The sequence below is a fragment of the Burkholderia cepacia genome (assembly GCF_001718835.1).
Lineage (GTDB): Bacteria > Pseudomonadota > Gammaproteobacteria > Burkholderiales > Burkholderiaceae > Burkholderia > Burkholderia cepacia_F.
The window spans coordinates 1,897,839-2,013,181 of record NZ_CP013444.1 but is presented as its reverse complement, the minus strand read 5'-3'; the positions used below and the strand labels follow the sequence as shown (position 1 = coordinate 2,013,181).

The 115,343-nt window shown below is 69.0% G+C and carries 94 protein-coding genes and 2 pseudogenes (2 of these 96 cut by a window edge); 47 read left to right on the top strand and 49 right to left on the bottom strand.

The genetic code is table 11. The features are described 5' to 3' along the window. A protein-coding gene (locus tag WT26_RS28935) for an AsmA family protein (protein WP_069274562.1) crosses the window boundary here: on the bottom strand, positions 1–198 show its start. Its footprint begins 2,256 nt before the window's first position; the window shows 198 of its 2,454 coding nt (coding positions 1–198); the start codon lies at positions 196–198; its stop codon lies beyond the left edge, outside the window. Positions 199–384: 186 nt separating this feature from the next. On the opposite strand from WT26_RS28935, the gene WT26_RS28930 reads away from it, so the two are divergent. From WT26_RS28930 to WT26_RS28920, 3 genes are all read left to right on the top strand, one after another. Then, on the top strand, positions 385–1,065 hold the full coding sequence (locus WT26_RS28930) for a BON domain-containing protein (protein ID WP_069271353.1): 681 nt from the start codon (positions 385–387) through the stop codon (positions 1,063–1,065). Between the two features lie 301 nt (positions 1,066–1,366). Beyond that, the gene (locus tag WT26_RS28925; RefSeq protein WP_069274561.1) at positions 1,367–2,449 is read left to right on the top strand and encodes a glycosyltransferase family 9 protein; all 1,083 of its coding nucleotides are present in this window, start codon (positions 1,367–1,369) and stop codon (positions 2,447–2,449) included. 65 nt (positions 2,450–2,514) lie between these two features. Next, entirely contained in the window at positions 2,515–2,904 is a 390-nt protein-coding gene (locus WT26_RS28920; RefSeq protein ID WP_059713555.1) for a BON domain-containing protein, read from the top strand. 139 nt (positions 2,905–3,043) lie between these two features. On the opposite strand, the gene WT26_RS28915 is transcribed toward WT26_RS28920, so the two are convergent. From WT26_RS28915 to WT26_RS28905, 3 genes are all read right to left on the bottom strand, one after another. Next, the gene (locus tag WT26_RS28915) at positions 3,044–3,535 is read right to left on the bottom strand and encodes a PRC-barrel domain-containing protein (protein WP_069274560.1); all 492 of its coding nucleotides are present in this window, start codon (positions 3,533–3,535) and stop codon (positions 3,044–3,046) included. A 190-nt stretch (positions 3,536–3,725) separates the two neighbouring features. Next, positions 3,726–3,938 carry a hypothetical protein gene (locus WT26_RS28910; protein WP_069271352.1) on the bottom strand — a complete coding sequence of 71 codons (213 nt, stop codon included), beginning with the start codon at positions 3,936–3,938 and terminating at the stop codon, positions 3,726–3,728. Positions 3,939–4,545: 607 nt separating this feature from the next. Beyond that, positions 4,546–5,307 carry a DUF4397 domain-containing protein gene (locus tag WT26_RS28905; protein ID WP_069274559.1) on the bottom strand — a complete coding sequence of 254 codons (762 nt, stop codon included), beginning with the start codon at positions 5,305–5,307 and terminating at the stop codon, positions 4,546–4,548. Positions 5,308–5,665: 358 nt separating this feature from the next. On the opposite strand from WT26_RS28905, the gene WT26_RS28900 reads away from it, so the two are divergent. Then, a complete protein-coding gene (locus WT26_RS28900) occupies positions 5,666–7,105 on the top strand; it encodes an RNA polymerase factor sigma-54 (protein WP_069274558.1) in 1,440 nt (479 codons plus the stop codon). A gap of 51 nt (positions 7,106–7,156) precedes the next feature. Next, positions 7,157–7,324, top strand: coding sequence for a hypothetical protein (locus WT26_RS37745; RefSeq protein WP_155774703.1), 168 nt, complete (start codon positions 7,157–7,159; stop codon positions 7,322–7,324). 4 nt (positions 7,325–7,328) lie between these two features. Here the strand turns inward: WT26_RS37745 and WT26_RS28895 are convergent, their stop codons facing one another. Together WT26_RS28895 and WT26_RS28890 are read right to left on the bottom strand one after the other, a co-directional pair. After that, positions 7,329–8,648: a cation:proton antiporter gene (locus tag WT26_RS28895; RefSeq protein WP_069274557.1), complete on the bottom strand. Its 1,320-nt coding sequence runs from the start codon at positions 8,646–8,648 to the stop codon at positions 7,329–7,331. Between the two features lie 33 nt (positions 8,649–8,681). Continuing rightward, on the bottom strand, positions 8,682–9,053 hold the full coding sequence (locus WT26_RS28890; RefSeq protein WP_069274556.1) for a DUF3175 domain-containing protein: 372 nt from the start codon (positions 9,051–9,053) through the stop codon (positions 8,682–8,684). Positions 9,054–9,318: 265 nt separating this feature from the next. On the opposite strand from WT26_RS28890, the gene WT26_RS28885 reads away from it, so the two are divergent. Further along, positions 9,319–9,642, top strand: a complete 324-nt coding sequence (locus WT26_RS28885) for a DUF3022 domain-containing protein (RefSeq protein WP_059632994.1) — start codon at positions 9,319–9,321, stop codon at positions 9,640–9,642. 75 nt (positions 9,643–9,717) lie between these two features. Here the strand turns inward: WT26_RS28885 and WT26_RS28880 are convergent, their stop codons facing one another. The 14 genes from WT26_RS28880 to WT26_RS28820 form a co-directional block, all read right to left on the bottom strand. Then, entirely contained in the window at positions 9,718–10,479 is a 762-nt protein-coding gene (locus WT26_RS28880; protein WP_069274555.1) for an endonuclease/exonuclease/phosphatase family protein, read from the bottom strand. Then, positions 10,476–12,668: a VTT domain-containing protein gene (locus tag WT26_RS28875; RefSeq protein WP_069274554.1), complete on the bottom strand. Its 2,193-nt coding sequence runs from the start codon at positions 12,666–12,668 to the stop codon at positions 10,476–10,478. Before WT26_RS28875 ends, WT26_RS28880 begins: the two co-directional genes overlap by 4 nt. Then, the gene (locus tag WT26_RS28870; protein ID WP_069275184.1) at positions 12,665–13,000 is read right to left on the bottom strand and encodes a hypothetical protein; all 336 of its coding nucleotides are present in this window, start codon (positions 12,998–13,000) and stop codon (positions 12,665–12,667) included. The genes WT26_RS28875 and WT26_RS28870 overlap by 4 nt, the downstream gene beginning before the upstream one ends. A 348-nt stretch (positions 13,001–13,348) precedes the next feature. Next, positions 13,349–13,495: a DUF3096 domain-containing protein gene (locus WT26_RS36580; protein ID WP_080406608.1), complete on the bottom strand. Its 147-nt coding sequence runs from the start codon at positions 13,493–13,495 to the stop codon at positions 13,349–13,351. Positions 13,496–13,633: 138 nt separating this feature from the next. After that, positions 13,634–16,276, bottom strand: coding sequence for a malto-oligosyltrehalose synthase (gene treY, locus WT26_RS28865; protein WP_069274553.1), 2,643 nt, complete (start codon positions 16,274–16,276; stop codon positions 13,634–13,636). Further along, positions 16,273–18,378, bottom strand: a complete 2,106-nt coding sequence (gene malQ / locus WT26_RS28860; protein ID WP_069274552.1) for a 4-alpha-glucanotransferase — start codon at positions 18,376–18,378, stop codon at positions 16,273–16,275. Before malQ ends, treY begins: the two co-directional genes overlap by 4 nt. Continuing rightward, positions 18,375–20,165: a malto-oligosyltrehalose trehalohydrolase gene (gene treZ / locus WT26_RS28855; protein WP_069274551.1), complete on the bottom strand. Its 1,791-nt coding sequence runs from the start codon at positions 20,163–20,165 to the stop codon at positions 18,375–18,377. Before treZ ends, malQ begins: the two co-directional genes overlap by 4 nt. Beyond that, positions 20,162–22,378 carry a glycogen debranching protein GlgX gene (glgX, locus tag WT26_RS28850; protein WP_069274550.1) on the bottom strand — a complete coding sequence of 739 codons (2,217 nt, stop codon included), beginning with the start codon at positions 22,376–22,378 and terminating at the stop codon, positions 20,162–20,164. The genes treZ and glgX overlap by 4 nt, the downstream gene beginning before the upstream one ends. 4 nt (positions 22,379–22,382) lie before the next feature. Next, positions 22,383–24,623, bottom strand: coding sequence for a 1,4-alpha-glucan branching protein GlgB (glgB, locus tag WT26_RS28845; RefSeq protein ID WP_069274549.1), 2,241 nt, complete (start codon positions 24,621–24,623; stop codon positions 22,383–22,385). Next, positions 24,601–27,927, bottom strand: coding sequence for a maltose alpha-D-glucosyltransferase (gene treS / locus WT26_RS28840; protein ID WP_069274548.1), 3,327 nt, complete (start codon positions 27,925–27,927; stop codon positions 24,601–24,603). Before treS ends, glgB begins: the two co-directional genes overlap by 23 nt. Then, complete coding sequence (locus WT26_RS28835) at positions 27,924–31,187, bottom strand: alpha-1,4-glucan--maltose-1-phosphate maltosyltransferase (protein WP_069274547.1); 3,264 nt, start codon at positions 31,185–31,187, stop codon at positions 27,924–27,926. The genes treS and WT26_RS28835 overlap by 4 nt, the downstream gene beginning before the upstream one ends. A gap of 642 nt (positions 31,188–31,829) precedes the next feature. Continuing rightward, on the bottom strand, positions 31,830–32,423 hold the full coding sequence (gene pcaG, locus WT26_RS28830) for a protocatechuate 3,4-dioxygenase subunit alpha (protein WP_059732799.1): 594 nt from the start codon (positions 32,421–32,423) through the stop codon (positions 31,830–31,832). Between the two features lie 3 nt (positions 32,424–32,426). Next, positions 32,427–33,134, bottom strand: a complete 708-nt coding sequence (gene pcaH, locus WT26_RS28825) for a protocatechuate 3,4-dioxygenase subunit beta (RefSeq protein WP_006489685.1) — start codon at positions 33,132–33,134, stop codon at positions 32,427–32,429. 290 nt (positions 33,135–33,424) lie between these two features. After that, on the bottom strand, positions 33,425–34,102 hold the full coding sequence (locus WT26_RS28820; RefSeq protein WP_081333801.1) for a YebB family permuted papain-like enzyme: 678 nt from the start codon (positions 34,100–34,102) through the stop codon (positions 33,425–33,427). A gap of 121 nt (positions 34,103–34,223) precedes the next feature. Between WT26_RS28820 and WT26_RS28815 the strand changes: the two genes are divergently transcribed. The 4 genes from WT26_RS28815 (at position 34,224) to WT26_RS28800 (ending at position 36,925) form a co-directional block, all read left to right on the top strand. Further along, a complete protein-coding gene (locus WT26_RS28815) occupies positions 34,224–34,961 on the top strand; it encodes a helix-turn-helix domain-containing protein (protein WP_069274546.1) in 738 nt (245 codons plus the stop codon). A gap of 125 nt (positions 34,962–35,086) precedes the next feature. Then, the gene (gene pcaQ / locus WT26_RS28810) at positions 35,087–36,082 is read left to right on the top strand and encodes a pca operon transcription factor PcaQ (protein ID WP_069274545.1); all 996 of its coding nucleotides are present in this window, start codon (positions 35,087–35,089) and stop codon (positions 36,080–36,082) included. A 110-nt stretch (positions 36,083–36,192) separates the two neighbouring features. After that, a complete protein-coding gene (locus WT26_RS28805) occupies positions 36,193–36,552 on the top strand; it encodes a type II toxin-antitoxin system RelE/ParE family toxin (RefSeq protein WP_069275182.1) in 360 nt (119 codons plus the stop codon). 76 nt (positions 36,553–36,628) lie between these two features. Beyond that, a complete protein-coding gene (locus WT26_RS28800; protein ID WP_069274544.1) occupies positions 36,629–36,925 on the top strand; it encodes an XRE family transcriptional regulator in 297 nt (98 codons plus the stop codon). A 1-nt stretch (position 36,926) separates the two neighbouring features. Here WT26_RS28800 and WT26_RS28795 read toward each other — a convergent pair whose 3' ends face one another. From WT26_RS28795 to WT26_RS28785, 3 genes are all read right to left on the bottom strand, one after another. Then, the gene (locus WT26_RS28795; RefSeq protein WP_069274543.1) at positions 36,927–38,216 is read right to left on the bottom strand and encodes an APC family permease; all 1,290 of its coding nucleotides are present in this window, start codon (positions 38,214–38,216) and stop codon (positions 36,927–36,929) included. Positions 38,217–38,330: 114 nt separating this feature from the next. Next, on the bottom strand, positions 38,331–42,713 hold the full coding sequence (locus WT26_RS28790; RefSeq protein WP_069274542.1) for a DEAD/DEAH box helicase: 4,383 nt from the start codon (positions 42,711–42,713) through the stop codon (positions 38,331–38,333). 126 nt (positions 42,714–42,839) lie between these two features. After that, a complete protein-coding gene (locus WT26_RS28785; protein WP_069274541.1) occupies positions 42,840–43,364 on the bottom strand; it encodes a metal-dependent hydrolase in 525 nt (174 codons plus the stop codon). 278 nt (positions 43,365–43,642) lie between these two features. Between WT26_RS28785 and ggt the strand changes: the two genes are divergently transcribed. After that, complete coding sequence (ggt, locus tag WT26_RS28780; RefSeq protein WP_059530376.1) at positions 43,643–45,364, top strand: gamma-glutamyltransferase; 1,722 nt, start codon at positions 43,643–43,645, stop codon at positions 45,362–45,364. 153 nt (positions 45,365–45,517) lie between these two features. On the opposite strand, the gene WT26_RS28775 is transcribed toward ggt, so the two are convergent. Further along, a complete protein-coding gene (locus WT26_RS28775; RefSeq protein ID WP_069271339.1) occupies positions 45,518–46,180 on the bottom strand; it encodes an MFS transporter in 663 nt (220 codons plus the stop codon). A gap of 194 nt (positions 46,181–46,374) precedes the next feature. Continuing rightward, positions 46,375–47,295 (bottom strand): alpha/beta fold hydrolase, encoded by a 921-nt coding sequence (locus WT26_RS28770; protein WP_069274540.1) that lies wholly within the window; start codon positions 47,293–47,295, stop codon positions 46,375–46,377. Between the two features lie 246 nt (positions 47,296–47,541). Between WT26_RS28770 and WT26_RS28765 the strand changes: the two genes are divergently transcribed. From WT26_RS28765 to ppk2, 3 genes and pseudogenes are all read left to right on the top strand, one after another. Beyond that, positions 47,542–48,012: a winged helix-turn-helix transcriptional regulator gene (locus WT26_RS28765; protein ID WP_069275181.1), complete on the top strand. Its 471-nt coding sequence runs from the start codon at positions 47,542–47,544 to the stop codon at positions 48,010–48,012. Between the two features lie 54 nt (positions 48,013–48,066). Further along, positions 48,067–48,676, top strand: a pseudogene (locus WT26_RS28760) (OmpW/AlkL family protein); the annotation flags it as partial. Between the two features lie 107 nt (positions 48,677–48,783). Next, positions 48,784–49,716, top strand: coding sequence for a polyphosphate kinase 2 (gene ppk2, locus WT26_RS28755; RefSeq protein WP_069274539.1), 933 nt, complete (start codon positions 48,784–48,786; stop codon positions 49,714–49,716). A gap of 48 nt (positions 49,717–49,764) precedes the next feature. Here the strand turns inward: ppk2 and WT26_RS28750 are convergent, their stop codons facing one another. Then, entirely contained in the window at positions 49,765–50,055 is a 291-nt protein-coding gene (locus WT26_RS28750) for an H-NS family nucleoid-associated regulatory protein (protein ID WP_045564831.1), read from the bottom strand. On the opposite strand from WT26_RS28750, the gene WT26_RS37740 reads away from it, so the two are divergent. Next, positions 50,054–50,272, top strand: a complete 219-nt coding sequence (locus WT26_RS37740; protein ID WP_143135489.1) for a hypothetical protein — start codon at positions 50,054–50,056, stop codon at positions 50,270–50,272. The genes WT26_RS28750 and WT26_RS37740 overlap by 2 nt on opposite strands. A 78-nt stretch (positions 50,273–50,350) precedes the next feature. On the opposite strand, the gene WT26_RS28745 is transcribed toward WT26_RS37740, so the two are convergent. After that, complete coding sequence (locus WT26_RS28745; protein ID WP_069274538.1) at positions 50,351–50,938, bottom strand: IMPACT family protein; 588 nt, start codon at positions 50,936–50,938, stop codon at positions 50,351–50,353. Positions 50,939–51,249: 311 nt separating this feature from the next. On the opposite strand from WT26_RS28745, the gene WT26_RS28740 reads away from it, so the two are divergent. Beyond that, positions 51,250–52,554, top strand: a complete 1,305-nt coding sequence (locus WT26_RS28740) for a hypothetical protein (RefSeq protein WP_059821283.1) — start codon at positions 51,250–51,252, stop codon at positions 52,552–52,554. A 144-nt stretch (positions 52,555–52,698) separates the two neighbouring features. Further along, positions 52,699–53,352, top strand: coding sequence for a pyridoxamine 5'-phosphate oxidase family protein (locus WT26_RS28735; RefSeq protein WP_069271336.1), 654 nt, complete (start codon positions 52,699–52,701; stop codon positions 53,350–53,352). A gap of 333 nt (positions 53,353–53,685) precedes the next feature. Here WT26_RS28735 and WT26_RS28730 read toward each other — a convergent pair whose 3' ends face one another. The 4 genes from WT26_RS28730 to WT26_RS28715 form a co-directional block, all read right to left on the bottom strand. Continuing rightward, positions 53,686–54,666 (bottom strand): aldo/keto reductase, encoded by a 981-nt coding sequence (locus WT26_RS28730; RefSeq protein ID WP_069274537.1) that lies wholly within the window; start codon positions 54,664–54,666, stop codon positions 53,686–53,688. Positions 54,667–54,796: 130 nt separating this feature from the next. Further along, positions 54,797–56,998, bottom strand: coding sequence for a glycoside hydrolase family 3 C-terminal domain-containing protein (locus WT26_RS28725; RefSeq protein ID WP_069274536.1), 2,202 nt, complete (start codon positions 56,996–56,998; stop codon positions 54,797–54,799). Positions 56,999–57,420: 422 nt separating this feature from the next. Next, the gene (locus WT26_RS28720) at positions 57,421–58,500 is read right to left on the bottom strand and encodes a glycosyltransferase family 2 protein (RefSeq protein ID WP_069271334.1); all 1,080 of its coding nucleotides are present in this window, start codon (positions 58,498–58,500) and stop codon (positions 57,421–57,423) included. 36 nt (positions 58,501–58,536) lie between these two features. Further along, complete coding sequence (locus tag WT26_RS28715) at positions 58,537–59,793, bottom strand: flippase (protein WP_059529012.1); 1,257 nt, start codon at positions 59,791–59,793, stop codon at positions 58,537–58,539. A gap of 313 nt (positions 59,794–60,106) precedes the next feature. Between WT26_RS28715 and WT26_RS28710 the strand changes: the two genes are divergently transcribed. Next, the gene (locus WT26_RS28710) at positions 60,107–61,981 is read left to right on the top strand and encodes a serine aminopeptidase domain-containing protein (protein WP_069271333.1); all 1,875 of its coding nucleotides are present in this window, start codon (positions 60,107–60,109) and stop codon (positions 61,979–61,981) included. A gap of 138 nt (positions 61,982–62,119) precedes the next feature. Here the strand turns inward: WT26_RS28710 and WT26_RS28705 are convergent, their stop codons facing one another. Beyond that, the gene (locus WT26_RS28705; RefSeq protein WP_060119358.1) at positions 62,120–62,443 is read right to left on the bottom strand and encodes a hypothetical protein; all 324 of its coding nucleotides are present in this window, start codon (positions 62,441–62,443) and stop codon (positions 62,120–62,122) included. A gap of 183 nt (positions 62,444–62,626) precedes the next feature. Here WT26_RS28705 and WT26_RS28700 point away from each other — a divergent pair, with 183 nt between their 5' ends. From WT26_RS28700 to WT26_RS28685, 4 genes are all read left to right on the top strand, one after another. Next, positions 62,627–63,814 (top strand): polysaccharide biosynthesis/export family protein, encoded by a 1,188-nt coding sequence (locus WT26_RS28700; protein ID WP_069271877.1) that lies wholly within the window; start codon positions 62,627–62,629, stop codon positions 63,812–63,814. Positions 63,815–63,870: 56 nt separating this feature from the next. After that, positions 63,871–66,138, top strand: a complete 2,268-nt coding sequence (locus WT26_RS28695) for a GNVR domain-containing protein (RefSeq protein ID WP_069271332.1) — start codon at positions 63,871–63,873, stop codon at positions 66,136–66,138. Positions 66,139–66,221: 83 nt separating this feature from the next. Further along, positions 66,222–67,526 (top strand): oligosaccharide repeat unit polymerase, encoded by a 1,305-nt coding sequence (locus WT26_RS28690; protein WP_230461642.1) that lies wholly within the window; start codon positions 66,222–66,224, stop codon positions 67,524–67,526. 110 nt (positions 67,527–67,636) lie between these two features. Continuing rightward, entirely contained in the window at positions 67,637–68,827 is a 1,191-nt protein-coding gene (locus WT26_RS28685) for a right-handed parallel beta-helix repeat-containing protein (protein ID WP_231130534.1), read from the top strand. A 14-nt stretch (positions 68,828–68,841) separates the two neighbouring features. Here WT26_RS28685 and WT26_RS28680 read toward each other — a convergent pair whose 3' ends face one another. Together WT26_RS28680 and WT26_RS28675 are read right to left on the bottom strand one after the other, a co-directional pair. Then, positions 68,842–70,413, bottom strand: coding sequence for a mannose-1-phosphate guanylyltransferase/mannose-6-phosphate isomerase (locus WT26_RS28680; RefSeq protein WP_231130485.1), 1,572 nt, complete (start codon positions 70,411–70,413; stop codon positions 68,842–68,844). After that, the gene (locus WT26_RS28675) at positions 70,410–70,982 is read right to left on the bottom strand and encodes a drug:proton antiporter (RefSeq protein WP_069274535.1); all 573 of its coding nucleotides are present in this window, start codon (positions 70,980–70,982) and stop codon (positions 70,410–70,412) included. Before WT26_RS28675 ends, WT26_RS28680 begins: the two co-directional genes overlap by 4 nt. Here WT26_RS28675 and WT26_RS38645 point away from each other — a divergent pair. The 3 genes from WT26_RS38645 (at position 70,981) to WT26_RS28665 (ending at position 74,432) form a co-directional block, all read left to right on the top strand. Next, a complete protein-coding gene (locus tag WT26_RS38645; protein WP_231130484.1) occupies positions 70,981–71,268 on the top strand; it encodes a hypothetical protein in 288 nt (95 codons plus the stop codon). The two genes, WT26_RS28675 and WT26_RS38645, sit on opposite strands and share 2 nt — an antisense overlap. Continuing rightward, positions 71,265–72,494 (top strand): glycosyltransferase family 4 protein, encoded by a 1,230-nt coding sequence (locus WT26_RS28670; protein ID WP_080485756.1) that lies wholly within the window; start codon positions 71,265–71,267, stop codon positions 72,492–72,494. The genes WT26_RS38645 and WT26_RS28670 overlap by 4 nt, the downstream gene beginning before the upstream one ends. A 552-nt stretch (positions 72,495–73,046) precedes the next feature. Continuing rightward, positions 73,047–74,432 carry a sigma-54 dependent transcriptional regulator gene (locus tag WT26_RS28665; protein WP_069274534.1) on the top strand — a complete coding sequence of 462 codons (1,386 nt, stop codon included), beginning with the start codon at positions 73,047–73,049 and terminating at the stop codon, positions 74,430–74,432. Between the two features lie 68 nt (positions 74,433–74,500). Here the strand turns inward: WT26_RS28665 and WT26_RS28660 are convergent, their stop codons facing one another. The 6 genes from WT26_RS28660 to WT26_RS28635 all read right to left on the bottom strand — a co-directional run bounded on the left by WT26_RS28660 (position 74,501) and on the right by WT26_RS28635 (position 81,346). Further along, on the bottom strand, positions 74,501–76,954 hold the full coding sequence (locus tag WT26_RS28660) for a glycosyl hydrolase 2 galactose-binding domain-containing protein (RefSeq protein WP_420480956.1): 2,454 nt from the start codon (positions 76,952–76,954) through the stop codon (positions 74,501–74,503). A 29-nt stretch (positions 76,955–76,983) separates the two neighbouring features. Then, positions 76,984–78,015 (bottom strand): DUF1839 family protein, encoded by a 1,032-nt coding sequence (locus WT26_RS28655; protein WP_069275179.1) that lies wholly within the window; start codon positions 78,013–78,015, stop codon positions 76,984–76,986. Then, positions 78,012–78,995, bottom strand: a complete 984-nt coding sequence (locus WT26_RS28650; protein ID WP_069274533.1) for an amino acid--[acyl-carrier-protein] ligase — start codon at positions 78,993–78,995, stop codon at positions 78,012–78,014. Before WT26_RS28650 ends, WT26_RS28655 begins: the two co-directional genes overlap by 4 nt. Then, on the bottom strand, positions 78,992–80,188 hold the full coding sequence (locus WT26_RS28645) for an acyl-CoA dehydrogenase family protein (protein ID WP_069274532.1): 1,197 nt from the start codon (positions 80,186–80,188) through the stop codon (positions 78,992–78,994). Before WT26_RS28645 ends, WT26_RS28650 begins: the two co-directional genes overlap by 4 nt. Beyond that, positions 80,185–80,436 carry an acyl carrier protein gene (locus tag WT26_RS28640; protein ID WP_069274531.1) on the bottom strand — a complete coding sequence of 84 codons (252 nt, stop codon included), beginning with the start codon at positions 80,434–80,436 and terminating at the stop codon, positions 80,185–80,187. Before WT26_RS28640 ends, WT26_RS28645 begins: the two co-directional genes overlap by 4 nt. Before the next feature lie 115 nt (positions 80,437–80,551). Then, the gene (locus WT26_RS28635; RefSeq protein WP_196774806.1) at positions 80,552–81,346 is read right to left on the bottom strand and encodes a Crp/Fnr family transcriptional regulator; all 795 of its coding nucleotides are present in this window, start codon (positions 81,344–81,346) and stop codon (positions 80,552–80,554) included. A gap of 901 nt (positions 81,347–82,247) precedes the next feature. Here WT26_RS28635 and WT26_RS28630 point away from each other — a divergent pair. The 3 genes from WT26_RS28630 to WT26_RS28620 all read left to right on the top strand — a co-directional run bounded on the left by WT26_RS28630 (position 82,248) and on the right by WT26_RS28620 (position 85,792). Further along, positions 82,248–83,030, top strand: a complete 783-nt coding sequence (locus WT26_RS28630; RefSeq protein WP_069274529.1) for a Crp/Fnr family transcriptional regulator — start codon at positions 82,248–82,250, stop codon at positions 83,028–83,030. Between the two features lie 44 nt (positions 83,031–83,074). Further along, positions 83,075–84,448, top strand: coding sequence for an undecaprenyl-phosphate glucose phosphotransferase (locus WT26_RS28625; RefSeq protein ID WP_069275177.1), 1,374 nt, complete (start codon positions 83,075–83,077; stop codon positions 84,446–84,448). 168 nt (positions 84,449–84,616) lie between these two features. Continuing rightward, positions 84,617–85,792 (top strand): glycosyltransferase family 4 protein, encoded by a 1,176-nt coding sequence (locus WT26_RS28620; RefSeq protein WP_059950512.1) that lies wholly within the window; start codon positions 84,617–84,619, stop codon positions 85,790–85,792. A gap of 76 nt (positions 85,793–85,868) precedes the next feature. Here the strand turns inward: WT26_RS28620 and WT26_RS38150 are convergent, their stop codons facing one another. Continuing rightward, on the bottom strand, positions 85,869–86,042 hold the full coding sequence (locus tag WT26_RS38150) for a hypothetical protein (RefSeq protein WP_010099691.1): 174 nt from the start codon (positions 86,040–86,042) through the stop codon (positions 85,869–85,871). A gap of 243 nt (positions 86,043–86,285) precedes the next feature. Between WT26_RS38150 and WT26_RS28615 the strand changes: the two genes are divergently transcribed. The 6 genes from WT26_RS28615 (at position 86,286) to WT26_RS28590 (ending at position 93,360) form a co-directional block, all read left to right on the top strand. Next, entirely contained in the window at positions 86,286–86,552 is a 267-nt protein-coding gene (locus WT26_RS28615) for a hypothetical protein (RefSeq protein WP_045564835.1), read from the top strand. 223 nt (positions 86,553–86,775) lie between these two features. Continuing rightward, complete coding sequence (locus WT26_RS28610; RefSeq protein ID WP_010099689.1) at positions 86,776–87,114, top strand: hypothetical protein; 339 nt, start codon at positions 86,776–86,778, stop codon at positions 87,112–87,114. A 117-nt stretch (positions 87,115–87,231) separates the two neighbouring features. Beyond that, the gene (locus tag WT26_RS28605; RefSeq protein WP_045564836.1) at positions 87,232–87,624 is read left to right on the top strand and encodes a TraR/DksA family transcriptional regulator; all 393 of its coding nucleotides are present in this window, start codon (positions 87,232–87,234) and stop codon (positions 87,622–87,624) included. Positions 87,625–87,675: 51 nt separating this feature from the next. Beyond that, complete coding sequence (locus WT26_RS28600; protein WP_059954404.1) at positions 87,676–89,922, top strand: FAD-dependent oxidoreductase; 2,247 nt, start codon at positions 87,676–87,678, stop codon at positions 89,920–89,922. Between the two features lie 328 nt (positions 89,923–90,250). Further along, positions 90,251–92,026: a DNA polymerase/3'-5' exonuclease PolX gene (gene polX / locus WT26_RS28595; protein WP_069274528.1), complete on the top strand. Its 1,776-nt coding sequence runs from the start codon at positions 90,251–90,253 to the stop codon at positions 92,024–92,026. Continuing rightward, positions 92,026–93,360, top strand: coding sequence for a nicotinate phosphoribosyltransferase (locus tag WT26_RS28590; protein ID WP_069271330.1), 1,335 nt, complete (start codon positions 92,026–92,028; stop codon positions 93,358–93,360). Before polX ends, WT26_RS28590 begins: the two co-directional genes overlap by 1 nt. Positions 93,361–93,387: 27 nt before the next feature. On the opposite strand, the gene ald is transcribed toward WT26_RS28590, so the two are convergent. The 3 genes from ald to WT26_RS28575 all read right to left on the bottom strand — a co-directional run bounded on the left by ald (position 93,388) and on the right by WT26_RS28575 (position 96,478). Continuing rightward, positions 93,388–94,503 carry an alanine dehydrogenase gene (ald, locus tag WT26_RS28585; RefSeq protein WP_069274527.1) on the bottom strand — a complete coding sequence of 372 codons (1,116 nt, stop codon included), beginning with the start codon at positions 94,501–94,503 and terminating at the stop codon, positions 93,388–93,390. Between the two features lie 287 nt (positions 94,504–94,790). After that, positions 94,791–95,810, bottom strand: coding sequence for an IS110 family transposase (locus WT26_RS28580; RefSeq protein WP_069270906.1), 1,020 nt, complete (start codon positions 95,808–95,810; stop codon positions 94,791–94,793). Between the two features lie 233 nt (positions 95,811–96,043). Further along, entirely contained in the window at positions 96,044–96,478 is a 435-nt protein-coding gene (locus tag WT26_RS28575; RefSeq protein WP_080405865.1) for a hypothetical protein, read from the bottom strand. 379 nt (positions 96,479–96,857) lie between these two features. Here WT26_RS28575 and WT26_RS28570 point away from each other — a divergent pair, with 379 nt between their 5' ends. Then, positions 96,858–97,274 (top strand): DUF3995 domain-containing protein, encoded by a 417-nt coding sequence (locus WT26_RS28570; RefSeq protein WP_069274526.1) that lies wholly within the window; start codon positions 96,858–96,860, stop codon positions 97,272–97,274. Positions 97,275–97,354: 80 nt separating this feature from the next. Here the strand turns inward: WT26_RS28570 and WT26_RS28565 are convergent, their stop codons facing one another. Beyond that, on the bottom strand, positions 97,355–97,927 hold the full coding sequence (locus tag WT26_RS28565; protein WP_069274525.1) for an RNA 2'-phosphotransferase: 573 nt from the start codon (positions 97,925–97,927) through the stop codon (positions 97,355–97,357). A 522-nt stretch (positions 97,928–98,449) separates the two neighbouring features. Here WT26_RS28565 and WT26_RS28560 point away from each other — a divergent pair. From WT26_RS28560 to WT26_RS28545, 4 genes are all read left to right on the top strand, one after another. Then, complete coding sequence (locus WT26_RS28560) at positions 98,450–99,190, top strand: gluconate 2-dehydrogenase subunit 3 family protein (protein ID WP_069274524.1); 741 nt, start codon at positions 98,450–98,452, stop codon at positions 99,188–99,190. Beyond that, complete coding sequence (locus WT26_RS28555; RefSeq protein WP_059899479.1) at positions 99,190–100,968, top strand: GMC family oxidoreductase; 1,779 nt, start codon at positions 99,190–99,192, stop codon at positions 100,966–100,968. The genes WT26_RS28560 and WT26_RS28555 overlap by 1 nt, the downstream gene beginning before the upstream one ends. Next, on the top strand, positions 100,965–102,362 hold the full coding sequence (locus tag WT26_RS28550) for a cytochrome c (protein WP_069274523.1): 1,398 nt from the start codon (positions 100,965–100,967) through the stop codon (positions 102,360–102,362). Before WT26_RS28555 ends, WT26_RS28550 begins: the two co-directional genes overlap by 4 nt. A gap of 220 nt (positions 102,363–102,582) precedes the next feature. After that, positions 102,583–104,298, top strand: a complete 1,716-nt coding sequence (locus WT26_RS28545) for a cation:proton antiporter (protein ID WP_069274522.1) — start codon at positions 102,583–102,585, stop codon at positions 104,296–104,298. A 27-nt stretch (positions 104,299–104,325) separates the two neighbouring features. Here the strand turns inward: WT26_RS28545 and WT26_RS28540 are convergent. The 3 genes and pseudogenes from WT26_RS28540 to WT26_RS28530 all read right to left on the bottom strand — a co-directional run. Continuing rightward, positions 104,326–104,585 (bottom strand): annotated as a pseudogene (locus tag WT26_RS28540) (SDR family oxidoreductase); the annotation flags it as partial. Positions 104,586–104,743: 158 nt separating this feature from the next. Then, the gene (locus tag WT26_RS28535; protein WP_069274520.1) at positions 104,744–106,540 is read right to left on the bottom strand and encodes a peptidoglycan D,D-transpeptidase FtsI family protein; all 1,797 of its coding nucleotides are present in this window, start codon (positions 106,538–106,540) and stop codon (positions 104,744–104,746) included. Positions 106,541–106,871: 331 nt separating this feature from the next. Further along, positions 106,872–107,216: a DUF3564 family protein gene (locus WT26_RS28530; protein WP_069274519.1), complete on the bottom strand. Its 345-nt coding sequence runs from the start codon at positions 107,214–107,216 to the stop codon at positions 106,872–106,874. Positions 107,217–107,808: 592 nt separating this feature from the next. On the opposite strand from WT26_RS28530, the gene WT26_RS28525 reads away from it, so the two are divergent. After that, entirely contained in the window at positions 107,809–109,017 is a 1,209-nt protein-coding gene (locus WT26_RS28525; RefSeq protein ID WP_069274518.1) for an SDR family oxidoreductase, read from the top strand. Positions 109,018–109,038: 21 nt separating this feature from the next. Here the strand turns inward: WT26_RS28525 and hpaR are convergent, their stop codons facing one another. Continuing rightward, positions 109,039–109,482: a homoprotocatechuate degradation operon regulator HpaR gene (hpaR, locus tag WT26_RS28520; protein WP_069274517.1), complete on the bottom strand. Its 444-nt coding sequence runs from the start codon at positions 109,480–109,482 to the stop codon at positions 109,039–109,041. 152 nt (positions 109,483–109,634) lie between these two features. Between hpaR and WT26_RS28515 the strand changes: the two genes are divergently transcribed. The 7 genes in view from WT26_RS28515 to hpaI are tightly spaced (at most 45 nt apart) and all read left to right on the top strand, a layout consistent with a single transcriptional unit that may run on beyond the window. Next, positions 109,635–110,324, top strand: a complete 690-nt coding sequence (locus WT26_RS28515) for a fumarylacetoacetate hydrolase family protein (protein ID WP_069274516.1) — start codon at positions 109,635–109,637, stop codon at positions 110,322–110,324. Next, positions 110,321–111,085 (top strand): fumarylacetoacetate hydrolase family protein, encoded by a 765-nt coding sequence (locus WT26_RS28510; protein ID WP_059530536.1) that lies wholly within the window; start codon positions 110,321–110,323, stop codon positions 111,083–111,085. Before WT26_RS28515 ends, WT26_RS28510 begins: the two co-directional genes overlap by 4 nt. A gap of 22 nt (positions 111,086–111,107) precedes the next feature. Next, on the top strand, positions 111,108–112,571 hold the full coding sequence (hpaE, locus tag WT26_RS28505; protein ID WP_069274515.1) for a 5-carboxymethyl-2-hydroxymuconate semialdehyde dehydrogenase: 1,464 nt from the start codon (positions 111,108–111,110) through the stop codon (positions 112,569–112,571). A gap of 35 nt (positions 112,572–112,606) precedes the next feature. Then, positions 112,607–113,455 carry a 3,4-dihydroxyphenylacetate 2,3-dioxygenase gene (hpaD, locus tag WT26_RS28500; RefSeq protein WP_059530542.1) on the top strand — a complete coding sequence of 283 codons (849 nt, stop codon included), beginning with the start codon at positions 112,607–112,609 and terminating at the stop codon, positions 113,453–113,455. A gap of 45 nt (positions 113,456–113,500) precedes the next feature. Continuing rightward, the gene (locus tag WT26_RS28495; protein ID WP_059530544.1) at positions 113,501–113,893 is read left to right on the top strand and encodes a 5-carboxymethyl-2-hydroxymuconate Delta-isomerase; all 393 of its coding nucleotides are present in this window, start codon (positions 113,501–113,503) and stop codon (positions 113,891–113,893) included. A gap of 20 nt (positions 113,894–113,913) precedes the next feature. Beyond that, positions 113,914–114,717 carry a 2-oxo-hept-4-ene-1,7-dioate hydratase gene (gene hpaH / locus WT26_RS28490; protein ID WP_059732768.1) on the top strand — a complete coding sequence of 268 codons (804 nt, stop codon included), beginning with the start codon at positions 113,914–113,916 and terminating at the stop codon, positions 114,715–114,717. Between the two features lie 12 nt (positions 114,718–114,729). Then, positions 114,730–115,343 carry the 5' portion of a 4-hydroxy-2-oxoheptanedioate aldolase gene (gene hpaI, locus WT26_RS28485; protein WP_069274514.1) on the top strand. 193 nt of this gene lie beyond the right edge of the window, so 614 of the gene's 807 nt are visible here — the first part of the coding sequence; its start codon is at positions 114,730–114,732; the stop codon falls past the right edge of the window.

Here is a 115,343-nt window from a genome sequence, read left to right as displayed (position 1 = left end):
CGGCCGGTGCCAGTCCACGCGCAGGTCCCCGTTGATCGAAAACTGCCGTCCGATGGCTTCGGACACCTTGTCATCGATCCACGGGCGAGCGCGGTTCCAGTCGAACGTCTGGACGAAGACCGCCAGCGCGCCGACCACCACGGCGACAGTCACGATGAGCGCTGCGACGATCTTGCCGAACGGGCGTGCGATGCGCATTGTCCACTCCGGGTTGCCCACGAACGACAGCTACACAGCAATCTGTGTTCCTGCATGCGGGTCAAGAAAAGGCGTTCGACCAATCTGTCTACGCGACCGGGTACGCGGATTGCGCGCCCACTTGTTGCTTCCGCCGGCAGGGCGGCATGAAACGGTCCGCGCTGGAAGCGACCAAGGAGAGACGTGATGCAAAAACGATATCCCGGCCGGCCAACGGACCGACGCGGCCCGCAGAACTGGCAAGAGCGCTACGAACGCGCGTACCGGGGCGCCGGCGAACGCGACGTGCCGAACTACGACGAATCACTGTTGCCGGAGGACGAATACGAGTCCGCATATCGCTTCGAATCCGAACGGACGGACCCGGAGGACTGGGGCCGTGAATGGGGCGGCCGGGCGGATCGCGTACCGTCTGCTCCTGGTCGGCGCGCCTACGGCGCCGATCGCTACGACGGCCGCCAATCCCTGCCGTCTTTCGGCGGCCCGGGCATCGAACGCAGCGTCCCGCGCTGGCGTCGAGGCCCGAAAGGCTATACGCGCTCGGACGAGCGCATTCGCGAGGATGTCTGCGAGCGGCTCGCCGGCGCGCTCGGCATCGACGTGAGCGACGTCAGCGTCACGGTGCAGGATGGCCGGGTCGAACTTGACGGCACCGTGCCGGTGCGCTGGATGAGGCACGGCATCGAGGACATCGCCGATAGCTGCATGTACGTGCGCGACATCGAAAACCGCGTGAAGGTCCGTCGAGCCGAGGACGACGACCGGCCGCAAGTGTTGCGTCCGGATCAACGGACCGTGACGCTGACGCTGCAACCCCGCAGACGGAAACCCGACGACGCCCCGTCCGGACGAAAGCCGCGCCGCTGACATTCGCCTGATAAACCGCGATTGCATCCGTCTGACGCGTGCATGCGACGCCTATGCGCTCGTGCCGGAGAGGCGGCGGGGCGAATTTACAGCGCGGTGATAAAAACGCCCGACGCCCTCGATGATCGCGACGCAACGCCGATGTTGCGGCCGGGGCGCATTCGATGACCGGCAGGCATGGAAATCGCTGCTTCCTGTTCAGCGGCGCGTTCCTCGACGAACCACGCTCGCCATTCCTCCCGCGTTGCTCTTCCGGCTTTTCATGCGGGCGCGGGGCGCCGCATTTCAGGGTGCTGTTGCCATGACATACGATCATTCGTTGCCCGAATTCCCTGGCCGACCTCGCATCGCAGTGTTCCGGGCACTGCAACTCGGCGACATGCTGTGTGCGGTGCCCGCTCTCCGAGCGCTGCGGCGCGGCGAACCCGATGCGCGGATCACGCTGATCGGCCTGCCGTGGGCGCGCGAGTTCGCATCGCGATTCAGCGAATATATCGACGATTTCATCAAGTTTCCCGGTGCGCCGGGCTTCGTCGAGCAAGCCGAGCCCGATGCGGCGCAATCGGAGGCGTTCCGCTCGACATGCGTCGCGCGCGGGTTCGATCTCGCGATCCAGCTGCACGGCAGCGGCGCGCACACGAACGCGATCGTCGCGTCGCTCGGCGCGACGCGCACGGCCGGCTTCGTGCCGGCGAGCGGCCAGGCCGTGGCGCTCGACCACGCGATTCCGTGGCCCGCCGACCAGCCGGAGATCGCGCGCTATCTGCAACTGATGCACAGTCTCGGCTACGACGATTGGGGCGACTTCCTCGAATTCCCGCTCGGCGGCCTCGACCATGCGATCTGGCAGGTGCTCGGCGAGAAGCACGAGCTGAAGCCCCGCCGCTATGCCGTCGTTCATCCCGGTGCACGGATGGCATCGCGGCGCTGGCCGGTCGAACGTTTTGCGGGCGTCGCGCGCTGGCTCGCGGAGCACGGCCTGCAGATCGTGCTGACCGGCACGCGCGGCGAGGAGGATCTCGCGGCCGCATTCGTCGCGAGCCTCGGGCAGCCGTGCGTCAATCTTTGCGGCGGCACGCCGCTCGGTGCGCTCGCGGCGTTGATCGGCCGCGCGCGGCTGCTGTTGTGCAACGACACGGGCGTGTCGCACGTCGCGGCGGCGCTCGGCACGCCGAGCGTCGTCGTCGCATGCGGCAGCGACGTCACCCGCCGGGCGCCGCTCGATGGCGAGCGGCATCGCGTACTGGCGGTCTATCCCGCCTGCCGGCCATGCATGTTCGAAGCATGTCCGTATGAGCACGTGTGCGCGGCGGCGATCGGTGTCGACGAAGTGATCGGCCAGGCCGATCAGTTGCTCGGCAAGGACGGGCGACACGCACGGTGAGCGGCACGCGATTTGCGTCACCGTGAGCGGATCGGCGCAATGCCGGCATGACGAAGGAGGTCAAGATGAACGCAAGACAGTTGCAAACCTGGACCGAATGGCTGAAGCGCCATCCGGCGAAACGGCTCGGCGCGGCGGTCGCGATCACGACGGCCGCGTTCTGTGCCGCCGCCGCCCCGCACGTGGCGGCGGCGGCCGACAACGACGCGTCGTCGGCGCTATCGACGGCCGGCGCCAGGATTCGCGACGCGGCGATCACGACCAAGGCGAAGGCAGCGCTCGTCGGCACGGACAACCTGTCGTCCGGCGACATTCACGTGAAGACGCGGCGCGGCAACGTCGTGCTGACGGGCAGCGTGCCGGACTTGCAGCAGCGCAAGCTCGCGGTCAATACCGTGAAGCAGGTCGAAGGCGTGCGGGACGTCCACGACCAGCTCACGATCCGGCCGAAATGACGGCTGAACTCCGCAGGACGTCCATTCGGTGAACAGGCCCTAACCGGCCGGCGGACAGCGAACGCGCTCGTTCGCCCTGCGACGTCAAACGGGAGCGAAGGGGCACGTGCGGCGCCCGCGACGATGCAGTCGTTGCCCGTCAGCGCGGGCGTTCGTCGCGCCCGGGATAGTTCGGCGGCATTTCGTCGTTCGGCATATCGTGGCCGAACTCGTCATCGTCGCTCCCGTAAGGCGCGCTGCCGGCGTAATCATGGATCGGCCCGGCCCATTGCAGATCGGCCAGCGACGGCCAGTGGTCCTTGTCGAATCCCGTTGCGCTGCGAACCTGTTCGGTCGACGCCGACAACAGGAAGCACTTGCGCTCGGTGTCGAGCGTGAGCGCGTTCCACGGAACCGCGAGCAGCTTGTCGCCGATCCCGAGCAGGCCGCCGCTCGACAGCACCGCATAGGCGACGCGGCCGGAGCGCACGTCGAGCATGATGTCCTTGATCTTGCCGACGTCGTCGCCGTCGGTCGTATAGACCTTGTCGCCTTCGAGCGTGCTCGCGGTCATGAGGTCCGGGCCGGGGCCGCGCGCTGTTTCGCGTCCCTTGCGGATGATGAGGGTTCTGCCTTGGTCGGGTGTGTTCATGGAGATCCTCCGGGCTGGCGCGAACGTTACCCATGCCGGGCGGTGTGTCGCGCGGGGGCGTGTCCAGGCCGGCGTGGCGCGCGGTGCGTCGTCACGTCCGCCTGGGGCTTCGATACGCGCTGGTGCGCGTCGAATCAACGAGCATGTGGCGTGCCTTGGCGCGAAGCGCATTCGGGCATCGTGTCGCCGACTACTTCCGGCCCGGCTTCGACGGATCGATGCGCGTGACGCCGCCGATCGCCGGCGGATCGCTGGCAGGGAACGTGTTGTCGAGCGCGTCGTCGATGTCACGCTCCGAATGGCGAGCCTGAGTGTCGCCGTGATGTTTCCGCGGCGGCGGCGAATGCCGGGTGCGCCGTCCGCGGGCCGGCGCATCGCCGCTGGCGTGTTGGGACTTCGTCATGTCCGTCGCTCCTTCAAGGGGGCATGCGTTCGCAAGTGCAACGGACGTTCCCGCGGGACGGCGTGAGCGCCTTGCGCCGGTTGAAAGTTTTGCAGCGGTCGAAGCAGGTATTTCAACGGCCGGCGGCTCGAAACTGCAGACGTGCGGCTCGGCGACGCGCAGCGCAGGCGGTACGCCGCTTGCGGCTCGACGGGACACCGTGGCGGCCGGTACTTCGACGAGCGTGGCGTTTCCATATCGGGGAACATCCTGGCCAGGCTCATGGGCGGCTACATTTTCTGGAGGACTCCGATGAAACCGAATCTGATACACGGCGCTGCCGCATGGGCGATCGCCGCCGCGTGCGGTGTCGCAGCATGCTCGCATACGAGCCCCTATGGATCGCGTCCCGACGTTGCCTCGCAGCAAGGCGAGCAAAGCGGCGCGATGCAGTCTCCTTCGATGCAAGACCCGAACAGCCGTTACGACACGAGTCCCACAACGAGCGGAACGGCGCCGGCGCCATCGACGGACGAACACCGCAACCCGGGCTCGCAGCCGCCCACGGTTTATTGACGATTGCCGGCGGGCGCGCCGTCGCGCACCCGCCGCCGTTGCCACCGGCGCATCACTGCGGCCCGAGTTCGATGGCCGACGTATCGGCGTCGTTGCCTTGCGCAACCAGCACGTGGATATCGTTCGGCGTCACGTCGCCGACCCCGCCCGACGGAATCGTCAGCAGCAGCCAGTCGGCGTTGTTGTTGATGGTGACCGGCGCGGTCTTGAGGATCGGCGTCTTGCTGCCCGCCGTCGTGACGATCACCTGGTAGCTGCCGCCGTTCAGGTAGATCGAATCCTCGCCGGACGACGGCGACGCGTTCTGGTACGCGGCGCCGCTCAGCGTCGGGCTTTGCGTCGTGATGTCGGTGCCGGGCGGGACGACGTACATGTCGACGTTCTGCGCGTTCGGCGACGCATTGAAGCTGCGCACGCGCGCCTTGTCCGACAGCAGGCCCTTGTCGTACGGATCGTCGATCACCGAGATCAGCGACGTCGTGCTCGGCAGCGCGATCGTCGTGTAGTGATGGCCGTTCGCCGCGCTGAACGATTGCGACGCGACGGTCGAGGTCGTGCCCGAGATGTCGTAGCTCGCGGTCTGCGTGCCCGAGTCGACGTCGTGATAGCGCGTCACGCCCTTGTACGCGACACCCGACTGGTCGATCTTGGCGTTCAGGTAGTAGTCGAGGTTCGGGCCGGCCGGCACCGCGTTGATGAAGCGCGCCTGCGGCTTCGAGATGCCGAGCTCGGTGCCGACGTCGTTGCCGTCGCCGCATGCCGCGAACGCGGAGATCACGGCGCACGCCGCCACAACCATTCGGATGGATGTCATGTCGTCCTCTCGTATGGGGAAACCCGCTTGCCTTGCGCAATCGACGCATGGGCGCGCAAATCGCTACACAGGTTGTTGGTTGGAACGAATGCCGCGATGACGCGACGCGCGCCAGACGGCGCGCCAACCCGCGCATCACCCGTGCCCGCACCGTGAACCCGGATGGATGAGGGATCCGGCTCGCATGGGCCGGGCATGACGGGCAAACTTGCCGATCGCTTGTAAAAAAGTGAGGAAACCGGCCGCGCCGCGAGGGTGCGAACCCGCGCGGGCATCGGCAGGCACACGCGCCGACGCCATTGGCGCGGATGTTGCGTGCCATTCGCACACCGATGCGACGAATAGCAGGAGGGTGTCGATGCCCGTCTCGCTTGCGTTGCAGATGCGACAGCATCTGGCACTTACGCCGAGGCTTCAGCAGTCGCTGCGGCTGCTGCAGTTGTCCTCGCTCGAATTTCAACAGGAATTGCGGCAGGCGCTCGACCGCAATCCGTTTCTCGAGGACGTCCGGACCGACGACGATGACGGCGCGGCGGAACCGTCGTCCGCGGCCGAGGCATCCGAAGCATCCGCGCCCGAAACCGCCGCGCTCGACGGTGCGCAGCCGCCGTCCAACGAGGTCGCCTATACGGCCGAGCCCGCGGCGCGCGGGCCAGGCCGCGCGGACGACGACGCGTCCGATGCGGCGGCCGGCGAATGGAGCGCGGCGGAACCGTCGCTGCATGCGTACCTGCACGACGCGCTGCGGCTCTATCCGCTGAACCGGCGCGATCGCGCGGCGGCGCGCCTGATCATCGACGCGCTCGACGACGACGGTTATCTGCGCCAGGCGCTGCCGGAGTTCGTGCTCGCGGCCGATCCGGCGCTGCTGCTGTCGGAGCAGGATCTCGCGATCGCGCTGCGGCTCGTGCAGATGCTCGACCGCCCGGGTATCGCCGCGCGTTCGCTGTCCGAATGTCTCGTGCTGCAGCTCGACGCGATTCCGGCCGGTACGCCGGCGCTCGCTGAAGCGAAGGCGATCGCGCGCGAGCATCTCGAACGTCTTGCCCATCGCGAGACGGCCGAGCTGCAGCGTCGGCTCGGCTGCGACGCGCCGACGATGCACGCCGCCTGCGCGCTGGTGCGCGGGCTCGACCCGCGCCCCGGCAATCACTACGGCAGCACGCGCGGCGACTACGTGGTGCCCGACGTGATCGTGCGCCAGGTGCGCGACGAATGGATCGTGACGATCAACCCGGCCGTGCTGCCGCGCGCGCGCCTGCACGAGCGCTACGCGACGCTGTTCGCGCAGTCGAGCGGCGAGCGCGATTCGCCGCTTGGCCAGCAGCTGCAGGAAGCGCGCTGGCTGATCCGCAACGTGCAGAAGCGCTTCGACACCATCCAGCGCGTGGGCGAATGCATCGTCGCGCGGCAACGCGATTTCTTCCGCTACGGCGAGATCGCGATGAAGCCGCTCGTGCTGCGCGACATCGCGGAAGAGCTCGACCTGCATGAATCGACCGTGTCGCGCGCGACGGGCAACAAGTACATGGCTACGCCCCACGGCACGTTCGAGTTCAAGCATTTCTTCCCGCGCAAGCTCGAGGCGGCCGGCAAGGGCGTGTGCTCGGCATCGGCCGCGAAGGTGCTGATCCGCGACATGATCGCGGCCGAGCGGCATACCGATCCGCTGTCCGACGTCGCGCTCACGGAGAACCTCGCGGGCCGCGGCATTCTTCTTGCGCGTCGGACGGTGACGAAGTATCGCCAGGCGATGAAGATTCCGCCGGCCGACCTGCGGCGTCGCGAGCCGGCTTGACCCGGGTCTGACTCGCGCCTGACGTTCACGCAATCGAATACGAGCATCGCCATGCCAGCGAAATCCCAGGCTCGACAACGCGCAGCGGGCGGCGCGCAATGGACGATCGACACGCTGCACGCTCGGCTCGAGCGGCTGGCACGCGACCCGTGGGACGGCTATCGCGACGTCCGCCAGCGCGTGACCGCGCAGATGCGCTCGCGGCTCGGGCCGTCGTGACGGATCAGTGCCGGCGCGGGCGCCCGTGATACCAGTTCATCAGCGGCGTCGCGGAGATCCCGTGCGCGATCACCGATGCGGCGATGACCGCGAGCACCGGTGCCGCGAGCGGTCGCACCGCGTCGGCGGGGCCGTGCTCGAGCACGAACGCGAGGTAGTAGAACGAGCCGATGCCGCGAATGCCGAACCAGGCCATCAGCCTGCGCTGCGCGCGCGTGGCGTGTGAGCCGGCGAGCGACAGCACCACCGCGGCCGGCCGCACCACCAGGAACAGCGCCGCGGTCAGCGCGGCCGCCCCCCACGTGAGCAGCGGGCCCGGCAGCGTCGCGAGCACGCTGCCGACCATCGTCATCACGACGGCTTCCGCGATCCGTTCGAGTTCGATCGTGAAGCCGAGCACCGATTCGGCCATGAACGCATGCGCCTTCTCGGGATGCTTCTCGGTGGCGACGACGTCTTCCGAATCGATCTGGCCGATCACTTCGCGCGGCTTGCGGTCGCCGCTCGCGCGGTGTTCGACGCGGCGCATCGCGACGCCGGCCGCGAACGTCGCGATGAAGCCGAACGTGTGCGCGAGCTGCGCGGCGCCGAACGACAGCACGATCAGCGCGAGCGCGAAGAAGCCTTCGAGGCCGAGCGCCTGCGCGTGCCGCGTGCGCAGCCAGCCGATCAGCTTCGTCGTCGCCCAGCCGAGGGCGCCGCCGATCGCCGCGGCGCCCGCGATGCCCCACAGCGTCGCCAGCGCGAAGCCGGCGGACAGGAGCGGCATCCGGTGCGTCGCGTCAGGATTGCCGCACAGGGCGAGCCCCGCGAGCGCGAACGGCAGCGCGATGCCGTCGTTCAACCCGCCTTCGCCGGACAGCGCGAAGCGCACGAGATCGCGATCGCCCGGGTCGTGCACCTGCACGTCGTGCGCGAGCACGGGGTCGGTCGGCGCGAGGATCGCCGCGAGCAGCAGCGCGGGGCCCCAGCCGAGCCCGAGCGCGAGCACCGCGCATGCGGCGAGCAGCGGCACGGTGACGATCATCGCGAGCAAGCCGAGGCGGCACGGCACGAGCCACAGCCGGTCGGTCAGCGGCACGCGCAGCCGCAGCCCGATCGCGAACAGCGACACGAGCAGCGCGATTTCGACGATTTCACGCAGCAGCGGCGCGTCGCGTTCGAGGTCGAGATGCAGCAGGCCGGCGCCGGCCGGGCCGAGCGCGACGCCGAGCACGAGATAGATCATCGCGGTGCTGCACGGCAGGTGGCGCAGCGCCGAGGTGGCGATGCCCATGCCCAGCAGCACCGCGCCGATGATCAGGTACCACAGGGTTTCATGCATGCGCGGTCTCCGTGCAGACGGCCGCGGACCGCGTCAGGGCTTGCGGCCGAAGGCCTCGCGCAGTTTGCGCTTCGCGCGTTCGAGCGTCGTGCGGCGCGTTTTCGGCAGGTTGCGGCCCGCGCGGTTCACGTAGAAGTTCAGCATCGACATCGCCGACTGGAACGGCGACGCCTTGCGGCGGCGGCTGTGTTCGGCCGAACGCTTCAGCGACGCGGCGATTGCCGCCGGGTCGTCGGACTTGAAGATGTCGGGCTCGATGTCGAGCGCGTCGCCGGCACGTGTGACTTCGGCGGACCAGCGCCTGCGCCGTCGTGGATTGGCACTGCGACTACGGCCGGCGCGTCGCGTCAGGCGCTTTCCATGGCCTTGTTTTCCATGGCCTTGCGCTGCTGAAGGATGAGTCATCGATGAGTCCCCGTCGAAGCAGGTGAAACAATCCGGCGCGATGGCGCGCCTCGCCGCATGCAGCAATTCGCATGCCGCACGGCACGGGGCAATGGGCATGATGCTTGCGGGAATCTGAACGGATGCGTGTTTCCAAGGAGGACGTACACGGTGGTATTCGCAATCCGACCCGGACAATGATCGAGCGCCCCTGGCGCGTCGACAGAGGCACTGCACGATGCGCCGCCGACGGAGGGATCGTTCGGTCAACTCAACGGAGAACATCATGCATTCGAATGCCGAAAGGGAACTCGACACAACCGTCCGCTTCGACCCGGAGACGGGCACGATCACTTTTCATGCGGCGTGGGCCGCCGCGGCTCATACCGCGTCCGGCGGCTCTCCCGGTCCTGCAATCGACGTCGTATTCGATTGCTGGGTGATGGAGCGCTATGCCAATCTCGATGCCGCCGCACGCGGGCGCGTCCATGCACTGCTGCACGACGCCGTGGAGCAGACGGTCGAGTGCCTGCCCGAGCAAGCGGACGCGTGCAGGCTGACCGTCGAAATCACCGATGCGCTGCTTGATGTGGCGACCCGCCTGCATTGACGACACTCGGCCGTCGCGCATTACATCCGATTGAAAAGAATTCACGCTGTTCCGTTCGGGGTGCGATGACGTGCATTACGTCACCGCGACCGTCCCAGGCGGGGCCGGCACGCGCATGCGCGCGACGAGCGGGTAGTGATCCGACGCGCGGCGGGCGCGTGCGGAGCGATGCACGGCCACGTCGACCAGCAGCTCGCCCGGATGGACCCAGATCCGGTCCAGCGAGAACACCGGCCACACGGTCGGGAACGTGCGGGGCGCAGGCGCGCGCCGGAACCGCGTCACCAACGTGCGCAGTGCGCGGCCGCGCACGAACCATTCGTTGATGTCGCCGAGCAGGATCACCGGCATCGCGCCCGTGTCGAAGGCCGCGAGCAGCCGCTGCACCTGCGCGCTGCGTTCGCTTGCCGACAGCCCGAGGTGGGTCGCGACCACGCGGATCGTGCCCGCGTCGCAGTCGATGTCGGCGTCGAGCGCGCCGCGCGGCTCGCGCGGGTGGAACGACAGGTCGAGCGTGCGTGCCGCGCGGATCGGGCAGCGCGACAGCACCGCGTTGCCGTAGCGGCGCTCGGGCGTATCGATCGTCACGCCGGCCGCCGCGTTCAGGCCGGTGGCCGCGCGCAGGTGCGCGAGCACGTCGGGCGCGCGCGTGCCGCCGAGCGGCACTTCCTGCAGCGCGATCACGTCCGCGTCGAGCTCGTCGATCACCGCGGCGATGCGGTCGGCGGCCGCCGCATGCCAGATGCCGAAGCCGCCGCGAATGTTGTAGGTCGCGATCCGCAGGTCGCGCGCGCCGGGCGGGCGCGGCGGGCTTGGGGAAGGGGCTGCGGCACTCATTGCAGCCGCCGCAGGATTCGCACCAGCAGGACCGACGCGCCGATGAGCACGGCGCCGATCGCGGCAAGCCACGCGAATGCCGCCGGCCCCGGATGCGCGAGCGCGGCGCCGAGCTGGTGGGCGAACGTGACGGTCAGCGCGATGCCGGGCAGCATCCCGATTGCCGTACCGACCACGAAGTCGCGCAGCCCGATGTGCGACGCCCCGGCGACGAGGTTCACGACCGCGAACGGGGCGATCGGCAACAGGCGCAGCACGGCCATCGCGACGATGCCGCTCCTGCCGAGATGCCGGCTCAGCCGGTTCGCGCGGGCGCCGGCCAGCCGGCGCACCGCGTCGCGCCCGAGCCAGCGGCCGAGCCCGTAGGTCGCGACGGCGGACGCCATCGTGCCGATGGCCGCATACGCGAAGCCCGGCCATGCGCCGAACACGAGCCCCGTCGCGGCGATCAGCAGCGTGATCGGCACGGACAGCGTTGCCGCGACGACGTATCCGGCCAACAGGATCGCGGGCGCGACCGGCAGGCGCGCGATGCGCAGCGCCGCTTCCGACAGCGTCGCGACGTTCACGTGCGCGGCCAGCGGCGAAAAGCGCCACGCAGCCGCGAGCGCGGCGACGAGCAGCACGACCGCGCCGAGCACGACGAGACGCGCGCCCAGCGAGCGGCGCTGTTCCAGCGGCACGAATTCGCGGACGAACCGCGCCGGTTCGATCGGCTGTTCCGGATCGAGCCGCGCGCTGACGGGCACGAGCGCGTCGAGTTGCGGCGCGACGGCCGGGTCCAGCGGCAGCAGCGTGCGGCCGCGCGCCGCGCGCAGCCGCTCGATCGCTTCGTTCGGCCGGTGCGCGAGCGCCAGCGCCTCGGCGACTCGCTCGACGGTCGTGCCGAGATGCTCGGCGAGCAGCCGGTTGCGCGTGTGCGCGATCGCCGCGCGGATGCGTGCATCACCGGCCGCGACGAGCGCGACGCAGCATTCGGTGTCGAGCAGCATCGAGCGGTTGTTCAGGTTCGCGCTGCCGATCATGAGGCATTCGTCGTCGACGATCATCACCTTGCTGTGGACGTTCACCCAATCGCGGTCGAGACCGTCGACGTGCGGGTACAGCAACCGGTAGCGGCCGAAACGGTCGGCCGCGACGAGCGAGGCATGCAGGCGCGCGCGCAGCACGCCCATCGTCGCTTCCTGCAGCCAGCCGCTCTGCACGCGCGGCGCGACGACCGTCACGTCCGGCCCGTGCACGTCGGCGAGGCGGGCGGACAGCGTCTCGCGGACCACCGCCGCGGTGAAATACTGGTTCTCGACGTACAGGTGCCGGTGCGCCGCGCGGATCGTGTCCTCGACGAGCGCGCGCACGTGCCGCACCGGTTCGCGGCCGCGTTGCGCCGGCGCCGTATAGGCGACACCGACGCGCACGTCACGCACGTCGACCGGCGTGCCGGGCGGCCACGGGTCGCCGTCGTCGTTGCGGCGCCGCTGCGCGCGGATCGCGACGCGGCGCCCGCATGCGTAACGCCAGCGCTGGCGCGCCTGTTCGCCGATCGCGGCGGCCGCGTCGCCGTCGAACATCGCCTGCACGTCGTGGAACGGCCCGTACGGCATGCCGTGCTCGTCGCGGCGGCGCGGGTCGCCGGCCGCGTGCGCGGGCGTGTCCCAGCGGGCGCGCGTCAGGTCGAGCCCGCCGACGAACGCCAGCCGGTCGTCGATCGCGACCAGCTTCTGGTGATGCGAGGCGCCGCGCGGATGCGTGTCGTCGAGCCGGAACACGATGCCGCGATGCGCGCGCCAGCCGGCGCGATACACGGGCGGCCAGTCGCGCTCCAGCGCGTAGATCATCGCGAAGTCCCAGGCGAGCACGTAGATGCGCAGGCGCGGACGGGCCGCCGCGAGCGCGCACAGAAACGCACCGAGCGGCTCCGGAAAGCCGTCGTTCGCGCCGTCGGGCGCGAGCCGCATCCGGCTGTCGACGTCCCAGCCGACGATGAACACCGTATGGCGCGCGCGCAGCAGCGCGGCGCGCAGCGTCGAGAAGTATGCGTCGCCGTCGACGAGCATCGCGAAGCGGTCCGCGTGGCGGATCGCGTCGCAGTTGCGGCCGCGTTCGAGCAGGCCGTGACGCTGCGCATCGCGCCGGGCGTTGCGCGTTTCGGCGCCGTGATCCGGGTGTCGCGATTGCGTCGCGGACGTCATGACGCGTCTTCGCCGTCGCCGTGGAGGTGTTGCAGCAGCGCGTCGCAGCGTGCGCGCAAGGCTTTCAGTTGCGGCGCGTCCAGGTTGGCAGGGCTGCGGCCGCCGTCCTCCCGGTCGTCGCGCGCGGTCGCCATGTCGTAGATGTCGTGCGAGAGCGTCACGGATGCCGCGCCGATCCGGACCCGTTCAAGCCAGTCGTATTCGATCCGGTGGTATGACAGCCAGGTGCGCATGGTCGCGACGATCACATCGGGCGGGAGCCAGCGGCCGGTCCGGATGCGGGCGGCGAGCTGGTTCGTCACGAGATGGGCGAGCAGGTCGAATCGGGTCATGCGAGCCTCCTTGGGTGCCGGCCCGCATATTGCGTTCCCGCTGCGTTCCGTCGCAGCGATCGGCCGGGCCGCCGGCACGGCCGCGCGCGTTACAGCGCTGTTGTAAAAAAGCGCACGCGCGCGCGACGTGCGCAACCGTCCGGCTTTGGCGGCAGGAAGCTTGCTTCAAAGCGGGTGGGGCCGCGGCGCATGCAGTGTCAGGGAGGAGCCCACGGCCCCCGTCGGGCATCGCAGCGCAAGGAACGCGAACATGAAGCGCGTTCGGCCCGCGCGCTTCGTCGACGGCTGCCCGGGCGGCGAAGGTGCATTCGTCGCCGGCGCGTGAAGTCGCGACGCGGCGTGCGCAGTTCAATGGATACGTCCGCCGAACAGCCCGAGCATCCCGATGACGATCAGGTAGATCGCCACGATGAAGTTCAGCAAGCGGGGGACGATGAGGATGAGGATGCCGGAGATCAGCGAAACCATCGGGCCGGCGCTCGTGAGAATGTTCATGGTTCGTCCTCCGCAAGATTGACAATGCGCGGGCACAGCCTGCCGCCGTCAACGCGCTGTCCGCGAGCGCGAACGCATAAAGGGGCGCAAGCGCCGTGCCCGGCCCGGCATTCCGCACGGAAACCAGGAACGTCCCCGTCAACCGGCCGGCACCAGCAGCGCGACCGGCAGCGTATGCAGCACGTCGCGCAACGCGAGCGCGCCCTCGGACGGCGCATGGATGGATGACGTGAGCGCGTCGCGCCATGCGGCGGTCTGACCTGGCATTGCCGGCAACGCGGCGGCGCTCGACGCCGATGCCGCGGGACGCGCGAGGAGGATGGCCGTGTCGCGCCAATGGTGCGGCGGAATGCGAGGCGCCACGCCTGCCTGGAGCCAACGCGCGGCCAGCCGGCTTGCCACCGCGACGACAGCGCCGCCGGTGCCGTCGCCGGCGCAACGGGCAAAGGCGATCGCATGGCTGGCCGCCGCGCCGGTGACCGGCAGCGGCATATACGCGCCGCCTTCGAAACATGCCGCGTGGGCGCGTCGAATCGCGAGCACGTCGCGGATCAGCCTCAGCTTGATTCGGCCGTCATGCCAATGCGCGAGTTCGTCGAGGCCGGCCGCCCGCGACGCATCGCTCATCGGCGCGAGCGCGGCCTGCCGTGCGGCGAAGTCGACCGGCCGGCGGTTGTCAGGATCGACGAGGCTTTCATCCCAGAATTCGCACCCCTGGTAAAGATCGGGCACGCCCGGCGAGGTCATGCGCAGGAACGTCTGCACCAGGCCGTTGAGCGCGCCTGCCGCGGCGATGCCGCGCACGAATTCGTCGAGCCCGGCGACGAACGGGGGAGCATGCAGGATCGCAGCGACGAAACGGCGGCAGCCGGTTTCATAGGCGTCGTCGGGCGCGAGCCACGACGTGCGCAGCTTGGCTTCCCGAATCGCCTTCAGTTGCCACGCGGCGATGCGTTCGCCAAATGCGTCGATCCCGGCCGCCGCCGTGGCGTCGCGAGCGGGCTCGGCAAGCCATGCTGCGGGCCACGCGCCGATCAGCGTCTGGTAGAGCATCAGCTCGTCGGCCGGCGAGGGCGCGGGGCCGGAAGCCAGCGTCGCCCGATGGCGCGCATTGTCGTCGAACCATCTCGACACGGCCGCCGCGAAGCGCTCGGGCACTTCGCTCAGCACGGCCAGGCGCGCGCGCACGTCTTCGCCGCGCTTGTGATCGTGGGTGGCGGTCGTGAGCATCGTGCGCGGGAAGGTGGCGCCCCGCGCCGCGTTGGCCGCATGGAAGGCGGCGACGGAGATGCCGAGCGTGGCGAGGTCCGCGCCGACCTCGTTGCGCGACAGCGCGCGGCACCAGCGATAGCCGACCGTGTCCTCGACCGATTTCGCCGCGAGCGGCGCGGTGACCTGGGCGAAGCGAATCTGCGCCTCGCGCAGCCGCCGGCGCCGCCCCGGCGCGTCGGCGCCGAGCCAGCGGTCGAGCTGCGCAAGCACCGGCCGGTCGAGCGGATGCAGTTCGGCCCGCGCGCGTGGCAGCGCCGCCGCGAATGCGGCCGCGTCGGTCGCGCTGCGCGGGCCGGCGCACGGATACGCGCGGTAGACGGGAAAGTGGCGCGCCAATGCGCGCACGCACCGCTCGATGGCGGCCGGGCTGGCATCGCACACGGACGGCTCGCGGCCGGCGATATCGCCAAGTACCGTCATCAGCCGCGCGACTTCGCTGCCGAACGTCTCGTCGAGCAATTGCGCGCGGGCGGCAACGACGTGCGTCGCGAGGTCGCGCGCGTCGCCGGTATGGCCCCGCCAGATCCCGGCGAGCGCGTCGGCGCCCGTGTCGTCATGAAGCACGGCGGCGACGTCGTTCATGAAGTCGTAGCCGGTCGTGCCGTCCGTGCCCCAGGCCGGGTCGAGCGTCTCGCCGCGCATGAGGATCTTCTCGACGAGGACATAAGGCTGGCGGCGGCCCGCGCGCCGCAGCGCGCGTACCAGCCGCCGGCAATAGGCGCGCGGATCGGCGAGGCCGTCGACGTGATCGATGCGCACGCCGTCGATCAGGCCGTCGCCGAACAAGCGGATCAGCAGCGCATGGCTCGCGTCGAATACCGCCGGATCGTCGACGCGCACGGCCGCGAGCGTGGTGATGTCGAAGAATCGCCGCCAGTTGAGCGCATCGCGCGCGAGCGGCCACCACGCGAGCCGGTAATGCTGGCGTTCGAGCAGCGCATGCCAGTCGTCGGCCGAGCGCATCGACGATGCCGCGTCGCGCGTCGCCGGGGACAACGGGAACCGCTGCCCGGCATAGTCGATCTCGTATTCCCCATCGGTTCCCCGCGCCAGTTGCAGTTGGCCGCGCGCGAGCACGACGGCGAGCGGCTCGGCGAGCACCGGCAACAGAACCTTGCCGCGCGCATCGAGCGCACGGCTCGCCCAGTCGATGTCGAAAAACGATGCGTAGCGGCTCGCCCGCCCATGAGTCAGCACGTCCTGCCACCAACGGTTCGCGGCGCCGATGCCCATATGGTTCGGCACGATGTCGACGATCAGGCCCATGCCGTTGGCGTGCAGCCGCGCGGCAAGACGCCGCAAGGCCGTCTCGCCGCCGAGTTCGGGATTGACGAGGTTCGGATCGACGACGTCGTAGCCATGACGCGAGCCGGGCTGTGCCGCGAAGATCGGCGACGCATAGAGATGGCTGATGCCCAGCGCCGCGAAATAGTCGATCGCATCTTCCGCGGCGCTGAATGGGTAACCGTGGTGAAACTGGAGCCGCAGTGTCGCTGTCGGCTGCGTCATCGCGCTGCCTCGTCGCGCGCCTGCGCGAACGCCCGCAGCCGCGCCGCGACGCGGGCGTCGGCCAGCAGCCGCGGCGCCGCGGCCGGCAGGCGCCGCCGCCAGTTCGGGTGGCCCGTCACCACGCCGGGCAGATTGACCGGCTCGCGCTGGCCGATCGCGTCCTCGAGCGGCAGCAGCGCGAGCGGCGCCGGCGTGCGGCCCACGAACGCGGCAATTTCCGCCAGCGGCGGCTCATTTGGCGGCTCATGCGGCGGCGTAACCGGCGCGCCGGGCGCCAGCCCTTCGTCGCGCAGCGCGTGCCACAGCGCAATGCGCGACGCGCGTCGCTCGCGCCACGCGTCGCGCGCGAACTCGCCGGACCCGCCGGACCCGCCGTGCCCGACGCGCTTGCGCCACGCGATATCGCGCCCTCGCCACCAGCCGGCCACGGTCGGCAGATCGTGCGTGCTGGTCGTCGCGACGGCATCCGCGCGCCACCGGGCGGGCGACGCGAAGCCATCGCCGTTGCGGGCGAACCAGAGCACGTCCAGGCCGAGCAGGCCGGCCGCGGACAAGTGCGCGCGCAGGTCCGGCGGCACGGTGCCGAGATCCTCGCCGAGCACGATGGCGCGATGGCGCCACGATTCGAGCGCGACCAGCGCGAGCATGTCCTCGAGCGGGTAGCGCAGGTACGCGCCGCTGGCGGCCGGCATGCCGTCCGGCACGATCCACATCCGCGCGAAGCCGAGCACGTGATCGATGCGGATGCCGCCCGCATGCGCGAACGCGGCGCGCAGCAGCTCGATGAACGCGCGGTAGCCATGCTGCCGCAACGCCCACGGCGCGAAGGTCGACAAGCCCCACGACTGCCCGAGCGGATTGAACAGGTCGGGCGGCGCGCCGAGCGCCACGCCGTTCAACATGTCGCCGGCGTGGCACCAGCGCTCGCTGCCGGCCGGGTCGACGCCGACCGCGAGATCGGCCAGCAGGCCGATCGTCATGCCCGCGTCGCGCGCGGCATGCTGCGCCGTCGCGAGGCCGTCGCGTGCGAGCCACTGCAGGAATACGTGAAACGCCACCTCGTCGCGATGTTCACGGGCCCGGCGTTCGACTTCCGGCGATTCGGGCGCGCGCACGTCGGCCGGCCAGTTGCGCCAGTCGTCGCCATGCTCGCGGCGCAGCCGGGCATGCAGCATCTCGAAGCGGGCGTGATGCTCGAGCGACGCACCGCCCGCGTCGCGGAAGGCGTCCAGCGATTCGCGTTGCGCGCGGCTCAACCACCGGTCTCGCCGCGCGAACAGAAACCGCAGGACGCGCAGCCGGGCGCGCACCGCCGGCGCCCACGCGACGAGCGGCTGCGACTCGCGGCGGGCGAAGCCGGCGGACAGCGCGAGGGACGCCACCGCTTCACGCACGGCATGCGCGCCGCAACATGCGGCCGGATCGACGTGAGCCACGTTGTACCAGCGCCGGTTCGACGGCGAATAGGGGCTGTAATGCGCCGGACGCGCGGCGAACATCGCATGGACCGGGCTCACGGCGAGCGCCTGGGCGCCGAGCGGCGCCGCCGCTCGCGCCAGCTCGGCCAGCGCGCTGAAGTCGCCGAGCCCGCCGTCAAGCTCGCGCCGCAAGCTGTACAGCTGCACCGCCAGGCCCCATCCGCGTGCGCGATCCGGCAGCTCATGGCAACGGGGCGGCGCGACGGCGACCGTCAGGCGGCTGCCGCCGATTTCGAGGCCGTGATAGCCGGGCCGGGCGAGCGGCGGCAGCCGCGGCGCATCGCCGCCGGCGCGTGCGGCGACGTGGCCGTCGTGCGTGCCGCCGTCTTCCCAATGGAGCCGGTAGCGCATGCGGCCCCGCCCGCCGAGCCACGGCAGCGGAGTCGGCTCGCCGCAGCGCGCGATCAGCAGCGGCGGCGCGTCGACGACGCGTTCCGCCTCGCGCAGCCGCGCCGCGCTCTCGCCGCATTGCCGCGCCGTCATGCACGGCAGCCCGAACGCCGACAGGATGGCGCGCACCGTATCCGGGTCGACCCGGCGCGCATTGCCGGCGGCGTCCTGCCAGTCGATCGCGAGGCCGGCCTGCCGGGCCAGCTGCACCAGCGCGTCGCGAGCGGCGTTCACGGCGGCGCCTCCAGCCACGCCACGCAACTGGCCGGCGCCAGCTCGCCGGCCGCGAGCCGCTTCGCCGCGTCGTCGGGTGTGCTGCACAACGTCGTGCCGGCCGGCATGGCGGTGCAGCCGGCGGATTGCCGGTGCAGGTTCACGTACAGGGTCAATGCGGCGCCGTCGTTCATGCGCCAGCGCGCCCGCACGGCGCCGGCGCTGATCACCTCGGCGCCGAGCGCGCGTGCGCCGGGCAGGCGCGGCACGAGCATCGCGCGTCGCGTGGCCAGCAAGGTCCGGTACCAGGCAAGCCACGCGGCGTGCGCGGGCTGGTTCGCGTCGCTCGGCGCGGGGCACGAGCGTGTGAACGTGCCGACATCGTTCGGGTCGGGAATCGCCGCGCGCGCAGCAGGGTCGGCAAACGCGCGCTGGTGCGCGAACTCCGTGCGCCGGCCTTCGCGCACCGCGTCGGCCAGTGCGTCGTGGTAATCGGTGAAGTAGAGGAAGGGCTGCGTGCAGCCCCATTCCTCGCCCATGAACAGCAGCGGGATCGGCGGCGACAGGAGCAGCAGCGCGACAGCCGCGCGCAGCGCCTGCGCGTCGCACAGGGCCGTCAGCCGTTCGCCGTGGGCACGGTTGCCGACCTGGTCGTGATTCTGCAGGAACATCACGAACGCGGTCGTCGGCAGCCACGCGCTCGGTTCGCCGCGCCGGCGCCCGAGGCGCGCGACCTGCTCGCCCTGGAACGCAAACCCGTCGGCGAGGCAGCAGGCCAGTCGCGCGGTCGGGGCTTTGGCGAAGTCGCGGTAGTAGCCGTCGCGCTCGCCGGTCAGCAGCACGTGGATCGCGTTGTGCGCATCGTCGTTCCATTGCGCGGTGAAATCGTGCGCGAGCAGGCTCGCGCGGTTGTCCTCGTTCTCGAGCACGAGGTGGATGTGCCGGTCCGGCTCGCGCAGCGCCGTCTGAGCGCGAACCCGGCGGGCCAGCTCGACGAGAAACGACGTGTCGCCGATCGCATGGACGGCGTCGAGGCGCAAACCGTCGAAGCGGTATTCGAACAGCCAGTACAGCGCGTTCTCGATGAAGAATTCGCGTACCGCCGGCCGGCTGAAATCGATCGCGTCACCCCACGGCGTGCGTCGCGACGCGTCGAAGAACGGGGCGGCCAGACGGCCCATCGCGTTGCCGTCCGGGCCGAAATGGTTGTAGACGACGTCGAGGAACACCATCAGGCCGAGACCATGCGCGTCGTCGATCAGTGACTTGAGCGCGTCGGGCGAACCATAGGCGGCTGACGGCGCGAACGGCAGCACGCCGTCGTAGCCCCAGTTGCGCGTGCCGCCGAAGGTCGCGATCGGCATCAGCTCGATCGCCGTGACGCCAAGCGCGGCGAGCCGCGGCAGTTGCGCGGCGACGCCCGCGTATCCGCCCAGCGCGCCGGCGTGCAGCTCGTACAGAACCGTTTCGTGCCAGGGCCGGCCCCGCCAGGCAGTGTGGCGCCAGCGAAACGCGCCGGCGTCGCAGACGATGCTCGCGTCGTGCGGACCGCCATCCTGGGCGCGCGAGGCCGGGTCGGGCAGCGCCGTCCCGTCGGCGAGCACGTAGCGGTAGCGCGCGCCGGCGGCGCAGGCCGCCACGGCCTCGTGCCAGCCGTCGGCCAGCGCCGTCATCGGCACGCGGGCCTGGCCTTCGACGGCCAGCATCACCACCGGGTGGCTCGGCGCCCACAGGCGAAAGCGCGTGGTGCCGTCGGCTTGCGGCGCGGCGCCGAACGGCAGCGGATGGCGATAGGTGCGGGTCGTCATGCGGTGTCCCCGCTGTCGGGCGCGGCCGGCGGCGGGGCGTCGCCGGCAGGCGCCGCCGGCGCTTCGGCCTGATCTTCCGGCGGCGCGGCCGGCGCGGCCTCCGGCGGACGCCAGTCCTTGCGGATGCAGCCCGTCACGATGGCCAGGCTATGCGCGGCGATCTCGATGGCCGGCGTATGGATCGCATGCGGGAGGATCTCGGGCCTGGCCGTGCCGATTTCCATGCGCCAGTGCGCGCCGGGGGCCGGCAGCGCGAACGACAGCGGCACGCCGGCGCCGTTCATGAGCCACAACGCCAGCTCGACATCGCCGTGCGCGTTGCGCGCTGCGCGCCGCAGCACGAGCGCGCGGCCCTCGGGGTTGTGCCAGTCGTCGGGCGTCAGCTCGACGCCGCGCTCGTCGAACCAGGCGGTGTCCTTGACGTTCGGCGCGACATCCCTGGCGTCATGCACGAATTGCTTGACGCGCAACAGCGGCACGGCGCGCCGCAGCGCCGTCGCGCGCGCCACGAATGCCGTCAGCGCCGCGCCTTCGGGCGACGCGGCCCGGTTCCAGTCCAGCCACGACAGCGGGTTGTCCTGGCAATACGCGTTGTTGTTGCCGTGCTGCGTGCGGCCGAATTCGTCGCCGGCCACCAGCATCGGCGTGCCGCTCGCGAGCACGTTGGTCAGCAGCAGCGAGCGCAGCACGCGGGCGCGCACCGCACGGATGGCCGGGTCATGCGTCGGGCCCTCGACACCCCAGTTCGCGCTGAAATTGTCAGGCGTGCCGTCGCGGTTGTCCTCGCCGTTCGCTTCGTTGTGCTTGTGCTCGTAAGCCACCAGGTCCGCCAGCGTGAAGCCGTCGTGCGCGGTGACGAAATTGACCGACGCCCACGGCTTGCGGTGGCGGCGGTCGAACACGTCCGCCGACGCCAGCAGGCGGGCGGCGAGCTCCGGCCGCTGGCCCGCGTCGCCGCGCCAGAAGCGCCGCACGGTGTCGCGAAAACGGTCGTTCCACTCGGCGAAACCGGGCGGGTGGCGGCCGAGCTGGTAGCCGCCGGGGCCGAGATCCCACGGCTCGGTGATCAGCTTGAGGCGCGACAGCACGGGGTCCTGCAGGATCGCGTCGAAGAAGCCCGCGCCCGGATCGTAGCCCTTGCCCTCGCGCCCGAGCGTCACGCCGAGGTCGAAGCGGAAGCCGTCGACGTTGAACGCGGTGGCCCAGTAGCGCAGCGAATCCATCACCATCTGCACCACGCGCGGATGCGACAGGTTCAGCGTGTTGCCGCAGCCCGTGTCGTTGATGAAGCGGCGCTCGTCGCCGGGGATGAGGCGGTAGTAGCTCGCGTTGTCGAGGCCGCGCCACGACAGCGTCGGGCCGAGCTCGTTGCCCTCGCACGTATGGTTGTAGACGACGTCGAAGATCACCTCGATGCCGGCCGCATGGAGGCTGCGCACCGCGTGGCGCATTTCGTCGAGCCGCCGCGTCGCGAGATACGCGGGCTCCGGCGCGAAGAACGCGGCCGTGTCGTAGCCCCAGTAGTTGCGCAGCCCGCGTGCAAGCAGGAAGCGGTCCTGCATGAACGCGTGCACGGGCAGCAGCTCGATCGCGGTGATGCCCAGGCGCTGCAGATGTTCGATCACCCGCGGCGACGCGAGCGCTTCGAAGGTGCCCCGCGCCGGCCCGCGCAGCGTGTCGAGCTGCCTCGTCAGGCCGCGCAGGTGCGCCTCGAGGATGACGGTGTTGTCCCACGGTATGCGCGGCCGGTCCGGGTCGTCCCAGTGGACGCTGTCGTCGACCACCACGCACTTCGGCATCGCGGGCGCACTGTCGCGCCGGTCGAACGAGAGATCGGCGCGATGCGACGCGAGGCGGTAGCCGAACAGCGCGTCGGACCACCGCAGCCTGCCCGTCAGCTGCCGCGCGTAGGGATCGAGCAGCAGCTTGGTCGAATTGAAGCGATGGCCGTGCGCCACGTCGTAGGGGCCGTAGGCGCGATAGCCGTACGCGAGGCCGGGCCCCGCGCCGGGCAGGTAGCCGTGCCAGATCTCGTCGGTGCACTCGGGCAGGGTCATGCGTGCGAGCTCCTTGCGGCCGCCGTCGTCGAACACGCACAGGTCGATGCGCGACGCGTTGGCCGAGAAGACCGCGAAATTCACGCCGAGGCCGTCCCAGCGTGCGCCGAGCGGCGCGGCCACGCCGGGCAGGAGATGGTCGGCAAAGCGCGCCATCGACTCACTCCTCCGGGAGCAGAAACACGCAGGCGAGCGGCGGCACCGTCAGGCTGAGCGAGGCGGGCAGGCCGTGGCTCGGTTCCGGCGCGGCCGTCACGCCGCCCCCGTTGCCGATGCCGCTGCCGCCGTAGCAGGTCGCGTCGCTGTTGAGAATTTCGCGCCAGCGGCCCGGCCGCGGCACGCCGACGCGATAGCCGACGCGCGGCACCGGCGTCAGGTTGAGCGCGACCAGCACCGGGCCGGACGCATCGGACGCGCCGCCGCGGCGCAGGAACACGAACACGCTGTTGTCGCGGTCGTCGCCGACGACCCACGCGAAGCCGTCGGCCTCGGCGTCGCGCGCATGGAGCGCGGGGAGGCCGCGATAGCAGCGGTTCAGGTCGCGCACGAGCCGCTGCACGCCCCGGTGGTCTGCATCGTCGAGCAGGTGCCAGGCCGGCGACGCATCGTGATTCCATTCGGAATCCTGGCCGAACTCGCTGCCCATGAACAGCAGCTTCTTGCCCGGGTGCGCCCACATGAAGCCCAGGTAGGCGCGCAGGCCGGCGAAGCGCTGCCAGCGGTCGCCGGGCATGCGGCCGAGCAGCGAGCCCTTGCCGTGCACGACCTCGTCGTGCGACAGCGGCAGCACGAAACGCTCGGAGAACGCGTAGATGAGGCCGAAGGTCATTTCGTCATGGTGATAGCGCCGGTGGATCGGGTCGCGCGACATGTACTGCAGCGTGTCGTGCATCCACCCCATGTTCCACTTGAAGTCGAAGCCGAGCCCGCCGTCGCCGGTCGGCGCGGTCACGCCCGGCCACGCGGTCGATTCCTCGGCGAAGGTCGCCGCGCCCGGGCACCGTTCGGCGACGACCGTGTTGAACCGGCGCAGGAACGCGACCGATTCGAGGTTCTCGCGGCCGCCGTGCACGTTCGGCACCCACGCGTCCGGCGCGCGGCTGTAGTCGCGGTACAGCATCGACGCGACCGCGTCGACGCGGATGCCGTCGACGTGATAGCGCGTCAGCCATTCGAGCGCGCTGGCGAGCAGGAAATTGGCGACTTCGTTGCGGCCGAGGTTGTAGATCAGCGTCTGCCAGTCCTGGTGAAAGCCTTCGCGCGGGTCGGCGTGCTCGTACAGCGCGGTGCCGTCGAACTGCGCGAGGCCATGCGGATCGTCGGGGAAGTGCGCGGGCACCCAGTCGACGAGCACGCCGATGCCGGCGCCGTGGCAGCGGTCGACGAAACCGGCGAAGGCAGCCGGCTCGCCCAGGCGCGCGGACGGCGCGAACTGCGCGAGCGGCTGGTAGCCCCACGACCCGCCGAACGGATACTCGGCGATCGGCATGAACTCGACGTGCGTGAAGCCCATGTCGGCGACGTACGGGATCAGCCGGTCGGCCAGCTCGTCCCAGCGCAGGCTGCGCGCGCCGTCGCCGGCATCGCGCAACCACGAACCGGCGTGGACCTCGTAGATCGACAGCGGGGCGTTTGCGGCCTGGCGCTGCGCGCGCGTCGCGAGCCACGCGTCGTCGCTCCACGCGAACGGCGCGGGATCGGCCACGCGCGATGCGGTCGCCGGCGGCAGCTCCGTCGCGCGCGCGACAGGGTCGGCCTTCGGGTGGAGCAGGCCGCCGTGCGGGCCGATCAGCTCGTACTGGTAGCGCTCGCCGACACCAAGGCGCGGCACGAACAGTTCCCAGACGCCGGCGTGATGGCGCAGGCGCATCGGATGGCGCCGGCCGTCCCAGCTGTTGAAGTCGCCCACCACCGACACGCGCCGCGCGTTCGGCGCCCATACGGCGAAACGCACGCCCGCCGTGCCGTCGATCGTCATCGGCTGCGCGCCGAGGCAGTTGCCGAGTTCGAGATGCCGGCCTTCCGCGAGCAGGTGCAGGTCGAGGTCGCCGAGCAGCAGGCCGAAGCTGTACGGGTCCTCGGCCACGTGCTCGGCGTCCGGCCAGCGCACGCGCAGCCGGTACGCGGGCGCGGCGGCCTGGCCGCTTTCCGGCAGCGCGCCGACGAACAGGCCGTCGGGGTGCGCGTGCGCCATCGGCACGCGGATGTCGCCGTCGAGCTCGAGCGACGCCGCGAGAGCGCCGGGCAGAAACGCGCGCACGAGCCAGCGGCCGTCGATGCGATGCGGCCCGAGCAACGCGAATGGATCGGCGGCGCGCCCGCTGATCAGGGCTTGCAGGCTCGCCTCGCAGAGTCCGGCGAGCGGGTCGGAGCGGTCCTCAGCCACGGGGCGCCTCCCCATGCCGGGCAAGCAGCCGCCGGGCGAGCTCGGCCATCCCGCGCAGCGGCACCGGCACCCACGCCGGACGATTGCGGAATTCGTAGACGATCTCGTAGGCGGCCTTTTCGAGCAGGAACGCATCGAGCAGCGCCGCGCGCCCCGCGCATTCGGCCAGGCCGGGCGGCGCCGTGCCGACGGCGGCGCGGTACGCGTCGAGGAACGCCGTGGCGGCGCGGTCCATCGCATCGCGCAGGAACGCATCGCGGCGCGCCAGCAGCGGCTGCGGCATCTGCTCGCCGGCATGGGTGACGGCGTAGCCGACGTAGTCGAGCGAGCGCAACAGGCCGGCCACGTCGCGCAGCGGGCTGGCCTTTTCGCGCCGCTCGGCCAGCGGCCGCACCGGCTCTCCCTCGAAATCGATCAGGCAGGCGTCGCCCTGCACCACCAGCACCTGGCCGAGATGGAAATCGCCGTGGATGCGCTGGCACGACGTGCCGGCGCCATCCCGGCACAGCCGTTCGGCCAGCGCCAGCAGCGGCACGCGCTGATCGACGAGCCGCCGGGCCAGTTGCGCGGTCGCCTTGTCGCTCCATTGCCGGTCGAGCGCGAGCAGATCGAGCGCATCGTCGACCTGGGCCCGGACCCGGGCGGCCCAGACGTCGCAGTCGTCCGGCGTGGCCCGCCGCGGCGCGAAGTCCGGCTGCTCGCTCGGCTGGGCGAGCACGCCGTGCATTTCGCCGAGGCGCCGCCCGACCACGCCGGCAAAGCGCGTGTAATCGGCGGTGTCGTCGTCCGATGCGTCGGCGACGTCGGTTTCGTGCGACAGTTCCTCGGTCAGGCGGGTCAGCGTCTCGAACGCCCAGTCCCACGCGTTGCCCTGGTTCTCGACGAAAGCCTGCAGGATGGCAAGGGTGTGCGGCGTGCCGGCGGCATCGCGGCGGCGCACTTCGCCGAGCCACGCCGGGGCGTTCGCGAAGCCGTGCTCGCTCAGGTAGCGCCCCATCTCCGCCTCGGGGTGGACGCCCGCGACGACGCGGCGCACGAGCTTGAGCGCCAGCGCGTGACCGATCGCCAGCGTGCTGTTGGTCTGCTCGGCGGCGATCCAGTTGATCTCCGCATCCGCGCGATACATCTCGGCCGTGAGCGCGGCCGACGCGTCGCATTCGATCACGTCGCCATTGGCGTGGCCGCCGACGGGCAGGCGCGCCTGCCGGCGCATCGCGTCGCACAGGGCGCGCGCGAACGGCGCGACGGCGAACGCGTCGGTCAGGAAGCCGACCTGCGGCCCGCACCGGATGCGCGCCAGCGCCAGCTGGCCCGGCAGCGGCGGCAGGCCCGGTTGATCCCACGCGACCGCGAGCGGCAGCAGATAGCGCTCGGTGGCGGCCTTTCCATCCGTCTCGATTTCGCTTTCCACCTCGCACAGGAACGTCGGCGTCGGCGTGCCTTCGAGCGCCGTGATGCCTTCCAGGCGGGCGCGATGCAGCTTGCCGTTCTTGGACGCGAACCAGCGCCGCCTCGGAAGGTACTGCGGCAGCGCCTTCTGCTCGAGCGCCTGGCGGTGCGCGCCGCTGAGCACCGGTTCGCCGGCGCGCCAGACCAGGGTGATGAATTCCGGCAGTTGCTCGGACGGCTCGGCGTTCCACCGCGGCGCCTGCGTATCGTCGCTGAGCTCGAACCAGTAGAAGCCGTACGGCGGCAGCGTCAGCAGGTAGGTCAGCTGGCCGATCGACGGAAACGCCGAGCCGCCGAGCAATTCCACCGGCGTGCGCTTCGCGAAGCGCGAAAGATCGAGTTCGACGGCCTGCGACGCGCGCGACAGGTTCGCGACGCACAGCAGCGGCGGATCGTTCTCGTATTCGCGCAGGTACGCGAGCACCTTGCGATTGACCGGCTGCAGGAACTCGATCGCGCCGCGCCCGAACGCGTGGTGGCTGCGCCGCGTGGCGATCAGGCGCCGCGTCCAGTTCAGCAGCGAATGCGGGTCGCGCGTCTGTGCCTCGACGTTGACCGCGTCGTAGCCGTACAGCGCCCCCTGGATCGGCGGCAGCGTCAGTTGCTCCGGATCGGCGCGCGAGAAGCCGCCGTTGCGGTCCGACGACCACTGCATCGGCGTGCGCACGCCGTCGCGGTCGCCGAGATGGATGTTGTCGCCCATCCCGAGCTCGTCGCCGTAATAGATCACCGGCGTGCCGGGCATCGACAGCAGCAGCGAGTTGATCAGCTCGATGCGGCGCCGGTCGCGCTCCATCAGCGGCGCGAGCCGGCGCCGGATGCCGAGGTTCAGCCGCGCGCGGCGGTCGCTCGCGTAAACCTCCCACAGATAGTCGCGCTCGCTGTCGGTGACCATCTCGAGCGTCAGTTCGTCGTGGTTGCGCAGGAAGATCGCCCATTGGCACGTCGACGGGATCTGCGGCGTCTGCCACAGGATGTCGACGATCGGGAAACGGTCCTCGCTCGCGATCGACATGTAGATGCGCGGCATCAGCGGGAAGTGGAACGCCATGTGGCATTCGTTCTCGTCGCCGAAATATTCCTGCACGTCCTCCGGCCACTGGTTCGCTTCGGCGAGCAGCATGCGGTTCCGGTATCGCGCATCGAGATCGGCGCGGATGCGGCGCAGGATCGCGTGCGTCTCGGGCAGGTTCTCGTTGTTCGTGCCTTCGCGCTCGACGAGATACGGCACCGCGTCGAGCCGCAGCCCGTCGATGCCGAGGTCGAGCCAGAAATGCATCACGCCGAGCACTTCCTTGACGACCTGCGGGTTGTCGAAGTTCAGGTCGGGCTGGTGCGAATAGAAGCGGTGCCAGAAGTACGCGCCGGCGACCTCGTCATAGGACCAGTTCGAGACCTCGGTGTCGAGGAAGATCACGCGCGTGCCCGCATACTCGCGGCCGGTGTCGGACCACACGTAGTAGTCGCGGTGATTCGAGCCCGGTTTCGCGCGGCGCGCGCGCTGGAACCACGGATGCTGGTCCGACGTGTGATTGATCACCAGCTCGGTGATCACGCGGATGCCGCGCGCGTGCGCGGCGGCGATCAGGCGCTTGATGTCGCCGAGCGTGCCGTAGTCGGGATGCACGTCGCGGTAGTCGGCGATGTCGTAGCCGTCGTCGCGGCGCGGCGACGGGTAGAACGGCAGCAGCCAGACGGTGTCGACGCCGAGTTCGGCGATGTAGTCGAGCTTCGCGATCAGGCCGGGGAAATCGCCGATGCCGTCGTTGTTCGAGTCGTAGAACGACTTCACGTGCACCTGGTAGATGATCGCGTCCTTGTACCATAGCGGATCGGCGGTGAGGCGTTCGAAATACGGTTCTCGTTTCATGGTGAGACCTCGCCGTCAGGCGGGCGCACGGCCCAGATCGCGTAGGGCGCGTCGGGCGCGAGCCGCACGTGCTGGCGCTTGCCGTGGAACGCGAAGCGCGTGCCGTCGAGCAGGTTCTCCGCGGCCAGCACGGCGTCGTCGGCGAGGCCCCATTCCCATAGCGGCACCTCGAAGTCGGCCTCGTGCGCGGCGAACGGGTCGAGATTGATCGCCGCGAGCACGACGTCGTCGCGGCGCGGCGTGGTCTTGGCGAAGTAAAGGATGTGCGGGTCGAACGCGTTGTGGAAGGTCAGCCCGCGATGCGTGTGCAGCGCCGGATGGGCGCGCCGGATGCGATTGAGCTGCGCGATCTCCCGCACGATGTTGCCGGGCCGGTTCCAGTCCCACGCGCGCAGCTGGTACTTCTCGGAATCGAGATATTCCTCGCGGCCGGGCAGTGCCGCCGATTCGCACAATTCGAAACCGTTGTAGACGCCCCATAGCCCGGAGAGCAGCGCCGCGAGCGCGGCGCGGATCAGGAAGCCGGGCCGGCCGCTCGTCTGCAGGAACAGCGGATTGATGTCGGGCGTGTTGACGAAAAAATGCGGCCGGAAGTACGCGGCGATGTCGGGCCGGGTCAGCTCGCCCAGGTAGTCGATGAACTCCTGTTTCGAATGGCGCCACGTGAAGTACGTATACGACTGCGAGAAGCCGACTTTCGCGAGGCGATACATCATCCCCGGCCGCGTGAACGCTTCGCTCAGGAACACCACCTCGGGATGATCCGCGCGCACCGTCGCGATCAGCCATTCCCAGAACGGCAGCGGCTTCGTGTGCGGATTGTCGACGCGAAACAGCGTGACGCCGTGCCCGATCCAGAACAGCACGATGTCGCGCAGCGCGAGCCACAGGCCCGGCATGGCGTCGTCGGTATAGAAATCGACGTTGACGATGTCCTCGTACTTCTTCGGCGGGTTCTCCGCATAGTGCAGCGAGCCGTCGGGCCGCCACGCGAACCAGCCGGAATGGGACGTGAGCCACGGGTGGTCCGGCGAGCATTGCACCGCGAAGTCGAGCGCGAGGGCCAGGCCATGAGCGTGCGCGGCCTCGTTCAGGCGGCGGAAATCGTCGAACGTGCCCAGCGCCGGGTGCAGCGCGTCGTGGCCGCCTTCCTCGGCGCCGATCGCATACGGGCTGCCGGGGTCGCCGGGCGCCGCGGACTTGCTGTTGTTGCGGCCCTTGCGGTGCTTCGTTCCGATCGGATGGACCGGCGGAAAGTAGAGCACGTCGAAGCCCATCGCGCGGATCGCCGGCAGGTGCGCGATCACGTCGTCGAACGTGCCGTGACGCGACGGGTCGTTGCTCTGCGAACGCGGGAACAGCTCGTACCAGCTCGCGAAGCCGGCCAGCGCCGGCTCGACGTCGACCGGCTGCGGCGGCAGGTGGCGCAAGACGTACGGGCGGAAGCGGGCCGCCGCCACCGCGTCGGCCAGCGTCGGGGCCGTCAGCGCCGAGAGCGTGTGGCCGGCATCGAGCGCATCGTCGACGCGGCACGCATGCTCGAGCGCCAGCCGCGCGCGGGCGGTGACGGCATGTCGCGCGATGTCGGCAAGGATCAGCGCGCCTTCGCGCAGTTCGAGCGCGATGTCCAGCCCGGCATCGACCTTCTTGCCGACTTCGCGGCACCAGTTGACGTAGGGATCGCGCCACGCCTCGATCGTGAATTCGTAGCGGCCGATCCGGTCGGGCCGGAATTCGGCCGTCCAGCGATCGTTGCCGAGCGGCGCCATGTCGACTTCGCGCCAGTCGGCCGCGTCGATCGGGCGCCAGAGCAGCACGGCCGACGGCACGTCGTGGCCGTCGATGACGACGTCGGCCTCGACGCGGACCGCTTCGCCGGCGACGCACTTGACCGCGAAACGGCCATTGTCCACGGCGGGCGTGATCGCATCGATGAACAGGCGCGGTGCGCGCACCGCGTCTTCCGCGACCCGCACGGCCTTGTCGGCGGCATGACCGTCGCCGTGCGTGCGCGCGGCGCGGCCGGCCACCGGCGCCGGGCGCGTGGCGCGCCACGCGCGCACCTCGCCGGGCGCCAGCCTCACGGTGTCGAGCGGCTGCGGTGCGCCGACCGGTGCGTCGTCGTCGTCGAGCGGCTGCACATGCGTGCAGTCGTGCCACGACCAGCCGGCCGCGTCGAGCGACGCGGTGTCCGACAGGCTGATGTTGGCGGCGACGATCCGTAGCGGCTCGCGTCGCCGACGGTCGCAGGGCACGCGCGCGAATACCGCGATCGGCGCGGACGGGCCGGCCAGGCGTTGCAGCTCGATACCGCCGTCCAAGTCCACCCTGTCGGCGGCCCGGCGCGCAAGGCGAGCGTTCCCGCGTGCGATGGCGTGACCGAGGTTGAACGCTGCGGCCTGCCAGGCGGCACTCAAGTCGGCGGGCGTGCGAATGGCGCGCCAGACCGGAGCGGACCACGCGAACTCCATTCCGGCCGGCACGAGGATGCCGTCGCCGAGCTCGAAGGCGACGGCGAGTGCGCGCTGGCACGCCAGCATGCGGTGGCGGGGCGGCACGGCGTCGAGCGCGCGCCCGCCGAAAGGATCTTCGGCCAGCGCGATGCGGCACGGGCTCGTCGCCAGGTCCGCATGCTCGTCGAGCAGCCATGCGGCCCGCAAATCCCACCAGCACGACGACAGGAACACGCCGTCAAAGCGGGCGGCGGCGTCGATCATCCGCGCGCGAGGCAGGCCCTGCGTCCATGCAAAAAACGCGGTGCCCGGCCGCGCGGCGCGCACGCGTCCCAGGCAGTCCGACCATTGCGCGATCGGCATCGCGTCGACGCCCCGCAGGCAGAAGCCGGCAACGCCATACCCGGCCAGGGCGATCAAGCGCTCGGCCAGGTCGTCGTCATGCGGCGCAGCCGGCGCGTGGGGCGGCGATGCCTCGACCGGCGGCGCGCGGCGCGGGTCGGGCAGGGGATCATCGGCGTATGCGCCGTCGACGGCGAATGACGGCGCAGCGCGAGCGGCCTGGCGCTCGATCACGAGATCGAGCGCCAGGCCGTTGGCGCGCGCGGCGTCGGCGTAAGCGGCGAGCGGCTCGACAGGCTCGCGCAGGGACGCGCCGCACGCGGCGAGCGTCGTCAGGATGCGCGAGAAGCCCATCTCGGCGGCACGGCCAACGCACTGCAGCCATGCGTCGCGGTCCAGTGCGAACGCAAGCGGCAGGCAGTAGATGCGCGGGGCACCGCTGGTAGTGCTTGGCGGTCGTGTCATCGGCGACGATCTCCGGAATGGACGGCACCGATGGGGCCGCGCAATTTCCGTGCCGCTGCGTGACTGGATTCGATTCGTCCTGCGTCGAAGCACGACGATTGCCGCAGGAAAAACACACGCCGCCTGAAGCGGCGGGCAGGGCGAAAACGGGTGCGCCCGCGCTGCGGGGCGCCTCGTCTGCGCGGTCCGTTTCCCCGTCAGGAAAGAACTTCAATCGCTTGTAGAAGTTGGCCGTGCAACCCGTGCGGGCAAAAAAACGCGCGACTGCCATATGGTCGGACAGCCGCGCTCAAAGGCACTCGGTTGAACATCCACGCCAATCCGCGGTTGAGCGGCAGCGCATGCCGAACGGAATTATTGCTCGTGATGATGCAATAGCGTTCGTCGAATGCCGATAGCATAGGCTATGCCGCATAACGCGCAAGGGAAATCGCGGCAAACAGTTGAAATTTCCGCCAGAGCCCCGTTTGGCGGGGCTGCGCGGCCTTTCATCCGACTTTCCGTTGCTGCGCAATTCGGCGTTTGCCGAATGACGTCGCACTGCCGCCCGCAAAACGAAACCGCCGCGCGCGACGATGCTGAACGCATCGCAACGCGCGGCGGCAGGGCAAGCAACGGGGCCGGCCCGCGCCGGCGCATCGCTCAGACGTCGAAGAACACCGTTTCGTCAGGCCCCTGCATGCGGATGTCGAAGCGGTAGACGACCGGGCGGCCCGGCTGCGCGTCGCGTTTCGCGACGAGCGTCGCGCGGCGCTCGGCGGGCACCGCATTCAGCACCGGGTCGGCTGCGTTCGCGGCGGCTTCGTCGTCGAAATACACGCGCGTGAACGCATGGGTGAGGATCCCGCGCATCATCACGGTCACGTTGATGTGCGGCGCTTCACCGGCGGCGATGCGGCCCGGCTTCACCGTCTCGACGACGAAGCGCTGCTGCGCATCGGTGCCGGTGCCGACCCGCGCGAAGCCCGTGAAGCCGGATTTCGCGATGTCGTCGCGCGACGCGGGGTAGCGGCCCGCGCCGTCCACCTGCGTGAATTCGAGCACCGCGTCGCCGACGACGTTGCCGTCGCCGTCGAACACCTGGCCGACCAGCAGCACGTGCTCGCCTTCGGCGTGCGCGGCGGCGATCGTCGGCGTGAACAGGCTCTTCAGGTCGTAGTCGTATTGCTGCGGGCACAGGCCGTACGCGAAGTACGGGCCGACCGTCTGCGAAGGGGTTTGCTTCAGCGTCGTCATGGTTCAGCGCTCCATCGGGGTAGCGTCGCGGCCGCGCAGCACGATGTCGAATTCGTAGCCGAGCGCATAGCCTTCTTCGGTGATGTCCATCGAGAAGCGCGAGATCAGGCGATCGCGCGCGGCCTCGGGCGTGCCCTGGAAGATCGGGTCGTACGCGAGCAGCGGGTCGCCGGGGAAGTACATCTGCGTGACGAGACGCGAGCCGAAGTAATCGCCGAACAGCGAGAAATGGATGTGATTCGGGCGCCACGCGTTCGGATGGTTGCCCCACGGATACGCGCCGGGCTTGATCGTCAGGAAGCGGTAGCGGCCTTCGTCGTCGGTCAGGCAGCGGCCCGCGCCGAGGAAATTCGGGTCGAGCGGCGCATCGTGCTGGTCGACCTTGTGCACGTAGCGGCCGGCCGCGTTCGCCTGCCACACCTCGACCAGCGTGTTGCGCACGGGCTTGCCGCCTTCGTCGAGCACGCGGCCCGTGACGACCATGCGCTCGCCGAGCGGCTCGCCGTTCTTCACGGCGTTCTTCGTCAGGTCGTGGTCGAGCGCGCCGAGATCCTCGGCGCCGTAGACGGGCGCGTACTGGTCGCGCAGCTTCTCCTTCAGCGGGATCAGCGGGCGGGTCGGGCCGCGCTTCACGGACGAACGGTATTCGGGGTGGACATAGGCCGGATGCGACGGCCAGTCGCGCGGCGTGAGGATCGTGGGGGAATCCATCGGGCGTCTCCTGATAGGTATTTCGCGAAGTGGATGGCACGACTTTAGCCAATCCGGAAAGTTATGCAAAATGACCTTTTTTCGCTGGACGCATAACCAATCGTTATGTGATGCGCCAATGAAAAAACCGCCGGACGGCGGCTGCCGCTCCGGCGGAAAAAGCGATCGGGCTTCGCGTATCGTCGGTGACGAACGTTGCACGGCCCTCCAGCCAGCCCGTCGCTGCTTGTTTTTCGTTTTTCTCGTTGTTGTCCTGCGTGGTCTCCGTTGCGCTCGACGTATCCGGCGCGTCAGGCGCGGCGCGGATCGAACACGATCCCGTCGAATTCGAGCGTCAGCCGGCCGCAGCGCAGCAGGCTCGCGGGCGTGACCGTCTCGCGGGCCCACGGAATGCGCCCGAAATACCACAGCCGCCAGAAGCCGAGCTTCGCGCCGGGGCGGCGCGCGAGCAGCGTCGAGAACGTCTCGACGTCGCCGACTTCGATGCCCGTCGCGTCGCCGAGCACCTCGCGCACGTAGCGCGAGCAGAACTGGCGCCGCGAGCGCAGGTTGAAGCCGGTGTCGTACAGCGTGCCGATCCGCCGTTCGGCGGCGGCCTGCATCCGGCGCTGCTCGTCAGCGGTGGGCGGCGTCGCGAGCCGCGCCAGCGCGAGGCGGCCGCCTTCGGAGCGCTGGACGAAGCGTGTGAGCGGCGTCAGCTTCGCCCACGGAAACGTGCTCTCCGCGACGACGGGTTCCGCGCCGGACGTGTCGACGACGATCCCGACGTGGTTGGTCCACGTCCCCGTCGCGTCCGCCACTTCGCGGAACAGGCGCACCGGCAAGCGGATGAACACGAGATCCCCGACGTGCGCGCTGGCGGCCAGCGTGCGCACGGTCGCGAGCGGCAACGCGCGATCGGTTTCGCGGGCGTCGCGCGGCGCGGCGCGATGCGGGGCGGTTGCGGCGGTTTCGGTTCGGGTGGTCATTTCGGCTCCGTCGTTCAGTGACAGCACGGAGCGGATTATGCAGACAAGTATCGAAAACCGTGCGACAGTACGCGCCGGTAGCCTGGAGTTTTACTTTAAGCATCATATTTAGATACCAACCATGACCGAAACCGCCCAACTCATCGAAATGCTGAAGCGCCAGTTGAAGGCACAGGGCATGACCTACCGCGACGTCGCCCGTTCGCTCGCGGTGTCCGAGACGAGCGTGAAGCGGCTGTTCGCCAGCGGCCGCTTCACGCTGGAGCGTGTCGTGGAGATCGCCCAGCTGCTCGGCTATACGCTCGCCGAGCTCGTGCAGGAGGCTTCCGCGTCGGCGCCGAGGCTGCATGTGCTGACCGAGCAGCAGGAGGCGCTGCTCGTGTCGGACGACAAACTGCTGCTCGTTGCCGTCTGCGCGATCAACTACTGGACCGTGCAGGACATCGTGTCGGCCTATCAGGTGACCCAGGCCGAGTGCGTGAAATACCTGCTGATGCTCGACCGGATGAACGTCGTCGCGCTGTTGCCGGGCGACCGGATTCGCGTGCGCGTCGCGCGCGATTTCGACTGGCTGCCCGGCGGGCCGATCCGCCGTTATTTCCATGCGCACGCGCTCGGCGATTTTCTCGACAGCCGCTTCGACGGGGAGGGCGAGACGATGACGTTTTCGCAGGGGATGCTGACGGAGGCCGCCTCCGCGGAGCTCGAACTGGAGTTGCGCCGGCTGCGCAGCAAGGCGGCCGCGCTGCATGCGGAATCGTCGTCCGCTCCGCTCGCGCAGAAGCACGGGACGAGCTTGCTGATCGCGAAGCGGATGTGGGAGCCGGCCGGTTTCCAGGCACTGCGGCGGGCGGCGTGACGGGGCGGCGGCGGGCGGAGAGCGAACGACCCGCAGCGGCGGTCGAAAATCGGAAGGCAGCGCTTGGGCGTACGCGAAAAGTTATGCAAAATGGCCATTCACGATCATTTGCATAACCATTTGTTATGAATAACCGTATCGCCGACGGCCGCGTCAAGTTCCGGCACCTGCAGTGCTTTCTCGCGGTCGCGCAGCTGGGCGGCGTGCAGAAGGCGGCGGAGAGCCTGTCGATCACGCAGCCGGCCGTCTCGAAGACGATCGCCGAACTGGAGGCGATCCTCGGCGTGAAGCTGTTCGAGCGCGGCCGGCAGGGCGCTCAGCCGACGCGCGAGGCGCAACTGTTCATGCCGCATGCGAACGCGTGCGTGCTGGCGCTGCGGCAGGGGGTCGGGCTGCTTGCGCGTGAGGGCGGAGCCGCCGCGGCGACGCTGGAAATCGGCATGCTGCCGACGGTCGCGGCATCGCTTGCGCCCGCGTTGATGAAGGCGCTCGCCGCGCGCTGGCCGCGCGTCGTCGTGCGGATCGCGACGGCCGCGAATGCCGATCTGCTCGAGCGGCTGAAGTCCGGCGCGATCGAGTGCGCGATCGGGCGGCTGTCGGAGCCGGAGCGGATGATCGGGCTCGCGTTCGAGCAGTTGTACAACGAGCCGCTCGTTGCCGTCGTGCGTGCCGGGCATCCGCTGCTTTCAAGCGCGGCACCGGCGGCCGAGCTCGCGCGCTATCCGGTCGTGCTGCCGCCGTTCGGCACGCTGATCCGCCAGTCGGCCGAGCAGCTGCTCGGCGCCTGCGGCGCGCCGCCGCTGGATTCGTTCATCGAAGTGCTGTCGGTATCGGTCGCGCACGCGCTGGCGCTCGAGAACGATGCGGTCTGGTTCGTGCCGCTCTATGCGGCCGAATACGACCTGTCGGCCGGGGCGCTGGCGCGCCTGCCGCTGCCGTCCGCGGGCACCGACGAGCCGGTCGGGCTCATCCTGCGCACCGATGCGCAGCCGTCGCCGGTCGCGCGGACGCTGATCGATGCGGTGCGGGAGATTGCGCGGGCACGGTTCGGTGACGGGCGGCCGGGGGAGGTATCAACACGTGGCCGCAAGCGGGCGCCCGGCACCAAGGCAACGGAATAGCGCCGAATCGCACCGCGGCGCCTGCCGCGCGAGATTGGCCGGACGGTCGAAGTTCGCTTTCGTCGCACTTGGCATATCGTACCTATTTTGGTACGATGGGTGTCAAGACGATGACGAGGCAACTGTTACAGGCGACGTTGAGCGTGCGGTTCTTCAGCACGGCTGGCGGAAACGAACCGGTCCGCGAGTGGCTCAAGGGGCTCGATCAGGCGGAGCGGAAGGCGATCGGCGAGGAGATCAAGACCGTTCAACTCGGTTGGCCGCTCGGCATGCCGCTGGTCCGGAAGATGTCGAAGGATCTGTGGGAGATCCGGGTCACGCTTCCGACGCGAATCGCGCGAATCTTCTTCACCGTCGTCGACGATGCGATGGTCCTGTTACACGGGTTCATCAAGCAGTCGCCGACCACACCGCCGGACGATCTCGACGTCGCAAGGTCTCGACTGAAAGCAGTGAGCAACGGCATCTGAATTCCGCGTGCGCGGCGCCGGTTGGCGCCATCAGGGACGACCGGGCAGCGGGCAACGCAACGCAAAGGAGTACGACATGACGACCACGACCAATCGCCACATCGGCGGTGACTTCGACGCTTTCCTCGAAGAGGAAGGCCTCCTCGAGGCGGTTACCGCCACCGCGATCAAGCGCGTGATCGCGTGGCAGATCGGGCAGGAAATGAAGGCGCAGCACATCACGAAAACCGCGATGGCCGCGCGGATGAAAACCAGCCGCGCCGCGCTCAACCGTCTGCTCGACGAAACCGACACGAGCCTCACGCTGGCGACGCTCGCGAGCGCGGCCACCGCGCTCGGCAAACGGCTCAGCTTCGAGCTGGTGCCGGCCTGAGTCAACGCCCGCGGCCGGCCACCCGCAAATAGAGCAGCGCCGCGCCCGCTAGCAGCAGCGGCCAGACGAAATACCACCCGGTCGTCAGGAACAGCCCGGCAACCGCAACCAGCGAAACCCACGCGCAGCGGTAAGCGATGCCGCCGCGCGGCAGCAACTTCAGTGCGGCGGCCGCACCGAGCCCATACACCATCACGAAACACCCGGACGTCACGAGTACGAGCGGTTTCGGCCCGACGTCCGAGAGCGTCGTCGCGGCCAGCGCAAGCGCCGCGAGCGTGGCGATCACGCCGAGGCTGCGGCGCGGGACGCCGCCGACCTGGCTGCCTTGCGCGAGCCACGCGGGTAATGCGCCGTCGCGACCGAGCGCCGCACCGAGCTTGGCCGCACCCGCGAAATACGCGTTCATCGTGCCGAGCGTGAGCAGCAGCGCGGCCGCGGCGGCCAGCACCTGTGCATGACCGCCGATGCCGCCTGCGATCAGTTCGGCGAGGGGCGCGCCGGACGCGCCCGCCGAGGAGCCGAGTACCGTCACGCTCGCGGCGGCGACCGACAGATACAGGAGCCCGACCACCACGACCGCGATTCCGGCCGAGCGCGGCATGTCGTGCGCGGGCCGGCGGAACTCGGCCGCGAGATGCGTGATCGCTTCCCAGCCCGCGAAACTCCACACGAGCAGTGCGGCGGCCTGGCCGACCGCGAGCCAGCCGTGCGGTGCGAACGGATGCAGATTCGCCGTGCGCGCATGCGGCGCGGAGGCGAGCACCGCCGCGAGCAGCAGCGTGACGAGCAACGCCGACAACACGAGCTGCATGCGGCCCGAAACGGTGACACCGAATGCATTCGCAGCCGACACGGTCGCGATCATCGCGGCCGCGGTAACGACGACGGTCGTGTGCCCGCCGCCCGTGACGGCCGCGACGTATGCGCCGGCGAACATCGCGGCAGCCGGCGCGCCGGCCGGTACCGCGAAGTAGAAGCACCATCCGACGACTGCCGCGGCTTTCGGCCCGAACGCGCGCCGGGCGTAGGTCGAAACCCCGCCTGCATCGGGATAGCGCGCGCCGAGTGCCGCGAAGGTGGCTGCGAGCGGCCCGGACAACACGACCAGCGCGGCCCACGCGAGCAGGGATGCAGGGCCCGCGACCTCGGCGGCCAGTGCGGGCAGCGCGATCACGCCGGTGCCGAGCACCGCGCCGATATAGAGCGCGGCGCCCTGGAAAATCGTCAGCGAGCCTGCGTGATGAGCGGGAGTTGACGACGCGACGTGCGGGTCAGCCGAGGAACGCATGAGGGGATGTCTCCGGAATCGTTGGAATCGGCGCCGGAAGCCGGCGCAGCAGAACGCCCGATGGTAGCGGAACGCGCGGTCCCTTGCGTGCGGCCGTTCAATAGGCAGCGGATGTCAGGAGCGGCGCGCGAGCCGCAGGCGTGCATCCTCGCGCGCGGCAGGCGACAGTTCGGGGGCGTAGTGGAACGCACAGGAAACCAGCGAGGCGACGGGCACGCCGTCACGGAACAGCACGCGATTTCCAGCGAGCGCCGGCACCTTGTCGCCGGGCAGCAGCGTGCCGGCAAGATTCAGCGGATCGGCGCCGGTCACGCAAACGTACTGTCCGTCGCCCGGTTGTCGCCGCAGTTCGCGCAGGACCGGGATCGCCTCAGGCAGCGCGAACTGTTCGCCTGCGAGGCCGGCGACGAAGCGTCCGCCACGAATCTCGCCGCGCGCCTCGAGGCGCTGCAGCACGCGCACGAGCTCGCGCCAGCTCGGCAGCCAGTCGGCTTCGCGTTCGAGCAGCCGCCAGAACACCACGCCATAGCGGCGCAGCAGCGTCCAGACGATGTGTTCGAGTGCGTCGGGACCGATCGCGGGCGCACCGCGCTTCGGTGCCGGCGTGGGCGCGCCGGTCGGTGCCGAAGCGCGCTGCACGAGCGCCCAGCGGCCTGCGTCGTCCATTCCGCCGATCAGCGCACCGCCGCGCCGCGTGCGCGGCGCATACGTGGCGCTGCGCTTGACCGCGGGCTTCAGCAGCGCACGCAGGCCCGCATAGCTGTCCGCATTCACGAGGCCGGCCGACACGAGTTCGCCGAGCGTCTGTTCGAGTTCGACGGGCAGCATGTGCAGTTCGTCGAGCAGCGCATCGAAGAACATCGCGCCGTGCGCGGCGAGCGCGTCGCGCACCTGGGTGGCCCGCGCGGACAGCGCCGGTTGCGCGTCGGGATCGCGCAGCGTCTGCCAGGCCGCGAGGTGGCGGCGCGGCAGCAGCACGATCGGCGTCGTCTTCACGGGCGTGCCGGCTGCGCGGGCCGGCGCGCCGATGCGCGTCCACACGAGCTTGCCGGAGCGGCACAGCTCGTCGAGCCCGCCCGCCGTATAGTCGGTGAGCCGCGCGGGCAGCAGCGCGTCTTCCCAAGCGCTCGCGGCCGCTTCGTAGCCTTCGAGCTGCTCGACGACGGCGGCGAGCGCGTCGCGGCCGGCGCCGCGCGTGTCGGGTGTCAGGTGTTGCCAGTGGAACAGGAAGCGCATGAAGTCGGCGCGCTCCACCGGCTCGATCTCGCGGCGCAGCCGCTTCACCGTGTAGCGATGAATGCGCGCAAGCAGATGGCGTTCGCACCATTCGTCGCCGGCCGCGGCCGGCGTGAACCGGCCGCGCATCACATAGCCTTCCTGCTCGAGCGCGGCGAGGGCGGTCGTGACCGCTGCGACGGGCAGGCCGAGCGGTGTCGCGATCGCGTCGAGGGCGAGCGGCCCGAAACCGGTAAGCCGCGCGCGGATCACGTCGACGAGTGCGGCATCCGCTTCCCATGGTTCGGCGCATGCGGCCGGCACTTTCAACGCGGGCGTGCAGCGCGTGTCGGGATGCAGTGCACGCAGGCACACGAGCCGTTCGACCGGCACCCACAGCGCGGCGCCGCCCGGCGTCACGAGTTTCGTCGCGCGCCGGCGTTTGGCAAGTTCCGCGAGCCGGTCGGGCCAGCCGTCGTGCGTGCGTGCTTCGCTGTCGGCGACGCACGCGAGCGTGAGCAGCGCGTCGTGCATTTCGTCGGCGTCGCGCACGAGCGGCCATGCTTCGTCGCGCACGGCGTCGATCGCGTCGGCATCGAGCGCGCCGAGATCGTCGGCCGATTCAGGATCGCTCCAGCGGCGCGACTGCACGGCCTGCGTGCGGCGCTCTTCCAGCGGTGCGTCGTCGAGGAATGCGTACGGTTTCGCGTTCAGGATCTCGGCCGCGAGCGGCGACGGCGCGGGCAGGTCGCGCGCGATCAGCTCGATCGCGCCGCTCTCGATCCGGCGCAGCAGCGCAAGCCAGCCCTCGGTGTCCATTGCGTCGTGCAGGCAGTCGTCGAGCGTCTGGTCGACGAGCGGGTGATGCGGTATCTCGCGTTCGCCGACGATGTTCTCGAGGCACGCGACCTGATCGGGAAACACGGTCGCGAGCAGATCCTCGCTCTTCATCCGCTGCAGTTGCGGCGCGGTGCGCTTGCCGCCGGTGAAGCGCGGCAGCGCGAGCGCGGTCGTCGCGTTCCAGCGCCAGCGCACGCCGAACATCGGTGCGTCGAGGAGTGCCTGAACGAGCACGTGTTCGGCGCTGGCCGAACGCAGGTAGCGCCACACTTCGTCGAGCGCGAAGCTGTGCGCGAGCGACAGCGACAGGATGATCGCGTCGTCGGTCGCGGCTGCCTGCAGCTCGAAGTTGAAGCTGCGGCAGAAGCGCTTGCGCAGCGCGAGCCCCCATGCGCGGTTGATGCGGCTGCCGAACGGCGAATGGATCACGAGCTGCGTGCCGCCCGATTCGTCGAAGAAACGCTCCATCACGAGCGTGTCCTGCGTCGGCAGCGCGCCGAGCGCGGCGCGGGTGCGGGCGAGGTAGTCGGCGATCTGGCGGGCGGCGTCGGGCGACAGGTGGAGTTCGTCGACGAGCCAGCGCAGCGCCGGCGCGAGGCGGCCCTCGGCGGCGCCGGCGCCCGCCTGCCGGTCGCCGTCCGCGAACAGCCCGTCGAGCCGCGCGCGCAGCCGGCCGACCGCCGCCGACAGCTCGTCGCTGCGCCCCGGCGCCTCGCCGAGCCAGAACGGAATGTTCGGCGACTGGCCCTGCGCGTCCTCGACACGCACGCGGCCCGTTTCCACGCGAATGATCCGGTACGACTGGTTGCCGAGCTGGAACACGTCGCCCGCGAGGCTCTCGATCGCGAAATCCTCGTTGACCGTGCCGACCTGGATGCCCTGCGGTTCGAGCAGCACCGCGTAGTCGGCCATGTCGGGGATCGTGCCGCCCGACGTGGTCGCGGTCATCATCGCGTTGCGGCGCCCGCGCACGGTGCCGCCGACCACGTCGCGATGCAGGTACGCGCCGCGCACGCCGCGCCGGCTCGTGAAGCCTTCGGCGAGCATCTTCATCACATCGTCGAAGCGCTCGCGTGTCAGCCGCGCGTACGGCGCCGCGCGCGTGAAGCTCGCATACAGCGCGTCTTCCTGCCATTCCGTGCACGCCACTTCGGCGACGATCTGCTGCGCGAGCACGTCGAGCGGCGCTTCGGGAATGCGCAGCGCATCGAGCTCGCCGCGTTGCACGCAATCGAGCAGGGCCGCGCATTCGACGAGCTCGTCGCGCGACAGCGGGAACAGGCGCCCCTTCGGCACGCCGCCGACATGGTGCCCGGAGCGGCCGACGCGCTGCAGGAACGGAGCGATGCCGCGCGGCGAGCCGACCTGGCAGACCAGATCGACGTCGCCGATATCGATGCCGAGTTCGAGCGATGCGGTGGCGACGAGCAGCTTCAGTTCGCCGCGCTTCAGGCGCTGTTCGGCGTCGAAGCGGTGCTCCTTCGCGAGACTGCCGTGATGCGCGGCGATCGCTTGCTTGCCGAGCCGGTCGGCGAGATGGCGCGCCATGCGCTCGGCGGTGCGCCGCGTGTTGACGAACACCAGCGTCGTGCGGTGCGCGGCCGCGAGCCCGGCGATGCGGTCGTACACCTGTTCCCACACGTCGGTGGCCATCACGGGTTCGAGCGGCACGTTCGGCAGTTCGAGCGCGAGGTCGCGCTCGCGTGTGTGGCCCGTGTCGACGATCGTGCAATCGCGCGGCGCGTCGGCCGGGCCGCCGACGAGGAAGCGCGCGACCGCGTCGATCGGCTTTTGCGTGGCGGAGAGCCCGATACGCGGCAGCGCATGGCCGGCCAGCGCGTCGAGACGTTCGAGCGACAGCGCGAGATGGCTGCCGCGCTTGGACGATGCGAGCGCATGGATCTCGTCGACGATGACCGAGCGTACGTTCGACAGCATCTGCCGCCCCGACGTGGACGACAGCAGCACGTACAGCGACTCGGGTGTCGTGACGAGGATGTGCGGCGCGCGCTTGCGCAGCGCCGCGCGCTCGGCCTGCGTCGTGTCGCCGGTGCGCACGGCGGTGCGGATCGCCGGCACCGGCAGGCCGAGTTGCGCGAGCGAATCGGCGATGCCGGCGAGCGGCGCGTCGAGGTTCACGTGGATGTCGTTCGACAGCGCCTTCAGCGGCGACACGTACACGACGAGCGTCGCGTCGGGCAGCGTGCTGTCGTGCGCGAGCGCATCGCGCACCAGATCGTCGAGCGCGCACAGGAACGCGGTGAGCGTCTTGCCGGAGCCGGTGGGCGCGGCGACCAGTGTCGAGCGGCCGGCCTTGATGTGCGGCCACGCGAGCGCCTGCGCACCGGTGGGCGCGGCGAACGTGCGCCGGAACCACGCGGCGACGGCCGGGTGGAACACGTCGAGCGCACGAGCGGCAGGGCGGGTAGCGGTGACGTCCATCGAAGCGGCTAAAAAGGGCTCGAGCAGGGCTCGAGCTCGGCTCATGCGAAGTGCAAGCGCGCCGATGCCGCACGGCGCGCGCGAACCGTCAGTGTGCCAGACGTCGCGCGTGCGTGCCGGAAACCGCTACACGCGATGCAGCCAGCCGAGCCAGTGTTCGAGCAGCGGCGCACGCGAGCACAACGACTGCGCGAGCCAAAGCGTGCCGCCCCATGCGGCGCCCACGACGATCAGGTCGCAGCGCCCGCTGTTCCACAGGTTGAGCGAGTGACGCCGCCAGATCCACGGTACGCCGAGCGGGTTCGGCCAGTCGGCGAGCAGGTGCATCACGCCGCCGCATGCGAAGCCGAACAGCGGCGCGGCCCACAGCGGATGCGGATGATGGATGAGCCCGTGCCACCCAAGCGCGAGCAGGGCGATCCAGCCGATGCCCCAGTGCGTGACGGTGCGATGCGTGACCCACAGGCGGCGCTTGCGGCGCCACCATGCGACTTCGAGCCAGTCGGGCGCGGTGCCGCCGGCGACGCCGGCCGCGAAGGCGGCGGGGATGCCGAGGTGCCAGGGGCCGGTCGCGCCGGCCTGCGCGACGAGCACGGCTGCGATCAGGCCGGCCGCGAAGCCGCTCGCATGATGCGCGTTGTGTGATGCCATACCGAAAGACGAAGAAAAACGCGCGGCGCGAAAACGAGGGGGCGCTATCTTCGCAGATCGGCGCGCGTCGTGGGTGGTTGTCCGGCGAATTTCGCGTTGCGATGCGCTGCGTGATGCAGTGCGTGGTGCGGAATGCGGGCCTTTCATCGTTGCCGCCGTGTTCGACCCTTTTTGTCCCCCTATACTACGAAACCGGATATGGCCGTCGGTGCGCCGGCGGCCATGCGCGGGACAGGCGCTTTTTCCTGCCTGAAGGAGATCCACATGGGGGACATGCAATGACTACGCTGAATCGCTTCAAATCATCCGCTGTCGTGCTCGCGACGGTGGCCGGCATCGGTTTCCTGCCGAACGCACCCGTCTATGCGAAGGGGCCGCAGCCGGCCGTCCTGACGAGCTCGGCGGTCGCGGTGGCCGACAAGTACAGCGCGGATGCCGCGGAGCGGATCTTCAAGGAAGGCGGCAACGCGATCGACGCGGCCGTTGCGATCGCCTTCACGCTCGCCGTCACGTATCCGGAAGCCGGCAACATCGGCGGCGGCGGCTTCATGACGATCTACAAGGACGGCAAGCCGTACTTCATCGACTACCGCGAGCGTGCGCCGCTCGCCGCGACGAAGGACATGTATCTCGACAAGGACGGCAACGTCGTCAAGGGCATGAGCCTGTACGGCCCGCGCGCGGTCGGCGTGCCGGGCACGGTCGCGGGCATGTGGGAAGCGCAGAAGCGCTTCGGCAAGCTGAAGTGGAAACAGGTGCTCGCACCGGCGATCCACTATGCGCGCGACGGCTTCGTCGTCGACGAGCAACTCGCGCAGCGCGGCGTCGACGCATCGAAGGAATTCGGCGGCAAGACCAACTTCGACAAGTATTTCTCCGGGCTGAAGGCGGGCGCGAACTTCAAGCAGCCCGATCTCGCCGACGTGCTCACGCGCATCGCGAACGACGGCGCGGAAGGTTTCTACAAGGGCAAGACGGCCGAGCTGATCGCCGCGTCGATGAAGACCGGCGACGGCAACGGGCTGATCACCACCGAGGATCTCGCGCAGTACCGCGCGGTGTGGCGCCAGCCGGTGCAGGCGAAGTGGAACGGCTATGACGTGATCACCGCGCCGCCGCCGAGCTCGGGCGGCATCGGCCTCGTGCAGTTGCTGAAGATGAAGGCCGACCTCAAGCAGGACTTCGAGGGCGTGAAGCTCAACTCGCCGCAGTACATTCACCTCGTCGCGGAAATCGAGAAGCGCGTGTTCGCCGATCGTGCGCAGTATCTCGGCGATCCCGATTTCTACAAGGTGCCGATCGCGCAGCTGACCGACGATGCCTACATCGCGAAGCGGGCGGCCGAAGTCAACCCGAAGGAGCCGTCGGATACGAAGAGCGTGCAGCCGGGCCTCGGCACGACGATGCCGGAGAAGGCCGAAACGACGCACTTCTCGGTGGTCGACAAGTGGGGCAACGCGGTGTCGAACACCTACACGATCAACGGCTATTTCGGCTCGGGCGTGATCGCCGACGGCACGGGTATCGTGCTGAACGACGAGATGGACGATTTCTCCGCGAAGCCGGGCGTGGCGAACATGTTCGGCGTGGTCGGCAGCGACGCGAACGCGATCGAACCGAAGAAGCGCCCGCTGTCGTCGATGTCGCCGACGATCATGACGAAGGACGGCAAGGTGTCGCTCGTGATCGGCACGCCGGGCGGCTCGCGCATCTTCACGTCGATCTTCCAGGTGATCAACAACATCTACGACTTCAGGATGCCGTTGAAGGAAGCCGTCGGCGCGATGCGGTTCCATCACCAGCTGCTGCCGCCGAACACGATCTTCTGGGAGCCGTACCACCCGATCGAAGGCGAACTCGCGAAGCAGATCGAGGCGCGCGGCTACACGCTGAAGGGGCAGGATTTCAGCGGCGACATCCAGGTGATCAAGATCGACGGCAAGACGCCGGAGGCGATGGCCGACCCGCGCGGGCGCGGCGTGACGCGGATCATTCGCTGACCGAGCGCGTGCGCGTGCGCGTTCGCGCAAGCGGACGCGCATGCGCTCGATGCCGCGGGGCGGTGCGCGCGGCTGCCGCGTGTGCCGTGTTTGCCGCGTTTGCCGCCTCGCACGCGTGCAGGCAGCCGGCGCCGCACGCGTGCGCTGCGTGCTTCACGCCTTTCCTTCCGGGCTGGCCGCGACCACGAGGCACGCGGCGCATGCGACCCCGCCGCCTGCCGCGAGCATGACCGCCGACAGCCCGCTGCGGGCAAGGATCGACGCGCCGGGCATCGCGCCGATGCCGGATGCGCCGTTGAAGACCGTCGTGTAGAGCGCCGACGCCGGTATCGCGGCCGCGCCGCCTGCGCGCGGCACGAGCCAGCCCAACCCGATCAGCGCGGCGCACATGAACGCCAGCGCCGCCACGATCACCGTCTTGAAATGCTGGTCGATGGCAAGCCCCGTCAGCACGTTGCCGAGCAGGCCCGCCGCGCCGAATCCAAACAGCAGCAGCGCGACGGCGGCGGGCGCGACGCCCGGCATCTGCCGCAGATACGGCTCGATGAACGTGAACACGCCGAAGTGGGCGGCGACCGTGAAGATCGCGACCGCATAGGCCATCCACAGCGCGCGATTGCGCAGCACCCCGGCGAGCGCCGCGCCGCCGACCGAGCCCTCGGCCCGGATCGTCGGCAGCGCGGCGGCCATCAGCAGCGCCGTCAGCGGGCTCAGTCCGCTCAGCGCGCCGAACGCCACCCGCCAGTCCCGGTGCTGGCCGATCACGTTGATGATCGGCACGCCGAGCACGCTCGCAATCGAGATGCCGCCGAACACGACGGCGGTCGCGCGGCGCGATCTGCGTCGCGAGCGCGGCGACCATCGCCCAGAACACGCCGTGCGCGAGCGCGCCGGCGATGCGCGCCAGCATCAGCGGCGAGACCGCATCGCGCCGGGCCGGCGCAGTGCAGGTGGACATGACGGTAGGCTCCGTTGGGATGGGTGGGGCGGATGGGGCGGACGAAACGCGCTCAGGTGTTCCGAATGAATTGCGCGATCCGGTTGGCGACGGCCTGCGGGGCGTCTTCGAGGCAGTAGTGGCCGACCCCCGCGAGACGCTCGACGGGCGCGGACGGAAACAGTGCGGTGAAGAGCGGCAGGAAATGTTCGGCGCCGAGTGTTCGATCGGCGACTCCCCAGATCGCGAGCGCGGGCTTGTCGGCGATCGCGCGGACGGTTGCTTCGTCCGGCACTTCGAACCGGTGCGCGCCGGTGGCGAAGCCTTGCGCCCATCCGATCGCGCCGAGACAGTCCGCCGGGTGCGCGAACGGCGCGCCGTATGCGGCGATCCACGTGTCGTCGATGATCGCGTGATTCTCGAAGCCGTTCAGCTTCAGCGTGCTCAGGATGTTGAAGCCGAGCTGCCCGAGCACGGCCGCCAGGCTGCCGTCCGCCGCCGCGCCGGCGATCCAGCGGAACCACGGTGAAGCGCGGCCGTTCGCGGTCAGCCGCTCGACCAGGTCGGGCTGGCCGAACGGCGTCGGCCCGTTCGCGGACACGATGCGCCGGACGCGGTCCGGATGCCGCGCGGCAAGCCCCATGCCGACCGGGCCGCCGAAATCGTGCATCACGAGCGTGATGCGATCGAGGTCGAGCGCGAGCACGAACCGTTCCAGGTTGTCGATATGGTCCTGCAGCCAGTAGCGGCGATCCTGCGGCGTCGCGCTCTTGCCGAAGCCCATGTGATCGGGGACGACGACGCGATGCGTCGGGCTCAGCACCGGGATCAAATGGCGAAACAGATAGCCCCACGTGGGTTCGCCATGCAGGCACAGGACGGTGTCGCCGTCGTGCGGGCCTTCGTCCACGTAGTGCATCCGGAAGCCGGATGCGTCGTCGAAATGCGGGGTGAAAGGAAAGGTGCCGTCGAACGTGGCATCGGACCGGATCATCGGGCGCTCCTTTCGATAGTCGAGGATGAGTCACGTGGTTTCAAATTGAAACCGATTGGCATCGTAGGCGAGGTAGTTTCAATTTGCAACCGCGAGAGTTGTCAGGTCGTGCGCGATCGTCGGGCTGCATGGAGTGTTGAAATTGCCGCGATCACGCGTCACGCCACGTCGTTCGAAAGCGATTGATTTCCAGCTTGAGGGGTTTTATATTGCAACCGATTCATGCGCGGCAGGCAGGACGTATCGATGAACAGGCGAACCACTCACCAGGACTCTTTATGCGGCGTCGCGCGTCCGCTGGACGCGATCGGCGACTGGTGGTCGCTGCTGATCGTCCGCGACGCGTTCGACGGGTTGCGCCGCTTCGGCGAATTCCAGAAGAACCTCGGGCTGGCCAAGAACATCCTGGCCGCGCGTCTGCGCAACCTCGTCGCGCACGGCATCCTGGATGCGGTGCCCGCGGCCGACGGCGGCGCGCATCACGAATACGTGCTGACCGAGAAAGGGCGCGGCCTGTTTCCGCTGCTCGTCGCATTGCGGCAGTGGGGCGAGGATTTCTTCTTCGATCCCGACGAGGCGCACGTGCTGCTCGTCGACCGGAAAACCGGGCTGCCGGTCAGGAAGCTCGAGCTGCGCTCGCAGGACGGGCGCGTGCTCGGGCCGGAGGACACGGTCGTGTTGCCGCCCCCGACGGCGGACGCGCCGCCACGTGACTGACGCGGCACCCGTCACGCCACGCGCGCGCCGCGCGCCGCGTTGCTCTGCGGGAAGCCGTCACGACTGCCGGACCTGCTCGCCGCGCAGGCGCCGTCGCTGATGGAGCAGCTGACCGGCGACGACCGCAACATGGTCGGCCTTGGCTGGCACTTCGTCGCGACGACCGGCCGATCGACGCCCGTGACGACGCACACCGATGCGCTCGGCCTGAACAGTTTCGAAAACCGCGGCTCGAGCCTGTCGCTCGGCAATACGAACACGCTGGCGTTCACGTTTACGCATTTCTTCAGCGAAAGCTGGGCGGCCGAACTCGGTGCGGGCATTCCGCCGGTACTGACGCTGCGCGGGCACGGCAGCATCGCGCTGCCGCTCGACCGGATTTTTTCAGGCGCCCAGGGGCGCTTTCCGCTGATCGATCTCGCGAACACGCAAAGCAACCCGCTCGCGACGACGCGCGCGTGGCTCGGGTCCGTCGTGTTCAAGTATTACCTCGGCGAGCGCGACGACCGCTTCCGCCCGTTCGCGGGCATCGGCGTCAGTCCAGCGGGTGTGGAACGCCGGCGGCGACCTGCTGCTGTCGGGCAAGACCAACGTGTCGGCGAAGGTGAAGAGCGTGTGGGAGCCGGTGTTCACCGTCGGCGCGAGCTACCAGATCACGCGCCGGTTCTGAGCCGGCGGCGCCACGTCGGGCGCTGACATGTGGCTTTCATCATTCTGGCGCGAGCGCCTGCGATAATGGCGTGGATTCGCTGCGTCACTGAAGGAGGCCCCATGGGCGACAACGACAGCCGTATCGATATGGAATCGGTCGAGGCGCGCCAGCGCCGCTTCGAGGAAGACCTGGTCGACGCCTACGACGAAGAGCTCGAGATGGAGCTCGACGATCGCCGCTTCGACGATAGCGACGACCTGCTGTTCTCGCAGGAGCGGCGCCAAGCGCGCAAGCAGTATTTCCGCGAGCTGTTCCGCCTGCAGGGCGAACTCGTGAAGCTGCAGGACTGGGTCGTGAGCACGGGGCACCGGCTCGTCGTCATCTTCGAGGGGCGCGACGCGGCCGGCAAGGGTGGCGCGATCAAGCGCATCACGCAGCGGCTGAACCCGCGCGTATGCCGCGTGGCGGCGCTGCCGGCGCCGAACAACCGCGAACGCACGCAGTGGTACTTCCAGCGCTATGTCGCGCATCTGCCGGCCGGTGGCGAGATCGTGCTGTTCGACCGCAGCTGGTATAACCGCGCGGGTGTCGAGCGCGTGATGAACTTCTGTACCGACGAGGAATACGAGGAGTTTTTCCGTTCGGTGCCCGAGTTCGAGAAGATGCTGGTGCGCAGCGGGATCCAGATCGTCAAGTACTGGTTCTCGATTACCGATCACGAGCAGGAAGTGCGGTTCCAGAGCCGGATCGAGGATCCGCTCAAGCAATGGAAGCTGAGCCCGATGGATCTCGAGAGCCGCCGCCGCTGGGAAGCCTACACGGCCGCGAAGGAAGAGATGCTGCTCCGCACGCACATTCCGGAAGCGCCGTGGTGGGTCGTGCAGGCGGTCGACAAGAAGCGCGCGCGGCTGAACTGCATTCACCATCTGCTGCAGCAGGTGCCGTATCACGAGGTGCCGCACGCGCCGATCGACCTGCCGCCGCGCGAGCACCATGAGGATTACATCCGCCGGCCGGTGCCGGACGACATGATCGTGCCCGACGTCTATTGAACCGATCACGGCGCCGGGCCGCGCGCGCCGCTTCGCGCGGCGCGGCCGTTACTCCCGGATCAGGAACGCGGACCGGTCGCGCCCGACGATCCACGACGGCGCGCGCCCGCGTCCGCTCCACGTCGCGCCGGTCACCGGGTCGCGGTATTTGGGGCCGACCGTGAACAGCTTCGCGCGGTCGCTGTAGCCTTGCCCGAAGATTTCCCGCGCGGTCAGCGCGTAGCTCGTGACCAATTGGCGCGCCTGCGTCAGCGCGTCGTTGCGCTCGTCGCGGCGAGCCGCCTTGATCCGCTCGTCGAGTTCCGCAAGCTGGGCTTGCAGTTTTTGAATAGTCTGCATGCGTCGTTTTTCCGTCGCTGAGATTGGATTATTGATGACGCTTCATGCGGATCCCCGCCCGTCGGCGTGCCCGGCCAAGGCGCGCCAGTCCGGCTGGCCGGCGAAACGTTTGCGCGGCGACGATCCGGAAAACGGGATGAGATTAAATATCTGCAAGTATTTTTTCTATGGGACTTTTCCGAAATTTCGGGAAAATCGACCGAATTGCCCGGTCTGATGCCGTTTGTTGCAGTGCAGAGTGGGGGATCGATGGGCCGTACGGGCCGGATGTCGGGCGCAGCGGCGGCGCCCGTGCTTACAGTTCGGGAAATCCCGAGCGCCCTTGCGTCAGGTCGAACAGGGTGGTGCGCGCATCGGCCTCGGCGGTGACCGGCAGGCGGATCACGAGGCGCACGGTCATCCCGTACGCGCTGTCCACCAGCGCGTACCCGGCCTGTTCGATCCAGCGGCGCACGCGTGCCTCGTCGGGGTAACCGATCTCGATCGCGAGCCGCGTGTAGCGGACGCGTTCGACGCGCTCGGCATCGAGCAACGCCGACGCGATCGCATCCGTATAGGCGCGCACCAGCCCGCCCGCGCCGAGCTTCACGCCGCCGTAGTAGCGCACGACCGCGCCGAGCACGCCGTCGAGATCGTGATGGCGCAACACTTCGAGGATCGGCCGGCCCGCGGTGCCCGAAGGCTCGCCGTCATCCGACATGCCCGACTGCCCGCCCGCCAGCAGCGCCCAGCACACGTGGGTGGCGGTCGGGTGCTCGTCGCGCAGGCGCTGCAGCGCCTGCATCGCGGCGTCGCGATCGTCGACGGGGATCGCGAACCCGATGAAGCGGCTCTTGCGGATCTCGAGTTCGCGGATGCAGGTGGTGGCGAGCGAGTAGGTCATGTCCTGTATGCCGGGAAACCACCGGGTGGATTCAGCGGCATCGTTCGTTTCCGGCCGGCCGGGGCGAGCGGCATCGGTGCGGAAGCGGGCGGGCAGCGGGTGGCTGCACGCGGTGCATCGGTCGAAAGAGCGTGATTTTACCGCGAGGCGCGTCATGCGCGTTTCGTCTGCGACGGAGTCGAGCGAGGGACGAACGAGGTCGGTTTCGGCGTGCCCGATTGTTGCCGTCCTGCCGGCGTGGTCGGTCGCTCGATCGAGTGACCGGCGTATGCGCTTGCCGATTCGCATTTTCCCCCGGAAGATAGCGTCCCATGAATCTTCAAGACACCCCTCAACCTTCGCCTTCAGCTCAACCGAATGATCGTTGGCTCATCATCCTGCTGACGGTGTTCACGCTGCTGATTCCCACGCTGGCGAGCCTGTTCGTCGTTGTCCTGTCCGGGGCAGCGGGCGTCGGTATCGGCGCCCAGATGGGAGAGGGCAACCCGTACCTGGCCGGCATCTGGCTCTTCGGGCTTCCGGTGATCGGTGGACTGAGTGCCTGCGTATATTTCGGCTATCGGGCACAACGTCATGCAAAGCGTCGACGCACTGCGATTGGAATACTGGTGCTGTTCGTGAGTCTGCCCGTCATGCTGCCGTTGCTCCTCCAGATGTATAGCGGGGCTCGGCAACGTATCGCAGAGGAGCGGTCGACAAGGATGGACCGCGTGCGGGAAGCAATCCAGCACGACGCCGCCGCGGGCTATATCGCAGCCAGGAACGCATGCGGCGACACGTGCCTGTCGCGCGGGCAAACCGAGGCAGGCTGGATCAACGAAGCGATCGATAGCCGCGCGTGGCACGTCCTTGCGGTCCAACTGCAGCAGACATCGCCGGAGCGGCGCCAGCGATTGCTTCGCATGGCGGGAGGCGGCAGCTATGCGGGCTCGGCGGGACTGGTCGAGACGCTACTGAGCAATGGCGCCAGTGCCGACGGCATGGCGCTGGGCAATGCCGTGTACTACTGTCGAGCCGGTATGGCACAACGACTCCTTGAACGTGGCGCGGCGCCTCGAGGCCGTTATACCGGTCGTGACGGAAGTGGATCATGGGATCGTTACTATGACGACAAGCGAAACTTCGACGACAGCAATGACCCGCGATTCTCGCTGCTCTCGCTCGCGGCCATCATGCACTGCGAGCCGGTGATTTCCACGTTGCTGTTGAAGCATGGCGCAGATCCAAACGATATTGAACCGGTTTTGTTGCGCATGCGAACAGCTATCGATCATGACGATCCGTCAGCTTACGAAGTGGCCTGGCATGAGTGCGCGCAGTTGGACTATTGCACATCGCTCGGTTGGAGGCTGGTGCCGATTGGCAGCGGATGGAAGGACTCGTCACCGGAAACCGCCTGGGTAGACGAGGCGATCAGAGCGAAGGCATGGCGCATCGTCGCCATGCAAGTCAAGCGCCTGTCGTCGCATGATCGCGATACGTTGCTGTCGGCCGCTCCGACCTACTATGCGGGAAAGCCGAAGTTGGTCACGTTGTTGCAAGCAAGTGGAGCAAAACAAAACGGCACCCAGTGGGGTGCGCCGGAGATCGTCGACGGAGGCGGGCCCTATCAATAATGTGGCCCCGCTGGTGACGTCGATGTCGAATATCTGGCGGCAACCGATCGTGGCCCCAATCATTGGAAGAATCCTGGGTCTACAAACGGAGCCACGCTTGCCCTATCGTGGCGCCTTTCACGAACACCTGAGAGGATTCCCGCCGTGACCGTCACCGAAACAACGTCGCCATCCGCGCGTACCCGCATCCGCCGCATCGCCAAACTCGGCCGCTATGACCGCGCGACGCTCCACGCGATCGTCGATGCGGCGTATGTATGCCACGTCGCATTCGCCGACGAACACGGCGTGCACTGCATTCCGACCGCGTGCTGGCGTGACGGCGATCATCTTTACATCCACGGCTCGAACGGCAGCCGCATGCTGAAGCTCGCGACCGACGGCGCGCAGGTGTGCGTGACGATCACGCATCTGGACGGACTGGTGCTCGCGCGTTCCGCGTTCGAGCATTTGATGAACTATCGCTCGGCCGTGATCTACGGCGCGTTCGACGCAGTGGAAGGCGAGGCCAAGGCCGCGGCGCTCGATACGTTCCTGGAGCGGCTTGCGCCCGGTCGTTCGCGCGAGGTGCGCCCCGGCGACGCGAACGAGCTCGCCGCGACCACGGTGCTGCGCATTCCGCTGGAAGAGGCCGCGTGCAAGGTCCGCTCGGGCGGACCGGAGGACGGCGAAGACGACCTGTCGTTGCCGGTGTGGGCGGGTGTGTTGCCGCTGGCGCTGCAACCGCAGGCGCCGGTCGTCGATGCTGCGCCGACGGGGACGCCGGAGTATGTGAAGCAGTGGCGCGTGCACGCGTAACTGCGCTCGTTGGATCAGGGCTTGGGAGCGGACGCTCAACGCTCGCATATGGCAGCGTTCTCGAACTGCAACTCGCTCAATGAAACATATGGCCGCGCCCACCGACCATCGCTGAACGCCCGCGCCTAAGCCGTATCGGGAAGTAGGCAAGCAAGCATACCGGTTGACGCCTTCCTGACCAATCAGACGAGAACGAAATCGCAGGCAGGAAAAACCGGGGCGCTCAGGGCAATCGCTTGAACTGCCGCAGATGGAGAACGGCGACGCGGTGCGCGTCACGGGCGCCCGGCCGGCATCGGCATCGGATGCAGTAGCCGGGCGCGTGTGTGCCGCTTACTCGTGCCCCGCGACCGCGTGCGGCACGTACGGCGCTTCGAGCGCCGCGAGTTCCTCGGCGCTGAGTTCGAGCGACAGCGCCGCGACCGCATCATCGAGATGCTGGGCCTTCGACGCCCCGATGATCGGCGCGGTCACCCCGGACTTCTGCAGCAGCCACGCGAGTGCCACCTGCGCACGCGGCACGTTGCGCGCGGCCGCGATCGTCGCAACGGCGTCGACGATCGCGCGATCGTTGTCGGCATACGCTTCGTAAAGCGTCTGGCCGTAAACGTCGCTCTGCTGCCGCTCGGTCGACTCGTCCCAGTTGCGCGTCAGGCGGCCGCGCGCGAGCGGGCTCCATGGAATCACCGCGATCCCCTCGTCTGCGCACAGCGGCAGCATTTCCCGCTCCTCTTCCCGATACAGCAGGTTCAGGTGGTTCTGCATGCTGACGAAGCGGGTCCAGCCGTGCTGCTTCGACGTATGCAGCGCCTTCGCGAACTGCCACGCGAACATCGACGACGCGCCGATATAGCGCGCCTTGCCGGCCTTCACGACGTCGTGCAGCGCCTCGAGCGTCTCCTCGATCGGCGTGCCGTAATCCCAGCGGTGAATCTGGTAGAGATCCACGTAATCGGTGCCGAGCCGCTTCAGGCTCTGGTCGATGTCGGTCATGATCGCCTTGCGCGACAGCCCCGCGCCGTTCGGCCCCGGCCGCATCCGGTAGAACACCTTGGTCGCGATCACGATCTCGTCGCGTTTCGCGAAATCGCGCAGCGCGCGGCCGACGATCTCCTCCGATGTGCCGTCCGAATACATGTTCGCGGTATCGAAGAAGTTGATGCCGGCGTCGAGCGCCTGGCGGATGAAGGGACGGCTCGCGGCTTCGTCGAGCGTCCACGGATGCGTGCCCCGTTCGGGCACGCCGTAAGTCATGCAGCCGAGACACAGACGCGAAACCTGCAGCCCTGTGGAACCGAGCCTGACATATTCCATTGCTGATGCTCCTTGCGATTTTCCGGTTGGACGTTCGCCGCGCGGCGCGCGCGGCGAACCCTCGCAAGGGTATTACCGCAGCCGAAAACGCGTTGGGCGTCGAAACGCCGGGCGCCGCAGCGTCGGGCGCTCAGCGCCCTTGCAGCCGGATGTCGCGCGACGACGCACCGACGTACACGGTTCCGCCCGGCACGAACCGCCAGCCGTTACGCGACGTATCCCACACGCTCTGCATGCGCGGCGACACGGTCACGCGCACGCGCCGCGCCTCGCCCGGATTCAGCCGGATCTTTTCCCAGCCGACCAGCCGCTTCGGCGGTTCGTCCTTGTACGGCACGCCGAGATAGACCTGCGGCACGTCCGCGCCGGCCGCGGGCCCGTCATTGCGCACGGTGAACGACACGCCGAGCGAGCCGTCGCGCTGCCGCGACACCGACAGCCCCGAATACGCGAAGTGCGTGTACGACAGCCCGTAGCCGAACTCGAACATCGGCTTGATGTTGCGCGCGTCGTACCAGCGATAGCCCATGTTCAGCTTTTCCGCGTAGACGGGGTCGTTGTCGAACGCGCCGCCCGCTTTCCAGGTCGGCGAATCCTGATCGCGCGCGGGGAAGGTGACGGGCAGTTTGCCCGACGGATTGACCGCGCCGAACAGCACGTTCGCGATCGCCTTGCCGCCGGCTTCGCCCGGATACCATGCCTCGACGATCGCCGACACGTTGTCCTTCCACGGCATCAGCACCGGATTGCCGCTCTGGACGACGACGATCGTATGCGGATTCGCGCGCGCGACGGCTTCGACGAGCGCGTCCTGGTTCGACGGGTTCGCGAGGCTCAGGCTCTGCAGGTCGCCGAAATCCTCGCCGGCCGGCTGGGCCACCACGACGATCGCGACATCCGAGCGGCCCGCGAGCGCCGCGGCCTGGTCGATCTCCTGCTGCGTGTACGCACGGAACGGCGACTGCTGGTCGCTGTTGCCCGCGTACGTGACCTGCGCGGCCGGCGCGAGCGCGCGGATGGCCGCGACGATCGGCACGTCGACCTTCAGCCACGGATTGCGCCACCAGCTGCACCCGGTCGACGCGCCGAACGTCAGGCCGCCGCAGCCCGCGAACGAACCCGACACCGGGTCGCGCGTGTTGCCCGAGCCGCCGCCGGACAGCACGGCCGCGTCCGCATGGCCGCCGATCACCGCAATGCGCGACAGCGCCGATGCCGCCAGCGGCAACTGATTGCCGTCGTTCTTCAGCAGCACGATCGACTGCTCGGAAGCCGCCTGCGCGAACCGGTTCGCGGCCGCGAAATCGATCGTGCCGCCGCCGGTGGCCGGATCGTCCATCACGCCGACGCGGATCATCACGGCGAGCTTGCGCCGCACCATGTCGTCGAGTCGCGCGGTCGACACCGAGCCGTTCGCGATCGCCTGCTTGACGGCCGTCGGTGTCAGGTACACGCTCGGCCCGACGTCCTCTTCCTCGTCGAGCCCGGCGTTGATCGCGGCGGCCGTACTGTGCGTGGCGCCCCAGTCGGACTGCACCTGGCCCTGGAAGCCCCATTCGTTCTTCAGCACGTCGTTCAGCAGGTGAGTGTTTTCGCACGCGTATGCGCCGTTCAGCCGGTTGTAGCTGCACATCACGCTGCCGGGGCGACCGCGCTTCGCGGCGATCTCGAACGGCAGCAGGTAAAGCTCGCGCAGCGTGCGTTCGTCGATCTGCGTGTTGCCGCCCATCCGGCCGTGCTCCTGCTCGTTGCCCGCGTAGTGCTTGATCGTGGCGATGACCTTTTGCCGCTGCGTGGCGAGCGTGCGTTCGGCGAGCAGGTCGCCGGCGAGCAGCGGATCTTCGCCGAGATACTCGAACAGCCGGCCGCCGCGCGGCTCGCGCGCGAGATTGGTGCCGCCGCCGAGGCCCATGCCGAATCCTTGCGCGCGCAACTGGATCGCGACCTGCTTGCCGAAGTCGTACGACAGCCGGCGATCCCAGCTCGCGGCGACGGCGATCGTCGCGGGGAACGTCGTGCTGGCCTGCGACGTGCTGCCGGAGCCGGTCGCCGAGTCGACCATGTTGAGATCGGGAATGCCGAGCCGCGGCACGCCCTGGATATAACCGGCGCCGCCGCCCGGCACCTTCGACATTTCGTATTGCGAATGGATGAACTGGAGTTTCTCGTCGAGCGTCATCTTGCGCACGAGCGCATCCGCGCGCCGGTGCGCTGCGCTCGACGCGAACGTGTCGACGCTGTCGGATGCGTTGCCGAAATCGGTCGCGCCGGCGCAGGCGCTGCCGCAGAATGCCGCCGCCAGTGCGGCGGCTGACCAGAAAGTTGCCCCCATGTTGCTGTCTCCATGATCGTATTGCCGGTTGTTCGGATGATGTCTGGAGCTGCGCTCGTCCGGTGGATTCGCACCGGACGCATTCGGCTGGCGATGCAGGGTGGTTGCGCGTCGGCATGCCAGGCCGGGCGGGGAATCGTTACGGCCGGTTAGGCACGGCCGGTCAGGCGCGGCCGGCCACGCACGGTCGGGTTGGCTCGATCGCGTGCCGCCGGATCGGATGTAGCGATTCTCTGCAGCGACTAATGGTATGAATGTAGTTTGACTACAGCATCGGTGTTTCTACCGATACGTCCGATTTTTTGTGCGACTGCCGTGCGTAGCACCGAAGAAGCAGTCAACGTTCCCGGTCGGGCGTCGCGCGCGGCGTAAGAAGTACCGGCGCGAACGGCATGCAGCTACCTTGGAAGCGACGCGAAGCGCTAGCGGGCGGCGCCGGGCTGCCGCTCGGGGGCCGGGCGCGCATGGTCCGGCTTGCGCGCCCGCGACAGCGGATTGGCGACGTAGCGTATCGCGCGATCGCTGAGCGCCGTCGACGGCAGCAGGCAGACGGCCGTCAGCCCGCACACGGCGAGTTTCTTGAACGGCCGCCAGAACGGGTTGCGCAGCACCGTATGCCAATAGCGCTGCGACTCGCGCGCGAACCAGCGCCAGCGCCGCGCGAACGGCGCGCGATACAGCGCGCTCGCGAACCGCGCCTTCTCGATCGAGAAATCGTAGGGCGCCGTCGGCAGCGTTTCGTGAAGCCGCACCTGGACGAGCGTGCGCAGCGTCGTCCAGCGCGCGACGGTCTTTTGTGCGCCGGTCGCGCCGTCTTCCGCGTTGGCGAACGCGAGGTCGGCCGCGCCGCCGCTCGGGCCGTCGGCGACGCGCGCGGCCGCATGGTGCGCGCGGTAGCCGCCGAGCGGCGCATCGATCATGTGGACGGCGCCCAGCAGCGCGATGCCGTAGATCGCGTAGAAATCCGCGCCGTGGCGATTGTCGGGGTTGACGGGCACGGGGAAGAAGCGCCTCAGCGCGGCGACGCGATACGCGTTGCCCGACCCGGGCGGCGACGGATAGAGCCAGCCTGCGCGCAGCAGCCGGCCGCAATCGCCGTCGACGACGGACTGCGGGACCGTGACGCCGGTGGCCGCGCCGTCGCGGGTCAGTACGTCGAGCCGGAACTGCACCTTCACGCAGTCGCCCGATCCGAACGCCGCGAGCACGCGGCCGGCCGCATCGCGGTACAGCAGGTCGTCGGCGTCGAGAAAGATCACGTAGTCGCTCGCGACGTGTTCCAGCGCACGGTTGTAGGCGGCGACCTGGCCGCGATTGTCCTGGAAGATCGTGTCGACGCGATCGCCGTACGCGTGGATGATGTCGCGCGAATCGTCGGTCGAGCCGTCGTCGACCACCAGTACTCGGACGCCGCGCGCCGTCTGCGCGAGCGCGGAATCGATCGCGCCGCGCAGGTACGCGCCGTGGTTGTGGTTGCATATGGCGATGGTGAGCTCGGCCATGAGTCGCTCCTGGGCGGAATTCGGTGCGGTGCGCGGCTAGCGGCGCGCGGCGGGGCGGCCGATCAGCGGAATGCCTTCGCGATAGACGACGGCCGCGAGCGCGGCGGCGACGGCGGCCTCGGCCAGCAGCACGGCCGCCGCCGCACCCTGTTCGGCGAAGTACTTCGCGAGCACGGGCAGCAGCGCAACATTCAGGATGCCGGACGAAATCAGGATGCGCGTGAACGCCTTCTTCATCCCGAGCGGCAGCAGTGTCTGAACGCCGAACAGGTCGGTCATGCCGGCCATGAACGGAATGAAGGCCATCCAGCGCAGCACGTTGACCGTCGGCTCGTACGACGGGCCGTAGAGCAGGCGCACCGCGAGCGGCGCGCTGAAGAAGATCGCGAGCGAGATCGCGAGCACCATCGCGAACTGCACGACGAGCAGCTTGCGCAGGAACGCCAGCGCTTCGTCGCGCGCGTGTCGCATCAGGTAGCTGACGCGCGGATACGCGGCCGACTTCAGCGGCTGCAGCATGCTGATGGCGGCGCGCACGAGCTTGTCGCCGGCCGCGAAATAGCCGGCCGCGACGTTGCCCGACACGAAGCCGAGCAGCACCGTGTTCGTCGACGCGTAGAACGCGACCGACGTCGATGCGAGGAACACCTGCCAGCCGCCTTTCAGCGCTTCGGCGACGTCGGCGAAGCGCACGCGCACGAACGCGACCTCGCGGCGCGCGAACAGGAGGGCGATCGCCGCGACGCCCGAACCGAGCGGCACGGCCGCGTTGACGATCATCGCGGCGGTCAGGTCGGCAGGCCCGCGCACGAACGCAAACATCGCCGGAATGCTCAGCGCACGGCAGACGAACAGGATCACGCTGAACGTGCGCAGCTTCTGGACGCCCTGGAAGTACCAGCCGGGCGTGAGCGCCGCGCCGACCGGCATGCCGAAGCCGATCAGCAGCAGCATGCGGTCCGCGCCGAAGCGGGCGACGACGAAGGTCAGCGCGAGCAGCACGACGAAGCCGAATGCGGCGATCGCGAGCTGCGCGACGAACGTCGCCCAGAAGATGCGCGAGCGCTCGACGCGGTCGTCGCGCGCGAGCGCGATGCGCGGCGTCGCCGTGAGGTCGAAGCTGTAGCAGGTCCAGTTGATGAAGTACGCGACGACCGCAAGCGAGAACGCAAGCTGGCCGTAGCCCTCCGGGCCGAGCGCATGCGTGAGCAGCGGCACGATCAGCAGCGGCGCCGCGTACGTCGAGATCTGCAGCGTCAGCAGCAGGACGAAATTCTTCTTTACGGTTGACATACGGTCGAACGGCGCCGCGGGTAACGATACCTGTCCGGCCGCCGCGCGGGATGCGCGGCCGGTGGGTTCCGCAGCCATGATACGGAGCATGCGGCCGCGCTCTGTTCGCGAGCCGACCGTTCGGGGATTCGTTCGTCGCGGGCCGCCATTGCCTGCGCCGTCCCGTGCGTTCCTTCTCCGCCGTGATAAATGCATTTGTAAGCTGGCGCACCGAAGCGCGATCGGCGCGAGTGATTAAATCGGACGTCGCCGCGCCGGCCATCAGGGCCGATTACCGGCGTCCGATAACAATCACCGATCCGAGGAGGGCCAAGTGAAGCCGATAGCGTTCGACGGCTGCGTGGGCTGGCTGCATGAAGGACATACGGGGCAGGGCGTCGTCCTGTGCGAAGCGCTGGGCCACGAAGCGCTGTGGACCCACAAGCTGATGCGCGCGCTCGCGGAGCGGCTGGCGCGCGACGGCGTCACGGTGCTGCGTTTCAACTACCCGTGCGCGGGGGATTCGGCCGGCGACGATCTCGACGCGGGGCGCTTCGCGGCAAGCGTCGCCGGCATTCGCCGCGCGATCGACGCATTGCGCGCGCACGCCGGCATCGACACGCTGACGCTCGTCGGCATCCGCGCGGGCGCGGTGTTCGCGATGCTCGCGGCGGCGGCCGGCGCGCATGCGTCGCCGCGCGTCGATGCGATCGTCGCGCTGGCGCCGGTCGTCCGGGGGCGCGCGTATCTGCGCGAACTGTCGCTCGTGCAGCGCCAGTGGCTCGATACTGCGCCGCCGTCGATCCGGCAGGCGCACATCGGCGAACCGTGCATGAACGTGCTCGGGCATCGCTATCCGGCCGACCTCGTGAACGATCTCAAGGCGCTCGACCTGTGCGACGTCGTGCGCGACGCAGCATCGCTGCCGCGCGCGATGCTGCTGGTGCAGACCGGCCACGACGACGGCCCGGCGCTGCACGCAGCATTGCAGGCGCGCGGCGTGGAGGTCGCGACCGAAGCGTTCGCGGAATGGCCGAAGACGATGGTCGGCAGCACGTATTCGCGATTGCCGCGCGCGGCGATCGAAGCCGTCGCGCAGTGGATCGCGAGCCGCGGGCCGCGCCGCTCGCCGGCCGATCGGGCGCGGCCCGACGCATGCGCGGCGTGGGACGCGAACGCCGTCGCGCCGCTCGAGATGGACGGCATGACCGAGCGCGTGGTCGCCGTCGGCGCCGATCGGCTCGTCGGGGTGCTGTGCCGGCCCGCGCGCGCGTCGTCGCGGCCGGCCCTGCTGATCACGAACACGGCCGCGAACCCGCGCAGCGCCGACGGGCGCGTCGGCGTGCGGCTCGCGAGGGCGATGGCGCGCGTCGGCGTCACGACGCTGCGGATCGACGTGAACGGCATCGGCGACAGCGGGCCGCACGCGCCGGACGAGCAGTCGGGCGTCGTCTATTCGAGCGCGACGATCGACGACGTCGCGGCCGCCGCCGCATGGTTGCGCGAGCGCGGTCACGCGGAAGTCGTCGCGGTCGGCATTTGTTCGGGCGCGTATGCGTCGCTGCATGCGGCCGTGCGGAGCGACGCGCTGGCCGGCGTGATCGCGATCAATCTCGCGCGCTTCGTGTGGCCGGCCGGCCTGACGCTCGACGCCGCGCAGAAGCAGCGGAACAACTCGGCGCGCGGTTACTGGGTGTCGATGCGCGACTGGCGGAAGTGGACGCGGCTCGTGCGCGAGCGGCGCGACCTGCGGCCGATCCTGCGATCGCTGGCGGGCAATGTCGTTGCGCACTTTCGCGTGCCTGCGATGGGGGTGGCCGCGCGCGTCGGCTGGACGCCGCGCGCCGACACGCCGCGCGGCCTGATGTGCACGCTCGCGCAGCGCGGCGTGTGGACGCTGCTCGTCTATGGCGCATTCGATCCCGGCATCGACGACGTGCATCGTCATTTCGGCTCGCCCGCGCGCGCGTTCCGGCGTTCGCGCCACGTTCGCCTGCGAACGATGCCGCAGCTCGATCACGCGCTGTACGGCACGTCGGGCGCGGATGCGGTGATCGATCTCTGCCGCGGCGTGCTGGGCGGCGAAACGGGCTGGCCGGTCCGGCTTCCGGCCGGTGCGCCGTCGGCGGGCGTCGCGGGCACGTCGTTCGCGCAGGCCGCGGCGGCCCGTTCGCGGGCCGGCGCGGCGCGCGGCGGCGGGACCGCATGAGCGGTGTCCGCGTCGGCACGATCGTGTGCCGAACATCGACGTTAGGTGGGCTCGATCACAGACGCGCCGCGCATTGCGGTGTCCAATCGATTGTCCGGCGAGCGCTCGCCTCGCAGGCGGCGCGGCTGGCCGCGCGGGTCAACGCGGGTCGTCCTGCGATTGCGCATACGGCGACGGCAGGTAGGGCGACGCATACGGCGAGTCGTCGTGCCGCGCGTCGCCTGCCGGCGGACGCCGCGGCCGGCCGGTCGCGAGCGTGCTGCGCAAGGCGCGGCGCATGCGCGTATCCGGCGGCAGCGTCTGCGCGGAGCGCTGAAGCGGCGCAGGCGTGGCAATCCCGCGCAGTACGAAGACGGGACGGCCGAGACCGGCCGGATCGCCGCCGGGCAGGGTTTGAGCGCAGGCGTTCACGCACGCGACGGCGGACAGCGCGGCACGGACGATCGGCGGACAGAGGTTCATGACGGGTCGACGGGAATGAAACGCAGTGATGGATGGACGCGCGGCGACGCATCGCGAGCCGCGCGGGAAAGCGTAAAGCCGGAACGCGCCGCGATGCGCGGGCTGCCGCACAGTTTCGGGAAGGACACGATGTTTTCACCCACGCAGCGGAACGTGCCACGCATCCCGCGCTGGCGGCGAACGATGCGCGGCGTGGCCGCAATCTGCCTGTCTTGGCGCTCACGCGTGGCGATCGCGGCGGTCGCGGTCGCGCTCGCGACGAGCGCGTGCGCGCTGGCGCCGGGCATGACGGCCCCATCGTCGGCCGGCGGCGACGCCAACGCGCGCGTGAGCGCCGATGCAGCGGGCGCGGGCGGCCTCACCGGCGTCCGGGACGTGCAGGACGCGGCGCTGATCGAGATCACCGATGCGCTCGTCGACGGCCAGCAGGCCGCGCGGCCGACGCCGGTCGCGGCCGACGTGCGGCAGCTGTTCGGCACGCCGAAGCCCTATGTGATCGGGCCCGGCGACGTGCTGAACATCGTCGTGTGGGACCACCCGGAACTGAACCTGCCGGTGACGCAGAGCGCGGGCGGGCCCGACGGCAGCGGCGCGAGCTCGGTCGCGACGGGCTATACGGTCGATGCCGACGGCAACCTGCAGTTCGCGTACGTGGGCACCGTGCATGTCGCCGGGCTGACCGACGCGCAGGCGCGCGCGCGGCTCGCGAAGCGTCTCGGCGAATACGTGCGCGCGCCGCAGCTGGCGTTGCGCGTCCAGGCGTATCGCAGCAAGCGCGTGCATCTCGACGGCGAGGTCCGCGCGCCCGGCCTGCAGATCGTGACCGACGTGCCGATGACGCTGACGGAAGCGATCGATCGCGCGGGCGGCTTCACCGCGGCCGCGGACCGTTCGTCGGTGGCCGTGACGCGCGGCGACCGGACCGTGACGGTGAGCCTGCCCGACATGATCGCGGCCGGCGTGAATCCGTCGCGGATCCTGCTGCGCGACGGCGATCTGGTGCGCGTGAACGCCGCGCGCGACAGCAAGGTGTTCGTGCTCGGCGAAGTGACGCGGCCGTCGACGCTGACGCTGACCGACGGGCGCATGAGCCTCGGCGAAGCGCTCGGCGACGCGGGCGGCGTGAGCCAGTACACGGCCGATGCTCGGCAGGTGTACGTCGTGCGCCGCGGGCCCGGCGACGCGCCGCAGGTCTATCACCTCGACGCGCAGTCGCCGGCCGCGCTGGCGCTGGCGGACCGGTTCCCGCTCGCGCGGCGCGACGTCGTGTTCGTCGATGCGTCGCCGCTGGTGCGCTGGAGCCGCGTCGTCAACCTGCTGATCCCGTCGGCCGCGCAGGGCGCGCTGACGGCCAAGGCCATCTCGCCGTGAACCGGGCTCCGGAATTCGGCATCGCGACTCGTCGCGCCACACGGGAATGACGCTGTATGACTTCTTCGACTCTGCCTGATCCGCCCGGCGACATCACGCTGCGGCCGTCCTCTCCGGCCCGCCGGTACTGGGCGATGCTGGTCGGCGGCCGCCGCGTGATGGGCGCGTCGGCGCTCGCGTGCGTGATCGCGGGCGCGATGTATGCGCTGTGCGCACAGCCCGTCTACCGCTCCGACATCCTGTTCCAGGTCGAACAGGGCCCGACGGAAGCGAAGCCCGCGTCGCCGCCCGGCGATCCGTCGTCGGTGTTCGACCTGAAGACCGACGCGTCGACCGAAATCGAGGTGCTGAAGTCGCGCGCGGTGATGGCGCGCGCGGTCGACATCGCGAAGCTGGCGATCGATGCGCGTCCGCATTACCTGCCGTGGCTCGGCTGGCGGCTCGCGAACGGCGCCGACGGGCTGTCGACGCCGCTGCCGGGCGGCTACGTGACCGGCACGGAAAGCATCGACGTCGCGACCTTCGACGTGCCGAAGCGATTCCACGAAAAACGCTTCGTGCTGACGGCCGGCCGCGACGGCGCGTATACGCTGCGGCGCGCGAGCCTGTTCGGCGCGAGCGGGCCGACCTGGCAGGGTCGGGTCGGGCAGCCGCTGCACGCCGACACGCCGCACGGGCCGATCGACCTGTTCGTGCGCGACCTCGCGGGCGCGCCCGGCGCACGCTTCGACCTGACCCGCTATGCGGAAGCCGATGCGACCGAATGGCTGCAGAAGTCGGTGCTGATCGCCGAGCGCGGCAAGCAGTCGAACATGATCGGCGCGACGCTCGACGGCACCGATCCGGTGCGCGACAGCCGGATCCTGAACGCGATCGGCGTCGCGTATCTCGCGCAGAACACGCAGCGCAAGTCGGAGGCGGCAGACCGGCTGATCCGCTTCATGGACGCGCAGCTGCCGTCGCTCAAGCGGCAGCTCGAACAGGCGGAGAGCCGCTTCAACGCATTCCGTGCGTCGCACGGCACGGTCAACACGAGTGACGAAGGGCTTGCGTTGCGGCAGCAGTCGGTCGATCTCGAGACGCGCGTGCAGACGCTGCAGCAGCGGCGCCAGGAGCTGCTGACCCGTTTCATGCCGAAGCATCCGGCGATGATGGCGGTCGACGCGCAGCTCGCCGACGCGCAGCGCGAGCTCGACGCGGTGCGCGCGCAGATCCGGCGCCTGCCGGGCATCGAGCAGGGCGTGTTGCAACTGCAGCGGGACGTCGCCGTCGATACCGCGCTCTATACGAACCTGCTCAACGCGCGCCAGCAGATGACGCTGGCGCGCGCGAGCAAGACCGGCAACGTGCGGATCGTCGATTCGGCGACGGCGGCCGATACGCCGATCCGGCCGAATCGCGGGATGGCCGTGATCGGCTCACTGATTCTCGGGCTGCTGGCGGGCGGCGTGATCGTCATCGCGCGGCAGCGGCTCGCCGGCACGGTCGCCGATCCCGACGAGATCGAATGGGCGACCGGCCTGCCGGTGTTCGCGACGGTGCCGCACCGTCCGTCGCCGGCGTTGCCGGAGCCGCGTGCGCGCGGTGTGCGTGGCGCGCGCGCCGCATCGGCCGGAGCGATGCCCGCGCCGCACGACGCGGCGCTCGAAAGCCTGCGTGGGTTTCGCACGTCGCTGCAGCTCGCGCTGCCGGACGCGCCGAATCGCGTCGTGCTGATCTCGGGGCCGACGACGGGCGTCGGCAAGTCGTTCGTCGCGGCGAATCTGGCGGTGCTCGCCGGTGCGGCGAGCCGGCGCGTGCTGCTGATCGACGCCGACCTGCGCAAGGGTTCGCTGCACGAACGGTTCCGCTACAGCCGTGCACCAGGCCTCGCGGACGTGGTCGGCGGCACGCATCGGCTCGACGAGGCGGTCAAGCGCGACGCGGCGCCGGGCCTCGATTTCCTGCCGATGGGCGGCGTCGTCGCCGATCCGGGCGAATTGCTGCTGCGGCCCGCGCTCGCGGCGCTGATCGAGCGCGTGGCGGCGCAGTACGACATGGTCGTGATCGACGGGCCGCCGTTGCTGCCGGTGGCCGACGCGCTGGTGCTGGGGCGCATGGCCGGCACCGTGTTTCTCGTCGCGCGCAGCGGCGTGACGACGCTGGCCGGGCTCGACGAAAGCATGCGGCGGCTCGCGCACGCGCAGGTCGCCGCGCGCGGCGTGATCCTCAATGACTACAGGGGTGGGCCGGGCCGCTACGACTACGGTTATGCGGACACAGGCACCCATCAGGCGGCGTCCGTTTTCGCGGGCGTGATGGCGGCGCGCCGGCCGGCGCGCTGAGCGGATGACGATGTGCGGCCGATCGATCGTGCGTTGCGCCGCCGGCCGCGCGGCAGGCGCCGCAAGCGGATGGAACGAACCTCATGGATGACTTGCGTGCGGCCCCTCGCGTCATGCCGCGCTCCGTTCATCGGGCGGTGCGCGCGCCGGTGCGCGCGCGACCCGCGGCCGCCGGCGACGGCTACTGGTGGGAAGACCCGGCGCGCCTGATCCTGTTCTTCATCCTGCCGCTCTACGGGCTGCTGTCGGTCAGCCTGCTCGGCGACCAGAAAGCGATCGCGCGCGTCTACTTCGACGGCTTCTACGCATTCGCGGGCGCGCTGTTCCTCGTGGTTGCGATGGCGTCCGCGTGGCTCACGCAGGGGGCGCAGCCGATGCGCGCGGCACGCGCGTCGCCCGTCGAGCTGCCGCCGTGCGTGCTCGATCTCGTGTTCGTGCTCGCGTTCGCCGGCTATCTGGTGATGATGAGCGGCGTGCTCGCGCAGCCCGCGCTGCTGCTCGCGTTCCTGCGCGGCAGCGCGAGCGCGTTCGACCTGCTCGAACTGAAAGGGCGCGTGGTCGGCCTGAGCACGCTCACGCAGGCGACGGCCGCGTACGTCGCGCTGTACTTCTACGTGTACAGGACGCGCGTGAAGGGCTTGAACCGCCACAAGCTGTATCTCGTCGCGCTGGCGGTGCTGACGCTGCTGCGCAGCTTCATCTTCGCGGAACGGCTCGCCGTGATCGAGATGGCGCTGCCGTGCGTGCTGATGATCGCGCGGTTCCGGCGCGGCCCGCGACGCTCGGCGTGGGTGTCGCTCGCGCCGTTCGCGGCGATTCCGCTGCTGGTCGGGTTCTTCATCGCGAACGAATACAACCGTTCGTGGGAAACCTACTACGTGAACCTGTACGACAACATCGTCGATTTCGCGCTCGAACGCCTGGGGCTGTATTACTCGACCGCGCTGAACAACGGCGCGGGAATCCTGAGCGTCCTCGGCTGGGGCGCCGGGCATCCGATGTTCACGTTCGACTGGCTGATCCGCTTTCCGGGGCTCGGCGGCCTGTTCCAGCCGCTGCTCGATTCGGGCGACAGCATCAACGTGTTCCTGAACGGCTATGCCGATCCGGAATTCAACAACCCGTCGGGAATCTTCGTGCACTTCTACGAGTGGGGCTGGTTCGGGCTGCTCGTCGCCGCGTTCGTCGGCTGGGTGTTCGGCCGAAGCTTCGCGGGTTGGCGAGCCGCAAGCGGCTTCTGGTGCTGCGCGCATGCGGTGCTCTACGTGTCGCTGCTCGAGATCCTGCGCATTCCGAACCTGTTCAGCGGGCGCAACTTCGTGCCGCTGATGCTGCTGTTCGTCGTGTTCCGCTGTTGCGGAACGCGGCCCGGCCACTCGTCGACATGATCCCGACGCGCAAATCCCGATGCGCGCTCGCAGCCTGCGCGGTCGCGCTCGGCTTCCGCGTGGCCGCCGTGTCGCAGCCGCGGCCGGACGCAGCCGCGACAGCCGCCGGCATGCAAGTCGAACACGCGACGGTCGCACCCGACGCGATCGTCCATCCGTCGGCCGACGGCGCGGACCAGGCCGACGCGCTGCAACGCGCGCTCGACGCGCTGCAGCGCGGCCAGCGGCTCGTGTTCGCGCCGGGGCGGTACGTCGTCGGGCGCTCGCTGGCCGTGAAGCAGGCGAACGTCGTGGTATCGGGCTACGGCGCGACGCTCGTCGCGACCGACCCGGACGACCAGACCATCGAGATGCGGGGCGACGGTACGACGCTCGCGGGGCTCACGCTGGCCGGGATCGGCGCGACACGCCTGACGACACCCGCTTCGACGAAGGTGGACGTGACGGGGCGCGGCGTGCAGGTGCTCGACGTCGTGATCGACGGCGGCGCCAGCGCCGGCATCTTCGTGTTCGGCGGGCAGGACGTCGCGATCGTCGGCAACGAGGTCCGCGCGACCCTCGCGGACGGCATCCACGTGACGCACGGCGCGCTCAACGTGCTCGTGCAGGGCAACGTCGTGCGCGACACGGGCGACGACATGATCGCGGTCGTAAGCTACCGCAACGACGGCGCGCCGAGCGGCAACGTGCTGATCGCCGGCAATTCGCTCGAAGGCAACGACTGGGGACGCGGCGTGACGGTGGTCGGCGGCGCGGACGTGACGATCTCGAACAACGTCGTGCGCGGCGTGCGGACGGGCGCGGGCATTCTTGTCGCGCAGGAGGACAGCTACCGGACCTACGACGCGACCAACGTGCGTGTCGCGCGCAACGTGGTGGCGGATATCCAGCAGCGGGCGTCAAGGCAGGCGGGGCGAGCGCAGACCGGGCAGGCCGCGATCGACCTGAACGCCGGCTCGGGCGCGGTCACGCGGGTCGACGTGACGGACAACCGGATCGTCGACGCGCGGTTCGCGGGCGTCCGCACGCTGGGGAACGTGTGCGGGGTCCGCGTGTCGGGCAATCGGATCGACGCGATCGGAGGCGCGCCGATCGCCCGCGAGTCGCGCGGCTGCGCGGCCGGGCAGGCGATCGCCGGGGCCGCGAACACGCTGAACGGCGTCGCGCTGCCACCGCCCGCGCGCGTGGCGTCGCAGGCGGTGGCATTCGCGGTCAGCGGCGCCGATGAGACGCGGATGCCGCGCGTGCGGCAATGGCTCAGGCAGGCGCGCGGGCGGGGCGCGCTTGCCGTGGAGCGTTGATCAGCCGGGCACGGCTACCTGACGTCGCTGACCGCCGGCTTCGTGCACGCCTGCGCCGTGGATTCGACCGACGCCGCCGCATCGGCCGCGACGACCGAGCGCCCATACTGATCGTCGAACCGAACGATATCGTCCTCGCCGAGATAATCGCCCGATTGCACTTCGATGATTTCGAGCGGAATCCGGCCCGGATTCTCGAGGCGATGCACTTCGCCGACCGCGATGTACGTCGACTCGTTCTCGCACAGCAGGAACGTTTCGCTGCCGCGCGTCACCTTCGCGGTGCCGCGCACGACGATCCAGTGCTCGGCGCGGTGATAGTGCATCTGCAGCGACAGCCGCTTGCCGGGTTCGACGACGATTCGCTTCACCTGGAAGCGTTGGCCGAGATCGATCGAATCGTAGTGCCCCCACGGCCGCTGCACCTTGCGGTGCTCGCGCGCCTGCGGGCGCCGGTCGTTCTTCAGGCGCTCGACGATGTTCTTCACGCGCTGCACGTCGTGCTTGTTCGCGACCAGCACGGCATCGGGCGTCTCGATCACGACGACGTCCTTCATCCCGACGCACGCGATCAGGCGGCCCTCCGAACGCACGAGGCTGTCCTGCGTGTCCTCGAACACGATCGGGCCGCGCGCAACGTTGCCGTGATCGTCCTTCGGCATGATTTCCCAGATCGCATCCCAGGTACCGACATCCGACCAGCCGGCGGCGAGCGGTACCACGATGCCTTCGATGCCGAGTTCGCCGTGCTCCGCGAGCCGTTCCATCACCGCGTAGTCGATCGAGTCCGACGGGCATGTGTCGAAGGCCGCCGCATCGATCCGGAAGAACGGATCCTCGGGGATGCCCGCGCGCCATGCGGCCTCGCACGCGGCGTGAATCGCCGGCGCGAGCGCGTGGATCGCCTTCAGCCAGACCGATGCGCGCGTCACGTAAATCCCGCTGTTCCACCAGTAATCGCCGGATTGCAGGTAGCGTTCGGCCAGCGTCGCGTCGGGCTTCTCGACGAAACGCCCGATCGCGTAACCGCCCTGGCCACGGTGGCGGCCGGTGCGCGGCTCGCCGACCTGGATGTAGCCGTAACCCGTCTCCGCGCGCCGGGGCAGCACGCCGAGCGTGACGATCGCCCCTTCCTGCGCGTAGCGCGCCGCGCGCGCGATCGCGTCCTGGAACGCGCCGACGTCGGTGATCACGTGATCGGCCGGCATCACCGCGAGCACGGGATCGTCCGCGAGCTGGCTCGCGTCGAGGGCCGCAAGCGTCAGCGCGGGCGCGGTGTTGCGCGCGGCCGGTTCGAGCAGGATGCGGGCGGGCGCCGCGCGACCGAGCACCTGCGCGGCGCTCATGAGGCGATGCTGTTCGCCGCAGACCAGCAGCAACGTGTCGCCGAGCGACGCGTTCGCGATGCCGTTCAGGCGGCGCGCCGTCGCCGACAGCGGCGATTCGTTCGAGGTCAGCTCGATCAGCTGCTTCGGATACTGCTCGCGCGACAGCGGCCACAGCCGGGTGCCGGAGCCGCCGGCGAGAATCACCGGCAGGATGCGCGGCAGGTCGGGATCGGGAACCGGGCGAAGGGTGCGGGTCATCGATTGGCTCCGGTGTCGGCGGGCAGCCGGTTGCGCGGGCGATTGTCGTCGTCGCGTGCGCGTGGCGCGGCGATCACGCGCGACAGCAGGTGCTGGAGCGCGCCGGCGGCGCGATCGACCGGGCGCACCAGGCCGATGAACGGCGCACCCTGTTCGAGATACGGGCCGTAAGCCTTGCGGAATCCGAAACGCTTGTAGAACGCCTGGCGCGCTGCCGGGACGTGCGTGCGCACCGCGATGCCGGGCCACGCGACGCGGGCCGCCGCGAGCGCGCGCTCGATCAGCTGCCCGAGCGTATCGTCGTCGCGTCGGCGCTCGCTCGTCAGCACCTTGTCGATCACGGCGTCCGGATCGATGTCGTCGCCGGGCAGCAGGCGCGCGTACGCGGCGACCTGCAGGGCGTCGCCGTCGTGCGCGAGCGCGTAGACGTGCAGCGCACCGGCGTCCTTGCCGTCGATGTCGAGATGCGTGTGCGCGTCCTCGACCACCAGCACGGCGTTGCGCGCGCGCAGGATTGCGTAGAGATCGACGGCGCCCAGATGTTCGAATTCACAACAATGCCATTCCATGATGCTGTCCTCGCGTGATGCCCGGAACATGCGATGCCGCGCGGCGGACGTCGGCCGCGCGCGGCATTGCTCAGGTCACGATACGGGCGAGCATTGGCGCGGTCTGTTCGTGAGCGCACTCACGCCCGGTTTCGTGCGGCGCCGGCCGCGCGCTGCGCGAGAGCGGCGCAATGTGCGCCAGCACACAACCGATGCGGCGCGGCTTGCCGATAATGCGCACGTCCTGGCGGGCGGGCCGCATTCGCCGTCCGCGTACGCGAAAGAAAACCCCGGGGGCCGCACTTGAAGATCGCGATCGTTCACGACTGGCTGGTGGTGCATGGCGGCGCCGAGCGCGTGCTCGCGCAGATGATCGACTGCTTTCCGCAGGCGGACGTCTACAGCCTCGTTGATTTCCTCGACGACCGCGCATGCCTGCGCGGCCGCGCCGTGCGCACGTCGTTCATCCAGAAACTGCCGTTCGCGCGCACGCACTATCGCCACTATCTGCCGCTGTTTCCGTTGGCGATCGAACAGTTCGACCTGTCCGGCTACGACATCGTGCTGTCGAGTTCGTATGCGGTCGCGAAGGGCGTGCTGAGCGGACCCGACCAGTTCCACGCGAGCTACGTGCATTCGCCGGTGCGCTATGCGTGGGACCTGCAGCACCAGTACCTGAACGAAGCCGGACTGGCGCGCGGACCGAAATCGGCGTTAGCGCGCGTGCTGCTGCACTACATCCGCAACTGGGACGCGCACTCGGCGAACGGCGTCGATAGCGTGGCCGCGAATTCGCATTTCATCGCGCGCCGCATCCGCAAGACCTACCGGCGCGACGCGATCGTGATTCATCCGCCCGTCGACGTCGAGCACCTGACGCTGCACGCAGACAAGGAAGACTTCTATCTGACCGCGTCGCGCCTGGTGCCGTACAAGCGGATCGACCTGATCGTCGAAGCGTTTTCGCGCATGCCGTCGCGCCGGCTGGTCGTGATCGGCGACGGCCCGGAGATGGCGAAGATCCGCGTGCTTGCGGGCCCGAACGTCACGCTGCTCGGCTACCAGCCGTTCGAAGTCCTGCACGATCATCTGCAGCGCGCCCGCGCGTTCGTGTTCGCGGCCGAAGAGGACTTCGGCATCGCGCCGGTGGAGGCGCAGGCCTGCGGCACGCCGGTGATCGCGTACGGCAAGGGCGGCGTGCGCGAGTCGGTGCGCGCATGGCCGTGCGCGCGCGCCACCGGGCTGTTCTATCGCGCGCAGACTGCCGCCGCGCTCGTCGAAGCGCTCGAGCGCTTCGACGCGTTGCCGCGCGGCACGTTCGACGCGCGCGTGTGCCGGCAGAACGCGCAGCGGTTCGGCGCCGATCGCTTCCGGGCCGAGTTCACGCGCTTCGTGCTGGACGGCTATGCCGCGTTGCAGGAAGAGATGGCGGACGCCGCCGGCGCGGAGAGCAGCGACGTGCACCCGGACGAGCGACACGGCATGCGGGCGCACCACGCACACCACGACGACGCGGCGTCGCAGCGTATCTGACGACGGCCCGGTTGCGGCTGGTGTGCAACCGTGATGTAACGGACGGTATGGCGCCAGCCGACGAGGATGCCTGATGGGCGAGCCGAAATTATGCGAAAGGCGGAACGTTTGTCTCCTTTTTTCAGGCATTCCGTATCGAATGGCGGTTAATCCTCGTAGCCCGCAGCGCGCGAATGTAGTATTGCCCACCGATCGACGGGATCGGTCGCGGATAATCAAACCTGCATTGCTAAAGCGCGCCATCCCCGATCCGGCCGTCGCGTAATCGAAAGATTCGATGTTTTTCGTTTGCTAACAATCGGTTTCGGCACGACGTGTACATTCGGAAGCGAATGAAGCGAGGCGGCCGTGCCGGCGTGTCGACGCCGACGGCGCGCCGCATGACAACCAGGACGGGGGCGGCCCGGGCGGACGCGAGTTTATCCGGGCACGGCAGCAGCGGGCCGGACGACAGCCGGCCCGTACTCCGGAACCGTGGCGCGTGCGGCCCCGGTCGCCGCCGGCAGCGCGGCGCGAAGAAGGTTCACGGAGTAAAGAAAGCGATGGTTCGTCATGAATAGGCCAATAACGCGTGACAAGGGCGGGGGAAAGGGCACAAGGCAGCGTCCGCTGATCTACTGGACGCAGGCGCCGTCCGCAATGCTGCGCAAGGAACTCGCGCGGCGCGACTGGAAAGTCACGGTCGTCGCGCACGCGAGCGAGCTGCGCGACAGCACCGGCGAAATCACGTGCGGCATTCTCGACCTCAGCGGCGGCCATGCCGACGCGATCGGCGCGATCGCGGCAATGTGCGCGTCGATGCGCGACGTCGTCTGGGTCGCGCTCGTCGATGCGGGGCAGACCGCATCGACGAACGTGCGCGCGCTGCTGCGCGACTACTGTTTCGACTACATCACGCTGCCGGCGTCCCATCAGCGGATTGCCGATACGGTCGGTCACGCGTACGGGATGGAGTGCCTGTTCGTGCGCGATCGCGAACATCCCGAGGTGGCCGAGCACGGCATTGTCGGCACCTGCAGCGCGATGCTGCGACTGTTCGATACGGTGCGGCGCTTTGCGCGCACAGACGCGCCGGTGTTCGTGTTCGGCGAGACCGGCACCGGCAAGGAGCTGACCGCGCTCGCGATCCACCGTCATTCGGAGCGGCGCAACGGGCCGTTCGTCGCGGTCAATTGCGGCGCGATTCCGCCCGACCTGCTGCAGTCGGAGCTGTTCGGCTACGAGCGCGGCGCGTTTACCGGCGCGAATTCGCGCAAGATCGGCTATGTCGAAGCGGCGAACGGCGGCACGCTGCTGCTCGACGAGATCGGCGACCTGCCGCACGAGAGCCAGGCAAGCTTGCTGCGTTTCCTGCAGGCGCGCGCGATTCACCGGCTCGGCGGCAGCGATCCGGTGCCGGTCGACGTGCGGATCGTGTCGGCGACGCACGTCGACCTGCGCGACGCGATGGAGGAAGGGCGCTTCCGGGCCGACCTGTTCCACCGGCTGTGCGTGATGCGCATCGACCAGCCGCCGCTGCGCGCGCGCGGCAAGGACATCGAGCTGCTCGCGCATCACATGCTCGAACGCTTCCGCGGCGACGCGCGCCATCGCGTGCGCGGCTTCTCGACGGATGCGATCACGGCACTGTACAAGCACGACTGGCCCGGCAACGTCCGCGAGCTGATCAATCGCGTGCGCCGTGCGGTCGTGATGACCGAGGGGCGGCTGATCACCGCGCGCGATCTCGAACTCGAATACTGCCTCGACGCGGCGTCGCCGTCCGTTGCCGACATCCGCAAGTCGATCGAGCGCGAGGCAATCGAAACGGCGCTGCTGCGCACGCGCGGGCGCGTCGCGGCTTCGGCGCGCGAGCTCGGGGTGTCGCGCGCGACGCTGTACCGCTGGATGGAGGCATACGGGATCGAGCGGCCGCGCGGGACGGGCTCGTCCGACTGAAGGCGGAGCCGGCGCGCGCCCGAACGCCTTCGTCCGGATCGTCGGGACCGGCGCCGGTCGCCGCCGTGTTACGCGGCCGGTGTCGCGCACACGGTCGGGCCGGAATTGACCGCGCGGATCTCGACGCGCGGCGGCGCATCCGCATCGTGCTCACGATGCTCGGCGTCGAACGGTGCGAGCGCGACGCGCGCAGGCATGCCGGGCGCGAGATGGAACCAGTCGTCGCGCGGCATGAAGCCAGGGGCGACGATCTGCACGTGCCGCGCGAGATGGCGGGTGGCGATGCCGACGGTCCAGACGCCGTCCTCGCGCGACACACACGCTTCCAGCCCGAGTTCGCGGCGGGCGAGCACGGCCGGATGCGTGCGGGACGGGAAATGGAATGCCTGCGACAGGATCGCGCCGTCCTCGCCGCGCAACGTCGCGACGACGGTGTCGTGTTCGCAGGGCCCGAAGCGGTACGCGTAGGTCCAGTCGAAGAAGCGGCCGAGCAGGTCGGCCGACGTGATGCGAACCGCCGCATGCGCGGCCACGCGAATCGCGCCGCCGGCTCGCGCGACCGCCGTGCGGCCGTCGCGCAGCGCGACCAGTTCGAGCGCCGCCGACAGCGGTGCGGGGCGCTCGTTGACGACATGCACGTCGAGCCCGTTCAGGCCTTCGTCGACGAGCAGCACCTGTACGGGTTGCAGCACCTGGCGCAGCGCATGCCACGCCGATTTCGGCCGGTGCGCGGCGTCGATGACCCCCCAGCCGGCGCCCGGCATCACGTCCTGGAACTGCCAGACCAGCGCGCCGGCGCAGCGCGAGCCGGTGCGCCGCCATTCGGAAAACGTCTCGCGCATCAGGTCGGCGACCACCGCGCGCGACAGTTCGAAGTAGCGCGCCGGGCTCTCACGTCGCAGCTGTTGGGGATCGACCGCATACAGCGCATGCAGATAGTGGTCGCGAATGTCCTCGAAATCCCACGACGTGCCGGGGTCGCGCGGCACGGCGGCTTTCCAGCGCGGCTCGTGCACGCCGGGCCAGCCGAGCTCGGCGAGCGTCGCGTCGCATGGCACGTTCGAGAACGCGAGGCATTCGCTCGCGAAGCGCACGTCCGCGCGGCGGGCGTCGTCGAGCGGGCGCAGGTATGCACCGACACCGTAATAGTGCGACACGCGTTCGCGCGGCATGAACGGCAGCACGCCGCCGTCGGGCGAATCGGGCACGTACGGGACGTCGGGGCGCAGTGCGGCCGCGCAGCCGGCCAGCCGGTCGGCGGTCAGATCGAGGAAGCGCTGCTTCGGCCCGAGCCCGGACATCGCGGCCTGCTGCGCGATCTCGCTGCCGCCGCACAGGACGGCAAGCGACGGGGATGCGCGTTGGCGCGTCAGGAACTGTTCGGCTTCCTGACGGACCACGTCGTCGAACGCAGGGTCGGCCAGCGCATAGTCGAAGTTCGCGAACATGAAATCCTGCCAGACCAGCAGGCCGAGCCGGTCGCACCACGCGTGAAAGGCGTCGGCCTCGTAGGTCATCGTGCCGCCGACGCGGATCATGTTGAAGCCGGCGTCGCGCGCCTGTTCGAGCAGGCGCCGGTAGGTCGCGTCGTCCGCGTGCAGCGCGAGCGGCGCGGCACTGCTCCAGCACGCGCCGCGCGCGAACACGGGCACGCCGTTGATGCGCAGCCCGAAGCCGAGCCCGTCGTCACCCGGCTCGGGCTCGATCGTGCGAAAGCCGGTCGCGCCGAGCGCGCGCCGCGCGCCGTCCAGATGCAGCGCGATGGCGTACAGCACCGGCTCGCCGTGCGTATGCGGCCACCAGCGGCGCACGCGCGGCAGCGTCACGGTCGCGCGCAACCGGTCCATGCCGACGCGTTCGAGCGGCGCTGCGTGTTCGCCGCACGATAGGCGCGCGGCTAGTGAGTCCGGCAACGGCGACGAGAACGCGAGTTCCGCTTCGAGTCGGCCCGTCTCGCCGTCGACGCTTGCATGGAGGTCGCAGCGTGCGATCACGGGCCCGTCGGCCGGATCGAGCACCTCCACGGGCCGCCACGGGCCGGTCGGCGGGCAAGGCGGAAACCAGCCGGGCATGTAGCCGAGCAGCGAGGTCCGCACGGCGCGCAGCGCGGCCGGACCGGCGAGCCGGGTGCGCCATCGCGCGCGGCGCGGCGCGTGGACGGTTTGCACGTTGCGCAGATGCGGGCCGAGCGCGCGAAAGCAAATCGTCAGCCGGTGCGACCCGTCGAGCGACACGGGCACGTCATGCGCGACGAACATGCTGTCGGAGCGAAGGATCGGCGTGTCGTCGAGCCACGCCTGCGCGAGCGTCGCGAGGCCGTGAAAGCGCAGCACGCGCGGCCCGTGTCCGCGCAGTTCGATCCGGTACCAGTGGTCGCGCTCGTCGAGCGCACCGGCGGCGTCGAGCCGGCCGGCCTGCGCCAGCGCCTGCGCGACCGTGCCGGGCACCGGCGCCTCGATCCAGTCGCCGGCCGTGCCGAGATCCGCCGGGGTAACGGCGGCGCCGGCCGGCGTCGCCCGCATCGACCACGCGGTGGTCCCGGTTGCGCGGCTCACCGCGCGACCGGCATCACGCAAGGCGCGTGCGGCGGGGCGATCCGGCGCGCGCAGTCGATCAGGTCGCCATACGCGGCTTCGATCGCATCGAGCGCGCTGTCGCCGCGCTCCTCCTTGCCGCGCGCACAGGCGCGTGCGAGCCGGAATTCCAGCACCATCGCTTCGGACGCGATGCGGTCGCACGCGGCGCGGATCTCGGCGAACGGCCCGACGCAGCCGCTGGCCTGCAGCCAGCGCGCGTAATGGCCGAACAGTTCGAAGTTCGCGCCGAGCTGCCGCACGGAGTTGAACGAGTACGCATGAAAGTGCTCGAGCGGCGAATCGGCGAGCGTCCGCGCGTCGCGGCGGAGCTGGCGGCGGAACGCGGCGATCGGGTCGACTACCGGCAGGCGCCGCAGGTGGCGCTGCAGCGCGTCGAGCGACGCTGCGCACAGTGCGCGTTCGCCGAGCGGCGTGAAACTCCGCTTCGCGCATTCGACATACGGAGGCAGCGTCATCGGCGAGCTGCCGCCGACGAGCCCGTCGTAGTCGAAATCCTCGGCCACGTAATAGCCGCTGTTGTGGAAGTAGCCGATCTGGCGTTTCGCGCGGTCGATCGCATCGATGCCGATCGTCGTCTTCGTGTGCTGCGTGCGGTAGCTGCTGCCGCGCGTATCGGGCAGGAACCACGCGTCGACTTCGACGATCATCAGGTGACCGCGCGCGACCTGCGTCTCGATGTGCCGGTCGAGCGGTTCGTAGATCGAGTGCTCCTGCACGACGATGCCGTACAGCCGCTCCAGTTCGTCGTGCGGAAACTTGAAGAACGTGAACTGGTCGCCCTCGAAATCGAGCGCGATCGTAAACGGCAGCGCCGCGTACGGATTGAAGCCCCACCACCGGAGCACTTCGAGCCACATGTCGACGTAGCAGTTGGTCTGCTTCCAGACCATCTCCTGGCTGTGCAGCGGATGCGGCCGGTAGTGGCGCGCGCGGTGGCGCACATCCTCGAACGACGCGTCTTCGCCGTCGCGGGACACGAATCTCATCGCGCGCCCCACAGCACGTCGCGGACGTCACGCGGCCATGCATCGATGTCGAAGCCGTGGTGGCGGAACAGCGCGAGCGTGAGCCGTTCGAGGCCGAAGCCGACGCAGCCCGTGTGCGCGACCTCGTCCGTCGCGGTGCGGATGTTCCACAGCAGCCCGAAATGGTCCATGTGGTAATTGAAGCTCAGGCATGCGGTCTGGCGATCGTCGTGCTCGATCGGGATCAGCAGCTCGAACTTCAGGTTCTGCTCGCGCTGGCTGTTCGCGACGATCTTGCCGCCGCGCCCGAAGAACGGGTCGTTCGCGAGATCGATCGCGTTGGGCAGGCGCAGCGCCTCGATCATCCGCGTGCCGCGTTCGATCCAGGTCTCGCGGAACGCGACGATCTGCTCGGGCGTGCCGATCCGCACGTATTCGCGCATCCGGAACAACTGCATGCGGGTCGGATCGAGCGACGGCTCGTGGCGGAAGCAGTACGAGAATACGTCGACGATCCGGCCGTCGGCCGGCAGCGCGCCCGCGCGCGCCACGACAGGGTAGACGGGGTAGCACGCGGCCGGCGTCATCACGACATAGGTCGGCTTCTGGCTTTCCGTCCAGTCGTCGCCGCGATCGAGGCACTGCAGTACGCGCTGGTGCTGGCGCTCGTCGCCGCAGAACGCATGCACGCTGCCCGCGAGCTGCGGGAAGCTCTTCATGTATTCGCTGCGCTCGAACTCGACGCGGCTCATGGCCGGCGGGAAGCGCAGCACTTCGGCCTGCTGGTCGGCGCCGATGCGCGTGACGAACGCGTCGAGCGCTTCCACGACGCGCTCGAACCGTTCGCTGCGGCCGAACAGGCCCTGGATGCCGGTCGAGACCAGCAGGCCCGCGTCGATCAGTTCGTCGCGCAGCGGATTGACGCCCGCGCGGTCGAGCGGTGCGTCGGCAGGTGTGGCGGAAACGGGCGAAGCGGGGGCAGCGGAAAGGCAATCGTTCAAGGTTGTTTCTCCAGCGTCGCAGGACGCAGCGCGAGCAGCAGGTTCGAGGTGTTGGCGGCAATGCGGTCGTTGCTGATCATCAGCGGCGCCGCATGCAGGTCGCGGATGTGGCGGCCGATGCTGAACGGTGTGCCTTGCTTGTAGCCGGCCATCCCGCAGATCATCATGGCCTGGTGGGCGACTTCCAGCGCGGTCGTCGACACGTAGGTCTTCAGCGTGTTGATCTCGGCGGCCCAGGCCATCCCGGCCGACCACGAGCGCGCGGTCGCCTTCGCATGGAGGCGCAGCACGTTGTCGACGCGGGCCTGCATGGCCTGCATCAGCGCGAGCGATTCGGCGATGCGTCGCGACGCGGGCGACGGTGCGCCGTCGGTCTGGCGTGCCTGCGCGCGGAAGAACTGGTGCGCGCGGTTGAACGCATCCTGCGCGACGCCGATCCAGACCGCGGCCCACAGGATGTGCGACACCGGCACCATCGTCTGTTCGGCGATCCGCGAGAACGGCGCGGGCAGGCATTGCACGCCCGCGCCGCGCGCGTCGAGCTCGAAACCGTTGCTGCAGGTGCCGCGCATCCCGAGCGTGTCCCATTCGCCGCGGCGCGTGAGCGTGTAGCCGTCGCGCAGCAGCGTGACGAGCACTTGGTCGGAAGGCGGCGCATGCGCGTCGCGCCGCGCGGTGGCGAGAATCCCGTCCGCATAGTCGCCGTACGAGATCGTCGGCGCGCATTTGCGCAGCCGGAACTCGCCGCCGTCGGTTTCGAGCGCGCACTGGCTCGCGCGCAGGTTGCCGCCGACGCCGTTTTCCGACGTCGCCGAGGCGAGCAGCCACTGGTGGCGCACGAGTTGCTGCAGGAACAGCTTGTGCCAGCCCTGGTCGACCGCGTGGTCGACGATGCAGGCGACCTGGATCTGGTGCATCGCGAACACCATGGCCGACGACGCGCAGGCCTGGCCGAGAATCGAGCAGGCCGACGCGATGTCCTCCAGCGACGCGCCAGCGCCGCCGAGATAGGTCGGCACCATCGCGCCGAGCAGGCGGCGCGCGCGCATCGCCTCGATCGCCTCGACGGGGCAGCGCGCGTCGCGGTCGACCGCGTCCGCGTGCTGCGCGGCGATCTGCGCGACGGCATGCGCGGCCTCGTCGAGCCGGCGCGTGTCGTCGCCGGCGGCGGCGTCCGGAAGCAGCGCGCTCATGCGGAATGCTCGGTGCGTTGCAGTGTGGCGATCGTGTCCGCGAGCGCGTCGATGCTGCGGAACAGGTTGCGGTTCAGCATCTCGTCGGGAATCTCGATGTTGAATTGCTTCTCGATCGCGAGCATCAGCTGGATCGTGTCGAGCGAAGAGAGGCCCGCTTCATAGAGGTCGTCCCCGTCGCCGATCGTGTCGACGGCGGTTTCGAGGTGGGCAACTTGCTTGAGTATTTCCCTGATTTCGTTTTTCACGTGCTGCTCCGGCGTGCGTGGTGTCGCTTCAGTAGACCATTCGCCGTCGCCTCGTTCTGTTCGTCACCCTACAGTCGGCTTGGGGCAATGCCGGATAGACACGCTTGATCGCGGGTTACCCGCGCGATCCGCTGCGCGACGCGGCGGGCACGCCCGCGTCAGCCGACAGGATGCGCTTCATCTCGTCACGCACGATCGCGCGGCAGCCGCACGCCATCCGGTCGAGGCCCGGGAGATCCGCGAGCACGATCGAGCTGCGGTACTGGCGGATCAGCCCGAGCTTCTGGATCTCGCCGGCGGCATCGGTAACCGTTTCACGCCGCACGCCGAGCATCTGCGCGAGCATGCTGTGCGTCACCTGGATCTCGATGCTGCGGGTCCGGTCGTACGCGAGCAGGAACCATCTGCATAACTGATGTTTGAGCACGTGATGACGGCTGCAGAACGTGATCTGCGAGACCTGCGCCATCAGCAGCCGCACGCAGACGAACACGAGATGGCGAATGACCGGCGACGCGTCGAACGCGGCGGCGAACACGCGCCGGTCGAGCCGGTAGACGAAACCGTCGCGGCAGGCGACGACGCGGCACGGCGTCGTGCCGCTGCCGCCGATCACGTCGTCGCACGCCACGCTCTCGCTGCCGATCTCCGCGACTTCCAGCGTCATGCCGCCGGACGACACGTACTGCAGCGAAATCGCGGTCGTGACGGGCAGGTAGACCGCGGCGAGCATTTCGCCGGGCTCGCAGAGCACTTGCCCCGATTTCAGGTGGACGAGTTGCAGGTGGCTCGCCAGCGCGGCGCGATCGTCGCGGTCGAGCGCGGCAAGGAACCGGTTGGCGTCGAAGCTGGGTGACAGCTCGATCATGCCGCTGGCCGGAGCGGCGGCTTCATTTGCCTGATGTATCACGGCGCATCCTCGTACGGTTGCGGTCGCGTGTCGGCGCGGCGGCCGTCGCGAATCGAGGCATCACGCGCGTCGCACGGCGTTATGGAGATATTTGAATGCCGATGGCGTTGCAAACGCTAACACGCTGCTGATTCCGGCAAATTGCATCGCGCGTCATTTTGCAAAGTTTAAAGATTTGAGCGAAGTGGCGATTATTGGGTCCGCTGAATTTAATCTCGATGAAATCGAATGCCCGCGGATGTTCGTATCCGCCCCGAGGTTATGGAATCAATCCGGATGGGGTCGTATTTCGCGGAAATTGAGTGGGTGGATTTAAATGTTATTTGACAATTGATCGCATGCGCTCCCGATTCTCAATCGAATCATGGGGATAGGCAAGAAATGTGCGGCGGCTGACATTGGCCGCGGCGGGCGCGGCGACTCATTTTGAGACAGTTTCGAATGCGAGACACGGCTGCGTACGGCCCGCGAGCGCCATCGTCACGACTGCCGAAACAATCGTCATGCCAGTGTAAGTATTTGAAATGACAGTGCGAGCAATGGTCGCCGGCGGCACATATGCGCGCGGCCGAAATGTTCAGTCGAATCCGGTGTGGTGTCCATTCGATGTCGCAGTGTCCAAAAATGCGACGCTTTTCATCCTCCACAAACGGGGTTTTGCACATGATAAATCCGTCGTTGATTTATATATTAAGGGCGGGCGGCAATTGGCACGTAAATCGCTTATTGCGACGGCGTGCCGAAAAAAGCTGGGCTGACGATTGAAACCCGGTTTCGGCGGCGGGCAGTCGGCCGGAATGAACGGTTGTGGGCCGCAACCGGGCCGGCTCCCGAGTGCGCATGACGAAAACGAATTCCGTGCACGCGGTTTCAGGCGGCGCGGACAGTATGGGATACAGACATGCTTCATCTTCGATCGAGCCTTTCGGCGAACGCGATTCTCGACGCGCTGCCGGAGGACAGCATCCGCACCATCGCACCGCATCTCGAACTGGTCAGGATCAAGCCCGGCGAACTCGGCCGGGTGGGCGAGCCGGCGCGTTACATGCACTTTCCGGCGACCGCGATGATGTCGGTGCAGCACCTGATGGAGGACGGTGCGATGGTCGAGGTCGCCGTGGTCGGCAGCGAAGGGCTCGTCGGACTGTCGGGTCTGATCGGCGGCAGCGCGGCGTCGAATCGCTTCGAGGTCCGCATCGGCGGGATGGCCTATCGTGTGCCGAGCTGCGTGATGCGCGCCGAATTCGAGCGATCGCCGGAGACTTACCGGCTGCTGCTCAGCTACTGCCAGGCAGCGATGGCGCAGATCTCGCGCGGCGCGCTGTGCAACCGGCATCACTCGGTCAGCGAGCAGCTCAGCCGCTGGCTGCTGCTCGCGCACGACCGCATCGACGGCGACGAACTGGCGGTCACGCAGCAGACGATCGCGAACATGCTCGGCGTGCGGCGCGAAGGCGTGACGGAAGCGGCCGGGTATCTGCAGGAGGCGGGCCTGATCCGGCAGCGCCGCGGCCGCATCACGGTGCTCGACCGCGACGGCCTCGAGCAGCAAGCATGTGAATGCTACGGCCTGATTCGCGCGGAATACCGCAAGCTGCTCGGCGCGCGCGCAAGCGCGTGCGCAACGCCGTTCCGCGTGCCGATGCCGGAAGCGCGCGGCGCACGTCCGCCGCACGGTGCATGACGATGCAGGCGGCGCAACAGGGCGCGCAAGGGCGCGCGCAGGCAATGCGGCGCGCGGCGGTAACTGCGGCCGACGTCGCGCTGGTGCTGATGGGCGTACTGATCGCGCAGGCATGGGCGGGGCTTGCGTGGCGCGATCTCACGGATGCGCAGCGCGGCGCGATCGCCTTGCTGTGCGCGCTGACGCTGATGTTGCTGCCGCGCGGCGCACGCGCGGCCGGCGAAGGCGGTTGGGCCGCGCTGTCGCGGATCGTGGTCGCCATCGCGTGCGCGGGCCTGCTGACGGTCGCGGGCGCGACGTGGATCATGAGTCGCGGCGCGACGATGTCGACGCGCTGGATCGCGCGCACGGTGCTCGCGGGCGACGCGGCGCTGTTGCTCGGCAGGGCCGCGATGCTGGCGGTCGCGCGGCGGCGCGGCGACGCGCGCGGACGGCCGCGCCGGGTCGCGCTCGTCGGCGCGACCGCATACGGCCGTGCGGCGCTGGACCGGATGCGGCTGGCGCCGCAGCCCTCGTACGTGGCCGTCTGCGTGTTCGACGAGGCCGACGCCGCGCGCAAGGAGCGCGACATCGGCGGCGTGCCGGTGATCGACGACTGGGGCGAATTGCGCGGCCGGATACGCGCCGGCCTGATCGACGAGGTGTGGCTTACGTTGCCGATGTCGCACGAGTGGCGGATCCAGCGCATCGTCCGCGAGTTGCGCGACGAGTTCGTGGAATTGCGGCTGTTGCCCGACGTGCGGCAGATGGCGATGGTCGATCGCTCGGCGACCGACGTGCTCGGCATGCCGGCGATCAATCTCGCGACCACGCCGCGCTCGGCGCCGGAGCTGTGGGCGAAGTTCGCGTTCGACCGCGCGTTCGCGCTGGCGGTGCTGGTGCCGCTGCTGCCGGTGCTCGCGGCGCTAGCGGTGGCGGTCAAGCTGTCGTCGCCGGGGCCCGTGCTGTTCAGGCAGCGTCGCAAGGGCGTCGACGGCCGGGAGTTCGACATCCTGAAGTTCCGGACGATGCGCGTGCACCGCGCACAACCGGGCGTCGTGCGGCAGGCGTCGCGCAACGATGCGCGCATCACGCGCGTCGGTGCGTTCCTGCGGCGCACGTCGCTCGACGAGCTGCCGCAGTTCTTCAATGTACTGTTCGGGCAGATGTCGGTCGTCGGCCCGCGTCCGCATGCGATCGAACACGACGACCTTTACCGGCAACTGATCGACTGCTACATGTACCGCTACCGCGTGCGGCCCGGCATCACCGGATGGGCACAGGTGAACGGCTATCGCGGTGAGACGCGCAAGGTCGAGGCGATGGAGGCGCGCGTCAAGTTCGACTTGTTCTACATGCAGAACTGGAGCTTCTGGTTCGACATGAAGATCATCCTGTTGACGGTCGTGCGAGGCTTCATCGGCCGGAATGCCTTTTGAGCGGCGCGTGCGCGGCGGGGTGTTTTGCCAGAACGCGCTTGTGCGGTCGAACGCACGGATCGTACGCCGCGCGGCACACACACTGACGGCACGGTAAACCGCATCCCGCTCGCCGCGGGATGCCCGGCGGCGTGCGGTCACGTCGCCGCCATCAGGGCAGTCACGATCATGTCAACGTCGATTCGGGAACGGGAAGGGGCGCACGCGGCGCCGGAGGCGCACATGCCGCGGGCGGTCGTCGCGTCCGCGCGGATCGCGCAGGCGCGCACGCTGGCGATCAACGGCAAGTTCGCGTCGCAGCGGATGACGGGCGTGCAGCGCGTCGCCTACGAACTGACCGCCGAGCTCGCGCGGATCGCGGGCGCCGACGATGCGCCGCCGGTCATCGTGCCGTCCGTTCATGATTCGACCGCGCTGCCGGCCGGCGCGCGCCGGCAGGTCGCGCCCGGCCTGCACGGCACGCTCTGGGAGCAATGGACGCTGCCGCGCGCGACGCGCGGGCGGACGCTGCTGAGCCTGTGCAACGTCGGCCCGCTGATGAAGCGCGACCAGGTGCTGCTGATTCACGACGCGGCGATCTTCGATCTGCCCGCCGGCTATTCGCTTGCGTTTCGCGTCTGGTATCGGATCGCGTTCGCGATCCTGAAGCGCCGCGCACGGCACGTCGTCACCGTGTCGCATTTCTCGCGCGCGCGCCTTGCCGCGCGGCTCGGCGTGCCGCCCGCGCGCGTGTCGGTCGTGCCCGGCGCGGTCGACCACATCGACCGGATCGACGCCGATCCCGGCGTGCTCGCGCGGCTGCAGCTCGAACGCGACGGCTATGTGCTGTTCGTCGGTTCGCTCGCGCCGGGCAAGAATCTCGGGCGGGCGCTCGAAGCGATCGGGCGGTTGCGTCGGTCGCATCCGGCGATGCGCTTCGTGATTGCCGGCGGCGCGAACGCGAAGATCTTCGGCGACGCGAGCGCCGCACCGTGTGCCGACGATCCGCACGTGACCTGGGCGGGATACGTGACCGACGGCGAGCTGAAGGCGCTGTATGAAGCGGCCGGCTGTTTCGTGTTCCCGTCGCTTTACGAAGGCTTCGGCCTGCCGCCGCTCGAGGCGATGCGCAGCGGCTGCCCCGTGATCGTCTCGCGCGAGGGCGCGTTGCCGGAAGTGTGCGGCGGCGCGGCGCTGTTCTGCGACGCATACGACGCAGCCGACATCGCCGCGACGATCGCGCGTGTGATGGACGACGCCGGGCTGCGCGCACGCCTGCGCGCGCGCGGCATCGAGCATGCGCGCAGCTTCAGCTGGCGGGCATCCGCTCACGCGCTGCTCGGCATCGTGCGCCGCGGCGAATGAACGCCGAGCGAATCCCGATTCGTTGGCAGTCCATGGCAATGAAATCGGAAGCCCGCGCGGACGATGCGCGCGGCTGTCAGCCGGACGACGCCGATGCGTCGGCATGCGGTGCGCCGGGAGCAGTCTCCTTCGGCTGCGCATCCGGCGCGACGGACATGCTGGACGGCGCGACGGCGTGCTGGATCGTCGGCACGACCATCGTCGGAAAGAGGGCCGCGAGCGCGACCCAGATGATGACGCCGAAAACCATGGCTGCCTCCCACGTGTCGAGCAAAGGGCGCGTGCGATCTGTCCCGGTCGTCCCACTCTACGGCGCAGCTTTATGCAGGGGATTGATCGATCTCAAGCCGCGGTGCGTCAGACGATTGCGCTTCGCCTGTCATCGGGTTGACGATTGTCGGTCAGACTTCCGTCAAACGAAGTTCCTACACTCGCAGGGGCAAGGACGCGCGATCGCGACGACGAAACTCGCGCGTCGACACCGGAGCCGACGATGGCATGCAACGACGAGGACGAGCGCGAATTGCGGCATATCGCGGCGATGATCGACGAGCTGTCCCGCGTCGATGTCCGCGACCGGCCGGTCGCCTCGACCTCGGTGATGCGCCCCGCGTATTGGCGCGCGCGCCTCGACGCGATCCGCGCGCGGGTGCGTGCGGGCAGCCGCGCGGCAATGCTGGCGCAGATGCTGGGCGATCGTCTCGACGAACTGGAACGCAGGCAATGGCGTGACGGTCCGAGCGGAAATCGCAAACGTTAGCGTGCCTGATGCGGTCGCATGTCCGTCTTGCGACACGCATCACGCTTGTCGAATGCGGGTTGAAACCTGCACGGCGACAAGCATATCGTCGGCCATTCCGATGTCGTGGAAATCACTCACTGTTCCGCGGGAATCATTCCCGTCAAACTGCGCAGCACGGTTCGCGCCGTCACTTTCGTGCCAGAAGGCACGGCGCGACATTCGTCACGAGGAGCTCGTCAAGATGCTGACCCCGCACGAATTTTCCACGCTGCTGCTGGTCGCGCACGCACCGCAGCATGTCGATTGCTTCAGTCCCGATTTCGATGCGCTCGTCGCGCAGTCGTTCGTCGAACTCGTCTCCGATGCGCCGGGCGAAGCGCCGCATCCGGCGCTGACGCCGCAGGGATGCGGCCTGCTGGCGCGCATCGGCGTCGACACGTCCCGCCATCCGTCGACGGGCGTGCAGGGCGCGAGCCGCGAAGTCCGGCGGCTCGCCGCACGCAGCGCAGCACGCCAATGCGAAACGATTTCGCGTCGGTCCCCGCTTTTTGCGAACGAGGCCCGCTCCCGCTTTGCGTGAGGTCGGTCAACACGCGCCAGCGCATTGGGTTTATGCTGCGTCGGAAGCGTAGCGTCCGGCGATGCTTGCGATCGGACGCTGAAGCGGACAGGCGGAACCCGAACAAGGAGAACGACGATGGCGCTCGACGAACGCGAATGGCAAACCCTGCATCGACGATTGACCGAGTGCGAGCAGACGCTGCGCGCGGAGATTCGCGCGAGCGAGCACCAGCGCGCGTCGGAGTCGTATGCGGACCTGGCTGGCGCCGCGCCCGACGAGGGCGACGAAGCGAACGCCGATCTGTTCGTCGACGTCGATCATGCGCTGATCGGCATGAAGCTGGCGGAATTGCGCGCGGTCGCGCGCGCATTGCAGCGGATGCGTGACGGCAGCTACGGCGATTGTGTGGACTGCGACACGCCCGTCGACTACGAGCGCCTGCTCGCGCGGCCGACCGCGGAGCGCTGCGCCTATTGCCAGAAGCTGCACGAACGGCGGTACGCGACGGGCACACGCGCGTCGCTCTGACGCCGCGCCTCGTTCACGCGCCGGCGCACGGCGGCGCAACCGGGGGACGCGATGCGGGAAGTCGACTACCTGGCGATCGGCGGCGGGGTCGCGTGCGCGACGGCCGTGCAGACGCTGCGCCGCGAAGACGACGCGGCCACCATCGCGATGCTGTGCGGCGAGCCGGTGCCGCCGTATCGCCGTCCGCCGCTCACGAAACTGCCGGACGTCGGCGATGGCGCGACCGCCATCATCCTGCACGACGCGGCGTTCTACGAGCAGCAGCGGATCGCGCTGCTGCTCGGCGCGCGCGCGACGCACGTCGATCGGCATGCGCGCATCGTGCGCACCGACACGCAGGGCGAATTCCACTACGGAAAGCTGCTGATCGCGACCGGCACGTCGCCGCGTTTGCCGTCGCTGCCGGGCCTCCAGCTCGGCGGCGTGCATTGCCTGCATACGCTGGCCGACATGCTGGCGCTGCGGCGCGAAGCCGGGCGCGCGCAGCGGGTCGTGATCCTGGGCGCGGGCTTCATCGGCGTCGAGGTCGCCGCGACGCTGCAGGCGCGCGGCGTGCACGTGACGCTGGTCGAGCGCGAGCCGGACGTGATGCCGATGCTGCAGGCGCCCGTGCTGTCGCGCTTCTTCGCGGCGTGCTGCGCGGCGCGCGGCATCGCGGTGCGAACCGGTTGCGAATTGCGCGCGCTGGTCGGCGACGGCCGCGTCGAAGCGGCGCTGACGAGCGACGGCGCGACCTTGCCGTGCGACCTCGCGCTCATTGCGATCGGCGTGACGCCGAACTGCGATTTCCTCGCGGACAGCGGCCTGCCGATCGGCGACGGCATCGAGGTCGACGCGTTCCTGCGCAGTGCCGATCCGCACATCTACGCGGCGGGGGACGTCGCGAATTTTCCCGATCCCGTGTTCGGCGTCCGGCGCCGCATCGAGCACTGGGACAACGCGATGCGGCAGGGCAGGATCGCCGCGCACAACATGGCCGGGCGGCCGGTGCCGTATCGCGACGTGTCGATCTTCTTCGGCGACGTGTTCGGCCTGACCTACAACTTTCTCGGCGACCTGCGCGGCGCGACGGAGACGATCGAGCGCGGCACGCTCGGCGACGGCCCGTATGCGCTGCTGTACCTGAAGGACGACGCGCTGCGCGCCGTGTTCGCGGTCGCGCAGCCGCCCGCGAGCATCGCGTCGCTGGCCGATGCGATCTCGATGCGGCTCGACCTGAAGGCGGAGCGTGGGCGCCTGCAGGATGTCCGTTTCCCGCTCGACCGGCTGCCGGTGCAGACGCTGCTGATCCTGCAGGGCGGCGGCGCGCTCGGCGCGTTCGAATGCGGTGTCGCGCGGGCGCTCGACGAGCACGGCATCCGGCCGGACGTGGTGTCGGCCGTGTCGATCGGCGCGTTCAACGGCGCGATCATCGCGAGCCATCCGAAGTCGCCGTCGCGCGCGCTCGACGCGTTCTGGCGCGAGCTGGCGATTCCGCTGCCGTCGACGGGCGACCCGCGCTGGCAGCAGATGCTGGTGTCCGCCTACGTGTTCTGGTTCGGGGTGCCCAATTTCCTGGCGCCGCGCTGGTGGAATCCGCTGAGCTGCGTCGACTGGCTCTACGGCCGCGGAACGAGCCTGTACGACGCGCGCCCGATCGTGAAGCTGATCGAAAAGTATGTCGATTTCGCTGCGCTCGGTTCGAGCCCGACGCGCCTCTTGATCAGCGCGGTCGACGTGAAGAGCGGCGAGCCGCGCATCTTCGACAGCTACGTCGACCGGCTGACGCCCGAGCATCTTCTGGCGAGCGGCAGCCTGCCGCCGGGCATCCCGTGGACGAAGCTCGACGGGCATGCGTACTGGGATGGCGGCATCGTCAGCAATTCGCCGCTCGACCTGATCGTCGAGCGCTGCGGCCGCATCGGCGGGCGGATCTTCATCGTCGACCTGTTCAGCGGCAGCAAGCGGATGCCGGAAAACCTCGTCGAAGTGATGTTGCGGCGCGAGGAGATCAGCTACATGGACCGCGTGCGCAGCGACCTGCGTTTCGAGGAATACGCGAACGACTTCAGCGACCTCGTCGGCAACATCATGACGCACGTCGATGAGCCGGCCGCCAGCATGATCCGGCAACTGCCGCTCTACATCCGGCTGATGGGCAACCGCGCGCCGATCCGCGTCGAGCGGATCGCGCTGCAGCGCACCGGACCGGTGTCGTTCGTCACCGACTACGATTTTTCCGCCACGACGATCGCCGAGCTGCAGGCGCGCGGCCATGCGGCCGCGGTCAAGGCGCTGGCCGATCGCGACGCGGCGTGACGGCGAGGCGCACGAATCGATCCCGGTCACGCAATCGCGCTGCCTCGGTCCATACTGAAGGTGTCGTGCCGGACGCCGTGCGGACCGATCGTCGCGCCGTCGGCCGGCGGGCGTCGCCGCCCGCGTTCCGGCACGACCGTTGCATGTCGAGGGCCGGTGCATGCCAATAACGGTCGGGCGCATATGCGTTCGGTCGGCCTTCAGCACGGACGGCGCCGCGAGCGTAGGATGGGATCGGGCGCCCGGCGTTGGTCGTCAACGCGCCGGGCGGGCAGGCGCCGCCGCATGGCGTGCGGCGCCATCCACGTGGAAGGGAGTCACGCCGATCATGCCGATCCACAATGCCGGGTGTGCGGCCGTGTTCGCCGAGATCGCCGACATGCTCGAGATCCAGGGCGCCAATCCGTTCCGGGTGCGCGCGTATCGGAACGCCGCGCGCACGATCGCCGACTACGGGCGCGATATCGCGACGATGATCGCGAACGGCGACGATCTCGGGAAGATTCCGTCGATCGGGCCCGATCTCGCGTCGAAGCTGCGCGAGATCGCCGCGACGGGCACCTGCGAACTGCAGCAAACGTTGCGTCACGCGCTGCCGGGCGCGATCGTCGAACTGCTCGACGTGCCGGGGCTCGGCGCGAAACGCGTGAAGGCGCTGCATGACGCGCTGCACGTCGATTCGCTCGAACAGCTTCGCGCCGAGGCGAAGAGCGGGCACGTGCGCGAACTGCCGGGCTTCGGCGCGAAAACCGAAGCCCATCTGCTCGAAGCGATCGACGCACGCCTCAATCACGCGCAGCAGCGTTTCCTGCTGCCGTTCGCCGAACAGTGCCTGACGCCGCTGCTCGAACGCCTGCGCGCAGTGCCGGGCGTCGGCGACACGGTGCCGGCCGGCAGTTTCCGCCGCCGCCGCGAGACGGTCGGCGATCTCGACATCCTCGTCACCGCGAGCGACCCGGCCGCGGTCACCGACGCATTCGTCGGTTACGCGGAAGTCGAGCGCGTGCTCGCGAGCGGCGCGACGCGGTCGAGCGTCGTGCTGCACAGCGGCATCCAGGTCGACCTGCGCGTCGTCGATGCCGATGCGTTCGGCGCGGCGCTCGTCTACTTCACCGGATCGAAGGCACACAACATCGCGTTGCGCAGGATCGCGCAGGCCGGCGGGCTGAAGATCAACGAGTATGGCGTGTTTCGCGGCGACGAACGGATTGCCGGCGCGACCGAAGCATCGGTCTACGAATCGATCGGGCTGCGCTGGGTGCCGCCCGAGCTGCGCGAGGATCGCGGCGAGATCGATGCCGCGCGCGCGGGCACGCTGCCGGCGCTGGTCGAGCGCAAGCATGTGCGCGGCGACCTGCATGCGCATGCCGGCCCCTCGGACGGCAAGGACGGTCAGGAAGGCTTGCGGGCGATGGCGGAGGCCGCCCGCGCGCGTGGGCTTTCGTATCTGGCGATCACCGATCCGGCGCGGCGGCCCGGCGCGCGCGGCAGCGACAGCGAGCGGCTCGCGCGGCGGCTCGACGACATCGACCGAGTCAACGCGTCGTTCGACGATTTCGTGCTGCTCAAGGGCGTGGAGGCCGGCATTCTCGAGGACGGCAGCCTCGACGTGCCCGACGCGTTGCTCGGCCGGCTCGATCTCGTGGTCGGCGTGGTGCGCGACGCGCTCGACCTGCCGCGCGCCGCGCAGACCCGCCGCGTGCTGCGTGCGATGGACCTGCCGCATTTCACGATTCTCGCGCACCCGACGGGCCGCATGCTCGGCGAGACCGACGGGTGCGACCTCGACGTGGCACGCGTGATCGCGCACGCCGCGGCGCGCGGCTGTTTCGTCGAACTCGATGCGCAGCCGCGGCGGCTCGACCTGCCGGACATCTGGTGCCGCGAGGCCGCGAAGGCCGGCGTGCCGGTGGCGATCGGCTCGGACGCGCAGCGCGCCGACGAACTGGACGATCTCGGGCTGGGCGTCGACCAGGCGCGACGCGGCTGGCTGACGCGGCCCGACGTGCTGAACACGCGCGCGCTCGCGCAATTGAGGCCGCTGCTTGCACGCACGATGGGCGCGGGCCGCGCATCGGCGCCGCGCCGCGCGAAGGGGGGCTGATGGCTGACGGCGACAGCGTGCTGCTGACCGATCTCTACGAACTCACGATGTTGCAGGCGTATTTCGACGCCGCGATGAACGACGTTGCGAGCTTCGAGTTCTTCGTGCGCGCGCTGCCGCCGCAGCGCAATTTCCTGATGGCGGCGGGGCTCGCGCCGGTGCTCGACTACCTGGAGCGCGCGCGTTTCACCGACGCCGACCTCGCGAGTCTCGCGCGGACCGGGCGCTTTCGCGCCGACTTTCTCGCGTCGCTCGCGGACTGGCGGTTCACCGGCACGGTGCACGCGATGCCCGAAGGCACGGTGTGCTTCGCCGACGAGCCGCTGCTGCGGATCACCGCGCCGCTGCGCGAGGCGCAGCTCGTCGAGAGCCGCGTGATGAACCTGCTGCACTACGCGACGCTCGCGGCCAGCAAGGCGGCGCGCTCGGTGCTCGCGGCGCCGGGGCGCCTGCTCGTCGATTTCGGGCTGCGCCGCGCGCACGGAGCGGAGGCGGGCCTGCTGTCCGCACGGGCGAGCTACCTTGCAGGCTTCTCCGGAACGGCGACGGTGCTGGCCGGAATCGCGTACGGCATTCCGACGTTCGGCACGATGGCGCATTCGTATGTGCAGGCGCATGGCGACGAGGCGCAGGCGTTCGCGCATTTCGCGCGCTCGCAGCCGGACAACGCGGTGCTGCTGATCGATACCTACGACGTGGAGCAGGCCGCGCAGACGGTCGTGGCGACCGCGCGCATGCTGGCGCCGGAGGGGATCGCGATCAAGGGCGTGCGTCTCGACAGCGGCGATCTCTTGATGCAGGCGCGGCACGTGCGCGAGATTCTCGACCGCGGCGGGCTCGCGAACGTGACGATCTTCGCGAGCGGCAATCTCGACGAATACGGGCTGCAGGACCTGCTGGCGCGCGGCGCGCCGATCGACGGCTTCGGCATCGGCACGCGGATGAACACGTCGTCCGATGCGCCGTCGCTCGACTGCGCGTACAAGCTCGTCGAATACGCAGGCGTGCCGCGCCGCAAGCGCTCGGAAGGCAAGGCGACGTGGCCGGGCCGCAAGCAGGTGTTCCGGCGGCTCGACGCGAGCGGGCGGATCGACGCCGACTGCCTGGCGCTGGACGGCGACGCGCAGCCGGGCGATGCGCTGCTGCAGCCGGTCATGATCGACGGGGCGCGACTCGCGTCGCCGTCGCTCGACGCAAGCCGCGCACATGCGGCCAGCCAGCTCGCGACGCTGCCCGCGCGCACGCGTGCGCTGACGGCGGCGGAGCCGGTCGCCGTCGACATTTCAGCGGGGCTGGCGGCGCTCGTGAAGCGGATGGACGACGGCGCCGCGTGACGGCGCGGCGCCCGCGCGCGGGCCGGGTCACGCCAGCATGCCCTCCGCGGGCACGTAGGGCAGGCCGAGCGCCAGCGCGACCGCTTCGTACGTGATGTGCCCGTCGCACACGTTCAGGCCCGCGCGCAGATGCGGATCGTCGGTCATCGCCTGCTTCCAGCCCTTGTCGGCGAGTGCGAGCGCGTGCCCGAGCGTCGCGTTGTTCAGCGCGAACGTCGACGTGCGCGCGACCGCGCCGGGCATGTTCGCGACGCAGTAGTGCACGACGCCGTCGACGACGAAGGTCGGGGCCGCGTGCGTCGTCGCATGCGAAGTCTCGAAGCATCCGCCCTGGTCGATCGCGACGTCGACGACGACCGCCCCCGTGCGCATCGTCGCGATCATGTCGCGCGTGACGAGCCGCGGCGCCGACGCGCCCGGCACGAGCACGGCGCCGATCACGACGTCGGCATCGCGCACGGCTTCGTCGATCGTGTGCGCGTTCGAGCAGACGGTCGCGATCCGGTTGGCGAACACGAGGTCGAGCTGGCGCAGCCGGTTCACGTTGGTGTCGAGCACGGTGACGCGCGCGCCGAGGCCGACCGCCATCTGCAGCGCGCCGGTGCCCACCACGCCCGCGCCGAGCACGACGACGTGCGCGGCCGGCACGCCGGGCACACCGGCCATCAGCAGGCCGCGCCCGCCGCGCGGGCTTTCGAGGTGGGTCGCCGCGACCTGGATCGACATGCGTCCGGCCACCTCGCTCATCGGCGCGAGCAACGGCAGGCCGCCGCCCGGGCCCGTCACGGTTTCGTAGGCGATGCAGACGGCGCCGGACTTCACGAGCGCCGCGGCCTGTGCGGGATCGGGCGCGAGATGCAGGTACGTGTAGAGGATCTGCCCGCGCCGCAACATCGCGCATTCCGCCGGCTGCGGCTCCTTGACCTTGATGATCATGTCGGCCTGCGCGAACACGTCGGCCGCGCCGTCGCACAGCGTCGCGCCGGCCGCCGCATAGTGGTCGTCGTGCAGCCCGATCGCGGTGCCCGCGCCGCGCTGCACCAGCACGCGGTGGCCGTGCCGAGTGAGTTCGCGCGCGCCGGCCGGCGTGAGGCCGACACGGTATTCGTGGTTCTTGATCTCCTTCGGCACGCCGATCAGCATGGGTCACCTATATGAACGCGTCCCGTTTGCAACAGTTCTCGTGTGTTACGACAGACAGGATGGGCAGCAGCTCTATATCCGGCCTTGTTGCAGCCGGTACTGCCGCTGCGGGCCCCTATGAAATACGCTGACTCGCACCTCATTCTCCGGGCGAGCTCGAAGCTCTCCAACCCATTCAGGTTTAGCGAGTCCCGGTCCTACCTGGTTTGTCATCACACTCGATTGCTGCGCAACCTTTCGACGTTCACCCTGTGTTAAACGTTGATGTTCTACTGCGCATGAACCAATCAGGCCGGTTTCACGCTCACGTAGTCCTTCCGGTACGGTCTCCCATGGGCGAGCACCGCCCAGATCGTCCGCGCCATCTTGTTGGCCAGCGCGACGATCACGACATTCGGCGGCCGCCGCTTTTTCATCTGCTCGACCCAAGGACCGGGTTCTTTCGCATGACTCAACACGGAGCGCGCGCCGTGAATCAGCAGCGTGCGCAAATACGTGTCACCGCGTTTGCTGATCCCGTGCAGGTTCACCTTGCCGCCCGTGCCGGTCTGTTTGGGCACCAGGCCCGCCCAGGCGGCGAACTCCCGGCCTGAGCTGAATGCCTTCGGATCGCCCATCATGGCCACCGCGGCCGTGGCCGTCAGCAGCCCGACTCCGGGAATCTCGCTGACCGCTTTTACGGCCGCATCCGCCTTCTTCCACTCGCGCATGCGCCGCTCGATCTCGGCGATCTGCCCGTCGAGCTTCGCCAGGCCGTTCCACTGTTCGCGCAACGTATCGATCAGCACGGCAGGTAGACGCTCCGCGATCCGCTTAAGCGCAGCCGGTATCTCCTTATCCAGCTTGGCTCGCCCCTTGCTCATCACCTCACCGTATTCCGTCAGCAACCCACGCAGTCCGTTGCTCTGCATCGTCCGGAACTTCACCAACTGCTCGCGCAGCCGGTGCAGCGCCAGCATGGCCTGCTGCATCTCGCTCTTCACTGCCACCGGCTTGCCCGGCTGCTGCACCGCCAGCCAGATCGCACGGGCATCCGCCGCATCGTTCTTGTTGCGGATGTTGAACGCCTTCACGAACTCGGCCGGCATCAGCCTGACCTCGTGCCCCATCTTCGTCAGTTGCCGCGCCCAGTGGTGCGCTCCGCCACATGCTTCCATCCCGATCAGACAGGGCGTACGGTTGGCGAAGTGCTCAAGAAACTTGGCCCGCTTGAGCGGCTTGTTCACGATCTCTCCGCTTTCCTGATCGACGTAATGCACCTGGAAAACGTGCTTGGCGATGTCCACGCCTACGGCCATACTGTTCATCGTGGATCCTCCGGTTGCCGGGAAATGCGTGCATTTTCCACCTGGGCACATCGATGCCGTTGGCCCGTGAGGATCCACCTCTTCCTCCGCACTCACATTCACGGGTGGGACGCGTTCATTTCAATTCTCCACGGGCCTTCGTTATCCGTGTTCCACCGCGGCCCGGGCGGTCGGCCGCGTTCGTCCGCGCGCACGGCGATGCGTGCGCGTCGGCGTGTCCTGTCGCGACGGCTTTATGCGGTCTTCGCGATCGGGTCCGCCGGTTCCGCCGGCGCCGCGCGCTCGGCGCGCGATTCCGCGGGCTGGATGCCCGCGCCGAACCACGGCACGTCGGCCGCGAGCGATTCGACATAGCGTGTCCAGCCGCGCGGATTGCCGGCGAACAGCTTCCCGCAGACCGGCGCGGCGAGCGCGTCGCGATCGAGCTGCGCATCGAGCAGCAACTGCGGCCACAGGCAGAACGCATGCAGCACGGCGCTCGCGAATTCGCGCACCGTCATGTGATCGAACACGTGTTCGAGCAGCGGCAGGTCGGCAAGCATCGGCCGCGTCGCGATCAGCGCGCCGATCGCGGCGTCGTCGCGCTCGCTTTCGAGCAGGCAACTGAGGGTACGCATCACGCTGCCGAGATGCAGCAGCAGCGCGCGGCGTTCGAGGGCTTCATTCATCAAGCGGTTCCTCCGGCAGGCAGGCGTGAGCGGTTTCGCGTTCATGCCTCGACTGCAGTCCTGGAATAAAAGGGTAGTAGTGCACGGATGGAAGTCAAGCGGCGGCGCGCATGAACGCCGCGACGCGGAGGCTGGCAACGCAGCGAGCGGCTTTTGCTGCTGCGCAGCGGAAAGCTCGCGCATGGCCGGGTGTCGCTCATGGAGCGCGGCCGCGACGGAAGGCCGGCGCGAAGCGGCGTCGGCCATTGCCGGACCCGCGACCGGACGCCGCAATGCACGGCGCGCGCGATTTCGGTATCGTCATACGCTTCGCGGCATGCACGCCGCGCGCCGGATCGAGGGCCGGCGAATTACCGGGACACAAGGAGACGGATTCACCATGACCGCTGCGTATTTCAGCGTGCCGACGCTTTGCGCGATCGCGCTGATCCACGTCTATTGGGCATGCGGCGGCCGAGTGGGCAAGGGGGCGGCGATTCCCGAACTCGACGGCGAGCCGGTGCTGCGGCCGAGTGCCGCCGGCACGTTCGCGGTGGCGGCGGCGCTGCTCGCCGGCGCCGGGGTGATCGCCGCGCGGGCCGGCTGGCTGGGGGCGAGCCCGCATGCGAGCGCGGTCGCGTTCGCGACCGTTGCGCTCGCATTGATCTTCGCGGTGCGGGCCGTCGGCGATTTCCGTTACGTCGGCTTCTTCAAGCACATCCGCGGATCACGGTTCGCCCGGATGGATACGCTCTGCTATTCGCCGCTGTGCGCGGCGTTGTCGCTGTCGATCGCGTCGATGTTCTGGGTGCGCTGACCGTTGCCGCGAGCGCAGTCTGCCGCGGTACGGCAGCGGCGCTCACCCGGCATGACGCGGTGCGCTGCCGCGCAGTCGGTTCAGGCGGCGGGCGTGTCGAGCGTCGACAGGAACTCGGCAGGCACCGCGTCGGTGAGCCACACGCCGTTCTCGGCCACGAAGAACCTGAAGCCGCGCGCGTGCATGCGCTGCGCGTCGATCGCGAGCACCACCGGCTTGCCGTAGCGCGTGCCGACCGCGATGGCCGTCGTCACGTCCCGGGACAGATGCACGTGATGGCGTGCGCCGGCCTTCAGCCCCTGTTCGCGAATGGAATCGAGAAAGCGCGTCGCGGTGCCGTGATAGAGCACGTCCGGCGGGCGCTGCTCCGGGTATTGCCGCTGCACGGCCGGCGTCGAGTGGCCTTGCACCGCGCGGATGCGCCGGCCGTCGTCGGATAGCGCGAAGCGCTTCTTGTCGTTGGTGGCGACCACGGCCTGAATCGTCGCCCGATCGAGGGCGCGCCCGGCGCGGGATGCGCCGGCGATGAGCGCATCGAGATCCGCCCAGCCTTCCGGGTCGAGCTGCAGGCCGACTGCCTGCGGCGCGTGGCGGAGGACGTAGCTCAGGTATTTGCTGGTCTCGTCGAGAGTCTTCTTGGTATCGGTATTCATATCGAGGCGCAAGCCTAGCAGATTTCGACGGATGACTGTCGTGCGCCGGCCGTCAGCCTGCAGTTTTCCTCATCTTTACGCCCCTCCATACCTGAAGCATTGCGATTGTTGCATTTTTCGATCTAATGAGTTGCGTTAAAATACTTTGAAATGGAACCGGTTCCATTTATGATTCGCGGGGCGTCGATTCAGGCCGTCGAGCGGGGCGCGTTTATCGGTTCTTGCCGACTTTGCCTTCGCCGGAACCGGCGACCAGGGCAAATCCGGCCCGGCAGGCGTGAATTTGTCCGACGATAAGGCCCGCAAGAGGCTTGACCGCTTTGGAGTCCGATGGAACGTGCCGAAAGCGGCTGCATGGCGGCGGGCGTTGCGCACTGCGCGAATCCGCCGGCGGCACCAAGGTAATTCGCAACACGAAATAAAAAGGGCGGCCGGGTGTATCGCGGCTCGGCCCGGCCGTCGCGCGCGGCACCGGCTGTTTGCGCGTGTTCGAAGCGCTGTCCCCAACATCATCAACCGACCATGTCCACGCCACCTGACAAACCCAACTCGCGCCGCCGTTTCCTGCGCACGTCGGTCGCGCTCGTGCCGATCGCGTCGGTCGCCGGCTGCGACCTGCGGCCGTCGTCGGCCGCCGCGACCACGGCCGGCGGCGCGCGCGCCGCATCGGCCGACGCCGCGCAAGCGCCGTACAAACCGACTTTCTTCGATGCCCGGGAGTGGGCGTTCGTCCAGGCCGCCGTCGACCGGCTGATTCCGGCCGACGCCGAAGGCCCCGGCGCGCTCGAATCGGGCGTGCCCGAATTCATCGACCGCCAGATGGAGACGCCGTATGCCCACGGCGCGACCTGGTACATGCAGGGGCCGTTCCAGCAGGGCGTGCCCGAGCTCGGCTACCAGCTGAAGCTGGTGCCGCGCGACATCTACCGGCTCGGTATCGCGGCGGTCAACCGCTATTGCGAGAAGACCCACGGCAAGGCGTTCGCGGATCTCGACGCGCCGACGCGCGATACCGTGCTCGGCGCGCTGGAGAAGGGCGGCGCGCAGATCGACGACGTGCCGCCCGGCGTGTTCTTCGGCCAGTTGCTGCAGAACACGCGCGAAGGCTACTTCTGCGATCCGGTGCATGGCGGCAATCACGACATGGCCGCGTGGAAGATGATCGGTTTTCCCGGCGCACGCGCGGACTTCATGGATTTCGTCAACCAGGGCGGCAAGCCGTATCCGTACGGCCCCGTCTCGATCAACGGGGAGCGCAGCTGATGGCCGCAGAGAAAAAACCGCATGTCGATGCGGTGATCGTCGGCTTCGGCTGGACCGGCGCGATCCTCGCGAAGGAACTGACCGAAGCGGGCCTGAACGTGGTCGCGCTCGAGCGCGGCGAGTATCGCGACACCTATCCGGACGGCGCGTATCCGAACACGATCGACGAGCTGACCTACAACATCCGCAAGAAGCTGTTCCTCGACCTGTCGAAGACGACGGTGTCGATCCGCCACGGGCTGCAGGACACCGCTCTGCCGTACCGGCAGCTCGCCGCGTTCCTGCCGGGTGAAGGCGTGGGCGGCGCGGGGCTGCACTGGTCGGGCGTGCATTTCCGGATCACGCCGGAAGAACTGCGCTTGCGCAGCCACTATGAAGAGCGCTACGGCAAGAAGTTCATCCCCGAAGGGATGACGATCCAGGACACGGGCGTGACCTACGACGAGCTCGAGCCGCATTTCGATTTCGCGGAGAAGGTGTTCGGCACGTCGGGGCAGGCGTACAAGGTCGGCGGCAAGGTGGTCGGCGACGGCAACGTGTTCGAGGCGAACCGCAGCGACAACTTCCCGCTGCCCGCGCAGCTCAACACGTATTCGGCGCAGCGCTTCTTCGATGCAGCGAAGTCGCTCGGCCTGCATCCGTACCGGCTGCCGTCGGCGAACACGTCGGGCCCGTACACGAACCCGTACGGCGTACAGATGGGCCCGTGCAACTTCTGCGGCTACTGCAGCGGTTACGCATGCTACATGTACTCGAAGGCGTCGCCGAACCTGAACATCCTGCCCGCGCTGAAACAGGCGCCGAACTTCGAGCTGCGCTCGAAGTGCCACGTGCTGCGCGTCGACCTCGACGACACGAAGAAGCGCGCGACGGGCGTCACCTACGTCGATCCGGCCGGGCGTGAAGTGCACCAGCCGGCCGATCTCGTGATCGTGGCCGCGTTCCAGTACCACAACGTGCACCTGCTGCTGCTGTCGGGCATCGGCAAGCCGTACGACCCGATCTCGGGCGAAGGCGTGGTGGGCCGCAATTTCGCGTACCAGAACCTGTCGACGATCAAGGCATTCTTCGACAAGGACACCTACACGAATCCGTTCATCGGCGCGGGCGGCAACGGCGTCGCGGTGGACGATTTCAACGCGGACAACTTCGACCACGGCCCGCTCGGCTTCGTCGGCGGCTCGCCGCTGTGGGTGAACCAGGCCGGCGTGAAGCCGATCAGCGGCATCGCGACGCCGCCCGGTACGCCGCAGTGGGGCTCGGCGTGGAAGAAGGCGGTCAAGGACAACTACGCGCACACGATCTCGATGGATGCGCACGGCACCAACATGTCGTATCGCGACGTGTACCTCGACCTCGATCCGACCTATCGCGATTCGTACGGCCAGCCGCTGCTGCGGATGACCTTCGACTGGAAGGACAACGACATCAGGATGGCGCAGTACGTGACCGGGCAGATGAAGAAGATCGCGGAGGCGATGGGGCCGAAGGCGATCGGCGTGTCGACGCGCGAGTTCGGCAAGCACTTCGATTCGCGCGCGTACCAGACGACCCACCTCGTCGGCGGCGCGATCATGGGCACCGACCCGAAGACGAGCGTGCTGAACCGCTACCTGCAGTGCTGGGACGTGCACAACGTGTTCGTGATGGGCGCATCGGCGCTGCCGCAGGGCATCGGCTACAACCCGACCGGGATCATCGCGGCGCTGGCCTACTGGTCGGCACGTGCGATCCGCGAGCAATACCTGAAAAATCCCGCCCCGCTGGTGACCGTATGAAGAGGACGATGAACCACGACGTCGCGCGCCGGATGTCGCGCGCGCTGGCGGCCGGTGCGGCATGGCTGGCGTTCGGCCTGGCGAGCGGGGCGGCCGTCGCGCAACCGGCGGCCGCGCCTGCGGCGGCCGCATCCGCGCCGCATGCCGCGGATGCGCTCGTCGCGCGCGGCGCGTACCTGGCCCGAGCCGGGGACTGCGTCGCGTGCCACACCGCGAGCGGCGGCAAGCCGTTCGCGGGCGGGCTGAAGTTCGACACGCCGATCGGCGGCATCTACTCGACGAACATCACGCCGGACCCGAAAACGGGCCTCGGCGGCTGGACTTACGAGGACTTCACGCGCGCGGTGCGCGAAGGCGTGCGCAAGAACGGCGACACGATGTATCCGGCGATGCCGTTCCCGTCGTACGCGCGCCTGACCGACGACGACATGAAGGCGCTGTACGCGTACTTCATGCACGGCGTCGCGCCCGTCGAGCACGAGAACCGTGCGGTCGACATCGTGTGGCCGCTGTCGATGCGCTGGCCGCTCGCGATCTGGCGCAAGATGTTCGCCCCGACGCCGAAGCCGTTCGATGCGGCGCCGTACACCGATCCGGTGGTCGCACGCGGCGCGTATCTGGTGCAGGGGCTCGGCCACTGCGGCGCGTGTCACACGCCGCGCGCGCCGACCATGCAGGAGCGCGGGCTGACCGACGCGGACGGTGCGGACTTCCTGGCCGGCGGCGCGGCGATCGACGGCTGGGTGCCGACGAGCCTGCGCGGCGAGCCGCGCACCGGCCTCGGCACGTGGAACGAAGCCGAGATCGTGCAGTTCCTGAAGACGGGGCGCACGCTGCGCACGGCCGCGTTCGGCGGGATGACGGACGTGGTCGGCCACAGCATGCAGCACATGACCGACGACGACCTGAACGCGATCGCGCGCTACCTGAAGACACTGCCGCCGAAGATGCAGGGCGAGACGCGTTACGCATACGACACCGCAGCCGCCAACGCGCTGCAGGCCGGCGATGCGAGCAAGCCGGGCGCGGCCGTCTATCGCGACAACTGTACGGCCTGCCACCGCAGCGACGGCCATGGCTACACGCGCGTGTTCCCGGCGCTCGCCGGCAACCCGGTCGTGCAGGGCGACGATCCGACCTCGCTGATCCACGTCGTGCTGGAAGGCAGCGCGCTGCAGGGCACGCGCACCGCGCCGTCGACGTTCACGATGCCGCCGTTCGGCTGGCGCCTGTCGGATCAGGAAGTCGCGGACGTGTCGAACTTCGTGCGCACGAGCTGGGGTAACACCGGTGCACCGGTGACGGCCGCGCAGGTCGCGAAGGTGCGCAAGGCGACGCCGGGCACGCGGCCGGAGCCGCCGCCGGGCGCGCATTATCCGCAAGCCGCACGCTGAGCGGGCGCCCGCGACGGGCCGTGGCGCCGGCCGCGTCCGTCGCGCCCAGCGCATCCGTGGCCGGCATCGCGCCGAATCACCGCGGATTTCCTCCCCGATGCCCCGACATTCCCCCGCATCGCGCCGCCGCCCGTGAAATTTTCGCGGCGGCGCGCCATTGTTCCGCCTCATCCCTTATCCTTGGACCTTACTAAACGGTTACATCTACAGGGGAGGGGGGATGCCTCATGACGTCAGCCTGATTGCGTTGCTCGCGGCCGGTTTCGGTCTCGCGATGATCTTCGGTTACTTCGCGTCGCTGCTGAAAATGCCGCCGCTCGTCGGCTATCTGCTTGCCGGGATCGTGATCGGTCCCGGCACGCCCGGTTTCGTCGGCGACCTCTCGCTCGCGCAGCAGCTCGCCGAAGTCGGCGTGATGCTGCTGATGTTCGGCGTCGGCCTGCATTTCTCGCTCGGCGATCTGCTCGCGGTGCGCAAGATCGCGCTGCCGGGGGCCATCGTCCAGATCTCGGTGGCCACCGCGCTCGGCGGCGCTCTCGCGCTGCTGTGGGGCTGGAGCGTCGGTGCGGCGCTCGTGTTCGGGCTCGCGCTGTCGGTGGCGAGTACCGTCGTGCTGCTGCGTGCGCTCGAAGGGCGCGGGCTCGTCGAGTCGGTCAACGGGCGCATCGCGGTCGGCTGGCTCGTCGTCGAGGATCTCGTGATGGTGCTCGTGCTCGTGCTGCTGCCGCCCGTCGCGGGGCTGCTCGGCGGCACGCCGCCCGGCGACGCGCACGCGGCCGGCGGCAGCGTGTGGGGCACGCTCGGCGTCACGATGCTGAAGGTCGCGGCGTTCATCGCATTGATGCTGGTGGTCGGCAAGCGCGTGTTCCCGCGCATTCTGTGGCTCGTCGCGCGCACGGGCTCGCGCGAGCTGTTCACGCTGTGCATGATCGCGGCCGCGGTCGGCATCGCGTTCGGCGCGGCGAAGCTGTTCGACGTGTCGTTCGCGCTCGGCGCGTTCTTCGCCGGGATGATGATGCGCGAGTCGGAATTCAGCCGGCGTGCGGCCGACGAGACGCTGCCGCTGCGCGATGCGTTCTCGGTGCTGTTCTTCATTTCGGTCGGGATGCTGTTCGACCCGAAGATCCTGCTCGCGGAGCCGCTGCACGTGATCGAGGTCGCGGCGATCGTGGTGATCGGCAAGACGCTCGCGGCGGTCGCGCTCGTGATTGCGTTCCGCTATCCGCTGAATACCGCGCTGACGGTCGGCGCGGGCCTCGCGCAGATCGGCGAGTTCTCGTTCATCCTCGCGGGGCTCGGCCGTGCGCTCGGGCTGCTGTCGGCCGAGGGGCAGAGTCTGATCCTCGCGGTCGCGCTGATCTCGATCGCGATGAACACGCTGCTGTTCGCGATGATCGATCCGGCGCTTGTATGGATCCGCAAGCATTCGGCGTTCGCGCGCAAGCTCGAGGCGCGCGACGATCCGCTCGCCGCGCTGCCGATGTCGACGCCGCAGACGCATCTCACCGGGCAGGTCGTGATCGTCGGCTACGGCAAGGTCGGCGCGCGGATCGCACATGCGCTCGACGAGCGCGGCATCGCGTATGTCGTCGTCGAGCAGAATCGCGAGCTCGTCGAGAAACTGCGCGCGGAAGGCGTTGCCGCCGTGTCGGGTGATGCGATCGAGCCGATCGTGCTCGTGCAGGCGCATATCGCGCGCGCCGGGATGCTGGTCGTCACGCTGCCCGACGTGTTCGACGTACGGCAGATCGTCGAGATCTCGCGCACGCTCAACCCGGCGCTCGAGGTCGTGCTGTGCACGAACAGCGGCGACGAGGCCGCGCTGCTGTCGAACGAGGGCATCGGCACCGTATTCATGGGCGAGACCGAACTCGCGCGCGGGATGACCGAGCACGTGCTCGGCAGGATGGCGAAGCCGGTCGCGGCTGCGCATTGACGGCGCGCGGCGGCCCGCTTCCTGGCAGAACGTGTCGAGCGTCAGCGCCTGCGCCATCACGCGATTGCCGGCCAGCAGGCCGCCGTCGACGGGCAGCGCGACGCCCGTGATGATCCGCGCCGCCGGCGAGGCGCGGCCGGCGAGCACAGGAACAGCGCGGCCTGCGCGACGTCGTCCGGCGTCGCGAAATCGTCGAGCGGATACCACTTCCTCAATTGCTCGAACACCTGCGGGTTGCGCTGCACGCGCGCTTCCCATGCGGGCGTCTTCATCGTGCCGGACAGCACGAGCGTTATCCAGTGGAATCGCATGCGTCTCTTGTTGTACTTGTTCGCGCGGGCAGGGTGCCTGCGGCGCGAAAAAATTGCAGGGCGCGCGGCGGGAACGCTCAAATGTTGCGAGGCGTTCCTGGAAAATGGGATGCCGCGGCGGCGAAGGGCTCGCTTTACGAGCGCGCGGCCGCCGTCGTCTGGGCCTGCACGGCTGGCTCGGGCGGCGCGAGCTTGTCCGCCTCGACCGGTGCGTCGGGCGGCACACCGAGCAGTTGCAGCGAGCCGCTCGTGACCGACGCGAACACAGGGCCGGCCACCGTGCCGCCGTAGTAGCCCTTGCCGCGCGGTTCGTCGATCATCACCGCGACGATCAGGCGCGGGTTGCTCATCGGCGCCATCCCCGCGAACAGCGCGCGGTACTTGCCCTTCGCATAGGTCGCGCCGACCTGCTTGCGCGCGGTACCGGTCTTGCCGCCGATCCGGTAGCCGTCGACGCGCGCTCGGCGCCCCGTGCCGCCTTCGCCGACCGCCATCTCGAGCATCGAGCGGATCGCCGCGGCCGTCTGCGGCGACGTCACGCGGTGGCCGCGATGCGCGTCGATCGTCTGCTGGTCGGTGCCGTTCTTCAGCAGCGACACCGGGTGCAGCGTGCCGTCGCCGGCGTAGGCCGTATAGGTTTGCGCGATCTGCAGCAGCGACATCGACAGGCCGTAGCCGTATGCCATCGTCGCCTGCTCGATCGGCCGCCAGCGCTTGTAGCCGCGCAGGCGGCCCGACGCGACGCCCGGGAACGTCAGTTCCGGCGCGCGGCCAATCCCGTATTCCTGGTACTTGTTCCAGATCGTTTCGGCGGGCAGGTTCAGCGCGAGCTTCGCGAGCGCGACGTTGCTCGACTTCTGCAGCGCCTGCGAGACTGTCAGCGAGCCGTGGTTCGACGTGTCGTGGATCACGGCCGGGCCGATCTTGTAGGTGCCCGGCGACGTGTTGATGATCGTGTTCGGCGTGACCTTGCGTTCGTCGATCGACAGCGCGACGACGAGCGGCTTGATCGTCGAGCCCGGTTCGAACGTGTCGATCACCGCGCGGTTGCGCAACTGCTGGCCGGTGAGGCGCGCGCGATCGTTCGGGTCGAAGGTCGGGTAGTTCGCCAGCGCGAGGATCTCGCCGTTCTGCGCGTCGAGCACCACGACGCTGCCGGCCACCGCGTTGTTCTCGATCACGGCCGCCTTGAGCTGGCTGAACGCGAGCTGCTGGATGCGGCGGTCGATCGTCAGCTCGATCGTCGCGCCATGCTGCGCCGGGACGAGCGGGCGCGTGTCCGACACGATGCGGCCGAGCCGGTCGCGGATCACCTCGCGCTGCCCGGACGTGCCCACCAGGCGCGCATTCGCCGCGAGCTCCACGCCTTCCTGGCCCTTGTCCTCGACGTTCGTGAAGCCGACCACGTGCGCGGCCGATTCGCCTTCCGGGTAGAAGCGCTTCGAATCGGCGATCTGCGTGATGCCGTCGATCGCGAGCTTGTCGAGCCTGCCCGCGGTGTCGGCGTCGACCTGCCGCTTGAGCAGCACGAACGTCTTGTCGTTGCCGAGGCGCCGCTTGACCTCGACGAGCGGCATGTCGAGCAGCTTCGAGATCTGCGGGTAGTCGGTGTCGGCGACCTGCTTCGGGTTCGCCCAGATTTCATAGGTCGACAGGCTGACGGCGAGCATCGCGCCGTTGCGGTCGACGATGCGCCCGCGCGTCGCGTCGAGCTCGATCGTGCGCTGGTAGCGTTTCTGGCCCTGGCCGACGTAGAACTCCTTGTTCGCGACCTGCACCCAGAACGCGCGGCCGATCAGCGCGGCGAACGCGAGGAACACGATGATCACGATCAGCTTCGAGCGCCACATCGGCAGGCGCGACGCGAGCATCGGGTTCTTGGTCGCGGCCGCGTACGGATCGGTGGGGTGGGTCTTCTTTTTCACGCTCATGCAATGGCCGGGTCGGGCCGCCGAAGGGCGGCAAGTCAGTCTGAATAATGCGATTGTAATAAATGAGTAATCGTCATGTGGGGGAAAATGCGTGATTCCGCCCCGATTTTTAGGATGCGGATGCGGGCTGAAGCCGGGAGGGGACGCGTGAAACCCGCTTGCCGAAATCGGACGCGTCCTGAAATCGAACCGTCCCTGATTAATTTTCTTGATGCGGGCCAATTAAAAACGCCCCCGGAGGGGCGTCGATATTTTCAAAACAGGAAAAACAAAATCGATAAAACTGGAATAAACCCGAAAACCGCAGACAATACGCGTCAAAAATACCTGACTATCGATCGACGGAAATGAATTCCCGGTATTCCGGCTGGACCGTGCAAGTGTCGATTTCCTGCAGCCGCCAGGCCCCTTCATGCTCGCCGGCGAGGACGGCGGAGCCCTGTTCGCGCTGGGTCGCACCGAACGACAGGCCCTTCAACTGGCACACGGCATTCCCGCTGTCGGCCGCGCAGAGCGCCATCGCGCCCTCGACGTCGCGAACCTTGCCCCAGGTTGGAAGATCCATGCCCTGATGTGCCTCGCGCGACCACAGTCCCTCGTCGGTATCGACCCACAGTACCGCGAACGAGTGCCGGGTTGCTGATTCGCTGCCATTAATCCGAATGGTGAGGCGCATTGTGATCGTCTCCTAAAAGAATGACACATTCGACCAGGTTAGCTTGGATAGTCTAGATAGACTGGTGTGAAACGCAAGACGCAATGCGCAATAAATGAACATTGCGCACATCCGCATTCCACATGAAATGACGTCTGACGAAAATCGCTGCGCAGCCGCGCCTGCCGCGTGACGCCCGCCGCAGGCGGCATTGCGCTGGGTGGCGGTGTGTCGCGCCGCGTCGCGCAACTGCGCGCGGGGACTGCGGGCGCGTCGATGTGTCGCGCCTGATTCGAGGGGGCCGACTCCGGCCCGGACCGCGCGCGGCCGCCGGAGCCACACACGCAGACAATCGCATACAAATCGGCACACTTTCACGAAACTTTCGGGACAGACTTGTCCCGAACCCGGCCTCACACTGGCAAGGTCCCGACTGGCGTTGCTGCCCTCATTCGCGGCGCCGCCCGCGTCGCCCCTCGTGCCGACTCGTCGCGCGGCGGATGCCGGATCGGGACGCCGGGCACGCTCGACGGCCCGCAGACCGACAGCCGTACGTCCGGCGCCAGCGCGCCGGGCGTTGCGCCGCCCGGCCGATTCATCGAAGGAGACTATCGTGCTGATCTGGAAAACCGCGTTGTCGCTCAACTGGCGCACGAGCCTCGTGTCGCCGGCCAGCGCACCGGTCGCGGCGGCGAACGTCGGGCGGCTGGTGCTGACCGGCGCAACCGGCTTCATCGGCAGTACCGTTCTGACGGCGCTCGTCAATGCGGGGCTGCTCGACCGCATCGTCTGCGTCGTGCGCGCGCAGGATCGCGGCCATGCCGTCGCGCGGCTGCGCGAAGCGGCGCTGCGCGCGGGGCTGGCACCGTACTGGGCGTCGCGCCTGACCGACGCGAACGTGATCGTCGGTGCGCTCGGCGACGTGTGGCAGGGCGCCGACGCGGCCCGTCTGGCGCAGGCAACGCATGTGATCCACTGCGCGGGCCACGCATCGACGGCGGACGGCGAACACCTGCAGGCCGACGTCGACGAGTCGCTGCGTTTCGCCGCCCGGTTTGCGCACGCCGCGCAGCTGCAGCGCTTCGTGTACGTCGGCACCGCGTTCGTGCACGGCGGCCGGGGCGGCACGGTGCTGGAGGATGCGCCGTCCGGCGCGGCACACGCCGCCGCGGATCCGGGCGAAGCGCTCGCGGGCGCGGTGCTCGCCGCGGACTACCTGCATGCGAAGGCGGAGACCGAGCAGCGCCTGCGTGCGCTCGGGCTGCCGCTCGTCGTGGTGCGGCCGTCACACGTGGTCGGCCACACGGTACTCGGCACGCGGCCCGCGCCGAATTCGTTCTGGATGTTCCGGCTGGCGCACGCCGCCCGCCGCTTCACCGCGCGACCGATGACGCGTATCGATATCGTGTCGGTGGACGACGTGGCGCGTGCGACGATGCTGCTGGCCGTCAAGCCGACGCTCGCGCACGACCTGTATCACGTGTCGGCCGGCGACGAGGCGCCGCAGGTCGCGCAGATCGTGCGCGCGATGGACGAGGCGGCGGGAATGACGGGCGCACCGCGCTACGCGGCGTGTGCGCCGGCCGAATTGCCGCTCGTGGTGCGCGACGTGCTCGGACGAACCGATCCGGCGCTCGAGCGCGTGATCGGCCGGGCGTTGCAGCGCTGCGGGGAATTCGCGACGGTCGATCGCGTGTTCGACAACCGGCGCGTGCGCGACGAAATCGATTTCGAGCCGCTGCCGTTCATCGATTACGTCGAGGAATGCATGCGCACGTCGCGTGGCGTGGCCGTGACCGAGCTGATGCGCGGCGAGGCCTGAGCCCGCGCGCGGGGCTGGGGCTTACGGCGCGCTGTCGCCGAGCTCGATGAGCCGGTCGAGCGCGCGATAGATGTCTTCGAGGCCGTCCTGGCCGAACCGCGATTCGAGCTGCCGGTACTGCTCGTCGATCCGCGGGCCGATTTCCGTGACCAGTTTCCTGCTTTGCGGCGTCAGGCTCACCAGCAGCCGGCGCTGATCTTCCTGCGCGCGCGTGCGCGTGATCAGGCCGTCGCGCTCCATCCGTTCCAGCACGCCGGTGAGGCTCGGGCTCAGGATGCAGCAGCGCCGCGCGATCTGTCCCGCTTCGAGCGCTTGCGCCGGTTCGCCGTCGAGCACGCGGATGATCCGCCATTGCTGTTCGGTCAGCGCGAATTCCTTGAGAATGGGGCGGAACAGACCCATCAGCGTTTCGCGGGCCTCGAGCAGCAGCATGGCCAGGTTGCGATGGTCGAGCGTACGGTTCATCGGGGTGGGCAGTGGACGGGGACGCATCAATCTTAACAGCCGAAGGGAGTGAATTTCGCCTATCAGGGTAATCGAGGTTGCCAGCGTTCGATTGTTTACTTAAGATGTTAAGTATTGACGATGCGCCGCGACGCGCGGCAGGGGAATGACGCATGGAGCTGTCTTGCATGACCGCCGCGGCGCCGCCGTTGCCGGTCGCCGTCGGTACCGTCTACGGTGCGCTGCTCAACGAGCGTGCGGCGCTCGACGCGCTCGGCGATGCCGTGAACGCACCGCCTTACGGCCGCCCGCCGCAGGCGCCGATCCTGTACATCAAGCCCGCCAACACGCATGCGGCCGACGGCGCGACCGTCGTCGTGCCGGCCGGCGTCGACGCGCTGGAGATCGGCGCGTCGGTGGCCGTCGTGTTCGCCCGGCGCGCGACGCGCGTGCCGGCCGCGCTGGCGCTCGACTACCTTCACGGCTTCACGCTCGCCAGCGACGTGTCGGTCCCCCATCCCGACTACTACCGTCCGGCCGTGCGCTTCAAGTGCCGCGACGGTTTCTGCCCAATGGGCCCGGCCATCGTGCCGGCCGCCGCGCTCGGCGATGTCGACACGATCGGCCTGACCGTGCGGATCGACGGCGAGGTGGCCGCGTCCGCCTCGACGGCCACGCTGATCCGCTCCGTGCGCGAACTGATCGCCGACGTGACGGCCTTCATGTCGTTCGACGCGGGCGACGTCTTGCTGCTTGGGGTCGCGGGCGGCGCACCGCGCGCCCGCGCGGGCAGCACGATCGAGATCGCCGCCGCCGGCATCGGCACGTTGCGGCACACGCTGATCGCGGAGGAAACACGATGAAGACGGCACGCGTGATCTACAACGGCGCATTGCATGCGGCCGAACCGGCCGGCGACGGCGCGATCCGTCTCGATACGGGGCGAATCGTTGCCGAGGACGCGGTTGCGTGGCTGCCGCCCGTCGCGCCGCGCACGACGTTCGCGCTCGGCCTCAACTACGCCGACCATGCGAAGGAGCTCGCGTTCAAGGCGCCGAGCGAACCGCTGATCTTCCTGAAGGGGCCGAACACGTTCATCGGCCACCGGTCGCGCACCGTGCGCCCGGCGGACGCCACCCACATGCATTACGAGTGCGAGCTGGCCGTCGTGATCGGCCGGCCCGCGCGCAACGTGAGCCGCGCGCAGGCGCTCGACTACGTGGCCGGATATACGGTCGCGAACGACTATGCGATCCGCGATTACCTCGAGAACTACTACCGTCCGAACCTGCGCGTGAAGAACCGCGACACCTGCACGCCGCTCGGGCCGTGGTTTGTCAGCCGCGACGAGATCGGCGATGCGGGCGACCTGACGCTGCGCACGACGGTGAACGGCCGGGAGACGCAGCGCGGCAGCACGCGCGACATGATCTTCGACGTGCCGGCGTTGATCGAGCACATCAGCGGCTTCATGACGCTCTCGCCGGGCGACCTGATCCTGACCGGTACGCCCGAGGGGCTGGCGGACACGAAGCCGGGCGACGAGGTCGTGACCGAGATCGAAGGGATTGGCCGGCTCGTGAACACGATCGTCGGCGAAGCAGACTACTATCGCGCCGGCTGAGCCCGTCGCCCAAGGAGAGAGCATGACCATCAAGCACTGGATCGACGGCCGCGAAGTCGAGAGCCGCGAGACGTTCACGACGCTGAATCCCGCGACGGGGGAAGTCATCACCGACGTCGCATCGGGCGGCGAGGCCGAAGTCGACGCGGCCGTGCGCGCCGCGAAGGCAGCCTTCCCGAAATGGGCGAACACGCCTGCCAGGGAGCGCGCGAAGCTGATGCGCAAGCTCGGCGAGCTGATCGAGAAGAACGTGCCGATGCTCGCGGCGCTGGAGACGCAGGACACCGGCCTGCCGATCGCACAGACGAGCAAGCAGCTGATTCCGCGCGCGTCCGAGAACTTCAACTTCTTCGCGGAAGTCTGCGTGCAGATGAACGGCCGCACCTATCCGGTCGACGATCAGATGCTGAACTACACGCTGTACCAGCCGGTCGGCGTGTGTGCGCTGGTGTCGCCATGGAACGTGCCGTTCATGACCGCGACATGGAAGACGGCGCCGTGCCTCGCACTCGGCAACACGGCCGTGCTGAAGATGTCGGAGCTGTCGCCGCTGACGGCCGACCAGCTCGGCCGCCTCGCGCTCGAAGCCGGCATTCCGCCGGGCGTGCTCAACGTCGTACAGGGTTACGGCGCGACGGCCGGCGACGCGCTGGTACGCCATCCGGACGTGCGTGCGGTGTCGTTCACCGGCGGTACGGTGACCGGCAAGCGGATCATGGAGCGTGCGGGCCTGAAGAAGTATTCGATGGAACTCGGCGGCAAGTCGCCGGTGCTGATCTTCGACGACGCCGATTTCGACCGCGCGCTCGACGCGTCGCTGTTCACGATCTTCTCGATCAACGGCGAACGCTGCACGGCCGGCTCGCGGATCTTCGTGCAGCGCACGATCTACGATCGCTTCGTGCAGGAATTCGCGCGCCGCGCGAACAACCTGGTGGTCGGCGATCCGTCCGATCCGGCCACGAACCTCGGCGCGATGATCACGCGCCAGCACTGGGAGAAGGTGACGGGCTATATCCGCATCGGCGAGCAGGAAGGCGCGCGCGTGGTCGCGGGCGGCGCGGACAAGCCGGCGGGCCTGCCCGACCACCTGCGCAACGGCAACTTCGTGCGGCCGACCGTGCTGGCCGACGTCGACAACCGGATGCGCGTCGCACAGGAGGAAATCTTCGGGCCGGTCGCGTGCATCATCCCGTTCGAGGACGAAGATGAAGGGCTGCGGCTCGCGAACGACACGTCGTACGGCCTTGCGTCGTATCTCTGGACGCAGGATGTCGGCAAGGTACATCGCCTCGCACGCGGCATCGAGGCCGGGATGGTGTTCGTGAACAGCCAGAACGTACGCGACCTGCGCCAGCCGTTCGGCGGCGTGAAGGAATCGGGCACCGGGCGCGAGGGCGGCGAATACAGCTTCGAGGTGTTCGCGGAGATCAAGAACGTGTGCATCTCGATGGGTTCGCACCACATTCCGCGCTGGGGCGCGTAAGCGGCGCGTGGAAGAACGCTACGGAGAGACTCACGATGGGCAAACTGTCCCTCGCCGCGAAAATCACGCACGTGCCGTCGATGTACCTGTCGGAGTTGCCCGGCAGGCATCACGGCTGCCGCGAGGCGGCGATCCGCGGCCATCAACTGATCGGCGAGCGCTGCCGCGCGCTCGGCGTCGACACGATCGTCGTGTCGGACGTGCACTGGCTCGTCAACGCCGGCTATCACGTGAACTGCAATGCGCGATTCGCGGGCACGTACACGAGCAACGAGCTGCCGCATTTCATCCGCGACATGGAGTATGCGTATCCGGGCAACCCGGCGCTCGGCCGGCTGATCGCCGAGACGGCCAGCGCGCGCGGCGTCGCGACGCGCGCGCACGAGATCGACAGCCTCGAACTCGAATACGGCACGCTCGTGCCGATGCGCTACATGAACGCCGACCAGCACTTCAAGGTCGTGTCGATCGCCGGCTGGTGCATGTGGCATCAGCTCGATGAAAGCCGGCGCTTCGGCGAGGCGCTGCTCGAAGCGATCGAGAAGAGCGATTCGAACGTCGCGTTTCTCGCGAGCGGATCGCTGTCGCACCGTTTCAACGACAACGGCAGCCCCGAGGAATCGATCCACCAGATCAGCCGCGAATTCTTCCGGCAGGTCGACCTGCGCGTGGTCGAGCTGTGGAAGCAGGGCGATTTCAGGACCTTCTGCGCGATGCTGCCGGAGTACAACACGCATTGCCACGGCGAAGGCGGGATGCACGACACGGCGATGCTGCTCGGCCTGCTCGGCTGGGACCGTTACGACAAGCCGGTCGAGATCGTTACCGACTATTTCGCGAGTTCGGGTACCGGGCAGATCAATGCGATCTTTCCGGTGGCCTGAGCACCGCCACGCCGTGCATCTGACAGATCTGACAGGAGAATCGTCATGCCACATATCGTCGTCGAATACACCGCGAACATCCGCGACGACGCACGCATTCCCGCGCTGCTGCGCACGATCAACGCCACGCTGATCGCGCAGGGCGGCGTGTTCCCGACGGGCGGCATCCGCTCGCGCGCGATCGAACTGCAGGACTACTGCGTCGCCGACGGCACGGAGGACGACGCATTCGTGCACGTGACGCTGAAGATCGGCTCGGGCCGCAGCGACGCGCAGAAAAAGGCTGCGTGCGACGCGCTGTTCGACGCGATCAAGGCGCATTTCGCGGAACTGTACGCGAGACGCTACCTCGCGCTGTCGATGGAACTGACCGAGTTCAGCGAAAGCGGCTCGTACAAGCACAACAACATCCATGCCCGCTACAAGCGGGCCGGCTGAACCCCATTCCCGATCCGACCATGTTCGAAACCGCCCTCATCGACCAGCTCGCGCAGCGTCTGCACGACGCCGAACGCGAGCGCAAGCAGATCCGCCAGATCTCGCTCGACCATCCCGACATCACGATCGACGACGCGTATGCGATCCAGCGCGCGTGGGTCGCCCTCAAGCTCGCGGAAGGCCGCACGCTGAAGGGCCACAAGATCGGCCTCACGTCGAAGGCGATGCAGAACTCGTCGCAGATCGACGAGCCCGACTACGGCGCGCTGCTCGACGACATGTTCTTTGCCGACGGCGGCACGATTCCCACCGGGCGCTTCATCGTGCCGCGCGTCGAGGTCGAACTCGCGTTCGTGCTCGGCAAGCGGCTCACCGGCCCGGACTGCACGATCTTCGACGTGTACGACGCAGTCGACTACGTGGTGCCCGCGCTCGAGATCATCGACGCGCGCAGCCAGTCGATCGACCCCGACACGAAACGGCCGCGCAAGGTGTTCGACACGATCGCCGACAACGCGGCGAACGCGGGCGTGGTGATCGGCGGGCGGCCCGTGAAGCCGCAGGACGTCGACTTGCGGTGGGTCGCGGCGATCATGTCGCGTAACGGCGTGGTCGAGGAAACAGGCGTCGCGGCCGGCGTGCTGAACCATCCGGCGAACGGCGTCGCGTGGCTCGCCAACCGGCTGGCCCGCTTCGACGTCGCGCTGGAGCCTGGGCAGATCGTGCTCGGCGGTTCGTTCACGCGGCCGTGCGCGGCGCGATCGGGCGACACGTTCAGCGTCGACTACGGCCCGCTCGGGACGATCCAGTGCTACTTCGAGTGAGGTGAGCGAACGATGCGGATTCCTACGAATGTCTTCAAGGCCGCGCTCGCGCGCGGCGACGCGCAAGTCGGGCTGTGGCTCGGGCTCGCCAATCCGTACAGCGCGGAAGTGGTCGCGGGCGCCGGTTTCGACTGGCTGCTGATCGACGGCGAGCATGCGCCGAACACGGTGCCGACGATTCTTGCGCAGTTGCAGGCGATCGCGCCGTATCCGTCGCATCCGGTCGTGCGCGTACCGTGGAACGATCCGGTGATCGTCAAGCAGGTGCTCGATCTCGGCGCGCAGACGTTGCTCGTGCCGATGGTGCAGAGCGCCGACGAGGCGCGTGCGGCGGTGGCCGCGACGCGTTATCCGCCGCACGGGATTCGCGGCGTGGGCAGCGCGCTGGCGCGTGCGTCGCGGTGGAATCGCGTCGGCGATTACCTGCATCGCGCGAACGACGAGATGGCCGTGCTCGTGCAGGTCGAGACACGCGCGGGGCTCGACGCGATCGATGCGATAACGCGGGTCGAGGGCGTGGACGGCGTGTTCATCGGGCCGGCGGATCTCGCGGCCGATCTCGGGCATCTCGGCCATCCGGGGCACCCGGACGTGCAGGCCGCGATCGATGGCGCGATCCGGGCGAT

Coding starts and splice junctions, on each gene's coding strand:
- WT26_RS28675 (WP_069274535.1), bottom strand. CDS start 70,982: ATGGAATGGCATTGTTGTGAATTCGAACATCTGGGCGCCGTCGATCTC.
- WT26_RS28705 (WP_060119358.1), bottom strand. CDS start 62,443: ATGAACCTCTGTCCGCCGATCGTCCGTGCCGCGCTGTCCGCCGTCGCG.
- WT26_RS38645 (WP_231130484.1), top strand. CDS start 70,981: ATGATGCTGTCCTCGCGTGATGCCCGGAACATGCGATGCCGCGCGGCG.
- WT26_RS28580 (WP_069270906.1), bottom strand. CDS start 95,810: ATGAACAGTATGGCCGTAGGCGTGGACATCGCCAAGCACGTTTTCCAG.
- WT26_RS28915 (WP_069274560.1), bottom strand. CDS start 3,535: ATGAACACACCCGACCAAGGCAGAACCCTCATCATCCGCAAGGGACGC.
- WT26_RS28750 (WP_045564831.1), bottom strand. CDS start 50,055: ATGCAGACTATTCAAAAACTGCAAGCCCAGCTTGCGGAACTCGACGAG.
- hpaE (WP_069274515.1), top strand. CDS start 111,108: ATGACCATCAAGCACTGGATCGACGGCCGCGAAGTCGAGAGCCGCGAG.
- WT26_RS28835 (WP_069274547.1), bottom strand. CDS start 31,187: ATGACACGACCGCCAAGCACTACCAGCGGTGCCCCGCGCATCTACTGC.
- WT26_RS28745 (WP_069274538.1), bottom strand. CDS start 50,938: ATGACCTACTCGCTCGCCACCACCTGCATCCGCGAACTCGAGATCCGC.
- WT26_RS28510 (WP_059530536.1), top strand. CDS start 110,321: ATGAAGACGGCACGCGTGATCTACAACGGCGCATTGCATGCGGCCGAA.
- ggt (WP_059530376.1), top strand. CDS start 43,643: ATGACTACGCTGAATCGCTTCAAATCATCCGCTGTCGTGCTCGCGACG.
- WT26_RS28730 (WP_069274537.1), bottom strand. CDS start 54,666: ATGGAATATGTCAGGCTCGGTTCCACAGGGCTGCAGGTTTCGCGTCTG.
- WT26_RS28795 (WP_069274543.1), bottom strand. CDS start 38,216: ATGCGTTCCTCGGCTGACCCGCACGTCGCGTCGTCAACTCCCGCTCAT.
- ppk2 (WP_069274539.1), top strand. CDS start 48,784: ATGGGCGACAACGACAGCCGTATCGATATGGAATCGGTCGAGGCGCGC.
- hpaH (WP_059732768.1), top strand. CDS start 113,914: ATGTTCGAAACCGCCCTCATCGACCAGCTCGCGCAGCGTCTGCACGAC.
- WT26_RS28790 (WP_069274542.1), bottom strand. CDS start 42,713: ATGGACGTCACCGCTACCCGCCCTGCCGCTCGTGCGCTCGACGTGTTC.
- WT26_RS28545 (WP_069274522.1), top strand. CDS start 102,583: ATGCCTCATGACGTCAGCCTGATTGCGTTGCTCGCGGCCGGTTTCGGT.
- WT26_RS28800 (WP_069274544.1), top strand. CDS start 36,629: ATGACGACCACGACCAATCGCCACATCGGCGGTGACTTCGACGCTTTC.
- WT26_RS28515 (WP_069274516.1), top strand. CDS start 109,635: ATGGAGCTGTCTTGCATGACCGCCGCGGCGCCGCCGTTGCCGGTCGCC.
- WT26_RS28870 (WP_069275184.1), bottom strand. CDS start 13,000: ATGACCCGATTCGACCTGCTCGCCCATCTCGTGACGAACCAGCTCGCC.
- glgX (WP_069274550.1), bottom strand. CDS start 22,378: ATGGCGCGCTTTGCCGACCATCTCCTGCCCGGCGTGGCCGCGCCGCTC.
- WT26_RS28805 (WP_069275182.1), top strand. CDS start 36,193: ATGACGAGGCAACTGTTACAGGCGACGTTGAGCGTGCGGTTCTTCAGC.
- WT26_RS28630 (WP_069274529.1), top strand. CDS start 82,248: ATGCTTCATCTTCGATCGAGCCTTTCGGCGAACGCGATTCTCGACGCG.
- polX (WP_069274528.1), top strand. CDS start 90,251: ATGCCGATCCACAATGCCGGGTGTGCGGCCGTGTTCGCCGAGATCGCC.
- WT26_RS28720 (WP_069271334.1), bottom strand. CDS start 58,500: ATGGCCGAGCTCACCATCGCCATATGCAACCACAACCACGGCGCGTAC.
- hpaD (WP_059530542.1), top strand. CDS start 112,607: ATGGGCAAACTGTCCCTCGCCGCGAAAATCACGCACGTGCCGTCGATG.
- WT26_RS28550 (WP_069274523.1), top strand. CDS start 100,965: ATGAAGAGGACGATGAACCACGACGTCGCGCGCCGGATGTCGCGCGCG.
- WT26_RS28625 (WP_069275177.1), top strand. CDS start 83,075: ATGCGGCGCGCGGCGGTAACTGCGGCCGACGTCGCGCTGGTGCTGATG.
- WT26_RS28590 (WP_069271330.1), top strand. CDS start 92,026: ATGGCTGACGGCGACAGCGTGCTGCTGACCGATCTCTACGAACTCACG.
- WT26_RS28615 (WP_045564835.1), top strand. CDS start 86,286: ATGGCATGCAACGACGAGGACGAGCGCGAATTGCGGCATATCGCGGCG.
- WT26_RS28600 (WP_059954404.1), top strand. CDS start 87,676: ATGCGGGAAGTCGACTACCTGGCGATCGGCGGCGGGGTCGCGTGCGCG.
- WT26_RS28905 (WP_069274559.1), bottom strand. CDS start 5,307: ATGACATCCATCCGAATGGTTGTGGCGGCGTGCGCCGTGATCTCCGCG.
- WT26_RS28815 (WP_069274546.1), top strand. CDS start 34,224: ATGACCGAAACCGCCCAACTCATCGAAATGCTGAAGCGCCAGTTGAAG.
- WT26_RS28700 (WP_069271877.1), top strand. CDS start 62,627: ATGCGCGGCGTGGCCGCAATCTGCCTGTCTTGGCGCTCACGCGTGGCG.
- ald (WP_069274527.1), bottom strand. CDS start 94,503: ATGCTGATCGGCGTGCCGAAGGAGATCAAGAACCACGAATACCGTGTC.
- hpaR (WP_069274517.1), bottom strand. CDS start 109,482: ATGAACCGTACGCTCGACCATCGCAACCTGGCCATGCTGCTGCTCGAG.
- WT26_RS28930 (WP_069271353.1), top strand. CDS start 385: ATGCAAAAACGATATCCCGGCCGGCCAACGGACCGACGCGGCCCGCAG.
- WT26_RS36580 (WP_080406608.1), bottom strand. CDS start 13,495: ATGAACATTCTCACGAGCGCCGGCCCGATGGTTTCGCTGATCTCCGGC.
- WT26_RS28535 (WP_069274520.1), bottom strand. CDS start 106,540: ATGAGCGTGAAAAAGAAGACCCACCCCACCGATCCGTACGCGGCCGCG.
- WT26_RS28560 (WP_069274524.1), top strand. CDS start 98,450: ATGTCCACGCCACCTGACAAACCCAACTCGCGCCGCCGTTTCCTGCGC.
- WT26_RS28895 (WP_069274557.1), bottom strand. CDS start 8,648: ATGCATGAAACCCTGTGGTACCTGATCATCGGCGCGGTGCTGCTGGGC.
- pcaH (WP_006489685.1), bottom strand. CDS start 33,134: ATGGATTCCCCCACGATCCTCACGCCGCGCGACTGGCCGTCGCATCCG.
- WT26_RS28785 (WP_069274541.1), bottom strand. CDS start 43,364: ATGGCATCACACAACGCGCATCATGCGAGCGGCTTCGCGGCCGGCCTG.
- WT26_RS28900 (WP_069274558.1), top strand. CDS start 5,666: ATGCCCGTCTCGCTTGCGTTGCAGATGCGACAGCATCTGGCACTTACG.
- WT26_RS28570 (WP_069274526.1), top strand. CDS start 96,858: ATGACCGCTGCGTATTTCAGCGTGCCGACGCTTTGCGCGATCGCGCTG.
- WT26_RS28880 (WP_069274555.1), bottom strand. CDS start 10,479: ATGAGTGCCGCAGCCCCTTCCCCAAGCCCGCCGCGCCCGCCCGGCGCG.
- glgB (WP_069274549.1), bottom strand. CDS start 24,623: ATGGGGAGGCGCCCCGTGGCTGAGGACCGCTCCGACCCGCTCGCCGGA.
- WT26_RS38150 (WP_010099691.1), bottom strand. CDS start 86,042: ATGGTTTTCGGCGTCATCATCTGGGTCGCGCTCGCGGCCCTCTTTCCG.
- WT26_RS28885 (WP_059632994.1), top strand. CDS start 9,319: ATGCATTCGAATGCCGAAAGGGAACTCGACACAACCGTCCGCTTCGAC.
- WT26_RS28665 (WP_069274534.1), top strand. CDS start 73,047: ATGAATAGGCCAATAACGCGTGACAAGGGCGGGGGAAAGGGCACAAGG.
- WT26_RS28925 (WP_069274561.1), top strand. CDS start 1,367: ATGACATACGATCATTCGTTGCCCGAATTCCCTGGCCGACCTCGCATC.
- WT26_RS37740 (WP_143135489.1), top strand. CDS start 50,054: ATGCGTCGTTTTTCCGTCGCTGAGATTGGATTATTGATGACGCTTCAT.
- WT26_RS28910 (WP_069271352.1), bottom strand. CDS start 3,938: ATGACGAAGTCCCAACACGCCAGCGGCGATGCGCCGGCCCGCGGACGG.
- treZ (WP_069274551.1), bottom strand. CDS start 20,165: ATGACGACCCGCACCTATCGCCATCCGCTGCCGTTCGGCGCCGCGCCG.
- WT26_RS28890 (WP_069274556.1), bottom strand. CDS start 9,053: ATGACTCATCCTTCAGCAGCGCAAGGCCATGGAAAACAAGGCCATGGA.
- WT26_RS28725 (WP_069274536.1), bottom strand. CDS start 56,998: ATGGGGGCAACTTTCTGGTCAGCCGCCGCACTGGCGGCGGCATTCTGC.
- WT26_RS28820 (WP_081333801.1), bottom strand. CDS start 34,102: ATGACCACCCGAACCGAAACCGCCGCAACCGCCCCGCATCGCGCCGCG.
- WT26_RS28555 (WP_059899479.1), top strand. CDS start 99,190: ATGGCCGCAGAGAAAAAACCGCATGTCGATGCGGTGATCGTCGGCTTC.
- WT26_RS28765 (WP_069275181.1), top strand. CDS start 47,542: ATGAACAGGCGAACCACTCACCAGGACTCTTTATGCGGCGTCGCGCGT.
- WT26_RS28685 (WP_231130534.1), top strand. CDS start 67,637: ATGCAAGTCGAACACGCGACGGTCGCACCCGACGCGATCGTCCATCCG.
- WT26_RS28920 (WP_059713555.1), top strand. CDS start 2,515: ATGAACGCAAGACAGTTGCAAACCTGGACCGAATGGCTGAAGCGCCAT.
- WT26_RS28655 (WP_069275179.1), bottom strand. CDS start 78,015: ATGAGATTCGTGTCCCGCGACGGCGAAGACGCGTCGTTCGAGGATGTG.
- WT26_RS37745 (WP_155774703.1), top strand. CDS start 7,157: ATGCCAGCGAAATCCCAGGCTCGACAACGCGCAGCGGGCGGCGCGCAA.
- WT26_RS28715 (WP_059529012.1), bottom strand. CDS start 59,793: ATGTCAACCGTAAAGAAGAATTTCGTCCTGCTGCTGACGCTGCAGATC.
- WT26_RS28875 (WP_069274554.1), bottom strand. CDS start 12,668: ATGACGTCCGCGACGCAATCGCGACACCCGGATCACGGCGCCGAAACG.
- WT26_RS28645 (WP_069274532.1), bottom strand. CDS start 80,188: ATGAGCGCGCTGCTTCCGGACGCCGCCGCCGGCGACGACACGCGCCGG.
- WT26_RS28690 (WP_230461642.1), top strand. CDS start 66,222: ATGGATGACTTGCGTGCGGCCCCTCGCGTCATGCCGCGCTCCGTTCAT.
- WT26_RS28530 (WP_069274519.1), bottom strand. CDS start 107,216: ATGCGCCTCACCATTCGGATTAATGGCAGCGAATCAGCAACCCGGCAC.
- treY (WP_069274553.1), bottom strand. CDS start 16,276: ATGACGCAGCCGACAGCGACACTGCGGCTCCAGTTTCACCACGGTTAC.
- WT26_RS28575 (WP_080405865.1), bottom strand. CDS start 96,478: ATGAATGAAGCCCTCGAACGCCGCGCGCTGCTGCTGCATCTCGGCAGC.
- treS (WP_069274548.1), bottom strand. CDS start 27,927: ATGAAACGAGAACCGTATTTCGAACGCCTCACCGCCGATCCGCTATGG.
- WT26_RS28740 (WP_059821283.1), top strand. CDS start 51,250: ATGAATCTTCAAGACACCCCTCAACCTTCGCCTTCAGCTCAACCGAAT.
- WT26_RS28770 (WP_069274540.1), bottom strand. CDS start 47,295: ATGATCCGGTCCGATGCCACGTTCGACGGCACCTTTCCTTTCACCCCG.
- WT26_RS28660 (WP_420480956.1), bottom strand. CDS start 76,954: ATGCGGGCGACGCCGGCCGGCGCCGCCGTTACCCCGGCGGATCTCGGC.
- WT26_RS28610 (WP_010099689.1), top strand. CDS start 86,776: ATGCTGACCCCGCACGAATTTTCCACGCTGCTGCTGGTCGCGCACGCA.
- WT26_RS28620 (WP_059950512.1), top strand. CDS start 84,617: ATGTCAACGTCGATTCGGGAACGGGAAGGGGCGCACGCGGCGCCGGAG.
- WT26_RS28680 (WP_231130485.1), bottom strand. CDS start 70,413: ATGACCCGCACCCTTCGCCCGGTTCCCGATCCCGACCTGCCGCGCATC.
- WT26_RS28695 (WP_069271332.1), top strand. CDS start 63,871: ATGACTTCTTCGACTCTGCCTGATCCGCCCGGCGACATCACGCTGCGG.
- pcaQ (WP_069274545.1), top strand. CDS start 35,087: ATGAATAACCGTATCGCCGACGGCCGCGTCAAGTTCCGGCACCTGCAG.
- WT26_RS28565 (WP_069274525.1), bottom strand. CDS start 97,927: ATGAATACCGATACCAAGAAGACTCTCGACGAGACCAGCAAATACCTG.
- pcaG (WP_059732799.1), bottom strand. CDS start 32,423: ATGACGACGCTGAAGCAAACCCCTTCGCAGACGGTCGGCCCGTACTTC.
- WT26_RS28605 (WP_045564836.1), top strand. CDS start 87,232: ATGGCGCTCGACGAACGCGAATGGCAAACCCTGCATCGACGATTGACC.
- WT26_RS28495 (WP_059530544.1), top strand. CDS start 113,501: ATGCCACATATCGTCGTCGAATACACCGCGAACATCCGCGACGACGCA.